Raw genomic sequence first — 115343 nt, forward strand, 5'->3', positions numbered from 1 at the left:
AAAATTTCACATCAGCAGCAAACAAATTCCATGCCTTAACGAGCCATGACGAAGCCGTTGTTGCACACGGTGCATTAAAAGCACTTGCAGCAGACTTAATGAAAATTGCTAACGATGTACGCTGGCTAGCAAGCGGTCCACGTTCTGGTATTGGCGAAATTACCATTCCAGAAAATGAACCAGGGTCATCCATTATGCCAGGAAAAGTAAACCCAACACAAAGTGAAGCCATGACGATGGTGGTCACACAAGTTGTCGGTAATGACGCAACAATTGCCTTTGCCGCTTCACAAGGAAACTTTGAGTTAAACGTCTTTAAGCCAGTAATTATTTATAATTTCTTGCAATCGACACGCCTACTTGCCGATACAATGAAATCATTCAATGATCACTGTGCAGTCGGCATCGAGCCAAACAAAGAAGTGCTCGATCATAACTTACAAAATTCATTAATGCTAGTAACAGCTCTCAACCCTTATATTGGCTACGAAAATGCAGCGAAAATTGCAAAACAAGCCCATAAAGAAGGTACAACATTGAAAGAAGCTGCTATTGCCAGTGGTTTATTGACAGAAGCACAATTCGATGAATACGTAGACCCTGCAACTATGATTTATCCGAACGCAAAATAAAATGGACTGTAAAAAAACCCAACTAAGCACCTCCTCGCTTAGCTGGGTTTTTGGATATTAAATGAAGCTTCATGGACTAACGTAGATTACTATTTTGCAGAATAGATTGGGACTCATTACTATCGGGGGACTCATTACTATCGGGGGACTCACATCTACTTGAGCGGGCTTCTTCTCTACCCGAGCCGGCACCATCCCTACCTGAGCGGAACTCACATACACCTGAGCGAGAATCACACACCTGAGCGGGACTTACACCTACCCGAGCGGAACTCACACCTACCTGAGCGAGAATCACACACACCCGAGCGGGACTTACACCCACCTGAGCGAAACTCACACACATCTGAGCAAGAATCACACCTCCCCGAGCTAGGACCACACCCTCCTGAGCGGAACTCACACCTACCTGAGCGAGAATCACACACACCCGAGCGGGACTTACACCCACCTGAGCGAGAATCACATACACCTGAGCGAAACTCACACACACCTGAGCGAGAATCACACCTCCCCGAGCGGAACTCACACCTCTCCGAACGGAACTCACACCTCCCTGAGCGAGAATCACACCCACCCGAGCGGGACTTACAACCACCTGAGCGGGACTTACACCTACAAAAAACCTCCACAGCACTATGCCGTAGAGGTTCAATCATTTATTTAGTGTTTAATAAATCTTCTACAAATGTAACTGGTACATATGTTTTTGATGGTTCAAGTAAAGCTGGTGCTACTTCAAATTGACGAAGTGATTTGTTGAAGCCATACGCTTTTTGACCACGTGTAATTGTATATGATAATGCACCTTTTGAAACGATTGCACCATAACCAGTAGATTCTACTTTATAGCCAAGTTCTTCAGCGATTAAGCGTAGAGGTACCATTTTTGTGCCTTCAACTTCGTGGAAATCAGAGGCAATGATTTTTTGTACTGCCACTTCCGCTGGATCTACCTCTGCCTCTACTTCGGATACTTCTTCTGCAGGGACTACTTCAGCTGCTTCTTGTTCTTCATTGTCTAAGATAATTACTTTTGTAGGTGGTGTTTGTGCTGGAATGCTCATTGTCGTAATGGTATAGAAAACAAGTAAGTTTTGGCCAGGTAAATCAGCAATTGTTACATCTTTACCCGATGTGCTTGAAACATCCGTTTCTTCACTAACATTCAATTTTAATGAATATTCTTCGTTCAATAAGTTTTCATCAAAAGTGCCAACAGCTACACTACCTATAGCTTCTGTTTCAACAATAATTACTTCTGGGTTGTATTGTGGTGGATAAATCATCAGCATCGGCTTGTTTGCATAATTGTAAGCCGTTACTTTGTCGCCCTTTTCAAGTTTTACTTCTTTACCTGTATTATCGAAAATCAGCGTGTCCTTGTTCACGACAAATACATTTGTGCTTTCACCATCTTTAGTTGTGTAGTATGTAGCGTTGTCACGTACCTCTACATTTTCAATCGTACCTGTGATTTTTATAAAGATTGGTTGTACTTGTGCCTCGTTTTCTTGTCCGCTGCTTGTCACAACTGCCTCTCCTCCGTTAGCTAAAGCTGTCGGTGTTACTGCTACGCTTCCGATTAATAATGCTGACATTGCGAATGGAATAACTTTTTTCATTTTCATCAAAATCTCTCCCTTGTTGTGTTTCAAAGAATTAGTCGAATCAAAATGAAAAAGGTTACAAAATTGCCAAAATATTTTCAGGGATTTAAATGCAATCGGTTTAGTACCCTTTCAAGAAAGTATTTATTTTCGCCCTGGTCCGACCGAATTTCTAGTGCAACTGTCGGATGATCTGTAATCACACCTGTTACATTTTTCTCGATAAATTCTTGTAGTACTCGGTCTTTATTTAACGTCCAAACGAATAAATCGATATCTAACAATTGCAGTTCTTCTATTAAACGATCACTCACCGATGATTCTTCAAGAGCAATGAAATCTACCTTCAAATTAGCGATTGTACCAATATTAAGTGCATACACAATACCAACTCGTAAATTAGGAGCAAGCTTCTTCAGCATTGTCATCATTTCGGAGTTTGATGACTGCACAAAGTACCTATCAAGCACTTTATGCATCCTAAGCTTTTCAACAAGTCGTACAAGGACATCTTCTGTTTCCTTGCCGTGAATTTTTAGTTCTATGAGTAATGAGATATCTAGTGACTGGGCCATTTCAATATAATCATCGAGTGACGTAATTTTGTCGCTAAAACCATTTGCATGGACGGTCACTGCTGTTAGCTCACTAAGTGTCATATTTGCTACGCTATTGTTTTTTCCGGCTAAACGTCGCAGCGTGCGATCATGAAAGACTACAAATTCCCCATCTGCCGTTTGCTGAATATCAAGCTCGATTAAATCGGCACCTGATTTCGCCACACTGACAAGCCCACTGATTGTATTTTCCACCCCTTCGCCCATATAGCTTCTATGTGCAATGATTTTCGTATCAGGTGCATAAACACTTTTCTCCAATGAATTAATATTTATGACACTCAATACGACAAATACGGCGCTAACCAATAATAATAGTCGTTTATATCGTCGTTTTAAAAAATTTGGAGATGTTTTCTGTTTAGAGAAATTCAAGGTATTATATGTAATCGCCACCATCACCTGAGAAAACATAGCTTGAAGCAAACTAAACAGAACGACAAAAATGATTTCTAAAAACGCCAAAGTCAGCCCAGCAATTACGAGAGCCGAGCTCGGCATAAGTCGCTCTAATACATATAACGGCAACGTACTAATAAGAGTTATACTTAGAAGTGCGAGTAAATTCCCTGTTAAAAGCATTGCAAGCAGTACAAGTAACTCAAACAAGCGCCGTTTAGAAAACCTCCAACTCTGCACAATGGATTGACGGATTGAGTACTTTGGATGAATCGTAAAAATTGATAAAGTCAGTATACTACGGATACCAAAAATAATTAATAAGCCTGCTAGACTAGCATACAATAATCTCCCCGCTCTCGATTGCATCAGTTCATCCATAATAAAATGTGGAATTGAAATCTCTTGTGTTAATGTAAGGGGTAGAAGAAATGAAGCAAGCGGCACAAGAAACGCAATATATAGGGCTAAATAAATGGTTTGAAAGCTACAAAAAAACACAGCCTTCCGATTAAGTTGCTGCCAAATGCTAACAAACCTAAAACGAATGCCACGCTGCTGATTGTATGCCATGTTAAACAATAAGCCCATTTCATAGTAAATGAATAATAACACAATAAATAGCCATAGCAGCATCATACCAATGACGAAGGGGTGTACTAAAAAACTGTACAGATTTTGGTCTGTGATATGCGTATAACCTGTTACCCGCAGCATGAGCTTAAACGCCAATGATGTCACAGGCACAATAAACAAAAATTGAACTAGCCGAATAAGTGCAAAAACTTGAATATAATCAATGCGGTAAACAATAATGTTTCGCAATGCTAGTCTAATAATTTGCTGTGCTTTTTGCATATATACACCCCCCCTGCTTAATAGGTTATTCACTTTTTTCTCGAACCATTCACAAGATAAAATTACTTTTGAAACCTATTACAAAATAATCCATAATAGAAGTATATGTATTCTAGAAAGGAAGTTGTATGCTATAGAAAATATTCACGTAGGCGATATTATTACTCATATTTTTATTTTCTTCGTATTAGTGACAATGATAGTAGTTGTCATTCGTGTACTCATCATGATGTTCGCAAAAAACAAACAACCCTCTACACAAAATAACCCGTCACATCTGCAACAAATACACGAGCTAACGATGCGGATCCAAAAATTAGAGCAACAAATAGAAGAATTACAAAAAAAGTCGTTGTGAATATTGTCTCCACAACGACTTTTTTACACTCTTTCATATACAATCTTGCCACCCACTACTGTGTAGGCAACGTCAATATTTAGTAATTCCTCAATTTCCACCTTAAATATATCGTTTGTAAACACTGTAAAATCAGCTGTAAATCCAGGTGCAATTTGCCCACGTACATACTGTTGACCTATGATTGCAGCTGGACCTACTGTGTAAAGTCGTACCGCTTCAAAGCGTGAAATTTTCTCCTGTGCGCCGTAACCATCATGTATCTCACCGAAATTGCGTCTAGTAACAGCTGCGTAAATTCCATGCAGTGGATTAGGCACTTCTATCGGCGCATCACTGCCACCAGCAACGATCAGTCCTCTATCTAATAACGATTTTAGGGGATGCAGACCTTTGACACGTTCGTCACCTAATCGAGCAATCTCCGCTGAGTACTCTCCTTGCACAAACTGTGGTTGCATATCAATCGCCACTGGCAATGATGCCAATTTAATTAGGATCTCCTCATCAATTAAGCTACAATGAATCACACGATCTAGCTGACCCTCACGTGGTGGATATTTCTCAAAAACGTCTAATATCACATCAATGGCTAAATCACCAATTGCATGCACCGCAACGGTTTGACAGTAACTTCTAGCAAGTTGAACTAGCTCCTCAAGCTGGATTTGCGTATGAACTAGCATCCCGCAATTCTCCATATCATCACTATATGGTTCTCGTAGGGCAGCTGTTCGCCCACCAAAAGCTCCGTCGACAAATATTTTCATCGCCCCAAACTCCAAATAAGGCGACCTTTTCTCATTTAAGTTTGCATCGACTACTTGCTGAAACACTGCATGATGCTGTAACAAATGAACTTTAAATGATTGACTATCTTCGACAATTTTACGAAAAGCATCAACTGGCTGATGAGGCGCTCCATAATAGCTTAAATCCTCTGAATGTCCACCGACGAGCCCATATGTCTGTAATGACGTCACAGCCTTTTCAAGCGCATCCTCAATATATGTTGGTGTAATATGTGGCATATGATTGACTATCATGTAAAGAGCCGCATCCTTTAATACACCTGTTACTTTGCCATTGACCTTTTCAATAATGCCGCCCTCTGGAGACGGTGTAGCGTCATTTATTCCTGCAAATTCGAGCGCTTTAGTGTTCGCTAATAGTAGATGATGGCAGCTTCGCTTGATAATAAGATGCGCTTCACCAAGTGCATCAAGTTCTGTTAACGTTGGAAAAATGGGCTCATCAAACTGTGTTTCATTGAGCCCAATAACAATGATCCACTCATTTGAATGTACTCCTTCCATTCGAGCACGAATATGCGCTAGTAACTCGTCCTTACTTCTGACATTAGATACATCAATATGCTTTAACTTTTCCCCATAGCCAAGTATGTGTAAATGGCTATCGACAAAGCCAGGATACATGACGTTTCCCTTTAAATCTCGGATAGAAGTAGCTTGTGGCAACAAGCGCTCTATTTCGCCTGTTGCCACAATTTTTCCGTTATGTTCAAGCACAGCTTCGACTGTTTCGCCGTCTCGTGCCATCGTGTAAATCGTTCCGCCTGTCCATAAAGTTGCCAAGTCCATTCGCCTCTCTTATGCTGTAGCTTCGACTAGATGTGCTGTTTCTAAACGACGACGTACCACCACACCAAGCCATGCTGCTAAAGCTGCTTTTAATAAGCCCGTGATAATAAACGGTGCTGCACCGCCCATAAATGCCGCTGTCCATGTTAATTCAGCCGCAATTTTCAACCACGCTGTACCGAAAGCAAGTGTAATCACCATCCCAATAACGTTTGCGACAACCGCATGTGGAATTGTTAAGCCAAATTTTTGCAGATAAAGCCCCATTATAATTGCAGTCGGTAAAAACCCCACAATATAACCACCAGTAGGTCCTACAACGATACCAAGTCCGCCAGACATACCACTAAAAACAGGCATTCCCACTGAGCCTAGTAAAATATATAATAGCACCGATAATGAGCCAAGTTTTGCGCCTAAAATTGTGATGACGATGCCAATTGCTAATGTTTGTCCTGTAATTGGTACTGGCGAAAACGGTAGCGGAATCGTCACCTGAGCAAGTACCGCGATAATTGCTGCCCCGAATGCTGCTAAAACATATTGATATGTACTGCTTTTTTTCAAAATAAACTGCCTCCCCTTGTACGTTAACTAAATATATAATTAAGTTAACACAACGATAAAACAAAAGAAAACAGTTGTCAATCAATTTTAAAAAATAGTGATAAAATAGAAATCGTTATAATGAATTAGCTATTCCCTTTGTAAAAATTAGTTACCAAAGCGGATCATTTGTAGGATCTTTTTCTTGTAAATCAAATAAATATGGAACTAATTGATGATAATAAATAAAGAGACTTACTAAATAAAATGTAATTCCAACTAAAAAATTATCAAAAAAATTACCCATAATGGCCATCATCGATATGGGAATATTTAATAATAGGCCTAATTGTACAGATTTTTTCGTTCGATATTGCTTTTTCCCACAATGTGAACACTCGATTTTCCTGTTTTCCCAAAAAAATTTACGAGCTTGCTTGTGTGACCATTCCCCCCCACATTCGATACATTTAGGTAAACCATACCCCCTTTTTTTCAATTTGTGCTTTACAATAGAGGTTGCACAAATAAAAAAACTTAGTATCAGTAATCCCTTCATCACATCATGGTCTATAAATGCAAAAAAACTGGATGTATCTGTTTCTTGCTGTACCGTTGCTCCTTGATTTCCACCCGTTTTATTTTCCTCATCTCGGGAAAATAAATAGCTAAACCCAATTGCGCATATCGTAAATGTCGCAAGAACAATTCGATACTGCCACTGACCACTTCTTCTTACCTTACTTTGCATGCGTGCCTTTTGTGCCATCTCACGTTTTTTCTGATCCGTTAACTTTATATCTTGTAGCTCTCGTAACACATCTTCTTTAAATCGAGTCATGGCGTAACACCTCCCAGTCATAGTCTCCGATTGTCAAAGCTAGTTGTTTTCTCGCACGTTGAAGCCTTGTGCGTACCGTTGCTTCTGGACAGATTACGAACTTCGCAATTTCTACCGTTGACATATCCTCAAAATAAAAGAGTATAAGTACCTCTCTGTACTGGACCGCCAATGTAAACAATGCCTCTACTAACTCTCGCTTACTGGATTTGATAAGCACCTCTTTTTCAGGTGTTAGATATGTTGTTTTGCCCGTTATTTTTTCAAACAAAGTCAGCCTTTTACTTTTCCAGCTTCGCAAATAATCATGGCTGCGATTGACTGTCATTTTCACCAAGTATGTACGTAATGATGATTCCTGCTTAAATTGCCCCTTTTTTTGATAAAAGGCTATAAAGACATCTTGTACAATATCCTCTGCCGTCGCCTCGTTTTTCACATATAAATACGCAACCTTTAGCAAATAATCACCGTGTAGCGCAATGACATCTTCTATTTCCATCGCCGTCCTCACCTACTTTCTACACTACTGACGGATGCCAACATCATTCCGATTCAATTTTAACAAATATATTTTTAATCTCTCTTAATTTTTTGAAAATAATGTTTTATTTTGATAAAGTAAAAAAGTAACTATTTTTGTACTAGGAGTTGTTGAGAAAGATGCCCGTAAATAACCAAGTAAAGGTTTTATCCCCTCAGTTAGAGAATCGTGTACGTTTGTTAGTAAAATGTCCCGACCAACCAGGGATTGTCGCTGTGCTGTCTTCATTTTTATTTAATTATAATGCTAATATTATTGAATCGAGCCAATATTCAAGTGACCCTGAGAATGGCACTTTTTTTATTCGAATCGAATTCCATTGTGACAATTTCCAAGAGAAATCAGCAAAAATGGCAAAGGACTTTGAAGTGATTGCCGAAGATTATGAGATGCAATATAAATTTTATAATTTACATAAAAAAGAACGGACAGCGATTTTTGTATCTAAAGAGCTTCATTGTTTATTGGAATTATTATGGGAATGGAAAAATGGTGATTTAGATACAGAGATCGCAGTTGTGATCAGTAATCATGAAGAAGCTCGTTCAATTGTGGAATCATTTGGTATACCGTATCATTATATCCCAGCAAATAAGGAGATTCGAAAGCAGGTAGAGGCAGAGCAAATCCATTTAATCGAAGAATACAATGTAGATTTGTTAATCCTTGCACGCTATATGCAAATTTTAACGCCTGATTTTGTGAATCATTTCGAAAATCGCATCATTAATATTCATCATTCATTCTTACCTGCATTTATCGGGGCAAATCCTTACGAACGCGCTCATAAAAGAGGTGTAAAGCTGATTGGTGCGACTTCACATTATGTAACAAATGATTTAGATGAAGGGCCAATTATCGATCAAGATGTAGAACGTGTGGATCATCGTGATACTGTTACAGACCTAAAAAAAATCGGTCGTCAAATCGAACGACGTGTACTGATAAAAGCAGTAAAATGGCATCTAGAAAATCGGATTATTGTACAAGGTAACAAGACCATCGTTTTCCATTAATAATGGTCTTCACTTAATACTAAAAAGCAAGTTCTCAATACCAAAATCGAGTACTTGCTTTTTATGTTTCGTTATTTACCTTTTCCAATATTACTATAGGGATTATAAATCGTAATTTGATTGCGGCCATTGCGTTTTGATGTATACAGCGCGTTGTCTGCGTTTTTGATGACCTGTCCAACTTCAGTGATTCTACCGTCATTATTTGTGCTTACTCCAATACTAAATTCTAAATTCACAACTTCTTCATCTACTGTTAGAGCTAGCGATGTCAGCTCCTCATATAAGTTCTCTGTCACAGTCTGTTCAGATTCTCCCGCAATTATTTTGGTCAGCACAATAAATTCATCGCCACCAAAGCGTGCCACAATCGAATCTTCATACTGCTCAAAAAACTTTTTCAACGTAGTCGCTGTTAATACTAGTGCATCATCGCCACATAAATGTCCATTTAAATCATTAATAGATTTAAAATGATCTAAGTCAATCATTAATAACGCCAATTGCTGCTTTTCACTCGCGGCAATTTCGAGCAATTTCTCCGCATGCTCATCAAAATAGCGCCGATTATATATATTTGTCAAAGGATCAATATACGATGTTCTTTCAAATTCTTTTTTCTGGTCATTGTATTCCATTTCAAACAATACTTGTGTATAGTTCTCTTTTTGAATTTCCAATAAAATATTAATATATTCCTTTTGCACAGCACACAGTATAATCTTGTTGCCTTGCTGCTCAATTAACTTCACTAATGAATTGTAAATTGTCTGTAACAAAGATAAATCATTGTTTTGCAATGCATAGTGTTTTGATTTTTGGTACATATCAATCGCTTCACCTATATACCCTTGCTTCTCACATAATAGGGCATAGGCATTGAACACCTCTAATTGTGCTTTACTATATGGCGGGGCTTGTATATTGGCTAGTAGCTCCTGCAATAACCCATCTGCTTGTTGAAATTCTTCTAATCCTATATGTGCAATCGCTAAATTTGTTTTTGGGTGAATTACCCCTGTATAGGGTTGTACATGTTTGGTTTCAAATGCATTGCAATAATAGAGACTCTTTAAAGCAAATTCCTTTGCCTTACTATACTCTCCTAATTCAATCTCTAAATCACTCAAGTTATTATAAATTTTCCCCATACTTTCTACATGTTCAATTCGTTTAGCAATTTCAAGGCCCTTTAGCATAAGCTCTTCAGATTTTTTCCGATGGCCGAATGTTCCCCAATAAATGGAGGCCAATGAATAATACTGAATCACATCAATATCATTGCCGTATTTAAAGGTAAGTTCACGGTATTGTTCTAGAACATTAATAGCAAATTGCAAATCTCCAATTTGGAAATAGCTCGCACATCGATAACGTAACAATCGCATTGCTTGATCGTACATACCTAAAGCATAAGCATTGTCGATGGCAACACTACTTAACTCTATATATTCTAAATAGCGATTCGCGCTATATAATGCATCTAATGTAAGAAATAGTTCTTCAAATTCTTCCCTATCCACACCGCTTCCTCCTTTTTAAAAACCTCTTATTCCTTTTATACTACATCAACCACAAAAATATTACCATACTTTATACCTTTTTAATTGTTAAATAATGAGTATTTAAACCTATTATCGATTCTTTTGAACTAAAAAAACAAGCCTCTCCGAAAGAGACTTGCTGTTATTTCTATATACCTAGCAATTCTTTTAATTGTTCTGAACTTATATTACCAAGTTTGACTTCACCATATTCTAGCGAATGTAACCGTAGTGTCTTGGCATGAGTAATCCATATATCCACACGCACCTCTTCGATTTTAAATGAATAATCAGGCGGACGAACGATACTAGTCTCACCTTTTTTCCAACTGAGTTGTTGTAGAAATTGTGTAACATCGTTAACATTTTGCAGCACTAGTTTAGTTGTCACAGAAGGATCCACAATTGTCATGCTGTGCAGCAAGCCATAGCGCTCGATGTTGCTATTTTCTGAAACCCAACTCGATGATGAAACCTCAACATATTCACCCATTCTCACTGAAACTCCATCTTCTACCGGGTACCAGGTAGCATTCTCATATTTTCCAATGATTTCTTTAGGTGACAACTGTTCTAACTCCTCTGGAATAGCACCTTCAACAAATAAAAAGGCATTATCCTCGACTTCTACAATAGTCCCAACAAAAGTTGAGCCATTTGAGATATTTACATAGTGTTTCAAACCGAGTTCTTCTTGAAAGGACAGTGCCTCTTCAGCAAATTGCGTATTAAAATATCGGATAGCATCTTGGTCAGCTATTTGACGTACCATCGATTCAGGGAAAGTTGGGTATTTTTCTTGATATAACTTTTCAAATTGTTTGTCAGCAACAAACATCGGTAACATCGGCTCAATATACATGTCAAAATATTTGTCTAATCCTTTGTCTTTAAATACTGCAAATATAGGCTCATCTGGCAACCTTTGAAGCTCCTTGTAGCGTCGTGACTTCTCGGCTTCTAGCTCCTCTTCAGTACTCTCAAACCCAAGGGACTGTGCATAATAATATGATGCTAGTAGCTGCTCATAGCGTGCATAAACATCCTCCACTTTCGGCTCTTCCTTAAAATTAAACGACATTATGCGCTCTAAGTCTTCAAAGTATGTAAGCTGTGTATGGTTAAACAATTGTGTCGTCCGCTTCGAATTCCCATCTAACAATTGCAAAACGACAAAACCAACTAAACATAACGTCACTACTGCACTCATTGCAATAAATCTAAGAGGCTTTTTTTGCTTGAGGTCATGTTGATGGAGTACACGCTCCTTTACACGCTCCTTACTAGTTGTCATATCTCCTGCAACCTTCATCAGCTCTTTTTTCACATCATTCATGCACCAACACCTCCCATTCCTCTTGTTTTAAATATGGCTTCAACGCTTCACGGGCTCTACGCAACCTTGTCTTGACAGTATTTTCGGGTATACCAAGTACAGTCGCTATTTCTGCGACCTTCATTTCCTCATAATAATAAAGCAATATCGGCTCTCTATATTGCAGAGGTAGCTCAAGAATCGCCGCACCAATTTGCGAACGTTCTTCTGCCTCTAAGAGTGCATCTCTTTCAGATTTTGCACGCAATGGGAATAATTTTTCCTGTAATATTATTTTTTTATAATGCCAACTTTTTAAGTAATCCTTACTTAAATTGATTGTTAATGTCGATAAATACGCACGTAGAAGTCCCCTTTCCTCATACTTTTGCGAAGAAAACTTGATAAACACTTCCTGTACAATATCCTCTGCTGCGTGCCGATCTTTCACGTAAAAATAAGCTAAACGCAGTAAATGCTCTGCATACTCTTCAATTATTTTTTCAAGAATGCCGTTCACCTCCCCCTCCTACACTATTAACGATCGTCAAGCTCCTACCGTTTCACAATAAAAAAAGAGCCTCTCGTACGAAGCTCTAAAATAGAAAAAGACCAACTGCAATGACAGAACTTGAGCTACTCAACATTTCATTCTAACTTAGCGTGAAAAATTTTATGAATACCTTCAGTTGATGACATTGAATATACCGTATTTGTATCATCTACATTCATAATCGTAGCTGATCTACCATCATCACTGAACCAAAGATAATACCTTTCTCGCTCTATTTTTACTTTAAATTCCGGATCATCCATATCTACAATACCTGGCTCTTGAAATGCATTACTAAATGCATCTACAACCTTTTTAACATCGTCTACATTCGAAATTTTCTTTTTTGAATTTCGCTTAGTTTCTTTAAAGCTGATCATTTCTTGGATAGTAATTGATTTCACTTTCGAGTTTCCATCCTGTCTATCACCATTTGAACAAGCTGTTAGCACAAGGAATACTACGCCTATTACCGTTAAGAATAACGTTTTTTTCACACAAAACACTTCCCTCTATGTAAATAAAAGATTTACACAACCAACCTATTAGCTTCATTTTATTTTATTGCCAAGATTAATAATAGTTAATTTTATAAAACCTTGACCTTTGAGTATACTCCAATGTTAGGATAAATTTAGGAGGTGTTTTCATGCAGATAAAGGAATTTGCAGCAAAATACAATTTACCGACAGATACAGTCCGTTATTATGAAAAAGAAAAATTATTAATGCCGAAAAGACAACAGAATGGTTACAGAATTTTTGACGATGCTTGTGAAAAAAATATACAATTTATCATCGTGCTAAGGCAATTAGGCTTTACATTGCAAGAAATCCAACAACTTTTAGCATTAGAACAAAAACCAATTTCAGCCACTTGCAACCAACAGACTGTTCAGTTATTTAGCTCAAAGATTACTAAAATCGAACAGCAGATTATTTTTTATCAAAAGGCTCTTCAATCATTACACCTTGCACAAACATTAATGGCAGAAGGAAAGTATGGTGAAAACAAAGAGGCGATGGCATTGCAAATTGAAGCTATGTATAGAAGCTTACAGGGAAGGAATGATGATTATGTCTCTCCGTAAAGTTATTTACCTTGAGTATTTTGTTGCTTTATTACTATGCTTTTATGTTTATTTGCACTTTCAATTTTCACTGCTAGTATTCTTTCTCTTGTTGTTCATTCCTGATATCAGTATGCTGGGCTATTTGTTCAACTCAAAAATCGGGGCGCTATTGTATAACATCGTACATAGCCTAGTCTTACCACTATTTCTAATGTTCGTTGGCTTCACTTTTACATCTTCCCTACTATTGATGACCTCACTAATTTGGCTGGCACACATTCTTTTGGATCGCGCTTTAGGCTTTGGTTTGAAATACAAAGAATCATTTAAACAAACTCACCTACAAAAAATAGCGTAACCGTATTGGAGATATCTCATGGCATTAAATTTAGCATATCGTTTTCTATTAGAGTTATGTGTATTGGCTACCCTAGCCTACTGGGGATTGCAAGTGGGTAAAGGATATGGATTTAAGTTACTTTTAGGTATCGGTGCACCTGTTTTTATAGCTATAATTTGGGGTGTTTTCGGCTCTCCTCACGCAACTATACCTATTAATGGCATAGCAAGGTTTTTACTTGAGCTAGGTATATTTGCTTTGGCCTTAATGGTTTTGTTTTACTTAGGAAAGCCTGCATTAGCGACTGTATTCGCAATGTTAATAGTCATCAATCAAATCTTACTAACTGTGTTTCATCAACGCTAAATCTAACCATACCATGTGAAAATCCACTCCATTTTCACGAGTGGATTTCTTTGACTAGTTCGTTTTTCATAAGGTGTTCAGCTAAACTATCCGCTTAAGTGCGATTTCGTATAACGCGACAACAAGCAAGCCACCCAACACAGGAATGAGCGAACTAAAACTCATATTAAATCCAACATCATTGCTTTCTGCTAATATTTGAAATTGAAGCCACTCTACATTATACGTCTCACCAACGCCGTACAAAAAAATCGTACTGAATAAAAACAAGGCCAAACATTTTACAAAGCCTGCTTTCTGCATGTTCCTCACCTCACTGAACAATTGTCATTTTTTCTGTAAAAGCGAGAATATCCTCCACAGTTAGATCTGGATTTTCAGCTATGATGCTGTATTGGTAGCCATTTTCTTGCCAGCTAATGAGGCGAAAATCCCCCTGTTCCATTAGTGTACCCTTTTGACCTCGCACCTCTATTTCCTTTTCCCTCACTGCTGAATCTACACCAAATTCTGTGTAATTACCGATGATTTTAAAGACTGAAACGCTAAAGGCTGGTAGATCATCCTTTACATAGGTAATAGCAAACTCTGGGCGCTCTTCTACTCGCATGTCTTCAATCTTTATAACCTGCAAACCATCTGCTTCCGGTACCATTAAAAATTGTCCAAGTTTTTCTTTTAGCACATCAAGTGAAACTTTTTCTGGAAGATTATCTTCTAAATTCACCTCTTCAACAGTTGCATCTTCAGGGATATCAAGTGTAAACTGCGTATCCTCGATTTTGGTCTCTGTGTCCATTTTTGTATATTCAGTCGTCATTTTGTTACCGAAGTTGATAGTCGTAATTTTCAGCATTTGCCATGTTTTTTTATCAATCCATACATCTAAATCACCAAATAAAGTATCCTCTTTTTTGGCTTTTGCAACAATGTGGTAGGTATCACGCCCCCCTATTTTTTCTTCACCTGTAATTGAAATAGAGTGCGTATCCTTCACCATATTTAGCATCATTTCTGCTTGTTCTTTAGGTGATTGGTTGTTTAGTCCATCTAACTGCTCTTCTGGTAATTCCATTTTCAAGACATGATTTTTCACTACATCTAAGGAAATCATTTGTAAGCCATCATATACAGTGATATTATGCTCTTCATTTTCCGTTGTCATTTCAATTCGACGCTTACCGTCCTTGACCCACTCTTTCACTTCTGCTTTACCACCAATTTCACCCATATCCAATGTATATTCAGCATAATATGAACTGATTTCTTTAGTTTCTTGTAATGCTTGTGCAACGACTTCTTGAGGTGAATACGAAGATTCCGTATTACATGCAATGAGTCCTATTGATAACGCTGTAACTAAACCAACTGCGCGAAGTGATTTTTTCCATTTCATTTTTTACTATCCCCTTTGTCTAGGAAGCCAGCAAAGTACAGCTGTCCCAACACCCTCTTGCGAGACCATCTCTACTGTACCTCCATGCTTTTCTATAATTTGTTTTGCAATATTTAAACCAAGCCCTGATCCACGTTGTCCTGCCTTCGTACGCGCATCATCTGCTTGATACATCGGTTCAAATAATCTTGTAATCTCCTGTTCTTTCACACCTAGTCCACTATTTTGGACAATCATATACATCCCCTCACGCTTTGTTAACGCAGATTTCACAACGTCAAAGCACCACATTGGATAATCTCCTGCATTTACTGCTGCTAACCCAATCGCACTTCCTTCCTCACCATAGCGCCAGGCATTACTCATCAAGTTATCAATAACGCGCTGTAACTGTTTCGGATGGACTGCATAAATACCTTCTACATCGCACATGACGTTTAGTGCAAAGCCTTTATCGATACAAAGTTGCTCATATTCAGATAAAGCCATATCAAAAAACTCAGCACCGTCAACTTCAACAAGCTTTAAATCATAGTTTGTTGATTGCAACAATGTATACATGAGTAAGTCTTCAAGCATTTGTTTCATCGTAGCCGATTTTTTTACAATGACCTCTTTATATTCACACTGTTCTTCCATAGTAAGCTCCTTGTTTTGCAAGCCTTCTGCATAGGTTTGAATGGCTGTTAAGGGCGTTTTTAAATCATGTGAAATACTCGCAATCATCAATTCTTTTTGTTCCTGTTCTTTCTTTAATTGTGAACGAGCTGCTTCAATTTCACATTGCATGGCAAGAAAGGTTTGTGCGAGCTCACCAATTTCATCTTTACGCATATTTAAATGTGACTTCACATGTGCACCTTTTGCAAAAGCACGCATTTGTTGCATCAACTCTTGTAATGGCCGATTTAGCTTACGCTGTAGCCACCAAATAACCAGGCCATAGATACCGATAAATAGAGCAATCGTGCCTCCAGCCACTAGCCATGAACGCCTTTCAACTCCCTGCACCCAATCCGTACGAACGAGCTGAATCTCATAAAGTCCGACAAGCTCACCCTTTTGATAGACAGGCTCTTTATAAATAAAAGCATTATACTTTTGCTGAAATTCAAATAAATCCTTGAACAGGGCATCTTTTGAAATAAAGCCTGAAGACAATGGATTTGAGCTATAGAAAATAAAACCGTTTTCCGAGTATAGTGAAATACCAATCTGATCACTACTAAGTGCTTCTACATCGCTAAAATCATTATTTTTTTTGTACAGTGTTGGGTCGCCTAGCATTACCTTAAGCGAATTAAGTTCACTCCACTTCTCAAGATATTCAGCGAAGCTTTTGTCTTGATAGTAAGAGTTAATCCACATATATAAACCATACACACTGCCGATTGGTAAAATCATCACAATGAATAAAGTGATAAGTAGCCAGGATTTAATTTTCATAGTGGCTCCCCAATAAAACGGTAGCCCTTGCCCCATACTGTTTGAATAAAATGTGGCGTTTTTACAGAGTCTTTCAGCTTTTCACGTAGTGCCTTAATGTGTACAGTTACCGTATGTGTATCCTCAAGCCCTGCCTGTTGCCATATGTGCTGATATAATTCTTCTTTTGTAAACGTTTGGTTCGGATTTTTCGCCAATAGTTTTAAGAGGGCAAATTCCTTTTGAGTTAGAGTGATTTCTCCATCTTTCAATGTCACAAGCTCTTTTTGCCAATTGATGTTCAAGCCATATTCAAAAAATGACCTATCCTCATCAGTCTCTTTTTTGTTATAACGATGCCAACGACGTAAATGTGATGCAATACGCGCCTTCAATTCCTCCAAGCTAAAAGGCTTTGCTAAATAATCATCAGCTCCCTGTAAGCCCTCCACCTTATCCGCTTCTTCCCTACGCGCACTAATCATTATTATTGGCAATTCGCTTTGCCAGCGTATGTTTTGACACACTGTGAGCCCATCCATTTCCGGTAGCATCCAATCGACAAGTACTAAATCAAATTCATCAGCTTGAAAATCTGCCAACCCTTCGAGACCAGTCGTTGCCCAAGTAACAACATAGCCCTCTTTTGTCAGCGTGTCTTTTACAATACGACCAATCGCTATATCATCCTCAATTAACAGTAACTTCTCTCCCATAAGTTTTCCTCCTGCACTTACCTTACTATGTATAAATGATGATTTTCCTAACTTTACACTTTCTTTATATTTACCATAGTTGGCATTTCCAGCAATAACAAGTGCAAATTTGAGTTTATCCGTCACTTTGAGGTTCCTATCCGTCTAATCTCGAAAATCAAAAAAAGGAATGCACGCAATTTGTGCATTCCTTTTATCTATTAGAAAAATAAACTTAAAACAAAGTAAATTGATGCTGCCATAGCGGCTGAGATTGGCATTGTAATCACCCAAGTCGTCACAATTTTACGTGCCATCCCCCATTTAACACCTTTCACACGGTGTGCTGTACCAACACCCATGATAGAAGACGAAATAACGTGTGTTGTTGATACTGGTAAATGGATTAATGTTGCCCCGAAGATAACGGAAGCAGATGCTAAATCAGCTGCTACCCCGTTTACTGGACGGATTTTCATAATCTTACCACCAACTGTTTTGATGATTTTATAACCACCCACAGATGTACCAAGCCCCATTGCAGTAGCTGCTGCGAAACGTACCCAGAATGGGATATCTTCGCCTTGGTGTAAGCCACCCGCGATTAACGCTAGCGTAATAATACCCATCGCCTTTTGCGCATCATTCGTTCCATGCGTAAAGGACTGAAGTGCAGCTGTAAAGATCTGCGTAATACGGAAACCTTTATTCGTTCGATATAAATTTAAATCTTTAAATACTACTTTAAGAATAGACATCATCAAGAATCCGGCTGCAAACGCTAAGATTGGAGAGAAAATAAGGGCTTGTATAATTTTAATAAAGCCTGCGTAGTTTAATACATCGAAGCCTGCTGCAGCAACAGCCGCACCAGCAACTGAACCGATTAATGTATGCGAAGAACTTGATGGAATCCCGAAGTACCACGTTAACAAGTTCCACGTTATCGCTGAAAGTAAGGCTGCTAAAATTACTACTGACCCCGTAATATCACCGTCATAAGCATTTAAACTAAAAGGGTCAACAATATCCTTTGTTAATGCTTTGGCTACCCCAACAAACGTAATTGCTCCGATAAAGTTCATTATAGCCGCCATATAAATTGCCGTACGTGGCTTTAATGCACGCGTAGATACGGACGTTGCAATCGCATTGGCTGTATCATGGAATCCGTTGATAAAGTCAAATACTAATGCGAAAACAACGACTAATATAGTAATGAGTAATATCGTATTCATCTAGTACACTCCATTTTATGCGTTACGCATAATTATTGTTTCAATTGTATTTGCTACAGTTTGGCAGATATCTGCAATTTCTTCAAATTGTTCGTAAATATCTTTAAATACAATAAGACGCATTGGATCTTTTTCTTGAATAAATAACTGTTTCATAGAAGAACGGAAAATTTCATCACATTCACGTTCATAATCTTTAATTTGAATTGCGTGTTTACGCATTTCAACAAGTTTTTTATTGTTTAGTAATTCCATTGCGAGTACCATTTCATCCGTACTTTTTGCAATGTACGTTAAGAATTGGCGCATCGGCTCAGTAACTTCTGTTAAGTTATACATATCAAAATGTGCGATACAGCCTTCCATGCCATCAATTACATCATCTAATTTGTTGGCTAACGCTAAAATATCCTCACGCTCGATAGGCGTCATGAAAGATTTATTCAACATCACGATTAATTCGTGAATAAGTGAATCTCCATCAGTTTCATAACGTTTCATCGTCACATTAATTTCTTTTAGAGCATCAATGTCGTGAATACGTGCGTTATGCGCATAGTAAATACCTTCATTGACATTTTTCGCAATTTTTAGTAACGCTTGAAAAAATGGATCTTGCTTATTTGACTTAAACATGCTGTTCCTCCAGTTGAATAGGTTTTTATCGAATAACGAAATAATCATAACAAATTCTTAACACAAGTCTACAGAACTTTAAACACAAAAAACAAATTTACAATATTGTAATATAAAATTCGTCACATTTTAAAAGTAGCAATTCTTATTTTTTAATTTTGTTGAATTTATGCTGCAATCACTAAAGTTCACCCTTAAATTATCAATATTTTCCTACATTCTAGATAAAAACAATTTTAAAACATTATTTTTTTAGCACGTGCAATGTTAAGAAATTGTAAATTCATCTTCTCTAAAATGGGTATATTGCATTGTTATTTATTACCTTTCGCAGTACTCTTATAATAAATATGCAACAGAGCCACTTTAAACCCGGTAAGCGCTTGTCAGAGCAACCTCATCAGGATGGCGCGATTGTGTAGACTTTATCAAAAAGGATGCGTGGTAATACATATGAACATCGATTTACTTTCACTTGGAATTCTTTTATTTTTTGGTTTTATCGCTTCCTTTTTGAATGCAATTGTAGGAGGTGGTGGACTTATCTCATTGCCAGCACTTATGGCTATTGGATTACCACCGAGCACTGCCATTGCAACTAATAAGCTGGCCAATACGATTAGTAATGGAACAAGTATGCTTACATTTTTCCGTGCAGGAAAAGTGGACTTTAAAAAAATACGAAAAATTCTTCCGTTTATTTTTATCGGTTCTTTAATTGGTGCCTATTCGGTACACCTTGTATCACCATCAGTTTTAAAACCACTGATGTTAGTTATGCTCGTACTCGTAGCTAGTTATACGATTTGGAAGAAGGATTGGGGGCAAGATCCCGAACAGAAAGTACTTAACACTACAAAAAAAGTACTTTTTTTGGTAGCTTTTGCGGCAATAGGCTTTTATGATGGCTTTTTCGGCCCTGGAACTGGCTCATTTTTTATCTTTATCTTATTAATGATGGGCAATGATTTTTTGCAGGCTGCTGGTAATGCAAAGGCTTTTAATTTCACTTCAAATTTAGCAGCACTTATGATGTTTTTAGTTTTAGGAGAAGTCAATTTTTTATACGGTCTACCTATGGGCTTCGTGATGATTTTCGGCGCTATTTTAGGCTCGAAATTCGCATTAAAGCGCGATGCTACGATGATGCGATATATTTTTATCGCCGTTACCTGCACGTTAATCGTGAAAAATGCATGGGATTATTTCGGTGCACATTGAGGATAGATGGGAGGCAGATTGATGCTTCCCTTTTTTGATGAAATTAAGATCAAATACGAAGTGGAGTTGTTTTTTTTATATCTGTTAGATTTTTCTTGCGGAGTGTTTCGTTCTATTGAGGTGTAATCCGTTTTTGCTCGGAGTGATCTGTTCTTTGGAGATATGATCTATTTTTGCATAATGTGATCCAGTTACTTGAATTTCATTCACGATTGTTGTCAACCTCAATTAATAGAGAATGCTGTTTTGCTATAAAAACCCTTTTACCCTCTCAAGATATTAATCCACCCGAAATCTATCTAGTAAATGTAATTTTCAGTTAATTGACATAGATTTAGAGCGTGTTATAATACTCTTATGCTTCAACGCATTGAAGCGCAAAAGTGTTTAGGAGGATCATCATGTTTCGTATTGCAGCAAAGAGCAACCCTCGATTTCTTGAGGCTTGCATCATAACAATTTTAATTATTTTAACAATGGGGATTAGTATCAGTCTTTTGAAAGCAACACCCCATATTCCAATTGTACTCGTAATTTCTTTATTAATAGCATATGGACTTATAAAAAAAGTTTCATTTAGAGATCTTGAAGCTGGTATGATCGCTGGCGCAAGTGCTGGACTTGGCGCTGTCTTTATTTTCTTCTTCATCGGCATATTAATATCTAGTTGGATGATGGGCGGTACAATCCCAACACTGATTTACTACGGTTTTTCAACTGTCTCTCCTAGCTTTTTCTTTGCCATTGTCTTTTTAGTATGTAGCATTGTCGGTATTTCAGTCGGCAGCTCACTTACGACAGTCGCAACTGTTGGTGTCGCATTTATCGGTATTGCGAGCGCGATGGATATCTCATTAGCAATTACAGCTGGTGCCATCGTTTCAGGTGCATTCTTTGGCGATAAAATGTCTCCCCTTTCGGATACAACGAACCTTGCATCCGGGACGGTCGGCGTTGATTTATTCGAACATATTAGAAATATGGGTTGGACAACCATTCCTGCCTTCGTGATTTCTTTTGTGTTATACGCAATAATCTCACCGACAGGTACAAATGCTTCATTTGAAACGGTTGAACAATTTAAAGAGGGCTTACTTGCAACAGGACTTGTACATTGGTATACATTACTGCCATTAGTAGTGCTTGTGATCATGACAATTTACAAGGCACCAGCGCTTATTTCATTAGCAGTTGTTTCAATCATTGGTGTTGGACTTGCTTATGTGAATGAACCACTTGCCCTATCAAGCGTTTTCGATATGTTGTTTAGCGGTTATACATCAGCAACTGGTATTGAAGAAGTAGATGCACTTCTTACGCGTGGCGGCATGAATGGCATGTTAGGGACAATTGCCTTAGTATTACTAGCCTTAACAATGGGTGGACTTTTATTCACACTTGGCATTATTCAAAGCCTATTAGCGAAAGTAGAAAGTCTTTTCACTAGTGCTGGTTCAGTCATTACTGGTGCTGCTGTCACTGGAATTGGTGTCAACACACTGATCGGCGAGCAGTACTTATCGATTTTACTGACGGGTGAAGCATTTAAAGCACAGTTTGCAAAAGTTGGACTCGCGCCGAAAAACTTATCGCGTGTTATGGAGGATGCAGGAACAGTCATCAATCCACTTGTACCATGGAGTGTGTGCGGGATTTTCATCGCATCTGTACTTGAAATTCCAACGACTACTTACCTACCCTTCACCTTCTTCTGTCTACTCGGTCCAATTTTAACGATTGCATTTGGATGGTCTGGCAAAACATTAACAAAACTTGAGAAATAAACGAAATGCCTACACTAGGGAAACTCCCTTATGTAGGCATTTTTAAATTTATCCTAACCAATTATTCAGATTATTATCTATTCATTCTATATGTTCAACCGAATCCTCTATGTAAAAATGCCTCAAACATATTCCAATTTGGAATCAAAACCTCTTTTTTTGAACATTTTCACTCTCACAATATCTTTGATATGCTCATACAAAGGAGATGAAGATATGATGAAAACAAAATGGAATGCTAGTTTATCCGATCATAAGCACGACTTTGTTTCAAAATTTGGAGAAAGCTTAGTCGAAGTTCTTGCCCCACAGGAAAATGAAAAGATTTTAGATGTCGGCTGTGGTACTGGGGATTTGGCACACGAAATCGCAGCTCGTGGCGCCATCGTGTTAGGAACCGATTTTTCACAGGATATGATCCTTGCCGCACAGCAAAAATATCCAGAGATTGAATTCAAGACACAGGATGCTGCAGCTTTGGACTTTACCGATCAATATGATGCTGTCTTCTCGAATGCAGCCCTACACTGGATGAAGCAACAGGACACAGTCATTCATAACATTTACAATGCCCTTAAATCAGGTGGCCGCTTTGTCGCTGAAATGGGTGGACAAGGCAATATTGCTTCTATTGTAGGTGCCCTACAACAAAGTATGTTTGCATTAAATTTCCCTTATATTGAAGACTACTTCCCTTGGTATTTTCCATCAGTGGAAGAATATCAAACACGATTAGAAAATGCTGGCTTCACTGTAGAAAGGATTTATTTATTCGAACGTCCTACACCGCTTCAAGGTGAAGATGGCTTAAGAAATTGGCTTAAGATGTTTAGTCATAATATACTGCAACATTTATCTGCTGTTGAAAAAGAACAAGTCTACGCAAAATGTGAGGAGCTTTTAAAGCCAACATATTATCGTGGGGACGAATGGATTGCTGATTATTGTCGTTTACGATTTGTCGCTTATAAAGATGGCGTCAAATAATACCCATCTGTAAATAGTAGATGGTCTATAAAATAAAAAACTGCAATCCTACATGTGGAGGTAATTTTAAATTCTGACCAACTAATGCCATTAATCGAGGTAATAGGAGATAATCAACCAAAAAAATAATAGAGCTATCAGAAATGACAGCTCTATTATCCAATAATATGCGATTTATATAAGCTATTAAAGCGTAATGTTAAAGTTAATTTGTTGCTTTTTTCTTGAATACGTTTGTTCTAATCCATGGAAGTACCCAACGATCTCCACCAAAGCGACCTGCATTTGCACCCGCAACAAGTATGATAAATTGAACTAAAATAAATGTTGGGTTTGTCGATACAGTACCACCAAAGAAGAACATGAAGTTCATTAATAACCCGAAGAATGCTGCGGCAGTAGTTAAAGTACCTAGAATAAGGCCTAAACCTATAAATAACTCACCCCATGGAACTAATACGTTAAATAGCTCTGCATTAGGTAGCGCGAAATGTTCAATAAAAGAATTGTAAAGTGGATAAATAGCAGCACCGTCAGCTCCCTTTACTGGATTAGCAACAATGTTAGTTAGATATCCAGTTGAATCGAATCCTCCAGTGATCTTGCCCATAGCAACAGTTACCCACTGATACCCGATATATAATCTTAAAAATAAAAGTAAATATGAAGCATATACATTGGTACGTAACCAATTCATCATTCAAAATTCCTCCTAATTTTGTTTATTATTTTCTCTAAAATGAGCTGTTACAGGATGTATTATACTGTACTAGCACAGATAAAATAATACTAAAATAGTATTAGACAATTTTTATCCACATCAATATGACATTTTTTTAAACATTTTTTAATGCCATTGAAAATCAATTTCCGTCATATATTTCTTAATTTATCAATTAAAATGCTGATAATTAACAGTTTTCATAATTATTTTTAAAAAATAATATCTATTATCATTAAATCAAAACAATCCTCTTATAATTTCTTCTTATCGTTTTATATTATTCAAAAAAAATAAAAGAAAAATTTATGATTTTAACAATTAAATTATGCTTAGGTGATTCCCTATCTCTCACAGCACCGTACTCTAGTATTCGTAAAAGCTGGCATACTTTTATGCCATTCACTTCTTTATTAAGACTTTTTGAGTACCCTCTTTAGTATTAGACATTTTATATTCTCTAATACCCTTTTCTCCATTTACTTGCTTCATTTGTTAAATAGAACTTTTGATAGTAATGACTTTGTGTTGTTTGGCACACTCATCCAATCATACTATCCTGCTATGAAGTTTGTTTTCCCCGGTCTGGAGATTTACACCCGGCCTCATTCCGATTCCGCGTCACCACGGATATCCTTACACTTAGCTAGCCTCACCTTCTGTTTACGTGCATTAAAAAGGACTGTATTTTTGTGAAAATACAGCCCTACATTTGATGCATTATTAAAAATCCCGAGGCCAATCATATCGAATATTTGGTTAGAAATATCAATACTTACCTTATTCATTGCTTTCACCGCATTTGGCTTCGACATGAATTATCTGTACATAAAAAATATAGTATTTTCGTCCACAAGAATCTCTCTATAATTTAATCGTTCTGAAGTATTTTTTCTGCCACCGTAATGCCACACCCACAAGGGCAATTAACACTGGTACTTCTACTAGTGGACCAATAACTGCCGCAAACGCTGCACCTGAATGTAAGCCAAATACCGAAATCGCTACGGCTATTGCTAACTCAAAGTTATTACTCGCAGCTGTAAATGACAGCGCTGCTGTGACCGGGTAGCTTGCCCCAGCTTTTCGGGAAGCAAAGAATGATACAGCAAACATAATAATGAAGTAAATCAATAAAGGAACTGCGATACGTAGTGCATCAAGCGGCAATTCAACAATTGTATCGCCCTTAAGTGCAAACATCATTACAATAGTAAATAATAATGCTACAAGCGTAAGTGGTGAAATTTTCGGTAAAAATTTCTCTTCATATGCTTTTTCTCCTATCAACTTGATGCCTATGAAACGTGTGAGCATCCCAGCTGCAAACGGAATACCTAAATATATTAGAACACTTTTGGTAATTTCCCATACTGATATAGAAACTGTAAATGTATCGAGACCAAACCACCCTGGCATGACAGTTAAGAACAACCATGCAAACACTGGATACATGAAGATCTGGAATATAGAGTTAAACGCTACTAGCCCTGCCACATATTCTCGATCCCCTTTTGCTAGGTCATTCCATACAATCACCATGGCAATACAACGAGCAAGGCCAATCATTATGAGCCCTGCCATATATTCCGGGTAATCACGTAAGAAAATGATTGCTAGAAAGAACATTAAAAATGGGCCAAGTAGCCAGTTTTGGAATATGGATAGCGCTAACACTTTTACATCTTTAAAGACACGCCACATTTCCTCGTACTTCACTTTCGCTAGCGGCGGATACATCATCACGATTAAACCAATTGCTATTGGAATACTTGTTGTACCGACACTTGCTGCATTAAGTACATCTTTAAAGTTTGGAACTAGTAAGCTAATGATAATACCGATACCCATTGCGACAAAAATCCACAGGGTTAAATAGCGATCTAAAAAAGAAAGCTGTTTTGTTAAAGATTGTTCTTTCATGAAGATACCTCACAATTAGTGTCACATTGACAAGTTTGTTTCCCCTCTAGCAGTGCTAAAACGGATTGCATAAGCGGGGTTTGTTCCTCCACTAAACGATAGTGCTTCCACGTGCCGACTTTTCGAGCAGTGATTATTCCGGCTTCTTCTAGCTTTTTTAACTGCTGGCTTACTGCTGGTTGTGATAGACCAAGTACATCGACTAAATCACATACACAGACCTCTCCAGATTTTAAGCAACTTAACAGCGTTAAACGATTGGCATCTGCAACAGCTTTTAACTGCTTCTCTAAGTACTGAATGTCCATAAGTCACCTCTATAATTTCATATATAAGAATATACTTATATTATGCTTGTATTTATGAAAATGCAACAAAAAAAAACCTGCTAGCCATTTAGCAGGCTTTACTCAAAAGCGTTGGAAATTTCTAATATATTTATTACAATTCATCGGGTAAAGAATATTTATACATTTCTATTGCACTCTCATATTTTTTCAAGGTCTCCATTGTCTTTTCATTAGGTTTTATAAAGATAAACGGATAATCTTTTTCATTCATCTCTTCGTTCACATTAAAAGCTAATTTCTCTTCGTCTAAAGAAAATTCTGCATGAACTCCAGGTTTGTTTCCCCTTGCATCTAAACGAATCCATTTACGTAAAGTCCCAATATAAACCCCGTTAAAAGCATGTAGGGAGTAGCCTTTTTCTGGCGTATCAAAAATCATTAGTCTTTGATAACAAAACCACAAGGAATCCCTATTCCTCTTAGCAAGGCTGCTAACAAATTTGACTTTGCATAACATATACCTGTCTTTTTCTCTAAAACCTCTGAGGCAGTTCTCGTCACTATGTCACTTTGGATATCCCAAGAGTGAGGTATTTGATCCCGCACGAATTTAAAAGCAATTTCTATCTTTTGGATATCAGTTAAATCTCTGTCGAAGAGTTCAACAATTTTATGTTAAATAAGGGGATGGGAAAAATTTAATTCTTCTGTTTCTAAAAGATAATCAGCAATATTTTTTGATTCTATGACGAATATCATTGAATTGACCTCCTTTCGAAATGTTTAAAATAACAAACTTAATTATTACAAAAAGCCGTATCATTATTGTTATAGATGATTTGACACACTTCTAAAAAGGCTTCTATATCTGCCGTCACATATTTCGTTAGGAAGTATGTATTTGACACAATATGCTGAAATTCTTGTACTGAGCAGCTGTATAAAAGCTGTTGTTGATGGTCCGCATCGATCACACTCTTTGGCAAAAATGCGATACCCAGACCCTGTTTTACAAAGTTTTTTATGACCTCAGTTTGATTGAGATTCATACTTTTATAGCTTGGGAATTGCCCGAGAACCTGTTGCACCTCCTGCCAATAAGCGGCATACTCATGTGTTAAAATCGTCTCTTGCTGTAATAATGTCATAGCATCTGACTCCATTTTGGACATTGGTACAATTAATTGAAGTGGCTCTTGTGCAAGAATTTCTGTTTGTAGGTCACGCGTTGAAGTTAATTTCGATAAACCGATGTCTATCTGCCCAGCATAAACCGCCTCCCCTATTTCATTGGATTTAAGTAGTTCGATTGACAGTTGAATCGCCGGTCTTTTTTGTTGGAATATTTCGATAATTAACGGTAGTGTGGAATTCGCAATTTGTGGAGCTACACCAATTGTTAATTGCGAGGTAAATCCATTTACAAAGGATGCTGTACTATTCATTGCTTCATCGATGGCTTCTACAATCTTTTCTGCCTGGTGTAAGAAATGTGCACCAACACTATTAAGTTTTACTTGTTTACTATTACGCTCGAAAAGTGTTGTCTGTAATTCTTTTTCAAGATGGCGAATATGCTTTGTTACTGTCGATTGCATCATAAAACATTTTTCTGCTGTTTCTCGAAAATTTTCTGTTTTTGCGGCGACAATGAAGGTTCTTAACCACTCTGTTTCCATCCGAATACCTCTGCTAGTTTTTATTAAGTATAACTTAATTTTCTAGCACCTTGAAACCTTTTATTATATGATACGTATATATAGCCATCTGAAAATTATAGGAGGAATTCAAAATGTCCCTATTTAACAAAGTACTTGCAAGTATTGGTGTTGGCGCAGCAACTGTTGATACAAAGCTAGAAAAATCAACTTACACTGCTGGTGAAGTTATGCGTGGTGAAATCTTGGTACGTGGTGGTAATGTCGCTCAGCAAATCGATACAATTTACTTAACGGTTTACACAACGTTTATCCGAGAAGCAAACGATAAAAAATATACGGATAAAGCTGCAGTAAATAAGGTAAAAGTATCGGAGCCATTTTCAATTGATGCAGGCGAGAACAAGGTAATTCCATTTTCAATGTCCTTACCATTGGATACGCCAATTACAGCTGGCAAAACAAAAGTTTGGGTGCAAACAGAGCTTGATATTAAAAATGCAGTAGACCCAGAAGACAAAGATTATATCGATGTAAAACCATCGAAGCTAGCAGCAAGCGTATTAGATGCAGTCAAAGGTCTCGGCTTCCGCTTACGCCAAGCTGAATGTGAACAGGCTTCCCCACGTTTCCGTGGACACTATCCATTTATGCAAGAATTTGAATTTGCACCAACAGGTCAATATCGTAGTCACTTAGATGAGCTAGAAGTAGTCTTCTTATCACAATCAGAAAACTCAGTGGAGCTGTTAATGCAAATTGACCGCAAAGTTAAAGGCTTAGGCAGTTTCTTCGCAGAAGCATTAGATATGGATGAAAGTTTCGTCCGTGCAACAATTACAACGCAAGACTTACCGAATTTACAAGCGAAGTTGCAACAAATTATTTCTAAACATCTTTAATTTCTATTAAAACAAACAGGGTGTCCCAGAAATATTTCTGAGACACCCTTTATATATTAAAGATATGCAAGTTATCATGCAGAATCCTTTGTCTATCATGCACTATTAACTTCCTATCGTGCATAAAACGGATTCTATCATGCATACCCGCAACAAAATTCTAATTTCCCCCTAAATTTTTCTACGCAGTGACATCACGTTTCATAAATGGCTATTTGCTAATCACGGCGTGGTAATACACTCTACTAAAAGCTTTGTGATGAGAAGAATAATCGTAATATAAATTTATGTAGACATCTTTTCCAAACAATGCCGAATTGCTACAAACACAATATTCCATATAATGAGTAAAATACATAAAACTACATGATAGACCCAGGTTCCAAAAGCTTCATATTCTACTACATACCGAAAGTGACCGAAAGATAAAGAAAATATTGCCACTAAACAAACATATACCAAATAGCCAAACTTAAATACAGCGGTATGATCTTGTTTACGATTATATATGAGCAATGAAAAGGTTAATAATATTATTAAAGTAAAAGACGGTAACGCTTCTTTAAAATCTAAATTACTAGTAACAAAACTAATAGACTGTTCTTCAATTATATAGTCTTTTAGTACCCAAAAACAAAGTACCACTAAGCCCCCAAGTATAAAATTGACATAACGTAAAGTATTTTGAAGACTAATCTTATCCAAATTCTATCCCCTCCACTAATTACAAGCTCCTTTAATAATAAAATAAATTACATTTAATGAAAAACAACCCTATTATAGTTAGGTATTTATTGATGTATTCGCATCAGACTTAAATAGGCTAATAACCACTTAACGATACGTTTGCCCATTTCTACAATAATTCATGGTAATAAAAAATACGCTGTACGAAAAATAACATTTTCGCACCGCGTATTTTTTTATGCTGTAACATCACGTTTCATAAATGAAATATAACTAATTACTGTGAAAAGAACAGCGTAGATTGCAAGTACCGTAAGTGAGAATGGCATGGTGATACCCTCTACTAAAATGTTACCTGTTTCGTATTGTTTTAAATTCGTATGTGTGATCCAAATATATTTGACAATCTCATATTTACTTAATAGCGACACAATCATTTGACCCATGAATGATAAAAACATCGTTAAGCCAATTGCAAGTGAACTTGAGCGGAATACTGAGCCAATGAAAAAGGCAAACAACGTAGACATCACAAAGTCTCCACATGCTAGCAAATAGGAATACGCTAAATCACCCCATACAGCCTTTTCTACAATTTCACCTTTCACCATTTCTAACTGTGAGCTAGTCGTTGCATCAAAAAGGACAAATCCTGTAAGTGCACTCACACTAATGTTTACGATCAGTAATAACACGCCAAATAAAAAGATAGTTATTAATTTTGAAGTTAACACTTTCGCGCGAGAAATTGGGCGCGTCAGTAGCATTTTAATAGTCCCTGTTGAAAACTCACTCGACACAATACTTGCTGCCAAAACAACCGTAAATAGTGTTATTAAAACCACCCAATTACTAGCGAATGCCATAAAGTCTGCTACACTTGTTTCTAATTGAATCGGCACATTATTTGCTAAACGATATTCAGCAATGGCAATGTCCTCTTCATATGATTTGATATCCGCTTCTGAAAGATCTTCGCTCGCAAGAATATCCTTATAAAAATTCATTTGCTGTTGCACGACTTCCTGCCAAGTAGTATCCTCTGCATTCTTTGCATCTTGATATTTAATCATCCCACCAGTAACAATAATGAATATTACTAGGAAGATAAGCATTACCCAAGTACCCTGCTTTTGCCACATTTTCATCCATTCATTTTGAATTAGCTTCAGCAATTTGTCCACCTCCAGTCATTTCTAAAAATTGATCTTCTAATGTTTTTTGATATGGTTGTATCGCGAATAATTGAATATTTTCTTGCACGAGCTGAGAGATTAAGTCTGGAATATTTTCTTTCTTTACCTCTGCAATAACACCGTTATTTTCAAACGTAAAGCTGTGGTTTAATTTTGTTAAAAGCGTTGCTACGTCTTCATTTGACTTTGCTTCGATATAGTAAAGTGAAGTGGTTTCACTATGTATGTCACGGATATCGATTAATTTGCCATTTTGAATGACTGCTACACGGTCACACATCAGCTCGATTTCAGATAACAAATGGCTAGAAACAAAAATTGAAACACCCTCTTCATCCGCAATTTTACGTAAATACATGCGGAACTCACGAATACCAGCTGGATCTAATCCATTTGTCGGTTCATCTAATATTAAAAACTTCGGACGGTGTAAAAGTGCTTGAGCTAAGCCAAGACGTTGACGCATTCCAAGCGAATACGTTGATACTTTTTCATGAATACGTTTTTCTAATCCGACTTGTTGTACTACTTCATCGATACGTTCTTTGGGCACTTTTTTATGCATTCGTGCAAAATGCAGTAAATTTTTATAACCGGACATATATTTATACATTTCAGGATTTTCAACAATTACCCCGACCTTACTAATCGCCTCTTCATAGTGCTCTTGCAAAGACTGCCCATCAATTATGACTTTTCCATCTGAAGGATGCATCAATCCAGTCATCATGCGAATAGTTGTCGTTTTCCCTGCCCCATTTGGACCTAAAAACCCTGTGATTTGGCCAGGATATAAATCTAAATTCAAATGCTGAATTAATTGTTTCCCCCGAATCGTTTTCGATAAATTTTGAAGTTGCACAATTGGTTGTGTGTTCATTTATTTCACCCTCTCCTTGTAATACGATTTCATCCACTGGACGGCATCTTGATTGTTAATATCTCGAACATTTTCCATATCTTCTTGCGCAACAATTGACCCATTTTGCAATAGGATGATTTGATCTAAAATCGGTTCAACCTCATATAACTCATGTGTCGATAACACTATGGTTTGCGTTTCAATATCAGTAAATTGAATAAGCCCCTTAATCAGTGATTCACGTACCATCGGGTCAAGCCCTGAGAATGGTTCATCCATAATATAGTAAGGAACCTGACGACCAAGCGTTGCAGCCATTTTCATTCGTCCGCGATTCCCTTTTGATAGATATTTGAGTTTCGTTTGCTTTTCAACTTGCAAATATTCAGCGACAGCACTCGCTTTTTCGTAGGAGAAGTCTGTAAATTGTGAGGCATAGTGCGCGAAGAGCTGCTCCCCCGTAAAAAGTTCATAAAATAAATCTGTATCTGGCAAATAGGCAATCTTGTCGGCACTTTGACGTGTAACAGTTTTACCATCTAGCAGTACTTCCCCGCCAGCAGGACTTAATAGCCCCACCATCATTTTTAATAATGTCGATTTGCCACTTCCATTTTCTCCGACAAGCCCGATTATTTGCCCTATTGGAAATGAAAAAGACAAGTTTTGTAAAATAGGCTTTTTTAAATACTGAAAAGATACATTAGATACTTGCAACAATTTTTTCACCTCACGATTTGTTTTGTAAAACAACAAGCATTTCTTCTTTCGAAAATCCAAGTGCTTCTATCGATGTTAAAAAATTTTGTGCTAATTGATTTTTCATCTCTTCTCGTAATGCGGTTATGCGCACTTCACTCGTTGTAATAAATGTCCCTTGACCGCGTTTGGTTTCTGTTATATTCATCGCTTCAAGCTCCTTATACACACGTTGTACTGTATTCACATTCACACCCGTCTCCACCGCATATTCACGAACAGATGGCAGTCGGTCCCCCAGTAACAACCTGCTTTTTAAAATATCCCCGCAAATACGATCCACGAGCTGGCTATAAATTGGCTTATCTCGCGAAAAATCTACTGTCATCGCAAAACCACCTTCTCCAGGTACTTTGTCCCCAATTTATAAAGTAGATAGTAACCAATTACATATGCTAGCCCCTCTACAACATAGAAGGATCCTATAATGGTGAAGAATGATGATCCATTTGACTGTGGTAAGTACGCGGTTAGTCCCTCAGTAGATATTTCTCCATGATAGAGAATTTTCGCATAATAGCTACTTTGGTTAAATTCAGTCCATAGTTTCATGATTAAAATGAAGCTTCCTGATGAAATGATAAAAGCAAAATGCCCAATGTGTTTTTTCAAATAGACATGAAGGGTTAAAAATAATAAAGCAAGCAGAATAAACATGCATTGCATAATAAATAAACTTGCAACGGTCCAAAAGTGCAAAAATAATATTTGCATAAATGTTGCCTCTATGAAGTCTTGTGCTGGAAAAAGACCAATGACTGAAATAATAATAAGAAAAATCATGCTACTAGTAAGTGTGAAAATGATTTTCACCCCAACCAACTGGGCAATCGAACTCGTTGAATGGAGCCATATCTCTTTTGTCTTTAAGTCATTATGAATACTAGCTAGAAACTGAATCACTACAAAAAAAGTGCCTAGGACCAATACCCAGCTTGTAAAAATCACCCGAGGATCAGTGATATCAGTCCGACGTTCTAAAAAATACTCCCCACAATAAATAAAAATCAGACCGCCTATAATCGCCAACAACCACCACGATCGATAAAGCACCCATTCCTTTCTCAATAATCCTAAAAAATTTTTCAAAGTAATCACCTCATGTAATAGTGTACTAGTTAGATATTACACTATTACATTTTATTTAGCAATAATTAGTTTACTTTAATTGGTAGTACAGTATCCTTTACATTAGACTCAATAAAGCCATTTTAAGTTCCATTTACGGCCTAGAAGTGGTCATCTAGCTCTTATAAGCCTGATTTTTTGTTTTTAAATTTCTTAATTTTAGTGTCGGATAATATGTAATTTTACTGAAACAGCATCGGTCGCCAGATACTACAAAATAAACATTTCTCTTAGCGAAAAACGTCTTTTCTGTGAGGTATGGCCCACTTCTTTTGATTTCGGATCATTCTTTCGCACAACAGATCACTCTTATAGATAATAATCTTGAAATCACCATTTCAAATATAAATTAATGACTTTCCCCTGCTTTTATTATCAAAAAAGTGTATTATGGAATCATTTAAAGTTACTGTTAGTAGATAAAAAAGGAGGATATGATGTATAAAATTTTAATCGTGGAAGATGACATGGAAATCGCACATACCTTACAAAAACAACTAGAAAAATACAGCTATCAATGCCTCATAGTGCTCGACTTTGAAAGAGTGCTTGATTATTTTCAAGAATTTCAACCTCACCTCGTCTTAATGGACATTAACCTCCCTGCCTTCGATGGCTATTATTGGTCGCGTAAAATTAGACAAGTCTCGAATTGTCCAATTATGATTCTATCTGCTCGTATGAGTGATACCGATCAGGTTTATGGGATTGAAAACGGTGCGGACGATTTTATAACGAAGCCCTTTTCTCTTGATGTGGTACTGGCAAAAATAAATGGACAGATTCGTCGTATATACGGTGAATATGCAGCGGATTCACAGGCTCGCATCCTAAAAATCGGAAATACTACTTTGAACATAGATACAGTCAGACTAAGCACGCGCGAACATGAGGAACTTTTAACTGTAAAAGAACTTCGACTTTGTACAATGCTATTTGAAGCGTATCCGAATGTCGTAACAAGGCAGCAGTTACTTTCAGCCATTTGGGACGATGAGACGTTTGTTGAGGAAAATACACTTACGGTCAATATCGTAAGACTTCGTAAAAAATTAGAAAGTATTCACTCATCATTAGCCATCATCACAATCCGTGGCATTGGCTATCAATTATCGGAGAACCGCACATGAAGCTATTTTTTAGGGATCATTTAAGTATCATTGTCCTATATATATTTACGTTCATTTGTCTACCCATTGTCATTCAACAGCTAGATGGCTTAGAAAATCATTACTTTTATTTTGTATTTCTAGCTTCCTTCCTATTAGTCTGCTTGCTTTTTGTTCGTTATCACCGTCGTAAAAAAATGTATACACATATTGCCAATGAAACCTTACAAACAATTCATCATCCAATAGCACCATTCGAAAAAGCCTACGCAAGGCAATTAAAATCGATCCAGAAAATGCTTCTCACACAAGAGGAAAAATACAAGCAACTTTCACAAGAGCAGCAAATCATGATCTCACATTCGGTGCATCAAATGAAAACCCCTCTTTCTGTCATTAACTTGCTCATACAGTCTAATCAGTGGAAAGAGGCAAGTTTACTGGTCGAGTGGCAAAAGGTGAAAACTCAGTGTAACAAGCTGAATTTTTCATTAAACCAACTACTAACATACAGCCGTTCAACGAATTTATTGGCGGATTTGAAGATTGAACAGATTCAGTTGAAGAGTGTCATACAAGAAGTCATTAATGATTTAAAGGATTATTTTATTGAAGAAGAGGTGTACCCAAAATGTACGATGCAAGAGGATGCCCTGGTCTACTCCGATCGTAAATGGTTGAAGGTTGTCATTTATCAATTATTGAGTAATGCGGTTAAATACGGTGAGCGAAATACTTCCGTACTCATCGATTATGAAAATGGACAGCTACGGATCAAAAATTCAGGTGACACGATTCCTGAAAATGAAATAGCTCGTGTTTTTGACCTATATTACACCGGAACTAAAGGGCGTATAAAAGGCGAATCGACAGGTATTGGACTTTACTTAGTCAAACGAATACTCACAACCCTGGATCATCCATTCCAGTTACAGTCAGCAAATAATGAAACTACCATCACCATTGATTTTTCCAAAAGCATGAAAAAAGCAATATGACAATTTTGTCATATTGCTGTCATGTACAGCGATGTATGTGAATGGCAGGTGTATCTATACTTTAGGTAACGAAAGATACAAAAGGAGTGACGAATGAATGTCCAACACAATATTAAAAGTCGATCAGCTTCAGAAGGAGTATTCCGGAGAAATTATATACAAAGCATTAAAAGGCATTGATTTTCAATTAGGTGAAAATGAATTTGTTGCGGTGATGGGTCCGTCTGGTAGCGGAAAAACAACGTTCCTAAACTGCATCTCTACCATTGATCGTCCAACTAGTGGCGTTATTACGATCAATTCAAAAAATCCATATGACTTAGATGACGATGAATTGGCGAAGTTTCGCCGTAATGAGCTAGGCTTTGTGTTTCAAGACTTTAACCTTGTCCACACACTTACTGTTGAAGAAAACATTTTACTTCCATTAGCACTGGACTCCGTTCAGGCGAATGAAATGAACAAACGTTTAACAGGCGTTGCTGAATTTCTTGGGATTGAGGGAATCTTAAAGAAACGTACATTTGAAATTTCAGGTGGGCAGAAACAACGTGTCGCAATCGCCCGCGCTGTTATTCATGAGCCTAGTCTGTTGCTAGCCGATGAACCTACAGGTAACTTGGATTCAAAAGCAGTCAATGATGTCATGTCATTATTTGAATCCATCAATAAAAGGTTGAAGACATCTATTTTAATGGTGACGCATGACGCCTATGTCGCAAGCTATGCACAGCGTGTTGTTTTTATCAAAGACGGCACTCTCTATAACGAAATACACCGTGGGAAAAATAAGCAGCAATTTTACCAAGAAATTATGGACACACTTGCATTCTTAGGTGGTGGACAGCATGAAATTTAATGATATTGTCGTTCAAAACATTCTACGTGATAAATGGACGTACATTTCTTACTTTTTAAGTAGTGTATTTTCTATTTTAGTGTTTTTCTTATTTTCAATTACCGCGTTCCATCCAATGCTTTCCTTAATTGATACGTCAAGTACGCTTGGACTTACGATGATGTTTGCGAGTTTCTTTATTTACATTTTCTCATTTGTATTCATCATTTATTCGATTTTTGCATTTTTGAAAAAGAAGACAAAAAGTCTTGGCATCTTTATGATTACTGGTGCGTCTATGAAGCAAATTCGTACAATGATTTTCAGAGAAAATATGCTGATTGGCGGTGCTGCGATTGTTACAGCCATCGTACTTGGACTCATTATTTCACCGTTGTTTTTAATGGTCGCAAAAAGAATATTACAAGCCGATCAATTCGGCATGTATGTACCGTTCACAGCAATCATCTTAACCATCACCCTATTCACAATTTTATTTTTCGTCGTTTCGAAATTCGTGACCCGCTTCATTAATAGAGAAGAAGCCATTCAACTATTAAAAGCTGATGTAACGACTGAAAAAATAATTGCACCTGCACCAGTAAAATTATTGGTATCCTTTATGGTTAGTGGATTTTTATTGCTATCAGCTAAATTAGAACTTAGTTGGGTTTTGTCATTCGATACGCTCTATTACTTAGCACTTTTCGCTAGCTTACTATTCGCCATTTACTTTGCTATTACACAAGGAACATTATTAGCCATTCGAATACTAGAAAAACGGCCATCCTACTTTAGAAAAACAAATATGCTATTTGTTTCGAACTTAAAGGCAAAGGGCCGCTCACATGCACATCTTATCTATTTACTAACTGTCTTATTGCTAGGTGTATTTTTGTGTACGAGCGTGCTATATAGCTCATACTACAATATAAAAGAGAAAACAGAAGTCTTATATCCCTATAGCTTCCAATACACCTCTCTCCCAGGAAATACCACTGAAGAAAAGGATATAGCATTTCTTGAAGCGACATTAGACAAATCGGGTAACTATGATGCCTATTATTCAGCTTTTAAAACGGATGAAGAGCGACGAATCGGTTTTATGTCGCTTTCGAATTATAATGCTCTCGGGTTACACGAATCCATAACGTTAAATGACAATGAGTACTATGTTGCTGCAGGAAATGAAGGCGTGTTACCAAGTACAGAGGCCATTCATGATTATGCATTAGGTCAGCTAAAATATGCCGGTCTTGAAAAACAAAACATATTTATGACTGGCTTCCAAAATGTGTACTATGTCGTACCTGATGCAATTTATGACACAATCGACTTCCCTATTTATAAAGTGTTTGCTTACGAGCTTGAAAATTGGACAGAGAAAATAGATGTAGCAAAAGCCATCGATGCAGAAGTATATACAGAACCAGACATGCATTTAGTTTCTTCTAAAATAGATTTGTACGATGCAGAGAAATTTGTGAAAAGCATCATGTTCTTTATAGGATTTATGCTCAGTCTGATTTTCTTAAGTGCAGCCATGAGTATACTGTACTTCTACTTACAAACATCACTTGATGGTGAAAAGGTAAAATATATGGGGATTCGTAAAATTGGTCTATCTGTAAAAGAATTAAGTTCTGTTGTGACAAAAGAGCTAGCAATGCTAGTATTCATCCCTTTCACCTTCGCATCTATACTTTTGTTTGGTGTGATGTTTGGGATGCGTAGTATGATTTCAGCGTCGTTTTATCAAATGACTGTGATAGGAATTAGTTTGTTTTTACTAATCTGTATCATAAGCTTTTTGATGATTCGTCGAGGCTATCTAAAAAAATTAATACATTAGCAATGAAGCTTTTTCTAACAAAAATTCCTTTTTAGTGGATTTGGACGGGTAAATGCCCGCCTTTCTCCATTAAAAAGGAATTATTATGTTAGTATTGTTGAACATTTTACTAATCCCCAACTAAATACTGCTCCGAATAAAAACTATTATCAAAAATATCGATACCGATAAAATCCCGTACGCCAATATAATCCTGGCAGGGGTCAGCAAAATGAAAATGAACATTCTTTGCTTTCGAATGAGAAATAGTTGTTCTGATTTTTTCGTTAGAAAGTCGGAAAGCATAGTATATCTGTCCATCTGTATTTAATTTCTTTTGAAAAACATGTGACTGCCCAGCTATTTTACTAATTCTTTTAGCTGGTTCTCCTGCCAGTTCAATGCCGATCATATTCCACTTTTTATCAAAATCAATTAAAAAATCATGAGCTTCCTCTAAATCTTCTGTACATCGTATTCTATTTTTTAACGGTACATCAAAATAAATATAGCCCCTCCCTACTTCTGCTGAATACTTTACTTGACTCTCCATTTCAACCACTCTTTCTTCATTTTAAAAAATGCTTTAATGCATCTATCTGCTGCATTGCCTGCTTATACCCCATCTCATAATTTGAGCGCATTTGTGTTTTATCCTTTTCAAAGCTATTGAGCGCTTCTGACGGACGGAAAATAAATGCTTTCCCTTCTGCTTCAAGTTTTTCACAATATTCGAGTGATGCATTATAATGATCCGCTCGCTTTTCCATACTTTTCACGAGATTCGGATAACGTTTTGATAGCATCTTCATCGCCCACTTACTCTGTCTATCCATCTCTTTCCGATAACCTTTTGGACGTGTTAATACAAGCACATGCTTGTCAAAACCTTGTTCAATTCCGTGCTGAATGGGAATTGGCTCTGCTAATCCCCCGTCATAATAGGGTGTATTGTTTAATTTAATTTCAGGAAATAGCACCGGAATGGCACAAGTGGCACGTAGCATCATACACTCTCGGTCCATCTCCAACGCATTCATGTACTCTACCTGCCCAGTTGTGGCGTTTGTCACACCAAATTTAAGCGTGCCATCATACTTTTGATAGGTCTCCCAATCGAAAATATCTAACTGATTTGGGATCACATTATAGGCAAAATCAAGCCCAAACAAGCTCTTTTCCTTCAAGAAGTTTTTCCACCCCATATATCGCTTATCATGTCGATAATCCATCAATACTCGTAAAGAACGTTCCTTTTGTTGCGACACATATGAGCATGCATTAATAGCCCCTGCTGAAATCGCCACAACGTATGGCATCATAATGTCCTGCTCTAAAAATGCATCGAGAACACCAGACGTAAATAGCGTGCGAAACGTTCCACCCTCTAATATTAAACTTGTATTTTCTACATTTACTTGTATCATTTCATCACTCTTTCACTCAATATTCCATCTTTAGTTTACAGGAATTGAAGCTCATTTTCTTCATTATTTATTCTAATTGAGCGAAACTTTCGAAATTCTATGGCGTTTAATATACGAGGAGGAATGGAAATGTTTAACTATCAATTTAAATATCGAGATATTTATTTGATTTTATGGATCTTCTGTCAGTGGCTTGCTGCATCTTCCATTCTCCAACATCCGTCGTTTGAGAAATATATGTACCATTCATTAAGAGATTTTGAAAACCCCAGTGGAGGAATGCTTGGCTTTGCCCCTGCGTTTGTTGTCATTTATAGTGTGTTGATTGCTGTGTTTATTTTTATCGTCATCTTTATATTGGAGTTTTTCTTTTTAACGACATCGTTTTCTTCTACGTTTAAAGATTACGTTTGGCTCTCATTATTCGTCGGTCTTATGGTGACATTAGTTATTTCCATACGGCACATGATTGACTTATACTTTTGGGGATTTTTTCTCGCAATGCTACCATATTTGGTATGGTTTATTTATGGTGCTTTGACATTAAAGTATTTTAGAAAAATTATCAACACTAAAAAAACGGCTCCTGATTAACTGGAAACGCTCTTTCTAATTACAGGTCTGCTTTGACCATTTTCATTTCCTTTACAAAGCCTGTGATTGTTCTAGAAAATAGAACAATCCATAGAGTAGTAACTGCCAATACAAAACCACTTAATACGCTATTAAAAGACCATTCAAAAAAGGAAACCTTCATTAAAAATATATTTGTATACAAGGAGTAGCCACTCATTAATAATATATAAATGAATATACCTATATTCATGTAAAATGCCTTTTTCATACTACGAATCTTATCTTCTACATTGGAAGCCAGTGCAGGGGCTTTCTCTTCTTCCTCATACGGCATAGCCCAAATCGAATTATGTAACAATGTCATATTAGAGGCATATTTTAATTGCCAACCCATTTCTTTATGAATAGTAAAGAAACTACTATTTACCTTTGGTTCAAAGCTCACTTCATAAGCAATACTTTTTTTACCTGTTTCACGAAAAGTAAAGATTGCAACAGAGACATGCTCTAATTCCAGGCCAAGTCGAGCCTGTTCTTCAAGCCACTCCTTCGTTTGCAAAGGTAAATACATCCATCCAACTTTTATTTTCCTCACCTTACGACCTTTACCAATATCGTGAATGGTCATATCCATTTCTCGCTTTTCAAACTTGCGATAAGCCCTGTACACATAAATCGTCAAGCTTGCAAAAATCATGATAATAGTAAAAGGAATCATAATTAAACCTATGTTCGTTACATCAAACATATTTGTCATTATAATACCTAAAAAGAAAAAGCCAAATTGCCCCGACAAAAAGAAAATCATTAGAAGAATGAATATATACGCATGCATTCTAGTCCGTTTCACGATAGCTTCACGTGAGGGGTAGATTGTTACTCCCTCCGATTCATTTTTCACAAACTGCCAGTTCTTTGAAGTAGCTGCGACTTGCCATCCCGCCTGCTGCAAAGCACTTGGTAACGCCTGTTTTTCTAGGCGAATTGCATAACTTGTTGCTTTTGATTCCCTTTTATCAAACGTAAACATACGAGTAACAGCATTGAAATCACATAAATGATACCCTTGGCTTGCCATATCTGTTAGCCATTCCTCTGTTTTATCTAATTGATAACTCCAAAAAACCCTCAATTTTTTCATATGAAATCCTCCTCAAAGCGTAGTACATGTTCATGTAATTCTTTCAAGCGAACCATTTCTGCCTGCATGACTTTCTTGCCCGTAGCAGTTACCTCATAGATTGTTTTTCTTCGTTCATCGGCAAAAATCGTAATCATTTCGTCTTTTTGCATTTTGGTAAGGGTGCCATAAATAGTCCCCGATCCAAGCTTCAAGCGTCCACCGGTTAATTCCTCTACGCGCTTAATAATGCCATACCCATGCCTCGGCTCTGTTAATGACAGTAATATGTAAAAGGCCGTCTCTGTCATCGGCACATATTTTTTCAGTAATTTATCCAATTGTCTACCTCCATATGTCGTATCTTGACTATATCACACCGTGACATATAAAGGAATATATTGTTATATTTAATATTCACTGAGGTGATCCGTTTTACAATGCTAATCGCTCAGCTCCGCATACTTATCGCTCTACATACTCCTATTAACGCTCAGGTCTACTATTTTTGCGCTCAACCCCTCAATATTATCGCTCGGGTTAGTCCACATATCGCTCGGCTACACGCTTTAATCGCTCAGGTTACATAACAGGAAAAGGCTGCAGCAATATGCCACAGCCTCCGTACTATTTCTCTTGTTTTTTCTTATAAAAAATCGTCACCACAACAAGGACCAGTAATATCGCTTGTCCAACAATCGTTTCCACTGTTGGATAAAAACCAATTAAGCTGACAACAGGTAAGTCATCCACAATCGTTGTAGAAATTTTGTTCGTTAATTGCAATGTATGCAAACTCACGCCAATTATTTTGAATGCCAACACATAAATGAGGACCGTTGCCACCGCAAAGAATTTATAAATTGGAATTTTCCCACTTGCTTTAAATAGTAAGACTGCAAATACAGCTAACAGCACAAGTGCCACGACAATTCCTAGTACGAATTGGGATGTTTCCATTTTCGGTGCAATACCTGCGTAGAATACCAGTGTTTCTGCCCCTTCACGGAATACGGATAAGAAACTGACTGATGCCATTGCTACTACAGAGCCACTCGAAATCGCCGCGCCCATTCGTTTCGAAATATAACGATTCCAACTAGCAACACTCGATTTACTGTGGAGCCAAATGCCGACTCCAATCATCATCGCGGCCGCAAGTAGACCGACATAGCCTTCCATCACTTCACGGTTCGTATCTATGGTAGCAGAGTTGAAAATCGTCGACATCAGTACGGCAGCTATCGCTGACAATAAAATACCGAAAGCAGCTCCGACATAAATCCACTTGCGCATCTGTTTTTGACCTGCCATCTCTAAAAATGACACTAACGCCAAAATAATAAGCAGTGCTTCTAAGCCCTCACGCAGTAAAATAAGTGCAGAGTCCCAAAACGTATAGTCGGTATCACCTTGAATAAGTTCGATTTCTGTGCGGAATGTATTTAGTTTACTTTGAATGCCCTCTACATCAACATCTGACTTCAATAAGCCACTCACTATTATTGGCATATCACTTTCAATTTTCGTATAGAGACTGCTGTTTCGAGTAGAAACTTCAAGTTCTACACTTGGCCATATCGTGATGAATTCACGGATTTTATCAGATGCTGCCTTGTAGTCACCTGTATCAATTAAATCATTTGCTTCATCAATATAAGCAACCAATGTCGCTAATGAGTAATCACCCTCTAAAACTTCAGCTGTTTCTTCACCAGCAACGAAATCTTCTATTGTTTGCTTCAATTCATCATATTGAGATTGCATTAATGCCAGATCCGGCGCCTCTGCTGAAATTGTGATGCGTAGGAAAGCCATTTGTGTTTCTATTTGTCCGTACATTGGAATGCTTTGCTCTCGGACAGGACGTTCTAATTTATTCCATTTAATATTGAAATCTTTATAGGCTTCATCGATTGCTTCTACTTCACCAGTTGCTAATGCTTCCTCAAACTCGTTCATCACTGGCTTGAATTTTGCTCCAAATTCTGCTCGTTGTGCCGCTTCATCTACTGGATTTTCAAGCTTTTCTAAAGAACGTAGTGCATTGGATAATGCCGATAACTCCGTTAAACGCTCTTCCTTAGATATTGCATCCACCGCTTGCACTAAAACTTCATCAACCTTCTCTTTCGCTTTGGTTTCCTCAGATGTTACTAAAGCCCAGTCTGCTGAAAACTTTCCTAGTGCCAACTTAGCCTCAGTTTCCTTGTCCTGCTTGGTATTCATGAGTGCATCGCTTATGGATATGTATAAATGACTGTAGGACTGGGCTGCTTGCACCGGTACAACTACCAGTGCTAATAGCAAGCAGACTACTAAACTACAGCGCGTTAAAAAGTGCTTCACCTAAATAACTCCCCTTTTGTACGCCAGGGAAGCAAGCAAACACTGCACTGCCTCGATGGGTAACGTATTCATTCATTTTATCCATACGGCCTAAACTGTTTTGCACAGTCGTAAATTGAGCCGGATCTTTTTGAAATGATACAAATAATAGTCCTGCATCATGTGTACCCGTATTCGTCATCACGCCAGATGCATAGGAATACGAGCGACGTAGCATACGAGCATTCGATTTTCTCGCTAAGTGCACATGTGATATATCTGGCATAATATACGCACCTTTATCGTCTTTAGCTTCGACATCAAAATCATCGAATTCCGCGGTCTTGCCAAACGCAGCACCACTATCACGATAGCGACCAAACGTTGCTTCTTGGTCTTTTAGTGATGTTCGATCCCATGTTTCCAAATGCATTTGAATTCTACGAGCCACTAAATATGAACCGCCCTTTAGCCAACCTTTATCAACCCACACAACCTCTTTTAAATCTTTTTCATCTGTAATTGCAGGATTCACTGTGCCGTCCTTAAAGGCAAACAAATTACGTGGGGTCCCTCCCGTCGCAGGGAATGAGTTAAAGCCAGATTGCGACCATTTAATTTCCACGTTCCCTGAAGCTGCACGCACTAAATTGCGTACGGCATGAAACGCCACTTGCGGATCATCTGCACATGCTTGTATGCAAATATCACCACCTGTAAACTCTTCCTGTAGCTGATCTTTTGGGAAGTGCGGTAAATCTGTAAGCTCGGCTGGTTTTAGGTTTGCCATGCCTAACTTATCGAAAAGTGATGGCCCAACGCCGACCGTAATTGATAGATTAGAAGCATTTAAGCCAGACGCTTCCCCTGTATCGCCTGGTGGTACTCTCGTATTTGTTGTTAAATCTACCATCAACTCACCATTCATTAAACGCACAACAAGAGGTGTCCATTTTTTGAACAACTCTTGTAATTCCTTCTTTGACGTCACTAAAGCAGTTAAAGAAGCGAAGTAAATATGCGTTTGGACTGGGGTGATAATGCCAGATTGATGTTGGCCATAAAAATCTACTTTATTGATAGCCCTTTGACTATCGGCAACGGGCTCGAAGACATCGTAGCCCATTACCTTCATAACACCGCCGAAACCAGTTGCACCGATGGCAACACCAGCTGCTCCGATACCTGTAAGTTTCAACATATCACGGCGGGAAATTTTTTTATTGATCCATTTTTCATCATTTGACGTTGTCATTTTTCATCACTCCAAAATAATTCCCATTTGACTTAATGGCTCACCAAGTTGGTTGACTGCTGTTGCTAATGCTTTTGTATGTTCTTCAGTTAACTCTTCATAGGAAATATAGCCACCGTCAGCTGTTGCATGTTGTGCTAGTAAATCATCAACTGCTTTAAATTTTTCATCTAATGTAGCTACTAACTCTTTATCTTTTGCTTCTAATTTAGCACGAAGAATCTCAAAGATTTTTTCAGCACCTTCAATATTCGCTTTGAAGTCATAAAGGTCGGTATGTGAGTAGATTTCTTCCTCACCCGTAATTTTTGATGTAGATACTTCGTTTAATAAATCCACAGCACCCGTAATCATTAAATCTGGCGTCACTTCAACTGTTTGCACAAGTGCATGCAATTCTTTTGAATCGGCTAATAATTGATCAGCAATCGCTTCGTAGCCAGCAGTTGTGTTTTCTTCCCAAAGTGCATACTCAAGTTTGTGGTAACCTGTCCATTCTTCCTCGCCTTTGCCTTCATCTTGAATATCCGCTAAACGTCCATCAATGCGTGGGTCAAGATCGCCGAAACTTTCTGCGATTGGCTCAGAACGTTCGAAATACATACGTGCTGGTGCATAAGCTGCTTTTGCACCCTCAATGTCGTCCGCTTTGAAAAGATTAACGAAGTTTTCTGTTTCAATTAGGAATTGATCCATTTGCTCTAAGGCGAATTCTTTATAAGCGGCTAATTCAGCAGTTAAGTCCACTTCTTTAGCAATCGCTGCTTCTTGCTCTGTTGCAGGATCTTTATCTTTATCAACTTTCTCTGTATCTCCACAGCCTGCCATTAAAATACCGCCCGCTACTAAAACTGTTAATAATGATTTATGTTTCATGCTATGTACCTACTTCCAAAATTAGTTTATATTGTGAATGATAATCATTATCAAAACTTATTGCAATATGTATTTCTATTTATAGAAAAAAACGTCATTTCGCAGTTGAAAGTTATTTCCAACTAGCAGAATTGACGTTTTTTCTACAATATAATGATTATAATCTAAGAAATTATCGCTTGTTTCAAATTTTCTTGTTTTCCATATAAGAAATAATATAGCACGATAGAAAGCATAATTACGAAAACCATTACGAAGAAAATCCCGCTGTAACCCATTATCGGTACAAAAAAACCTAAGAAAAATGGCCCGACACCGAGTCCCAAATCGTACAAAATAAAATAAGTGGATGTCGCAAGTCCTAATCGCTCATTTGGCGTTACTTTAATGGCGATTGCCTGAGCGACAGAGTTGAAGTTCCCGTAGCCAATGCCGATACAAGCAGCCGCCACTAAAAATATGAAACTACTCGTTGCAGAACTGAAGGCATACATCCCTAATGTAAAGATCACAAGGCAAGGATAGACCACAATGTTAGCCCCCCTTGTATCCAGTAACTTCCCAGTAAACGGTCGTGTCATTAACACAACAATGGCATATACGATAAAGAAATAGCTACCCGCTGTGACTAAGTCTAGCTCTTTTGCATAAAACGTCATAAAAGACATGACCCCAGAATAGGCAAAGCCAATCACAAATGCCACAATCGAAATCGGCACGGCTCTCATTTCAATGAAATTTGATAGCTTAAACCCTGTTTTGACCTTAGCCATCTTCGGCGCATCAGGCACTGACACGATAAAATACAACATAAAACAAATTACCGCCAACACAGAGTCGACCGCAAAAATCATGCGAAAATCGCTAAAAGTTTGCGTCAATAGGATCCCAACAAACGGCCCGATTGCCGTCGCCAAAATAGCGCTCAAACTATAATAGCCAATCCCCTCACCACGACGCTCCGGTGGCAAAATCTGCGCAATGATTGTGCCCGTCGCAGTACTTGCCAAACCTAGTGCAATGCCCTGCAATAGTCGATTTGCCATTAATAATGGTAAATTCACTGCCGCAAAATACATCATTGTTGAAATTGCAAACAATAATAGCCCATAAAATAACGTCTTTTTGCTGCCCCATTCTCCTATCACACGACCACCACCAAGACGGCCAAAAAGCGTCCCAATAATAAAAATACTCGACACCAGGCCAGCTGTACTCGTCGAAGCGCCAAATTCATCGACCGCATAACCTGCAATTGTCACCATCAATAAAAAGAAAATCAATGTGATTGTAAAGTTAATAAGCGATATGATTAAAAAATCCTTTGTCCATAATTTCTGTTTAGCTTCTTCCACTTCGTTTCTCACCTACTTTTTGATATTCGCACGGATTTTTGCTAACACCTGTGTAGCAATTTCAATGTCCTTTTCAGATACACCTGCTAGCGATTCCTCTAAGAATGGCTTTAAATGAGCCTGGATTTCTTGGACAATGTTTTCCCCACGTCCCGTTAACTGCACTAACTTTTCTCGCTTATCTTTGCCTACCACTGTTTCGACATAGCCAAGCTCCACAAGCTTTTGCACAAGCCTCGTCACACTCGGCTTTTCTATGTACATATAGTTTGCAATTTCTACAAGCGAATGCGGACCCTTATCCGTCAATAATCGTAGGAGCCCCCACTGCGAGCTATACAACTGATATTTCTCTAACTGTAAATTGATTTGATTCGTAAACGGACGATACATCAATCGATACTCATTAAAAAAATCCTGTTCAATCGTCAAAAAACATTCCTCCTGAAATTAGTTAGCTAAGGTAACTATATTCTTATCTTCGCCACTTGTCTAGGGCTGTTTTTACAGTTATCCGTCTGAGTTGCTGTTTTATCCGTCCCACTTACATGTTTATCCGTCGCTTTCAACAATTATCCGTCTGACTCATAAATTTCTCCAACAAATTCCGGAATTCTATATGTCCGGTTTTTCTTTGCACCACTCTCTACTAATTTCATGTGTTTCAGTAGTTTATATGCAACATTCGTGGATCCTACGCCAAAAAATGCGCAGAAATCCTTATTCGTAATAGTCTCACTAACTAACAATCGATAATCTATCATTGCACTATACATTGATGCTAAATTTCTGTTCCCACAACATAAACAAAACCATTTATTATTGGAATAATACATTTGCTGCTTATACTTACAATCTGGACAAAGCACACCGGTTATCAGATCTTTTACAGGCAATTTAATTTCTCGCTTTTTTGGAACATGCATTGCAAGTAATGTCTTCATAAATTGCTCCAAATTACTAGGGTCTACTGAAGGGTTCCTATATTGTGATAACAACTTTTTTACTTCAAGACGCAAGCCCGTTACATGAAAAATTGACCGTCCATGCAAACTCGGTGAAAGTATGGCATTTTTTGTAGCTGAAACTACTGCATATTTAATAGGTACTACAATCCCTTCTTCTTTCATCCTCCGGCTAAGCAATTCTACATGACGCTCTATCTGATGAAATGGATTTGACATTCCTTCAACGCGTCCTTCAGCTGTTGTACGATTAAATTGATGGAATTGTTCATCTATCTCAATAAAACCAGTGATGTTTTTAATTTCAAGGACTAAAAAAATATATGGACAAAGAAGAATTGTATCTATTTGATGCGTGTTGCCGAAGCGATTCGTAACTTGTAAATCATGTAGAAAATAATGTGGTTGTGGCAAATCAATCTCTATCCATTCCCGATCAACGCGCTGTTCTCCTGCAAATCCAGCCTTCACTCGGCGTAACTGCTCACTATAATAAGAGAAATCTTCATGTGTCGGAGGTAATCTTCGTTCAATAGCCTCCAAAACTCTTTGAGTATCAGAGATTTTACGTGGCAAAATTATCATTCAATCACTCCTTTTTTCCTCAATTATAGGACAGAATCTCGGACAAAAAAGCACTTCGCAAAAACTTGAAATACACATGTGGGAAAATTAATTTATCACAATTATTTATAGCGTCCTTTTCCTACTTTATCCTTCGATTTTTAAAAATAATTGTATTATTCTACGATTTATCTGTCTGTTAATAAATTTATCCGTCAATTCTTGAGGTTTATCCGTCTCCCCCAAAAAAAAACGACTGAACGGAAATCCATTCAGTCGTTTTTGCGTAGTAAATATAAAAAGTACGGTGCACCGATACATGCGACCACAATCCCAGCTGGCACTGTCGCCGTGGATATCGCCACTCGGCCTATCGTATCAGCGAACATTAATAAACTTGCCCCGATACATAATGTTAATGGTAAAAAGAATTGATAGCGTGGTCCAACGAGTTGTTTGGCAATATGCGGTGCCATTAAACCGATGAAGGCAATCCCACCAGTAACAGAAACCGCCGCTGCAGCAAGCGCTACCGCCACCACTAACAATTGTAGTCGCTCCCTTTGAATGTTTATCCCTAAGCCAATCGCCGTTTGTTCAGTCATGGCCAGGACATTCAAGACATTTGCCTTATAGAAAATATACGGAATACACACGATCAACCATGGCAACAGCGCCCATAAAAACGGCCAATCCGTGCCCCATACACTACCAGCAAGCCATTGCGCGATAAACTGCACATCACTTCGCTCGGCTGAAGAAATTAACATCATCATCACACCTGATAATGCAGAAGCTACACCCACACCAATTAAGATTAACTGTACAGGTTGCACACCTTGACCTTTCTTAAACGAAAAGAAGTAAATACATAATGCCGTTAGCATCGCACTGATAAATCCAACTACTGGTAGAACATACGCAAAATGTGGTAAATCACCTTTTACAAATAAATAAAACAATGTAATACCTACACCTGCACCAGCATTAATCCCAATAATTCCTGGATCGGCTAAATCATTTCGTGTCACGCCTTGTAGCACAGCACCTGCTAATGCTAATGCCATCCCCGCTGCAGCCAAAACAAATAATCTTGGCAAACGTACCGAAAACAATACGAATGATTCTTTAAAACTACCATCTCCGAATAGTATTGGTAATATACGATCGATAGATACCGAAGCAGCACCCATCGAGATGCCCATTACGAAAATGGCTAATGTCAACAATATCCAAACAACTAGCCATGTCCGTTGTTTTTTTCGCCCCGCTTTAAGCAAATTGACGACCTCCCTTACGTACTATCAGTAAGAAGAATGGGAGACCAATAATCGAAATAATTGCCACAACTGGCGTTTCAAATGGTGAATTAATCATACGGCCGACAAAATCTGCTGTCAGCATAAACCAACCACCCACTAACGCACTCATTGGCAATACAAAACGGTAATCTGTTCCAACAAAGGCACGCACAATATGCGGTACCATTAAACCGACAAATGCTAGATTCCCAACAAGTGCCACTGCAGCACCCGCTAATACAACAACTACTGCCATCATCACGACTTTAATCATCGTCGTATTTTGTCCTAAACCGACAGCTACTTCTTCGTTCAAACTTAAAATCGTTAACTGACGGCTAAAAATAAATGCTACTACTAACCCAACTACGATAAACGGCACAATAATGAGTGCCTGCCACGTTGTGCCGATTAACCCACCGCTTGTCCACATCGATACATCTTTTGAAATATTAAATAAAATACCTGTACCATCTGCAATCGCTTGTAACAAAGCAGAAACGGCTGCTCCTGCTAAAACTAGTTTTAACGGGGAAAAACCGCTCTTAGTAGAAGCGCCAATACCATACACAATGACCATCCCTACACCAGCACCGACGAAGCATGCAAAAATAAGCATTAAATATGAGGTGTTGGCTACAAAAGCCATCGTGAGAGCAAGTGCCGCATTTGCACCTGCTGTAAGTCCAAGAAGTCCAGGATCAGCCAATGGATTTCTTGTGACTCCCTGCATAATCGCCCCCGCAACCGCTAAGGCACTACCGACAAAGATTGCCGCAATAATACGTGGGAATCGAATTTCGCGTAAAATAGAATAATGCTTTCCGCCACTTTGTCCAAGCATTGCTTCATAAACATCTTTCAAAGTCGTATTCGCAGCACCAAAAGATAACGAAATACTGGCAGTACCAACTAATAAGATGAATACGAGCAACACTTTAAGCCAAAACGGAAATTGTCGAAACTTAGTCATTGCCTTCGCTACTCTCTACTGAAATTATTGTAAAAATTTCTCTTCAAAGAAATCTAGTTGGTAATCTAATGTTTTTGCATCATTAAAGTAAAATACATTACCGTTCACTTCGAATAATTGACCGTTCTTCACTGCTTCTAAATCTTTAAACCATGCAGCTTCTGTAAATGCATTATCTTGGTCCATAAACGTACTAAAAATGACATAATCACCTGCGTAATCAGCAAATACCTCTTGTGAAATCGCGAAATAACCTGGTTCCAATGCCACTTCCTTCACTTTTTCAGGCATTTTTAAGCCCATTGCTTGATATAAAATTTCTGTTCCTCGACCCCAGTTTTCTCCATAAAGATACAATTGTTTATTGTAGCTTTCTGCGACTGTAACAGTTGCATCCTCACCGATTTTTTCTTTAATTTTTTTACCCACTTCTGCAGCACGTACTTCAAAGTCCTTTACCCATTCTGTTGCTTCTTTTTCTTTGTTTACTACCTTACCGATTTCAATAAATTGCTGTAAATAATCAAATTTACCGTACGTAAATAATACTGTCGGTGCTATTTCTGCTAATTTATCCGCATTTTCAATTCCACTTAAACCAATAATTAAATCGGGTTCTAGCTCAAGAATTTTTTCAATATCTGTATTTTCCACCACTTCAGCATTTTTAATGTCATCTTGGAAGTTTGGATTCTTTGCCGCCCATGAGTCAACACCAACAACATTGACACCAAGTTGTAATAAATTCCCAACAAATGACGATAACACAACTACACGTTTCGGATCAGCTGGTACTTCAACAGGACCTGTTTCAGATTCATAAGTAATTGTTTCTGCTGACGAGTCTTTTCCTGCACCCTTATCTATATTTTCTTCACCTTTATCGCTATTGCCGCAAGCTGCAAGCACTAATGCGACCATCATAAACATTGGTAAAAGCCATTTTTTCATGTTAAATATCCCCTTTTAAATCGTTTGTAATAAGTTATATGTAATACACATTGGCTTATTTGTTCGTGGATCCTTGCCAATCACTGCATCAATATGAAAGACTTCCTCTAACACTTCTGGTACAACGACTTCCTCTGCTGTTCCAAATTTCACAAGCTGTCCTTTTGAGAGTGCCACAATGTAGTCAGAAAAACGTGCTGCCTGGTTTAAATCATGTAGCACCATAACAATTGTGCGCCCTTCCTTTTCATTAAGTTCACGCAGTAATTCTAAAACTTCCAATTGATGCGCCATATCTAAATAGGTTGTTGGCTCATCTAAGAAAATAATGTCGGTTTCCTGTGCAAGTGCCATCGCGATCCACACGCGTTGACGTTGCCCACCGGATAATGCATCGACCGAATACGTTCGATACGCATCTGTTTTTGTAGCTTTCAAAGCCCAGTCAATGACATCCTTATCTTTTTGCGATAAATTGCCAAAGCCCTTTTGATATGGAAATCGACCGTAAGATACGAGTTCTTCCACTGTTAAACCATGTGCACTTTCTGGACTTTGTGGCAGGATTGCAAGTTTTTTTGCTAATTCCTTCGTTTTCATCTCTGAAATACTTTGACCATCCAAAATAACTTGTCCGCTCTCATGCTTCAAAATTCTCGTTATCGCTTTTAACAATGTAGATTTACCACAGCCGTTCGAGCCAATAATTGTTGTGATTTTACCATCTGGAATTTGAAGCGATAAATCATGCACAATTGTTTTGTCCTCGTAGCCAACACGAATCGATTCAATTTGTAAACGCAAAATGTACCCTCTCTTTCTTTTTACATATATACATGATATGATTGCCTCACCAAGCTGTATTGATAATCATTATCACTAAGGTTAGTCTAGTTATCAACTATGAATTTGTCAAATAGTTTTTTATTATTTTTAAGGGTGTGGATAAGAAAATGCATGATGTTTACGATGTAACAATTATTGGCGGTGGGCCTGCAGGACTATATAGCGCTTTTTATAGTGGTTTAAGAGGATTGAAAACAAAGCTAATTGAGAGTCAGGAACAACTCGGTGGTAAGGTTTTACTTTATCCTGAAAAATTGATTTGGGATATTGGTGGACATCCCCCAGTGTTAGGCGAGCAATTTGTGAAGCAATTAATTACTCAAGCAAAAACTTTTGATCCAACGATTTTAACTGGAACAAAAGTTGACTACATCGAACGTCAAAATGATATTTTTGCTTTACATACAGCACAGGGAGAAATACATTATTCTAAAACAATTCTTTTAGCGGTTGGTGGTGGCATTATTAACCCTCAAAAGCTTACATTAGAAGGTGCAGAAAAGTACGAAATGACGAATCTGCATTATACAGTGCAGTCTTTACAACGCTTTTTAGGCAAAGATATCATTATTTCTGGCGGTGGGAATGCCGCACTCGACTGGGCAGTTGAACTACACGCAATCGCACATAGCGTAACGGTTGTCTATCGAAATGAAACACTATCTGCACACGAGGCAACGATTCAAGAAGCTCTGGATGCTGGTGTGAAAATCGAATGTAACACATCTATTACAAAGCTAACTGCCAATACAGATAAAACAGCCATCCAATTAGTAACATGTGAAAATTCACAAACTAAACAAAGTTACACACGTCAAATCGACGAAGTCATTGTCAGTCATGGCTATAACCGAGAAGCTTCATTGGCCTTTGAACCCTCTATTGCCATCCCTAAAAAAGATAACTATTACTTTGAAGGAAAGGCTACGGGAGAAACTGCACAGCCCGGTATTTTTGCAGCGGGTGACATTATATCGTTCGAAGGAAAAATCCATCTGCTTCTAGGCACTTTCCAAGATGCAGCGAACGCCGTCAACTCGATTAAAACATACTTAGAACCAACAGCACATCGCAATGCTATGGTTTCTTCCCATAACGAGGCATTCAAAGAGAAGAATCGTTCAATTATTGAAAAACAGCTTTTACAGGTAAAATAAACATAAAGAACCTCTTCTCTTTTCAAAATTCTTTACTGTAAACTCTTGTAAATAAACTGAATAACATCAATATCAAAAAGCCAGCAGCGATTTTTTTCTGCTGGCTTTTTTGATGATGAAAACTAAAGAATAATTGTTCCCAAATATCTATAAAGGAATATCATCATGATTATTCAAATAAGGAGTTATCATTTTAGTTTTACAATTATATACTCGATGCGGAAGTTCATTTAAAACATCACCCTCATATCATCTACTTAAATATTTAGTAATTTCAGAATCACTTTCTTACATTGATAATCATCTAATTGCAGGCACGCTTTCGCTAAATGTTACAATCACCCTCTTCAATATTTATGATTTATTTTCCCTCATTAGAGATTTAAATAAAGAAAAATATCTCCGGCTTCTTAAAAAAGAAGATTGGAGATATTTTCAACAGGATAAATAAGTTAGACAAAAAAGAGCCAGTACCGTAGATCTTAGTGATACCATTTACATTAAAATATATTATACTCTCAGACTTCCGATAAAACCTTTTTTATAAATGCTAATGTTTTATTAATAATTAATTCTTGGTCATTATCTAGCGTCGCGACATGATAACTATTTTCTAGTCGACAAATTTCCTTCTCCGTAGTCTGTATACCCTCCGCAATGATTTGTGAATTATACGGTGGTACTACATGGTCCTCGTCGGAAACCAAAATTAATGTCTGACATGTAATTTTAAACAGCTGTTTCCTCACTTCCTCTACTAAATTTAATATTTCATTGATAGAGCGGACTGGTGTCTTTTCATAAGCAAGCTCCGTCACACCAGGTTTCTTAATATCTGAACCTATGCCATCTAAAAACTGTACATTTGTAATGTGGCGCATTGACTCCATTGCTGGTAATACCACTGCCGCATTAATAGGAATGATTCCTCGCACTTCAGGATACTTCTCTGCCATATGTAATGACAGCGTACCACCCATAGAAAGACCCGTGACAAAAATTGTATCGCAGCGCTCTTGAAGCCATTGATAACCCACTTCGATCGAATGAATCCAATCTTGATATGTTGTTTGTGCCATGTCCTCATAGTGAGTGCCATGTCCTTTCAATAACGGACCACAGACTGTATAACCGACTCCCGCATAGGCTTCACACAGAGGTCTCATGCTTTGCGGTGAACCTGTAAAACCATGTGACACTAAAATCCCTACATGGTTACCTTCTGCATAAAACGGTTCTGAACCTTGCATAATTGGATATTTTTCAGCCAAAAAAATTCCTCCCCTCAAAAAATCTCCTCAATCGCTTTTAAGCAAATTTTCACTTACATTATATCAATTTGATTATTTTTAGTAAATTTAATATTCTGAGTACTATTTCTTTTAAAGGGTTTTCTTCTGTTAATAAATTCATTTTGACATGGAAAATAGTAAGTCGGACAGTTAAAATAAGGCATTGTTCACTTAGACTATTAATTTGATGAGACTTACTATTATGACACGCCAACGTCAAATATTTACATCCGATTATAAACTGCAAATTGTGAATCTTTATAAATATGGCTGATTCTCTACATCTACTACAACTGATATCTTAAATTTACTAAATAACTCAATGAATCCATATTTTTATAGTTGAAATTACATACCTAACTAATAGATAATAAAGCGTACAAAATATTAAACGAAAGTAGGAGTAAAGTAATGTATAGGAAGTTGATTAATTATTTGCTAATCCCCTCTCTGTTAATTACATTATTTGCCTCTCCATATAGTGTTGATGCATCAGTAAATGACGTTCATTTAAGTTATTTATATGGCAGCTCTTCTAGCGGCTATTTAAAAAACATAGATATGACTTCAGGTGCGTTAAATACAGCGACACCTTTATTCTTTGAATTAAACGCTGATGGTAGTTTAAAAACTTTAATTGATAAAAATTTAATACAAGATTTACACAAAAGAGGATTAAAAGTAGTTCCGTTTCTTTCCAATCATTTTGATCGAAAATTAGGGCAAACTGCTATGAAAAATAGAGAAAATTTATCTACTCAACTTGCAGATGCTGTAGTAAAAAATAATTTAGATGGCTTAGATGTAGATATTGAGAATTTAAACCATACAGATAAGGAATCATTTACAGATTTCATTCGATTATTACGAGAGAAAATGCCTAAAGATAAAACATTATCAATAGCGGTTGCTGCAAATCCTAATGGATGGACAGCAGGATGGCATGGATCCTATGAATTTTTAAAACTCAGTAACTATACTGATTACTTAATGTTAATGGCTTATGATGAAAGTTGGACAGGTGGTCCAGTAGGTCCTGTTGCAAGTTTATCATTTGTAGAAAACTCGATTAAATTTTTATTAAAACAAGGTGTTGATTCAAAAAAAATAGTTTTAGGTCTTCCGTTTTACGGCCGATACTGGAATGATAGCGAATCAAAAGGTGGTTACGGTGTTTCGAATAAAAATATACCAAACCTAGTGAATAAATATAAAGGAAAGGTCTATTTTGATAATGCCTCAAAATCACCTTATGCAAAATTCACAGTGAAAAGCAGTGATGCACCTACGTATATTAGTGGGAAAAAGCTAACACCAGGGAATTACACATTATGGTATGAAAATGATCTATCTTTAAAATATAAATTACGCCTAGTACAAAAATACAATTTAAGAGGAACTGGTAGTTGGAGCTTAACGCAAGAAGAGCCAAGAATATGGAATTTCTATTCAGCTTGGGCAAATGGAGAACATAATTTTATAGATTCAGAAAATCATTGGGCTGAGAAGGACATTATGTCCCTTTATAAAAAAGGCTGGATTAAGGGGAAAACTGAATATACATTTGACCCAAATAGTGATTTAACAAGAGCTCAAGCTGTATCGATTCTTACAAACGCGATTGGTTTAAATGAGAAAAACGAACCCGTTCCAAATTACTTTACTGATGTCCCTACCGACCATTGGGCAAAAAAGGCTATTGAACTAGCACATAAGTATAATATCGTGAATGGAACAAAACCAAACATCTTTGAACCAAATTCCCGAGTTACAAGAGCTCAACTATCAGCAATAATGGCGAGAATACTAGATTACCCATTAGATACTACGATTAAATCTCCATTTTTTGATGTTCAAAAAGGACACTGGGCATATGAAGAAATTTTAAAACTAAGTAGTAAGGGTATTATTAAAGGTAAAGAAGACGGTGGATTTTATCCAAACGACTTTGTAACACGCGCGCAGGTAGCAGCGATGGTTAATCGTGCAAGTAGCGATTTAGAAAAGTATCCAAAGTAAAATAATTAGCACACTCTTCTTCTAAGTGAAAGTTGCTAAATAAATCATAGCAAAAACAGGGCTTGATCTACAATGGTGTGTAGACTCAGCCCTGTTTTTAATTTACATTCCCCTACTATGTGAAAAGCAATCATCCATAGCCAGAACCAACGTGATTGACTATTTAGAAATTCATCTCGATTTTTTCCTTACTTTTGAACCACATAAATCTAGTTATTGTGAGTAACACGATTGGCGTCAACCCTACATATTTCCAAGCATTAACTGCACCAAAAAAATAGAATGCAATTGGGAAGAAAGAAATTGTACTTATTAGCATGTATACCCAAGAACTTTTTACTATCGCTACAATTAAAGAGAAAATTAAAATTACTAATGAAAGTTGCCATAAAATCAACATTTTATCACCTCAAAATCTACTTGTGTTTGCTTTTTTACAAACTACTATACTACAAATATTACCAAAATCCTTTTTTCTCACATCTTCATTAATGCAGTTTTGGCGTTTATTGGAGTTAAATAACTTTCTCCTGTAACTTTAAGTATACTACGTTGATCATTATTCAATTTAAAAATGTAGCCAAACCAAATAATATTCCAGTTAAACCTTCAATTAAGCCATTCAACACATCACACAAAAAGCACATCAACATTAATTCCATTGATGTGCAATCCATTATTCATCTTCCATCCAGATTAACTATCTAAAGAAACTTATTAATGATCCCATTTGTCTTAACATATTTACCCCATATGATATCCTTCCTGCATGGCCCATGATGGTATTTAAATGACTTGGTAATCTTCCAAATCTAGATACTGGGGATTGTTGGTTAGGGTAATAGAAAGGTTGCTCTTGCATCCCTTGATAAGGAGGACCATAACCTTGTCTATATGCTGGTGGGAGTGGTCTTTTTCTAGAATTCGGTGGATAATATGGCATCAATTCACCTCCTATCATGAAACTTTTAAATAGTATATGTCTGTATTATTTTATGGATTAGACTTTCGTAGAAGTCTTGCAAGAAAATATTGAACTCTATTGTTTAATTTTCCATTTCATCATATTTTAAGTAATATTTCCCCTTTGACCTTCTTATATAAGTTTCTTGTCAAGTCAACTTTTTCTGATGTAGGAACCATACTATTTTTAATTTCATATTATAGAAACATGACGAATGAAGAAGGTGTTTCTAATACAGAATTCCAAATATCTAGATTTCTTGTCCAAATTTGGCGTTGGTGGTGCACATCCTGGTGGGATTAATCTAACTGAGGAAATATTCAAAGCTGAAAGCGTTAGCAACACTTCTTACATTTTAGATGTAGGGTGTGGTACAGGCCAAACTGCTGCCTACTTAGCTAACAAGTACGAAGCAAATGTAACTGGTATTGATATCAATTCGATAATGGTGGCAAAGGCAAAGAGGAGAATGAAAAAAGATCGCTTACCCGTAAAAATATTGCAAGGTTCCATCGAAAAAATTCCGTTACCGGATCAGAAATTTGATATTATCATTTCTGAATCTGTCCTTTCTTTTGTCAATAAGCCTAGAGCTCTTAAAGAAATTTACCGTTTACTAAAAAGTGGCGGTCGGTTCATTGCTATCGAGTTTACAATTAACCAACAGCTCGAGGAGCAATGTGAACAGGAAATCAAAAAATTCTATGGTTTTGATTCCTGCTCCATGAAAAAGGATTGGGTTGCCTTATTAGAACGCGCAGGTTTTAAATATATTCGCATACAAAATAACAAATCAATCTCATCAGAACCTGAATTTCAATACTCAGAAGATATTGAACCTGAACTTCACGAAATAATGGATAAACTTTATGATATGCACATAAAATATGCCGGAATTTTAGATTATAGAATTTATTCGTGTACGAAATAGTTTGTCGCTGAAATGAAAAGAGTAGGAGGTTTGTTCATAGACAAAACCACCTACTCCACATTTGATTATTTGATTATTTGAATAAAATGTTTTAAAATCCTCGCTGTTAAACCCCAAATTGTATACTTCTCGTAATCAAAAAACCACTCTTCCATTGAACGAGTTCTCCACTGATACTGTGTACCATTTACAATTTTATCAAAAGGAAAGTCTGGTAAAGGTACTAGTTCAAAAGATACTTCATGCATATATGGTTCATAATTCAATAGCCATTTCACTGGAACAGTAAATACCTCTTCCACTTCCTCTTTGTTGTAAGCATGCAGGATTTGGTCGTAATCAATAGTTGCAACAAATGGGTATGTAACAAAAGAAGAAGATGCAATATAAGGACTTAATTGTCCTACAACATTAATCGATTTTGGATCGACACCTAATTCTTCAGACGTTTCTCGTACGGCTGCTGCCAATGGGGATGAATCTGTTGCATCAATTCGACCACCTGGAAAACTAATATCACCTGGCTGTTTTCGCATAGTGAATGAACGTACTTCAAATAGTATATGCCATTCCCCATTCACTAACACTAAAGGGATTAAAACAGCTGCACGAAAAGCCGTCTCTTCCCCTATAAATTGGTATTGATTTTGATTTAATTGATTCTTTAATTTATCTAGGAACATAAGATTCCCCTCACCTCAATGCTTTACCTGAATTATTCACCGATTTATCAAGATTTTGTATAAAACAAATGAAATAAGAATCCATTTCTGCTTAGGTTAAATTTCGACAATCAACCTACAGTAAGGCTTCTTTATAGGGTTACTTTACTGCAAATTACACTAGATTTCAATCGTCATATTAAGCCATCAACTAGTAAGGGCTTGCTGTCCCCCTACACAGAAACTTTGTAGATTTCTTCAAAGCGTTGATTTTACATTATAGGCAATCTAGCTGTTTTGTCCAAACTCACTTATTCCTTTTTCATATACTACTATAAAAAGGAGGTGAGACAATGAGTAATAACGAGCATAGTTCTTTACGTAAAGAGCATGCAAAAATAGAACCTGCTCACCAAGCGTGTATTGACCGCGCATATCGTATTCCCATATTTTTAAGTACAACAACTCATTTGAATGCTAACCAACAACGGTTTCTAAACCGTCTCATTTTAGAGATTGAGGATGCTTTACTTTTTCCACGCACATTACCTTTAAGCGAAAGTTATCCCGAATCTATATTAACTGATATTCGTCGGTTAGTTTCATCAAGCTATGGCATGTTGGCAGTAAACTTCCGCCGATTTAAAATTCAGACAGTTGCGGTCAATGAAGGACCCCCGCCTCCATCAACTCCGGTCTGGGAAGGCTCAGTTTATTCACAAGTAGAACCTTCAATGGCTTTTCAATTTGGCCTACCCTTATTATTAGTACGGGAAGAAGATACTGACGCAAATAACGGAATTTGGGCTGGAGGAATTGCCCCACTTAACCTATTTATAGTTTGGCATTCTGAAACGCAAACTGTTGATCAATTCTTTAGCACGCCTGAATGGAGATCAGCTTTTGCAAATTGGTGTGCACAAGTAAGAAATGCTTTTTATATTCAGACAGAACCTAAGTTTAAGTACAAATGTTAATGATAGGCTCGTACTTTAGCGACAAGTCGAAAACATACAAAATTTTAGTCACCTTTATTTGTTTTCGACTTAATTACATAAAAACAAACTTCACTAATTCACCTTGCATTTAAGTTTCTAGTAATCCAATAACCTCCAATAGATAAGAAAAGGTTTTTCTCGCAAAATTATTTTGGTATGATGTTAAGGTTGTGTATCTACTATATGACACATTTACATTCATCTTAGAATAGAGGTATTTATGGACTCAACAAAATTATCCAAGCAACATTGGTTGCTAATCTTAACACTTTCTTTATTAACATTTGTTCTCGGGACAAGCGAATTTGTGATTGTCGGAATCTTAACCGATATTTCATCGAGCTTTCAAATAACAAATGCAAAAGCAGGCACACTCGTTTCAGCTTTTGCCATTACGTTTGCAATCGCCACACCACTAGTGATGTCGGCAACAAGTCATTTTCCAAAGCGTAAATGGATGTTATTTTTGATAGGAACTTTCATCGTCTTAAATGCTTTGTGTGTAATCTCGACTAGCTACATCCTGTTCCTTGCACTTCGAATTTTAACAGCGATTGTAACAGGCGTATTAATCTCTCTAGCCATGATTGTAGCAAGTGAAACCATGCCGATTAAAAAACGTGGTCTTGCTATATCATTCGTTTTCGGTGGTTTCACACTTGCAAATGTCGTTGGAGTGCCAATTGGTATTGTCATCGCAGAATCTTACGGCTGGAATGCCACTTTCATGTTAACTACTTCCCTAGGAGGATTGGCATTTTTTGCATCCTTCTTCGTCTTACCTAATGGCCTCAGCCAAATACGCAGTTCGATACGGGATCAGTTATCTTTATTGACCAATCCAAGAATTTTGATGGCTTTTTTCATTCCTGCTCTCGGATTTGGCGCAACTTATGCCGTCTTTACGTACCTTGTTCCTATCTTGAAGGGGATGGAGGTACCAAATCATTCAATTAGTTTAGTCTTATTTGGATACGGATTTATCTCGATTTTCAGCAACATCCTTGCCGGTAAAATTGCCAGCCACAATGCCATCGGTCGCCTTCGATTTGTATTTCTCGTGCAGGCAATTGTTCTGACAAGTTTATTTTGGACTACAAATCATTTCATTTTAGGACTAGTAAACATTGGCTTGATGTCGTTAATGGCCATTCTCTTAACAACATCTACTCAGCTTTATTTAATTGACCTCGCCGAAATTTATCAGCCAAAAGCAACAGGACTCGCTGCTTCACTTATGCCAGTGGCAAGTAACGTTGGTATCGCTTTTGGTTCTGCATTAGGTGGAATTGTATACCATCAGGGGAATTTAATGAATGTTACATGGGTCGGTGGGATAGTTGCAGTCTGCGCAAGTCTGCTAACTTTCTTTAGTTATTTTTTAGATCAAAAACAAAAGAAATCAGCATAAAACAGAAGCAACAAACGCTTGGCATGCCATTATTAATGCAAGTTCAGTAATCCCAGTATGTAAAATTGAAAAAAAGAAGTATCACGGACGTTTAGTTATCCTTTGATACTTCTTCTTTCTAGCATTTCAGAACGGTCACGCGTTCCTGCAACAACTTTAATTTCATTAATTTTCGTTATTTTCCAACAGGGTGATAATATACAAAGTTAAATCGCATTTTTCTTTACAAAGGGATACTATCTAAATCTAATTGATTGCTATCATCCTCTATACTTGTTGTGTTTGCTCTTAAGTAGGATAGCAAACAGCGCTTAAAACTAATTGAAGTTCTCTTCTCATAAAATCCTCATCGAAATTTCCATCTAGTTCAACCCAACCAAGACTTTGTGTGTCAATTATCGCATCATCTTTATGTAATTCAACATAATAGGCTACATTGGGGTTCGGTGAGAATTCATACATAGTTAAACCGTGGGCGATTTTACTTGCAGTTGCAGCATTTTTTTCCGCTTCGAATATCTCTTTATACTGGTTAACTTTTTCATAGTATTTTTCTACACACTCACTTCTACTAATACCGTGAACCTTTTCAGTTTTTTCATAGGCTAGCGACAAATTCTCATTTCTAAGCTTCTTGTACTCCAACGTCTTCACTACTATAGTTAGTTTTTCCATAAAGAATCCCCCTTTGAGTTAGTTTGCTTTTAACTTCAGTATTGTCAAAATTAGATAGATTTAAACTAGTTTAATAAAACAACCATCTATCCGTTGAGCAGATAAATGGTTGCAAAGTTATTGGTTTATTTTGTTCCGACAGGCAGCTTCATTAAAAACTCCCCGCTATCTCCTAGCTTCCCTAGGTTTTCAAAACCGAATTGTTTATAGTAGTCAACCAATTCTTCTGATTCAGCGTATAAAGCTCCTGGAATGTTCAACTCTTTTTGAATCTCTTTGTACGCTTGCATTAATTCTCTTCCTTCGCCTTTTCGGTAAGAATGTATATGCCGTAAATGTAATATATATGGAGAATTGTATAAACTAAGATGTTTCTTATTAGTAGTGTCCATAGCTATAGCCATCACAGACTTTAAGCTTTTAGAAACTAAATAAATAGAGGGCTCGTTTTCATTCTCTGTTGGATGTAAAAAGAATTTCTTAGGTGCTTGTTTGAATAAGCTTTTAATAAACTTTTTTTTAAGCTTCTCCAACTTCGGGTTTTGCATATCAAACTGAAAGGCGCCTATCAACTTCATCGACCGAGAATGAGCTGAAGTGGTATTCAAGTTACCCAAAAATTTTTTGAAATATAAATGTTGAACTGCAGTATGTGACATCAAGTGACCTCCCGATAGTTTTTATTGGCGAATCAATTTTTAATTTTCCAATATTTTAAAATACACTATCAGCCTGAAAATAGGCTATAGAAAGAGAGTTTGATTGCGGTGCAGGATTTACATCTCCGTATGTCTCTTAAAGCCGCTCTATCCCCCTTCTTCGCTCTTGCATAAGTGAACACAAGACATACAGAAAGTGTTTTCTAAATACAATTGATTAGTAACACCTCTAGGATATGCTTTTTTGTGTGGTTGTATGAGAGATTTATAGGTGTCGATGATTTCCTAAAACAACCGTCTATCTTCGTAATGGATAGACGATTTTAAAGGTGTCGATTTATTTTGCTCCAACAGGCAGTTTCATTAATAACTCACCGTTTGCTTCTAGTTTACTTAGATTTTCAAAAAAGAAGCAAACCGTATTTTAACATTGCGGTTCGCTTCTTTTTGTTGGATCTTTTCACAAAGATTGTTGCTTTTATTTTAGCTGTTTATTCAGAAATCTAATAAATTCGTTTTTATTTCCGAAAAATAATTTTCCATATCTTTCATCATAAATATCTTTAAACCACGAATCCTTCTTAAACAATTTCCGTGTATCCAAAATAACTCTATCAATATTAAGAAGCGTCCTCAAATTGACTGTTGTAAAGATCTGCATAGAAGCCACCCTTTGCAAGAAGTTCCTCATGGTTACCTGTCTCAATAATATCGCCATCTTTCATGACAATGATTAAATCTGCATTTTTAATCGTAGATAAACGGTGTGCGATTACAAAGGATGTTTTTCCGTTAGCTAACTCATCCATCGCTTTTTGGATCAATATCTCTGTTCTTGTATCGACTGAGCTTGTTGCCTCATCTAAAATGAGTAGTGGCGCATTTTCAATCATCGCACGAGCTATGGTTATCAGCTGTTTTTGCCCTGCTGATAAGTTAGCCTTATCATTGAGCACTGTATCATACCCCTTAGGCAAAGTTTTAATAAAATGATGTAAACCAACATCTCTACAAGCTTGTTCCACTTGTTCATCTGTTACATTTTCTTTAGAAAACACGATATTCTCTCGGATTGTCCCTTCAAATATCCACGTATCCTGGAGGACCATACAAAACAGATCATGGATATTTTCACGCGTTAATGAATGAATTGGTGTGCCATCAATAGTGATTTCCCCTTCATTTACTTCATAAAAACGCATTAATAGATTGATTAATGTCGTTTTACCAGCACCAGTAGGACCCACAATAGCAACTTTTTGACCTGCCTTTACACTAGCAGAAAAGTTGTTAATGATGGTGTGTTCTTCATCATATCCAAAACGAACGTTTTTAAACTCCACATCTCCTTTTACGCTAGAAAGTTTTTGTGTTTTTTCGCTTTCATCTTCTAATTCTTCTTCCTTTAAAAACTCAAATACGCGTTCACTTGCTGCGGCGGTAGACTGCATACTTGTTGCAGCTTGTGCCAATTGGGCAAGTGGCTGTGTGAATAAGCGAATGTACATCATGAATGCCACAATTGTACCAATTTGAATGACTTCATTATTCACTAAAATGGCACCTACTACACAAACGACTACATAGCCGAAATTACCGACAAACATCATCACCGGCATCATTAAGCCGGACATAAATTGAGATTTCCACGCATTTGTATATAGTCGCTCATTGATATTATGGAAAACCTTCTTCGCATTTTCTTCACCGTTATACGCTTTTACGATTGAATGACCCGCATAGGTTTCTTCAATATGACCATTTATCAATCCGAGCTCCCTTTGCTGTGCGATAAAGTACTTTTGTGAGCCCTTCATAATAAAGGACATGAAGCTAAAGCCTATAATCGTTGATAAAATCGCCGAGATTGCCATAATCCAATTTGTATAAAACATCATTACGATGGCACCTACAAACGTAGCAAGCCCACTAACAAGAGAACCTAAGCTATTATTTAATGTTTGACCGATTGTATCAACATCATTTGTTACGCGACTTAGTACATTCCCGATACTCGTTTTGTCGAAATATTTTAAAGGAATACGCGGCATTTTATCAGAAATATCTGTACGCATTTTCTTCGTAATTCGTTGTGTTACTGTTGCCATCGTAAAACCTTGAACATAATTAAATAACAAACCAAAACCGTACATTAAGGCAAGAATCATGCCTAAGCGTTTTACTTCATCTAGATTAATTGATGTGGCTAACCCTGCGGCAATAGTATTGGTCATCTCACTTATAATATCAGGGCCGACTACATTTAAAATAGCGCCTATTAATGCAAGTACAAGTGCAATAATAACAAATGGAATATATTGTTTTGCATACTCGATTAATTCACGCATAGTAGCTTTAAATTGTTTTGGTTTTTCTCCAATCATTGGCCCCATTCCTGGTGGACCTCCGCCAACTGGAGGTTTCCCCATCTTAGGAGGTGGCCCTGGTGTAGATGGATTTGGTTTATTCATCTTCTAGCTCCTCCTTTGAAAGTTGTGAGTAGGCGATTTCAATATAGGTAGGACAATTTTTCAGTAATTCTGCGTGTGTACCCTTGCCTACAATTTGCCCGTTATCTAATACAATAATCTGATTTGCATCTTTAATCGTTCCTATACGCTGTGCCACAATTAAGGTTGTAGCCTCTGCTGTTAGCTCTTTTAATGCTGTGCGCAATAAACGATCGGTCTTATAATCGAGCGCCGAAAAAGAATCGTCGAAAATATAAATCTCCGGCTGTTGATAAATGGCACGTGCAATAGATAAACGCTGCTTTTGACCACCTGATACATTTGTTCCGCCTTGAGAAATTTCACTGTCATATCGTCCCTCACGCTCTTCTACAAAATCCTTCGCTTGGGCAATTTCAATCGCTTTTTTCAAGAATTCTTGTGTATCATCCTGACGATTTTTACCGTACGCTACATTCGAAGCTACAGTTCCACTAAACAAAATAGCCTTTTGTGAAACATAACCAATTTTATTGCGTAATGCTTCTTGCGTATATTCTTTTACATTGACACCATCAACGAGTATTTCCCCTCTTGTGGCATCATAAAAGCGAGGAATCAAATTGACCACAGTTGTTTTACCGCTACCTGTTGAACCTATAAAAGCCACAGTTTCGCCTTTTTTTGCTGTAAAGCTAATATTGTGTAAAATCGGTTCTTCTGTATCTGGGTAAGCAAAATCAACATTTCTGAATTCCACATCGCCCACCATTCCAGGCAAGCCTTCAATCTTCGCACCATCTGTTATTGTGGATTTTGTGTCTAACACTTCAAGTATCCTTTTCGCCGATACAGCAGCACGAGGAAGCATGATGAAAATCATACTTAGCATCATAAACGCCATCACTACTTGAACTGCATACGAACTAAAGACCACCATATCTGAGAAAAGCTGAACACGATTCATCGCATTTGCTTCATTTATAATATAAGCACCCAACCAATAAATCGACACGCTAAGTCCAGACATAATAAAGGTCATACCTGGCATCATAATAGCCATCACACGATTTACAAATAAATTGGTAGCTGTTAATTGTTCATTCGCTTGTTCAAATTTAGTATGTTGAAACTGTTCGGCATTATAGGCACGAATTACTCTAAGTCCTGTTAAGCCTTCTCTCGTCACACGGTTTAAATTATCAGTTAGGGTTTGTATAATCTGAAATTTAGGAAGCGCAAATAAAATCACTACGCTTAACATAATGATTAACACAAATACTGATACACCTGTTGCAACTGACCATTGCCAGCTCTTTCCGGAAATTTTCACAATTGCCCATACTGCTAATATAGGCGCTTTAATAATGGCCTGTAAGCCAATCGCGATAATAAGCTGAATCTGGGTAATATCATTCGTCGATCGTGTAATTAAACTCGAAGTTGAAAAATTATTGATTTCCTCCATTGAAAACATCATTGTCTTTTCGTATACCTGTGCGCGCAAGCGTTTTGATAGGCCCGCCGCTACCCTTGCGGCAAAATAACCAACTACCATCGCTGCCATCATACTACCGACTGCACATAACAGCATAAAGCTACCTGGTGCAAGTAAATCGGCAGTCGTTGTGCCTTCTGTTTGAATAAGTGTCGTAATTTCAGCCATATAGTCTGGCAGCTTTAAATCAAGCCATACTTGTACGACGATAAATACAAGACTTATACAAACAAAAAGCCATTCATTTCTTTGCATGTATTTAAATATTCTAAGCATGACTGCTCCCCCTTTATCTTCTAGTATAAGATTTTCACAATTCATTTTATTATCAGTACAGGCGTGTTTTTTCACCAATCTTCATTATCACTATTAAAGTGGTAGGTTGATTTCCATTCCGGCTGGGCGCTTTCCGGGGGCGTCCAACCTCCACTCCAATCAACAGCAATCTTATAATTAATAGGCAATGTCAAATGAGATAAAAAAAGAAGAATATTAACATTTCTAGGATGGGTTAAAAATAACGAACGTAACCGCTAAAATTATTTACCATGATTTAAATGCAGGTATCCTAGGCTTAAGTAATCGCTCACTCAGGTATCTGAGCACTCATAACGTTTATTATGCGCGCTCACTTTTAAATTTCCAAACAGATTCCCCTAGTTTTTTAAACCTTTATTAGCGGTACCTTCCGGCTATAAAGATGCGGGACAAATCAAGGCGATACACAAGCGCAATATCATACAAGAAAAGATTTATCATACAAGTTATTCTAAAGTTGTCTTTACGAAAGGAGAATCTGGATGTTAAATGAAATTCGAACGCTTTACCTTGATTCTGAACTAAATATCGAAGCTTATCGACTTAAAGGAATCATACAAAAAATTCCCATCTTACTTCCGTGAATATTATGTGATTGGATTTATAGAAGAAGGTCCACGTTCTTTAGTTTGTAAAGGTGAAGAATACATAATTAAACCAGGTGATTTATTATTATTTAACCCTTATGATTCACACAGTTGCGAGCAGATAGACGGCAAAATATTGGATTATCGGTGCATCAATGTGGCACCAGAGATCATGAAAAAGTGGCTGAATAAACCTAAGTTCCAAGCAATCTTCCAAAAGTCTACTGGTGTAATGTTAATAGGGCTTGGAGTAAAAACAGCCATTTAGCATGTTCAAAGATAAATATCTTTATAACTTTTAGCACCGTCACATGCTGGCGGTGCTATACATATTTTAGGCGTAAAAATCAAACGATTTTATTTGCACTTCACAGCTCTATGCTTAAGTAATTTAAACGACCGGACACTGATTTACTAAAAAACAGGAGGGTAATTATTAAGCATCCCTTCCCCCTTTATCAATAAAATTATAACAATATGACTCCTGTCACAAAGTACTTTTGACGGGTGTGAATGTGAATCATATCTATTCCTCTGTATCATTTAATTATAAGAAAACATAGAGAGAGTGATATGGATGATAAATAGTACGCAAAGACTGCCTTTAATCGATATTTTACGTGGATTTGCTGTATTAGGAACACTGGGTACAAACATTTGGATTTTTGCTTATCTTGGGGACTTATCTTACATTACGACAAGTGCTTATGCTGGTTGGTGGTCATTGAATGATTTTCCTCGAATGCTTGTCTTATTTTTCGTAAATGGGAAGCTGCTCGGACTGCTGACTATTATGTTTGGTGTTGGGCTCGAATTGAAATATCAACAAGCAATGCGAAAAGGTAATGCTTGGCCGGGTGTCTATATTTGGACTGTTTTATTCTTGTTTGTAGAGGGGTTTATCCATTTCACTTTGGTAATGGAATATGACATTTTGATGAGTTACGCTGTGACGGCGATAGTCGTTGCTTTTATTGTAAAGGCTGGAAATAAGGCCATTAACCGCACATTGTATATGGTTGGAGGATTTCATGCATTTATTATACTACTAATATTAATAAGTGCTTTACAAGGTGCTAATGTAACCTTACCTTCCACCGATGCGATTGTTAGTATCTATCAAAATGGTACTTGGTTTGAACAAATAAACAATCGTTTAACGAATTTTTGGTTTTTTAGAACGGAAGCAATCTTTATTATTCCGATGAATATCTTCTTATTTTTAATGGGCATAAGATTAATGCGTAACGGCGTATTTTCTCAAGATGAATTTGGTCGTCAGGCTCGTAAAAAGTTGTTTTCTATTGGGGTGACTATTGGTGTACCTTTAAATCTCCTTATCTTTGTTCCTGGTGGAGCTTTTGATTTACCCGTTCGCTATTTATTTGCACCAATTCTGTCACTTGGTTATATTGGTATTTTTGGTAAACTGATAGAATATAAGAAAGCAGATTGGCTGTGGATGCGATTTGGGCAAGTCGGTAAAATGTCTTTAAGTTGCTACGTCCTACAAAATATGATAGCATCATTTATTTTCTATGGGTGGGGCTTAGGATTAGGTGGAAAGCTAAATAGCATTGAGGTTATTGCCATTTGGGTTACCCTTTCCCTTCTCCAACTCATCATTGCTCATATTTGTATAAAACATTTTCATGTTGGACCTTTGGAATGGATTCGAAAACATACCGTTCAAGCCGTCGCAAATAAATAAACGACAAGGGTTGGTGTAAAATATAAAAATTTATCCAAAAGATCAAGCAAAACAATATTTAATTATCGACGTAGTATCTATTATTTTTTTAATATCAATTGTATTAGGTTCTGACTCTGATTTATCGATACTAGTGAAAATTATTATCCTTAGTTTATTCTTAATGGCGTTTTATTTTTCATTATGGTATAGGGATTGGCGCCTTCATCTGGCTACATTAACTGGCCTCTCCCTCATTACAATTTTGGGGATTTTTATAGACTCTAACATGTTAGTTTTCGGATTAATGTTTGCCGATTTCATTGGGAGAGCACAAGTCAAATGGCATATTGCTTCGGTAATGCTTGCTATTGCCATTATGTTCATCTTTGTTCTATGGGTTGAGACTGGCGAGCTATTTAAAATAGAAGAACCGATAATAATCCCTACAATGATGATTCAAGTAGTATTCCCTTTGCTTATTTACTTTGTAGAAAAAACAAAAAGCTTAAAAGTTGAGTTGGCAGCGGTTAATACCCAACTCGTACAACAAGACGAAAGGCAACGTATTGCAAGGGATCTACATGATACGATTGGTCATACCTTAACAATGATTAAAATAAAAACCGAGTTGACAACAAAATTGATGGACAGAGATCCAAATAGAGCTAAAGATGAGTTAGATGAAATATTATCTACGACACGCACTGCTCTAAAGCAAGTAAGAGAAATCGTGTCAGATATGAATTTTATCTCGTTAGAAAGTGAGCTTTTACATTGTAAAAACCTATTACAAACAGCTAATATTTCTTTCAAATTAAACAATAAGCGTACCAATACTCTATTAGCAAGCGTAGAAGAAACGATGCTCGCCTTATGTCTTAGAGAAGCCACAACAAATCTTATCAAGCATAGTCAGGCCAAAACTTGTATCGTTGAGATTAATTGTATTGACCATTTATATTATCTAAAAATATCTGATGACGGTATAGGTCTAGAAAATCAAGGTCTGGGCAATGGCATCTCTTCTATGAAGGAAAGGATGAATGCCCTTCAAGGGACCGCTTCGATTGACAATACAGCAACTGGTGGAACCATTGTTACGTTAAAACTGCCTATACTACATTCTAGAAAAGAGGTGCAGAGTATATGATACGTGTCATATTAGCTGAAGATCAACAAATGTTACGTGGAGCCTTAACATCTTTACTGGCATTCGAGCCCGATATCCAAGTAATTGCAGAAGTAGCAGATGGTCAAAAAGCTTGGGAGGTTATACAAAGAGAAGTACCTGACGTTTGTATATTAGATATTGAAATGCCCTATCTCACCGGACTTGAACTTGCTGAAAAAATAAAAAGTGCTCATTTACCCTGTAAAGTTATGATTGTTACTACTTTTGCACGACCTGGATATTTACAAAAAGCGATGGATTGTGATGTATTTGGGTATTTGCTGAAGGATGAACCTATTGATTACTTGATAGAAGCCATTCGAAAAGTAAACAACGGAGACAAGGTTGTCAGTAGAGATTTGGCGGCTACTTTATTTATGAAAGAACTAAACCCTCTCAACGAACGAGAAATCGCTGTTCTACAACTTGTCAAAGAAGGTTGTACAACAAATGAAATAAGTAAAAAATTATATCTAACAAAAGGCACTATTCGAAACTATCTATCGACCTCTATTCAAAAGCTCGAAGTAAAATCCAGACAACAAGCTGTTAACATTGCAAGTGACAAGGGCTGGATTTAATGATACTATCCTAAATCTAAAGTACAAGGAGGTGATATTTTGAAAAAAAGAATGAAGTTGTCGATACTTGGTGTGATTCTTTTTATTTTCTATATTATTTTTCACTTTAGCGATTATAATATTAAAAACTCTAAGGTTGAAGCAGAGCAATATATAAATGAGTTTTATGACAAGAACGATGACTCTTCTTTATCAGCAATAAATGACTTTTTAAATATAGAGATTGTGGAATGGTTACAATTAGGAGAATCCGATACATGGTTTGCACATGTATTGTTTGACAATAAGCTATATGGATTCGCTATTTTTAAAGAAGGATGGAATCAGCGCCTTCAGCTGGAGAGTGTTAGAGCAGAAGGAGCGATTAACTATCGTGAATTTGAAACCAATAAAGGATTCTATGGTGTCGTTTTCGGACGAAATCCAACCTTAAATATTGACCAAATAAAAGTTATAACCGCAAACAAGCAATATCAGTTTATTAATGATGTAGATACGATAAAAACGTTCGTAAAAATTGAAAAGTTACCTGAATATTACACAATGGATACCAAAAGTACACCAGCAAATTTTTTTGTATATGATAAAGAAGGTTACATTATTTCTGAGGGAATATATTAAAATTCAAATTTAATTATTTCAATACATTTTATCGTTTAGCTCCATCTAGATATCTTAGATAAACTATATCACCATACATATCAAAAATAATAATTACAAAATAACCCACAATTTAGGAGTGCTATTAAAAATGAGTATTTGGAAATCTGAATCAGAAGATAGTTATAGGTTACCCCCTATCAATCAAAAGGACATTGAGGATACTGAAAAAAAGCTGGGTTTTATTTTACCAATATCCTATAAACGAATAATTTTGGAGCAAAACGGTGGTTACATAAATCAAAATGCTTACCCTACAACTGTTCCGACAAATTGGGCTGACGATCATGTCAATGTGGAGTATATTTGGGGAATTGGTTCTGATAATAGCATTTTACAAAGTGACTATTATATTCAGGAGTGGGAAATGCCAGAAAAAATTCTTTTATTAAGCGGCGATGGTCACACTTGGATTTGTTTTGATTATAGGGACACAACAGAAAATCCTCCAATAATCTATATTGATAACGAAAGTGAAGAAATCATTCTACTTGCTTCAGATTTCGAAACATTTTTAAACGGGCTATATACTGAAACATATGAAGATATTGAAACACCCTCTAGTACTGTTTATTTATCGGCTGAGGAAATTGAAGAAAAAATAACTATCCTTCCTACTCCCGACCTTTTTGACCTCATTAATTCGATGAATACTATGTATGACCCAAATTTTGTTTTAACCCAATATTTACGTGTTATTCATCATGAGCATTTTATGATTCGAGGAGCAATTGCGGCAGGGGTATATAACATTGTGTGTCAGAATAACATGACTGATTCTACACTGTTACAAAAATTAATTGAAGCTATACGAAATGATGAAGAAGAGTATGTCAGATCATATGCAACGCGCTTCGAAAAACAATAAAAGCAATAGATAAACTAGATGTTAATAAAATCTATTTGAAAAGATATATTTACCTCATTATAGAAGTAGCAAAGGTATTGCTCTATCATAGTCCAATACCTTTTGATTTTATCTACAAATCTAACCCGGACAACATTATAGGGCTGCAGTCTAATTTCTTCTAACGTTTTATAATTCAATTATTAAACCAACGAAGTTAATCCTATTACGTATTACTTGTTACTAATATTCAATTAACTATAAATTTTGATGTTTAAATGAGTAAAAACTAAAAAACAGACCACATAGATAACAACCTATTACTGACACATAAGGTAGTAGTACATTTGAATCTAAGAAAGTAATAGAAGTTACGGCAGACCAAGGGATTATGTTCCTAATACTTTCAGACCAATAAAGTCCAACAAACCCTATTCCAGAAACGAGACAGCTAAAGAGAAGACTCGGATAAAAAATTTGCCTTTGCAAAATACAAATAATTAAAATTGGACTCATTGACAGCAAGTTTAATATGCCAGTTTTTAAGCATAATTCAGTTATTTCATAGAGCCCTTCTTGAAATTGCGTTTTTCCAAATAACAGATATACACCACCGTAAGTGATAAAAAGAAAAAGTAGTGTTAATATGACACCCCATAAGGACCATATTATATACTTGCCTAGTACAAGTTTGATTCTATTAGTAGGTGCTGTCAGCGTGTTTATTATTGTTCGTTCCACATATTCTTTTTGGATCAAAAAGGTGATCACAAAACCGCTTAATACTGGATAAACAATTACTTGGATAGGTAAAACTAATCGATTCACCCATTCAATAGTTGTGAACGTTGAGATAGTTTCATTTTTAGCTGCTAAGTCTGCCATAATCATAGCGATTGGCAGCATTATACCGATTAACGTGCACATAGGTATTAATTTATTTCTTTTTAATTTTAGTCTTTCGTTTGCTAGGATATTAAGCAATGCCCTCACCCCCAGTTTTTTTCTTGAAATAATCCTCTAAATTATCGGTACATAACTGAAGATGCGTTAATTCAATGTTTGCACCCACTAATACTTTGGCGATCAGTGAGACAGAATGAACTAAATCATAAATTCTGATAAAGTTATCATCTTCTATTGAGTAATTCGTTATATTTAGTTTAGATTCCAAAATATGAACGGTGTCGATCATATTCGTTGTTTGTATACTAATATACTGTTCAGATTTCTTTTGCAATTCTTCCAGTGTACATTCTTCTAGTAATATGCCATTATGGATAATCCCTATATCATCTGCCATTAATGCAATTTCAGATAAGATATGACTTGAAATAACTATCGTTTTACCTTGTTCGTGACAAAGCTTTTGTAGAAATAATCTTATTTCAGCAATGCCAATTGGATCAAGACCATTTGTAGGCTCATCAAGAATTAATAATTCGGGATCATTCAGTAATGCATTGGCAATGCCTAACCGCTGTTTCATTCCTAACGAGTATGAAGAAAAAGTCTTCTTGTCATTGAATGGCAAGCCAACGACATTCAAAGCGTCCTGAATTGCATCAGGATTAATCGTCCCCCTTAGTCTGGCGAACACCTTTAAATTTTCTGTCCCTGTTAAATTTGAATAAAACCCCGGCACTTCAATAATTGAGCCAATTCTAGGATAGATTGTTTTTTGGTTACTATTTAATGGTTGATTAAATATACTAACTTCTCCAGATGAAATAGAGGTTAACCCTAAAATCATTTTCATAACAGTCGTTTTCCCTGCACCATTTCGGCCTAAAAGTCCATAAATTCTTCCTTTTTTCACATTGATGCTAACGTTATTCACTGCAATTTGCTTCTTATACTTTTTTGTTAAATTATTCGTGGTAAGAATCGTTTCTTTCGTCATTTTACCGCTCCTTTCAATCCATAAATAAAGAATAATCTAAGAACCTTGCCAAAACCTTGCCTATACTTGGCTATATGTATGTTTTAAAAAACTCCCACGTCATAAACGAGGGAGTGAAATTTCAAATGTTGTACCGCTATTTAAAGTACTTTCCACATTCACTTGACCATTGTGTGAGATGACTAACTCGTTGACAATCGCTAATCCCAATCCATTACTGCTCGTACTTCGAGAATAATCACATTTGTACAATCGATTTAAGATGAAAGGTAAATCCTCTTTTGAAATGCCTATTCCGTTATCAGAAACTTTGATCATAGCACGACTCTCATCATAAGTAATGGAAATACCAATCTGGGTAGCTTGACTATGTTTAAGTACATTTGATAAAAGATTATTCAATACTCTTTCATATGCATTCACATCTAGTTTTACTGGTATAGAACTATTCGGAATATCAAAATGATAGTTGATTTTCAATTCTTCAAATCTAAAAATCCAATCCGCAATAATGACTCTACTTTGTTCACATATATTTACTTTCTCAAACGAATAGAGCCACTCCCCTGACTCTAACTTCAACCATTCGAATAGCGTTTGTATGTATTCACTTAGGCTAAACGCTTTATTTTTAGCGGTTTGAATGTATCGACCTCTTTCGTTACTAGTCACTAAATTTCTATCTAGCGCTTCTAAATAACCAACTAAAGAAGTAAGAGGCGTGCGAATGTCATGTGAAAGGCTTGTAACTAATTCTTTATATGCTTTTTCTGACTTATTCTGCGCGAGCAATTGTTTCTTGTTACCTATGACAATATCATTGATTTTATAGGCTATATCACTTGTTACGTCATTTTCATTTGCATATAATCTTCGATTTAAATTACCCTCTAGAACTTCATCGAGTATATCAGAAATATTGTGTAGTTGTTTTTTTTGTTTTACGTATGTGTAGATATTGAAAAAGTACAATAATAACTAGCACTGCACATGCAATCATTAAATATGGCATACCTACACCCCCAGATTAAATCGATAACCAACACCGTGAATTGTTTGAACATAATCAAGATCAAGTTCAGTATTCTTAATTTTTCTTCTTAGCTTACTTATAAATGACATAATGTTACTGTCATCGTATGAATACTCCTCTTGCCACACATGATTATATATTTGTTCCTTTGTAAAAACCTGACCTTTATTGGACGCTAGAAAAAGCAGCAAGTCAAATTCTTTAGCAGTTAGTTTGATGGCATCACCATTTACATTTACTAGTCTTAATTGACGATTGATCACCAAACCTTTAAACGAAAGTGTTTCTTCCTCTCCGTGTTTAGCATTAAATATCGTATATCGTCTGATGAGTGACTGGACCCGTGCTATAAATTCATTCTGTAAAAATGGTTTTGTCAGATAATCATCAGCACCCAGTCGCAAGCCAGAAACTTTATCTACCTCTGAATCCTTAGCAGTTAACATTAATATAGGTACACTACTTGTTTTACGGATATTAGTTAAGACCTCAAAACCATTCATATTTGGCAGCATAATGTCCAAAATAATCAGTTGGTATGTATTAGACGTTGTTTCCTTTAATCCACTAGGTCCATCATTACAAATAGTTACATTATAGTTTTCTAACATCAGATAATTTTTCAATAAATAACATAAATCTATATCATCATCAATAATTAGAATTTTATTTTCCATTGCAGGCCCTCGCTTTTTTTGTAATACATTTTTTGGTGTTATCTATCCATCTTTATTATACAATTAATGTAAGAATTATAGGGTACAGTTATTACTTTAGAGTGCTTAACTAAATAACAAAAAATTCATAAAATAATTCGAGGTGAAAGCATGAAACATACTTGCCCTTGTTGTGGTTATAAAACATTAGAAGAGAAACCACCAGGTACATATGAAATTTGTAATATTTGTTCTTGGGAAGATGACGACGTTCAATATAGAGATCCTCATTATGAAGGTGGTGCAAATGAGGTTTCATTAAAACAGGCTCAACAGAATTTTATAAAATTTAGAGCTTGTGATGAAGGAAGTATTATATTCGTAAGAAAAGTAAATATAGACGATATCAAAGACCCTCACTGGCAACCATTATGAGTTAAAGTTTTTTCGTGAGGACTTGTAATGAAGCCTTTGAAATAACGTAGAACAATTGGATTACAAATACACTAATTTTATTTCATTGGTTATTGAAACGAAGTATAACATTAGTTCTCTTTTATAGAACTCATTAATAGTAGTTGGATTTGGTATTAGATTGGAGTGGAGGCTGGGCGAGTGTAGCTGACGGCATTCGGCTTACGCTACAGAGCAGAACTTCCCGGGGGTTTAGCGGCTCATCAGACGCCCCCCGGAATTGACCATTATGAACGGAAATCTTCCATTCATAATAGTGAATTCCCTTTATAGTAGATTGGTATTTTTAGTATGTGATTTTGCTCATATCAAATAAAATAAAATAATAAAAAATCTATTCTGCACACTATATAAACTGTGCAGAATAGATTTTCACATGACCTTTTTTAATATCTTAACATATACGTGGTAACATAATGCCTGATAATCGATGTAGCGCACGTTTTACGCCAAGTGGTGTTTCTAATAATAATTGGCCTTTTGATATATCAGATACTTTACCAATACATACAGCATCTTGCCCCTCGGGAAGCTGACGAATGGCATCAAGTACTTTCTCTTTATCTTCATTGGCCACAATGATAATCGCTTTTCCTTCATTCGCTAAGAACATTGGATCATAGCCTAGCAGGTCACATGCTCCATGCACTTCGTCTTTAATCGGAATAAGATCTTCTTCTAATGTAATGGTTACACCAAAGTCTTCAGCAATCTCTACAAGTGTAGAAGTTAATCCACCTCTCGTTGGATCACGCATAATACGTACTTGTTTAGAAGCAGTTGTAACTTCTTCTAGCATATGATTTAAAGAGGCGCAGTCACTTTGTACTGGACTGGTAATACCTAGATCACCTCGAGCGGATATAATGGCAATACCATGATCCCCTATTGTACCTGACACAATGACTGCATCACCTTCTTCAAAAGAAGGAACAATTGTGTCTTCATGTATGACACCGATACCAGTAGTATTAATGAAGACACCGTCACAACTACCACGTTCCACTACTTTTGTGTCTCCAGCAACAAGTACTACACCAGCCTTTGTTGCTTCGTCTGCCATGTTTTGCACAATAGTTTTCAAATCTTTCAGTAAAAAACCTTCTTCTATTATAAACCCACACGTTAAATATAAAGGCTTCGCTCCACTTACAGCTAAATCATTCACTGTACCTGCAACAGCAAGCTTCCCAATCGAGCCTCCTGGGAAAAATAACGGTTTGACAACAAATGAATCCGTTGTGACAGCTATTTTCCCTTGTTGCATAGAAATAACAGCTGCATCGAATTTTGATTCTTCCTTATTTCCAAACGCTTTTACAAAGACCTCTTGTATTAGGTGATGACTTAATTCTCCGCCATCTCCGTGCGCTAAACTAATTGTTTGTTCCATTTAATTTAGCCCCCTCATGAATTGATACGATGCTGCACAACTACCTTCAGTAGAAACCATGCAAGGACCTATTGGTTTACGCGGTGTACATGCTTTACCAAATAAAGGACAATCCTCAGGTGTTATTTTCCCAACAATAATTTCACCACAGCGACATTTTGTTTTTCGTGGTTCTTTTGTTTCTATATTAAATTTGAGTTTCGCATTAAATTGACTATACGTTGGTTTTACATCTAATCCGCTATTAGCAATAACACCTATCCCTCGCCAAGGTTCATCACATTCTACAAAATACTTATTCATCAATTCTTGGGCCACAATATTACCTTTTTTTGTGACAATCGACGGAGCATCATTTAGTATAGCCATTTCGCCATCGTATGCTAATTGAATTAGCTTGGATAACGTATTTAACACTTCCGCAGGTTCAAATGCTCCAATAACACCAGAGATTTTATAATCATCTACTAAGTAAGAATAAGCATCTTCCCCTAGAACGATCGATACATGTCCAGGCAAAATGAATCCATCAAGACTTACCTCTCCCGATTGCAGTAAATATTCTAATACAGGTTTTACAAGCTTTGTTGTCATCCAAATAGAGAAATTCGTTAACTGTTTTTTCTCTGCCTCTTGCATTAAAATAGCCAAAATGGGAATGGTCGTTTCAAATCCAATACCAAGGAAGATGATTTCTTTGTTAGGATGCTGTTCTGCTATGGTAATGGCCTCAACAGGCGAATATAGGACCCGAATATCTTTCCCTTTCGTCTTTTCTTCCATTAAGGAGTATTTCGAACCTGGGACACGCATCATATCGCCAAATGTACAGATAATACGATCTTCTCCCTGCGATAATTCAATCATAGCATCGATGGATCGCTGATCAGTTACACAAACAGGGCAACCAGGGCCAGAAATAAGTCGCACATGATCTTTTAAAGCTTGTTTAATACCAGATTCCGCTAATGCATGTGTATGTGAACCACAAACTTCCATGAAAACTGGTAGTCTGTTGTAACGTTCTTTAAATAAATTTGCTTGTTCAATAACCCCCTTTAACATAGGTTTCAGTATTTCAGGATTAGAGGATTGACTGAGAATCTCGCGCATCGACAAACTTCCTCCATTCTACAACACTCTCTTGTGCATATTGTTCATCTACGATCGACATAGCTTGTCCTGCATGCACAATTACATAGTCACCCTCTTGAACTTCAGGGATAAAAATTATACCTACTGTTGTTTGTGAACCCATTACATCTACAACTGCACTATATTCTTGTTTTTCAATAACTTTTGCTGGTACTCCTACACACATGTTCTTTCCTCCCTTTTTGATGCAGCTACCATTAACTGCCCATAAGATAAGCCGCCATCATTACATGGGATACGATGATGGGTATATACTTCAAATCCTGCTGTGGATAAACAAGCAATCAACCTTTTTTTCAAATATCGATTATGAAAACTCCCCCCTGATAAAACAATTTTTTTGTTATATTGCGGGAAGGTCATATGTAATCGATTCATCCCATCCACTAATGCTTGGACAATCGTTTCATGAAAGGCTGTACTAATATCTTTAACATCTTTTCCACTAGTCATTTCTTCTACAATTTCTAATAACATTCGACTAAAATTAAAAATTAATTGCTGTTCATGTTCCTTAATTTCATAGCTATAAGCATCTACTTTCTGGTCTACATTAGCCAGTTCAGACAAGCTTATAGCCGCCTCACCATCATAAGTAGACTTGTCGCAAATGCCTAGCATACTACTAACAGCATCAAACAATCGGCCACAAGATCCTGCATAAACTGTATTCAGCCCTTTTTCAACCATCGCACGTAAAACAGGAAGCGCCTCTTTATGTGCAGGGAAAAGTTGTTCACTTATTTTAAATCCTTCCTCACCTAATAAGGTTAAAAGCATGCCAACAGCATTACGCCACGGTTCTCGAATACATGCCTCGCCTCCAGGTAAAGCTGTATAATGCAAATGGGCTAACCGCTCTACTTCCTTGCAATCCCCATAAAATACTTCAAACCCCCATATATTACCATCAAAACCGTAGCCTGTTCCATCCAATATAATGGCAAACGTTTTTTCTTCAATCCCATTGTCTGCTAAACAAGCTGCCATATGTGCATGGTGATGTTGTACTTCCACCACTTCTTTAAACGAAAACTCATTTACTAATTGACGGGTTTGGTAGTTAGGATGATAATCAATGACGCCAATTTCCTGATTAGGCTTAACCCATTTCAATAAATGCTGCAGTTCATTTTTATAATGCTCAAGCGTATTTAAACTATCTAAATCTCCGATGTGGGGACCTATAAACACTTGATGATTTCTGCCCAATGCAAAAGTTGTTTTTTGCTGTCCACCAAATGATACGATGCCATCCACATTCTTTTTACTAAATAATGCATCAGGACTATAACCACGCGATTTTCTGAAAAAGTCTGTACTTCCTTGCACCATTTGAACAATTGAGTCGTCACTAGGATGTAAGATATTACGATTATGTATTAAATAAAAATCAGCAATTTCTCCAAGATACTGACTACATTCTTCATTTTTATAAACTATAGGCAAACCAGAAGCATTAGCACTTGTCATGACTAATGTCCGCTCATCCACTTCTTTAAGTAAAAGATAATGTAAAGGAGCATAAGGTAGCATCACGCCAATTGTCTTCATATCGGGAGCTACTTTTTCTGCTAAATGATCGTCAGTTTGTTTTTTCAAAATAACAATCGGTGCTTCTGGACTTTTCAACATTTGTTCTTCTTCTGCTGAAACAACAGCAAAATCCTTCACATGATCAATTGAAAAGCTCATCACAGCTAATGGTCGATTAGGACGGTTTTTTCGTTTTCTCATAAGTGCCACCGCTTCATCATTGCTAGCATCACAACATAAATGAAAACCACCGATTCCTTTTACCGCCATGATTTTTCCTTCTAAAAGAAATTGCCCTGCAAGCTTTAATGCTTCTTCATATTCCGCTACAGTACTTCCGTCATTACTCACTAGCTTGATATGTGGCCCACATTCCGGGCAAGCAATCGGCTGAGCATGATGTCTCCGGTCAATAGGATCATTATATTCACTCTCACAAATTGGGCATAAATCGAAGTGAGCCATTGAAGTAAATGGGCGGTCATATGGAAGTTCATCAATAATTGTGTAGCGGGGGCCGCATTGTGTACAGGTAATAAAAGGATATTGATAGCGTGAATTGTTAGGATCATTCATGTCAGAAAGACACTCATCGCATACACCTGCATCTACTGGAATAACAAGCTGAGATGTTCCTTGCCGTCTACTTTTAATAATCGAAAAGTCTTTATAACCTTTATAGGATTCTTTATGAATGACCATTTGATCAATTCTAGATAACCTAGGCACTTTTTGTTCAATGCTTTGCAAAAACAGCTCAACTTGCGCAAGCTCTCCTTCGACAAAAACTTCCACACCATCCATATTATTTTGAACTGTACCCTTTAAACCATATTCGTTTGCCAATTGATAAATAAAAGGGCGAAACCCTACACCTTGCACTTTCCCAACAATAGAAACTTTTACTGTTTCAGACATGCCTGATATGCCTCTTCAATCCACGAGTACCAACTATCCATACCTTCTTGTGTTCTTGCAGATAATTGTAATAATTTCGATTCTGGGTTGATTGCTTTTAAGTCCTCTAAAGCCATTTCGACATCGAAATCAAGATAAGGCAATAAATCAACTTTATTTAAAAGTACTAGTTCTGTACGCATAAACATTTGTGGGTATTTTGGAATTTTATCATTGCCTTCTGGCACACTTAAAACTGCTATTTTATGATGTTGACCAAGGTCATAACCAGATGGACAAACTAAATTACCAACATTCTCAATAAACAATATATCAATTTGATCTAAATCAAATTCAGGTAACGTCGCGATCACCATACGTGCATCTAAATGACAACCACCATGCGTATTAATTTGAACTGCCTGTGCACCTTGTTGTCGAATACGTTCAGCGTCTTTTTCCGTCGCTAAATCTCCCTCAATAACGCCTATGCGATATTTACCAGATAATGCTTTCACAGTTTCTTCTAACACTGTTGTTTTTCCTGCTCCAGGTGAGCTCATCATATTGATCACAAGCGTATTCGTTTTAATAAATAACTCTCTATTAAACTCCGCTGCCTTATTGTTATTAGTTAATACATTTGTGTTTAGTTCTACTTTCATGCACTTTACTCCCCTTCATAGGATAAAACTTGAAATGTTTCACCTGATATTAATTTTCCCGATGGCATGTTACACGAGGGACAGATAGAAATTTTTAACTCAGGCTTGTATTCTGTATTACAAAATATACATTCCGCTATCGCTTCTTCATGTTGAATATGGAGGATCGCTCCTTCTGAAAACAAATGTGAATTCTGATCTTTATAGATTTCAAACGCCATTTTCAACGCGTCTGGCATTGCATTACTTAATTCACCGACGATTAACTCAATCTTGTTAAATTGTTTAATGTCTTTTTTTTCGGCATCTTCAATAATAATGTTCAATATATCTCCCATCAGAGCCATTTCATGCATAATCTTCACCTTATTTCTGAAAAAATCATCATCGGACCTTCACAGTTTCATTCTTAAATTCTGTACAAACTTAAAGGCCCTACACCAAAATGTGTACTTGGCAGCACATTCCACTACAGGTGGACGCTTTCCGCGGGCGTGGCTTGAGCCTCCTCCGTGCTCCTGTCGCTTCGCTTTCGTCGCAAAACTAAGTTTCGCTACGCTTCGTGCGGGGTCTCAAGTCTCACGCTTTCCCGCAGGAGTCGCCACCTTCCGTTCCATGTGCTTACATATCGTTATCTAGGCTTTATTATTGAAATAATTATATTTATATTCAGGTGTGTTAATTAGGAAAATAATTGGTTGATACTTATCGATAAATTGGTTAATTTCATATTCAATACTAGGATACCTAACTTCTTTCTTCGTTGATTGCAGCGGAGGGTGCTCGACTCCTGCGGGAAATACAAGCATACCGAGACCCTGCACGGAACGAAGTGGAGGAAGCGGCTCGGTGCTTGCCCGCGGAAAGCGAGCAACCCGTAGCGGAAATCAACCTACCACTTTAATAGTAATGGTGAAAACTGGTTAATCAACAAGCCTGATTTATCTTTTTTTCTGCAAACCTACATAATAACCGTCTTCACGTCTTTTCAATGGATACTCTTGCAAGGAACTCGTTTCGGTGCTTACAAGAGAGAATTCCGCTTCGCAATTCATACACTTACATTTTGAATCTATTTGAAATACGTGTAATAAATGGTCGCATGAAGGGCATTTCCCATTAAAAGCGCGGATTGTGTTATTGGCATGAACAAGTAAAAGACACTGTCCATCAATATACTTTTGTTCGATTGTTTTTTTAGTGGCAATTTGATTCGTTACATGCCACCATTGCAACTGCGATAGCACATCAATAGAACGATCTAATTTTTCAATCTTATCTTCCATAATAGGTGCACAAGCGGCTTGTACTGTTTCTACAAGACTATTTTTCATTTCTTTTAGAAATTCTAGTCGATTCATGCCATCTCAAGCTTCCATTTATCCACTTGTTCTTCTACCAATTTCACAAGCTCTGGTAATTTTGCATCATTTGTTTCCGAAAGCCCAATGCCAAGCTCCAAAGAGGTAGGTTGCATACCAATCATAACAATATTCTTAGGATACTGTTCTCGTAGTTTTGAAGCTAGAAGAACTTCCTGAAACCCAAGTTGATGAATAGACATTTTGATCCCGTAATACGCTGGAATATCGTCACCATGTAATTCAATGATATGTCCGCCCTCTTTACCCGCGTTGATTGCATCAATGATGATTAAATAATCTGTATCTTCAACCGGTCCTAATAGACCCATTCCATCTGTTGAACCATCTATTAACTCCACATGTTCATCTCTTCCAAATATCTCTTCTAACGGAGTTAGTGCATTTACACCTAACCCTTCATCCGTGTATAACGTATTTCCAATTCCCAATATAGTAATCTGATTACGATTATTTTCTGTCATATCTTCTCCTAATAATTCTTTTTCTATTTTTTCTCCAAGAGTATGTTTGGATTCTGTTTTATATCCGGTAAAGATTGAACTCATTGTCCCGTTTTTCTCTAAATAATCTTCACGAATAGATAAATAAACATGAATCACTATAAAGATCATGAATACCCAAGCTACTAAATGGTGCCAAGATCGAAGTTCAAAACTATCACCAAATAGTGCGACCCAACCAAACATTTTTCCCCAGAATGATTCTGGTTGAGGTTCAATATACATGTAGAAACCAGTGAGAATCATGATAATCGAACCCCCACCGATAATTGCCCAATAGCTTAATTGTGCTAATGGATTATGACCGACAAAATGTGGTTTCTTATTTTTCATGAATATATAAAACTTCACAGTTTCCCATGAGTCTTTCCAGAAAATTTTACGTAAAGGATTGGACGTCGCATATTTATTGCCCGTAAATGTCCAATATAATCTAACAAGTAAGTTCAATGTAAATAGAAAAGCAGAAAAGAAGTGTATATATCTTACCCAACCCATAATGAAACTAGATGCTTCCTCTTGCATAATTGAGGCGAAAAAAGGATTTCCAATGTAAATACCCGTAATCATAAGAGCTACTATCGCTACTGCATTCATCCAGTGGAAAATTCTCACTGGAAGCTCCCAGACATAAATTTTCACCATTCTTTCTGATACTTTTTCTACCTTGGGAGGTCGATTATTCTTATAGCCCGTTTCGCTACTTTCTTCTGAATGATAAGAATTTGCCACTATGCTCCTCTCCTATCCGATACGTATTTCTGTTTGAGTATCTGATTCCAAGTCTGTTAAGTGAACCGCACAAGCTAAACATGGGTCAAAAGAGTGGATAATACGAATAATCTCTAGAGGCTGTGTTTTATCAGCCACTGGTGTACCTATCAATGAAGCTTCATATGCACCAATAGTCCCTTTGCCATCTCTTGGGGAAGCATTCCAAGTACTTGGAACAACTGCTTGATATTCTTTTGTTTTGCCATCTTCAATAACAATCCAATGTCCTAAAGCGCCTCGTGGAGCTTCTATCCAACCAACACCTTTTGCGCTTTTTCCCCATGTTTCCGGTTCCCATTTTGATGAATTAAATGTTATTTGATTCCCATTTTTCACATTTTCCAATAGTTGGTCCATATCTTTGCGCATCCATTTAACTACTAAAACACTTTCCAATCCTCTAGCAATCGTTCTTCCTAAAGCCGATTGTAAAGCTGATAAAGGAATATTTAGCTTCGCAAGTGTGTCATCTACAAGTGTTTTAACTTCTTTACTTCCGGCAGCATAACCAACCATGATGCGTGCAAGCGGACCTGTTTCCATAGGTTGTCCATTGTATCGTGGTGCTTTAATCCAGCTATATGCTTCATCTGTATTTAAATTCTTATAAGGCATTTCCGGACCTGTATAATGTAAATGGGTTTCACCTTCAAATGGATGTAAACCGCCATCTTCTGTTTTACCTTTATATTCATACCAAGAATGGTCGATGAATTCTTTAATTTGTGATGTATCTGTCAAATCGATATCATGGATTTTTGTTAAATCACCATTTAAAATGACACCACGTGGCATACGATAACTCGAAATATCGTAATGATCTTTTGGAGCAAAATCACCATAACACATATAGTTGTTAATGCCTTCACCATGTGTCCAATCGGTATAGTAAGAACCGATAGCTAATAGGTCGGGTATGTATACTTGATTTACAAATGTCATTGCTTCATCAATGATTTGTGAGATATGTGATAATCTTTCTATATGGATACCATTATCACTATTGATATCTAACGGTGTTGCCATACCTCCTACCACATAATGAGGGTGAGGATTTTTCCCACCAAGAATCGCTTGGATTTTCACAATTTCTTTTTGCCAATCAAGTGCTTCTAAATAGTGAGCAACTGCTAATAAATTCACTTCTGCTGGTAGTTTATAAGCTTCATGTCCCCAATAACCATTCGCGAAAATACCTAACTGACCGCTATCTACTATTCTTTTAACTTTGTCTTGTACTTCTTTAAAGTATCCCGGCGAAGATTTTGGCCAATCTGATATGGATTGCGCAATTTTAGATGTCTCATTTGGATCAGCATCTAATGCACTTACTATATCTACCCAATCAAATGCATGTAAATGATAGAAATGAACAACATGGTCATGAAGGAATACCGCTGCATTCATAATGTTGCGAATTAAGTGCGCATTTTCAGGGATTTTAATATCCAGCGCATCTTCAACTGAACGGATCGATGCTAATGCATGTGTAGACGTACATACGCCACAAATTCGTTGTACAAATGCCCACACGTCACGTGGGTCACGATTTTTCACAATGACTTCAATACCTCTTACAGATGTTCCAGAACTAAAAGCATCTTTAATAACACCATTTTCATCAATATCCGCTTCAACGCGTAAGTGGCCTTCAATTCGCGTAATCGGATCTACTACAATACGTTCTACCATTACTTGTCACCTCGTGTTTTTTCATCATGTTTCTTCTTCGCAACAGTGGCTGCCCCGTGAACAGCAACACCTGCTGCTGTAACACCCAATGCTACTGCTCCAATTTTGTCCGGATTAATCGTTGTTTGGGTACCAGGTACTTTTGCAAGTCTTGTAAAGAATGGACCGTTATCCCAGAAATTACTTTCTGAGCAGCCTATACAAGGGTTACCAGCCTGAATCGGATAACTTGTTCCACCATTCCAACGCATTTCTGCACAAGAATTATATGTAGTCGGTCCTTTACAACCTACTTTATATAAGCAATATCCTTGTTTTGCGCCCTCATCATCAAATGATTCAACAAACAGACCTGCATCGAAAAAAGCGCGTCTATTACATTTATCATGAATACGATGACGATAAAATGCTTTTGGTCTACCAACAGAATCCAATTCCGGAATAACACCAAATGTAATAATGTGTGCGATTACACCTGTCATAACTTCAGCAATCGGTGGACAACCAGGTACTAAAATGACTGGAGTGCTACCTGTATACTTTGTGATTGGTTTTGCCTTCGTTGGGTTGGGATATGCGGCGGGAATTCCTCCCCATGATGCACAACTACCATACGAAATAATAGCTTTTGCATTTTCTGCCGCATGCTTAAATGTATCGATTACACTCTTTCCACCTACCATACAGTAAGCACCATCTCCCGGCACACTGCCTTCTACAGCTAAAATATACTCACCCTTATAGTTTTTAATAATCGATTCTAAATGGTCTTCTATTTGAAATCCAGATGCCGCTGATAATACTTCTGAATATTCAAGCGAAATCATGTCAAATAAAACACTTTCTGTTTTTGGGTGTGTTGAACGAATAAATGATTCTGAACATCCAGTGCAATCTTGTAGTTGCAGCCATAATACCGGCACCCGTTTTTTAGTTTCCATCGCTGCTACAACCTGCTCTGTCTGGCTATATTCAAGACCCATTGTCGCTGCAAGCATCGCACACATTTTTATAAAGTTTCGCCTAGTTACACCTTGATCTAAGGCAGATTCATAAATCGTTTTTCTTTTCCCTATCATTCTGAAGCCCCCTTATTCAAAAAAAATAGTAATTACGTGTACATTATAATATCGAATGTTATAAATTGGTATGCGAAATTTGTTAAATATTATATATTTGTCTATTTTTCCCTACGCAGATAGTAGTAACTATGCCTTTTTACGACATTTTTATGTAAAAACTTACTAAATTAGACACATCTATTGTTTGAAAATTTGTTATAATCAGTGAGTATAATAACAGTGACATCATTTTACATTTCTTTTACTCTCTAAAGCCAAATAACATTTTTTTGTAATAGTTGAATTTAGAGATGTAATGAAGATCAAAGTGAGTTGGAATACAACTATTAGGTGTACTTATTACGCTACACCTTTCCCAACATTCATGTGAGAGGTGTGTATTCTCTGTGGAAAATCAAGCAATGGAATTAAACGATAAAGAATTAAATTTAATGGACCACTTAGAGGAATTACGAAAAAGGCTCATTATTACCGTTGTAGCTTTTCTTATCTTTTTATGTGCTACATTCATTTTTGTAAAAGATATATATTTATTTTTCACTCGAAATTTAGATGATCATTTAATCGTGCTAGGTCCGGGTGATGTAATGTGGATTTACTTTACAATTGCCTGTATTATTGCAATTGCGTTCACCATCCCTGTCTTAGCCTTACAAATATGGTTGTTTGTAAAGCCCGCTTTAAAAAAAAGCGAACAAAAAATCACCTTATTATACATACCAGCTTTATTTCTTTTATTCATTGGCGGTCTAGCTTTCGGCTATTTTGTAATTTTCCCGCTTGTTCTGAATTTCTTAATAGAGCTAGCATCAGGGGTAATGGATATTTCCTTTACAGTTGAAAAATATTTTAAATTTCTACTAAATATGTCACTACCATTTGCTGTACTTTTCGAACTACCAATCGTCATGATGTTCCTAACCTCATTAGGAATAATAGATCCGTATGTTATGGCTAAAATTCGAAAATATGCTTATTTTGTTTTAATCGTTGTGGCGGTTGTTATTACACCACCGGAATTTATGTCAGACTTTATTGTTACTGTTCCTATGTTACTTTTATACGAAATCAGTATTTCATTATCTAAGATCGTCTATAAACGAAAGCTAAAAAAAGCTAAAGCTATAGAAGATTTTTCATAAAAACTATCATTTTACGGAGGAATTTAAATGTTTTCTAATATTGGTATTCCCGGGCTTATCCTTCTTTTAGTCATAGCTTTAATTATTTTCGGTCCTAAAAAACTTCCTGAAATCGGTAAAGCTGTTGGACAAACCTTATCTGAATTTAAAAAGTCTGCAAAAGAGCTTACGAGCGACGCAGTAGAAGAAATTGAAGAAGTAAAAAAAGAAGTTAAAGAGCATAAAGAAGAAGTAATAGAAATCGCAAAAAAATCATGATTGAATAACCAGAGATTTTGTTGCTGAGATAATGAATTGGACCTTGATCCAATTCATTATCTCTATACATTTAAATAAACCCAGCAAACTTTTGTTTAAAAGTTTGCTGGGTTTTCTCATGACTTTATTTCAAAATTTTTCTACATTCTTTTTCATTAATTTCGCCACTTGCTTTGCGTATATTTGTGGTGATTGCATTAACCCTTCTATTGCATTTTGCTGACGTTTCACAGGGTGATGCTGGTTCATTTTCCATTTACCTTCAATTGATTCAATATTTACTTCCACACCAACAATGCCGTTCATCATGCCACTGATAGCTTTAGCATCGAAATTCGCCTGCCACGGATTTGTCTCAAACTGCTCATTAAAATGAATAGTCTTTTCCAATATGTCCTGTAGCCGTTCTGATTCTTTTACTACTTTGACCTTACCTACCACGTGGACTGCAGTGTAATTCCAAGTAGGGACCGTATTTTCTTCCTGATACCATGTAGGTGAAATATAGGCATGTGGCCCATGAAAGACCACTAAAACTTGTTGACCGTCTAGATGCTGCCATTGTGGATTTGCTATCGCAAAATGGCTCAACAAACAATTTTCCTCAACTACAAATGGTAAATGTGTTGCAAATGGTTCAGCGTTTAGTTGAGAAAACAAAATACCAAAACTATTTTGCTCTATAAACTTTATCAATTGCACTTGGTCTGTTACTCTAAAGGCTTTTGGAATATACATATTACTCGCTCCCCTCCTTTCCACAGCCTTCACCAAATTTCACTGCATGTACTTCACCACCTGAAGCCCAGTTCTCTCTTTCGTATTCATCAAAAATAACAGTGACCCACTCCTCTTTGACATTGAATGTTTGCACAGCTTCTCTCGTAACCGCTTCTACAAACAGTTGCTTCTGAGCAACTGTTCGACCTTTCGCCATCTTCACTGAAATTATTGGCATATATTCTTTTCCTCCTTATTGACCATATAATATACATCCATTTATTCAAGAATATTCAGATATCTAATACCGAGTATAATACCACTTACTTATATGATTTAATAGCATGATAAAGTACATATAAAAAGTCTTCGTATCATGCTAGATACGAAGACTTTTTAGTTAAATATCATCGATTGAATCACAGTCACAAAATACTTTTACAACTTGAATTGTCGCACTTGGTTATTTAGGTTTTCGGCCATGATTGCTAATTGTTCAGTGCTATTCGCTACTTCTTCCATCGTACCTACAGTTTGCTCGATAGTTGCAGAGGTCTGTTGCACACCTGCTGCTGATTGTTCTGAAACCGCTGCTATCTCATCTATGGCACGATTGATTTGCACAGTTGTCGTTGCAATACCATTAAGGTTGCCGGTAATGCCTTGAATATTACTAAACATATTATTGACTGCTGCTGCAATATTTTCGAATGTACCGCTCGTATCGGTAATTTGCTCTGTACCTTTTTTTACTTCCTCATAGCCCGTTTGAAGCGAGGTTGTAACGCCGACAGTCTCGTTTTGAATACGTGCCACAATAGATGTAATATCTGTCACCGAAAATGATACTTGTTCCGCGAGCTTCCGTACTTCATCCGCCACAACAGCAAAGCCTTTGCCTTGCTCCCCCGCTCTTGCCGCTTCTATTGCCGCATTTAGCGCCAGTAAATTTGTTTGGTTCGCAATATTATCAATCACAGAGACCAATTTTGAAATTTCCTGTGATTGTGTATTTAAGCCTTCCACCTTCGCCACCGCTTCTTGAACAATTCGATCAATGGCAAACATTTGTTGTGTTGATGAATTCATTAACTGTTGTCCGGTAGTTGTTAATTGCAATACTTCTTTAGAGTGTCCTTCTAAATCAGTGCCTTCATCTGTTGCTTGCTGAACATTGACTTTAAAGGTTTCAATAATTTGAGCTAAGTCACTAGCACTGTTCGCCTGTGATTCCGATCCACCAGCTAACTCAAGCATCGTTACTGCTATTTGTTCTGCGCCTGTTTTTACTTCAACCGAAGATTGCGCTAACTCTTCGCTATTTGCTGCGACATTTTCAGAAACCTCGTTGATGGAACTTAATATATCATGAAGTTTACTGTTCAACGTATTTGCCGATTTCACAAGTAACCCTATTTCATCGTGCATTCTTTCTGGTAACGGTGGTTGGCTAATATCGCCCTCTGCCATTGCAGAAATTTTTTCTATAACTGCTTTAATCGGGTTGGCAATTAATCTAGCAGAAATGAAAGCGATTACAATTGCCAGTATAGTTGTTAACGTACCTATAAATACGCCCACTTTTGTCGATTGCTTGGATTGGGCAACCATTTCATTTCCCAATCGATTAATATTAGTTTCTCTAGCCAATGCTAAACCTTCATATCCTTCTCTTATTTCTCTAGCTCGGTCGTCCATTGCATTTAAATTTTGAATGGCTTGCTCCACATTTCCTTTATCGTACTCGTCAAATACATTTGTTTGTATCCCCTTCCTCCATTCTCTAGCTTTCTCAACCAGCGTTGCTAATTTTTTATCATCTACGTCTGAAAATTTGTTTAGTATTGTATTATTTTCTTCCGCAATCTCTATATATTTTTGAAAATCGTCTTTATGCTTCTCATCTCCTGTTAATACATAGCTTTTTGCTGCAGTTGTTCGAACACTTATTGATGAAGCAAGCTTTTCGTTTGCAGTTAATAACTGTAATTCTTTTTCTACAATCTCTTCACCAGCAGAAATGACTTTATTATTTACATAATAGCTATACGTATTAAAACATGCGATTAACAATACCACTATAAAAAATGCACTCAAGATCTTTGCCCTGATTGTTTTGAATCTTAGTTTCTGCAACATAATACTTACCCCTTTCTTATCCTACTTTGTGAAATCAATAATTCGACTTCACAACTTTGTTTAAATAGTAATATTTGTATTTACAAACTAAATATAACATATATTACCTATTACTAATATAACTCTATATGTGCATTTCATTTGCTGTTTTTTCTGAAACAATTCGACAAAAACATGCTTAATTATGCATGAATAACACGAAAAATTAATGATTCTATCATGTTTATATCTTTATTTGATATCACTACTTAAACAATATAAATACTTCAGAATACTATTAGATGGTAAAACCTAATGAAAGCATTCCTTCTAATATTTTATTTCCATAATAATTTTAAATTTTTCTACTAACCTAAATAGACATACAACTAAAAAATGCAAAGGACAATAAATGTCCTTTGCATCACTTCTATAATTTAAATTGTTTTACCTGATCATTCATTTGCTCTGCCATTTGAGCGAGCATGTTTACACTTCTTGCTACTTCATCCATCGTACTTGCAGTTTCTTCAATTGTAGCAGACGTTTGTTGAACGCCAGCTGCTGATTGTTCAGATATTGCCGCAATTTCATCGATGGCACGGTTAATATTTGTAGAAGTTTCAGCAATCCCTTGTAAATTGCCAGAAATGGTTTCGATGTTGGCAAACATATTATTCACTGCCCCCGCAATGCTTTCAAATGTCTCACCTGTGTATGTCATCTGTGCCGTGCCACGTTTTACCTCATCATAACCTACTTGTAGGCAAGTTGTTACATCTACAGTTTCAGCTTGGATGCCTGATACTATTGTTGAAATATCTATTACAGAGAATGATACTTGTTCTGCTAATTTCCGCACCTCATCCGCCACAACTGCAAAGCCTTTTCCATGCTCTCCTGCACGTGCCGCTTCAATCGCCGCATTTAGTGCCAGTAAATTCGTTTGGCTTGCAATATTATCAATGACCGACACCAATCTTGTAATTTCTTTTGACTGTTCACTTAACCCTTCCACTTTTGTAACAGACTCTTGGACCATACGATCTATTGCACGCATTTGCTCTGTTGAAGAGTTCATCAACCCTTGCCCTGCAACCGTTAATTCTTGCACATTTTTTGAATGTGATTGTAACTGTACGCCCTCTTTAGTAGCCTCATTCACATTGACGATGAAGGCATCCATCATTACGGCTAAATCACTGGCGTTACTAGCTTGAGATTCTGACCCTTCTGCAAGTTCTTGCATCGTAGTCGCGATTTGGTTCGAACCTGTTTTGACTTCAAGTGCTGACTGTGCCAGTTCTTCACTACTGCTAGCTACATTGTCAGACACAGTTTGTAAGGAGCCAATCATTGTTTGCAATCGCTCATTCAAATGATTCGTTGAGCGCATAAGTGTGCCAATTTCATCCTGTAATCTCGCTTGTATTGGCTCCTGTGAAATATCACCTTTTGACATTTGTGAAATATAGTTAATAACCTTTTTCACAGGTATTGAGATATTACGTGCAGTTGTAAATGCAAGAATTATTGAAATCAGTGTCACCATACAGCCTATAAGCATACCCATGGCTTGAGCATTACGACTTTGCGATACTAACCCATCACTAAACGCACTAATGTTCTCCTCGCGTTCTTCGGTCAATTTCTCATAACCAACTCGTACCTCTAACGCACCAGCATCGGCCTTATTTAGGTTTGTAACTGCTAGTTCAACATTGCCTGTGTCAAATTCTTGGAACACGTCTTTTTCGACAAATTCACGCCAAGCGATAGCCTTCTCTATAAGAGCATCAAGCTCTTTCGAAGTATATAAACCCTTAATGATTTCTGAATTTTCATCCGCAGTTTTTATGTATTCATTGAAAATATCCTTATACTTTGGATCACCTGTCATTACATAGCTTTTCGCAGCAGATGAACGAACATGAATAGAAGCAGCTAACTTTTCACTTGCCATTAGTAACGGCAACTCCGCGTCAGTTATCTCTTTCGATGTCGACAAAATATTATTGTACGAAACATAATTATATGTATTAAACACTGCAAACAACACGACTATTACAAAAAACGAACTTAAAATCTTTGCACGAATCGTTTTAAAATGAAATAATTGCAACTTGCGTTCATCCCCTTTTAGATAAATACTTCCCTAAATTTTTGTTTAATTCTATATATTAGTAATATAGCATAACTATTATACAGATATATAGATTCATGCTTACTATTTTACAATCATCTATCGGATTATCCATTTTAAAATACCAACCTTTTATATACTAAAGTCGATCCTTAGCGCTTACAATAGGTTTTAGATCATTCGGAATTACATCCCCCCTTTCAAGACGCTGCAGTCACAAATGAAAAAGAAGCATTCACTAATGGATACTTCTTTTTCATGCCCTATGAAAGATTCTTTAAATTATTTGCAAACTCAATTATAGATCAACTAAACAAAGGGCTCTTTACTAGCACAAACGTATCGCAATTTAGGTTTGGCTTAAGTACATCTAAAACCCCTGTGACATCTTTAAAGCTATGAACCTCTGCCTTTGTTCCACCCTCCATCACCTGAATAACTATATCTTGTGCTTTTCTTCCAATTGTTATTAGCATATGATTATCTCTTTGTTCGACCCGCATTGGCGTTTAATATTTCCTTAATTTCTTAGTCCTTGTTCAAAAATAGGCGCTTGTCTTATTATTACCTGTCAAATAGGGTACGAATTGGCACGGTTTATTTTTACTAATATCGGATGTCTGCAAACGCATTTTCCAACTATGACGTAGATTTATTGGAAATAACAAGAAAGGTCATATATTGTTGATTGCTCTTCAAGTGTATAAGTATCTGTCAGATCATGCCGATTATAATAGATTGCATACTTGACAATCCATTGTTTTGAGTCATTTAATAATTCCCCTTGCAGTAAGGTCTGAATATCCTTCATACGTAATTGTTGCAAGATCACACCACCTCCAAATATAGGACGAACGGCATTTGAAATTGATTAGATGATAATTCATTGTTTTTTCGAATTTCTAACATCCAATATCGTATGATACATTGTTTTATCTTCCAATTCATTGAACATATTGATGTCAGGAACCTTATTGCATTCAATAATCCACAAAGAACCGTTTTTTGTTATACCTATGTCAAAGCCTATAATAGAAAGGCCTTGAATGTTTTCCTCCAGCAGGTCGGAAGCCAGCAAACAGATCTTGTTTAGCTGAGGTACTAGATTTTCGATGTAAGTTTGTGGAATCTCGGCATCATATATCGCTTGCTCTAATGTTAGTAATTTTTGGGCCGCATTCGTTATAAAAAACTGTTCACCTGCGACTTTTACTATTTTTCCTGTTACGCTCCACATTGCACTCATCTTTTGCGTTACAACGCGGATATCGATCGGACATTTGTTGATTGTCGCTAATGCTATTCTTTGTTGTACAATATACTCCCTTTTAGAAAGATAGCACCTTTTAATGAAGTAATAAGCCTCATCCAAACTCAGTTTCGTTAGTTTCTTTATTCCAGCATGAATTTCATAGGTGGAGTCGCATTTTCTGCTAATTTGAATTACTCCTATTCCATTTTGACCAATGCATGGCTTTAGTATAATGGATTGATAGCGATGTAAATAATAGCTAAATGTTTCTCGGGTGAGTAAATCTGTATTTGGCAAATATTTACGAAGCTCCAGCTTTTTACTTAGTATATGATATTGGCTCCATTTACTGTTCGGAAAATGAAGGACCGAATCGTAAATCCATATATTCCTTCGCCAATCACATGCTATATCTAGCACAATAAGATGGCAATCTGGATACGATTCCCCTAGCTTTGTTGCTGCACGGATGACTACCTGCTCCATTTTCTTAAAATAGATTTCGCTCATTAAAGGATTGAAGGTAGTGCGTATTTTTTTCGTTTTCGATGCTACATACCATTCAGATAATGCCGTGTTTCTGTGCATTGTCACAAAGTGTCGGAAAATATCATTTGAAGTTGGTGACTTTTGAATAATATAGAATTTTTGTTTCATTTCATTTTTTAATGCAGGATATAATGCTTCTTTATCGTGCACAGTAATCACCTTGTCAGTTGTTTGAATATGGTATAAATTATTTTTATGAAGTATACAAATTTCATCAGTATTGTAGACAGCTTTGATAACAAGTGGCTCATTTAGATCCAACATATTAAACAAAGATTGTTTGGTTAATAGCTCCGTTTTAACGATATGCTTTCTTAATGATTCATCAGTACTTAATATTTTAAATTGAGTAAACCTCCCTCTACTTGCCTTCATTCCATATTTCCTCCTCTTTATAGAAGAAACTCTCTGTCCTTTTGAACCGAGAGTTTCATGACCGTTATAATGTCTGACAGCCTAAAGCAACAATAGAACCTTGTGCAACAGGAACAGCACCATTTTGATTAAAGAAGCCGTTGATGACAAAGCTTTGCACGACATCATTTGAAGCTGGCGTCACTTGATCTCTAAATATCGCTTTAAAGGAATATTCTTTTAAACCAATCGTTCCTGTACCTTGTACGATTACAACACAGTTCTGCCCTTCTTTTTTACATGTAACAGAAATAATAGTATTGGCCTTGAACAAGAAGCTAAATTTATTTGACGCCACAATATCTTCAAATTTCAAAGAAAGTGTAGAAACCGCAAGTGTCGTAACACAAACATTAGCTAAATACGTTAAATTACCTGTAACCTCTCCACAAAACCCATTAAATATGACATTTTGTTTTTTCTTATTTGCGTTTACCTTTACCCCACAAGGACAAATTACACCCACATAATTCCCTCCCTTCTTAGTAGGTTAATACAATATATTGTCGATACAACCTCTAAGGCACTGTATTTATCATAATGAACTATAGAAAATTTTCTTTAATGTCTAGCAAAAAAGAAATCCCTCTGAATATGTAGCCTATTCAGAAGGAAAAAATTATTTCTTTATATTTTCAGCCAATTCATGTAATGACTTACTGTACATATCCCCCTTTACAAGCACAATAGTGTTTTCGTCCACTATATCTTGTAATAACTTATAAACGAGGGTACTATTTTTGAAAGTAAAAACAGGTGCCTTAAAGCCTAATTTAACTGCATGGTCTGCCATAATGCGTGCATGCTCACCAATTGTAATGAGTACATCAACCCCCATGCGATGGATTAATTCTCCCGCTTGCTCGTGAATTTTATTACCCCAGGATCCCAAATCGGTTATCGTTCCTATAACCGCCACTCTTTTTTTACCATCCCCAAGTGAATTTAATACCTTTAATGCCGCATCTAAGGAAGTGGTCGTAATACTCCACGTATCATCCAATATCAGTGATTGATTAATTCCTTCAAATAATTGTAGCTGCTTACTCATCTGGCGGAATGATTGCAATTGTTTTGCCGCCTCTTGAATTGTTACACCTACTTCATAAACAGCTGCAATTGCAGCTATTGCATTATATACTTGATGTTCTCCAAATCCAGGTACAAAGATTTCGTGGTTCGCCTTTTTGTGATGTATCGTAAATTGCATACCATGTTGATAGTAGCGGATTTGACTTGCCCTAAAATCACAAGATGCATCTTTACCAACTCTTATAATACGCCCGCTGAATTTCGACACATCGATTTTTCGAGTGTTTACATCCTCTGCATTGAGGATTAGTGTACCTGTCGGATGAAGAATGTCCACCATTTCCCCTTTTGCCTGGATATAGCCCTCCAATGTTTTGCAGTAATCTAAATGATGTGCCCCGATGTTGGTAATAATCCCGATTGTAGGCTTGAAATACTCTCCTGCACTACTTACATCCCCTGGTGCGCCAACCGCCGTTTCAAAAATTGCTGCTTCGGTTTCATCCTCAATGTTGAGTAAATACTGCAAATTGGCTGTTCGTGAATTACTGCTTAATTTAGTCGCCGTCACATTTTTTTCAGCCGATAAAATATGTTTAATCATCTCCTTAGTCGTAGTTTTCCCTGAAGTACCGGTAATAGCTATGACGGGAATATTAAATTGGCTACGATAGAAATGTACAAACTTCCAATATGCATCTTCCACATTTGCTACTTTAATGATTATTACATGCTTAGGAATTTCATTTTTTCTATAGGTCCAATCTGTTACAAGAATTAGAGGAGAAAAGCCTTCAAGACTTTTCCAGTCTATTATTCGCCTACTTGTAAAAAATGCGGTGTTTGGATTTTTTACTTGCTTCAGTCGATATGCACCGTACTGGATTAGTACTTCATCTATCCCTTGCTCCTTTTTACCCGCAATAATTGCTGTTAACTTCTTCACCGTAAGTGGTTTCATATCAATTTACACTCCTTTCTTTTCTACTATATGTACCTCGCCAAAAGTTGATTGGATGTAGACATGATACATAACTAGAGAAAAACTATTTCTTCGCATATTAATAAAATGTGTATAAAGAATCCAATTACCAATTGAAGGAGAGATATTGTTGAAATCGATTATTTTTATAGGCACAAACAAATCCGGCTCAAGCCGTGAAGCAACAAGAGCTGCAGAGAAATTGGGTTACTTGACGATACTTTTCACAAACAATGAAAAGCAATTGCAACAGAGAAAGACTTATCCAGATATTCACAAAATGATTTTCATAGACATTTCAAATATACAACTAATGAAAGTAGAAATTCATAAATTGCTTAAAACTGGAATAGAGATTAAAACCATTGTTAGTTTTATAGATCCCTACGTTCATATCGCTTCTATCTTATGTGATGAATTTTGTAAAAACTATACGTCGTCAAAAGCTATTGAAATGATGGAGGATAAAGAGGAAACTAGGAATTTTCTAAAAGACCAACCTTACTCACCCAAGTTTTTACCGATTAAACCCAAAGAATCATTGCCAAACAAAATAGAGTTTCCTCTCGTTGTGAAATCGCCAAAATCAACAGGTTCAAAAGATGTACTCTTTGCAGCAAATAAAAACCAACTAAATAAACATCTTCGTTATCTCCAAAGTAAAAACCCTGGAGAAACAATTATGATTGAAGAATATCTTGAAGGTCCTCAATATTTAGTAGAAGCACTCGTCTATAAGCGACAAGCTCATATTATGGGGATTATTGAACAAGAAATTACGCAAGGTCAACGTTTCATCATTACAGGTTATGGTGTACTCGCTGAAGTTTCGACTGATCTTAAAGCGGGTCTTGAGGAAGTACTCCATTCAATCGTCAAAGAATTTGACATTGAAAATGGTACACTTCATCTAGAACTTCGATTAACAAAACATGGTTGGAAGCTCATTGAAATCAATCCAAGAATCTCAGGGGGCGCTATGAACAACATGCTCTACGCCGCATTTGGAATTAGTTTAGTAGAAGAAACGCTTAAATTATTTTTAGGAGAAGAACCACTTGTCAAGCCAAGGCACAGAAAGTTTATCTTCACAAAATATGTAATTGTCGAGAGAAAGGGTACTTTAGAAAGAGTTATTGGAAAAACAAAAGCGACGAATTCAGAAGGTGTTTTAGCCGTATATGTGAAGCCTAAAAAAGGAACATTTTTAATCCCGCCATTATCCATGGGTCATCGTTATGCATATGTTATCGCAGAAGGCGACACATTAGTTGAAGCTAAGAACAACGCTACAAACGCTGCAAAGGAAATTAAATTCATTATGAAGACAGTTTAAACTTTTCGATCTGCCAAAAGTAGTCCTTAAAATACTTAAAAGTCCATCTAAAAGTAGTCCTATATTTACGCAAGTTGAAAATTAGTTACAATATAAAAAAACCGAATATCTGCCATGAGGGCAGTTACATCGGTTTTTTCACTTTATGCTCTAAATGTCTCATCTAGGAATTGAACAATATCAAACATATTTGTTTTACTAGCACCTTTTACGAGAATGGTGTCATTTCGTCTGACTATTTTCTCTAATAACGCATCCAATTCTTCTTTATCGGTAAAATGATAAATATTTGAGCCGTTCATCCCTCTTGCTCGTGCTGCTGCACCTATCTCTTCTGTTCTAAATCCATATGTTATGAGAATATGAATATTTTGCTCATAAACATATTCGCCAACTTTACGATATTCTTCTTCTCTTAAATCCCCTAATTCTCGCATCTGTCCGATGATAGCAATTTTTCGTTTCTTTCCGATATTAGAGAGCACATCAATAGCAGCCCGTACGCCTTGAGGATGTGAGTGAACCGTATCATCAATAACCGTAATTTGATCTCGACAATGATACAGGGTTAATCTTCTTGGTGGTTTTTTGAAATTTAGCCCAGCTTTTATCTCTATTGGGGTAAATCCTAAATGGTCTGCAACTGCAATGGCATTTAGCGCATTGTATACATGATGTTCTCCTAAAATTGGAATGAACAATTCAATTTCTTTTCCTTGTAGCTTCATCTTAAAGGACATTCCATCATCTTTATAACGAATATTATAAGCCCTATAATTCGCTGCAGAATGGATACCGACTGTTAGTAATTCTCCATTGAATTGCTTCATCGATAAAAATTTCGAATTCTCGTCATCCTTATTAATGACAAGTACCCCCTTTTGGTCCATTCCATGAATTAATTCTGATTTTGCCAATGCCACTTTTTGAATATCCCCATCAAAGTTCCCCACATGCGCGAGGCCAATATTTGTCACGATACTTATATTTGGTTGAATGATGCTACAGTGATTTGTAATGACCCCAGGATAAGCCATGCCATATTCAAGAACAACTGCTTCATGGGACGCATTTATTTCCTCAGCATGTAGTTTTGTATGTTCTGTCGTATTCCAATAATCTTTTGATTCAAAAACATTCCATTTCTCAGATAAAATAGATCCAAGAAACGCCTTTGTTGTCGTTTTTCCTGCACTACCGGTAATGGCGATAATAGGTCTTGCACTTAAATATTTGTTTTTTCGTTCTAAAATCTCATTTTTTATTAGTTCTTGGTTTTCTGCTAGATATATAGCATAGCGAATAGCATGAACAACGACATCTAGTTCTAAATAAAATGCTGGGGGGCAACCTGGACGCCAGTTTACTTCGTACATCCAAATTTTTTGATGCTCATCTAAGCCTACATCTATGCCAATTTCATCAATGACCTCTCCAAATTGAACCATCTGAAGTTCATCTAAATGATGTGCTACTGATAATGAAAAATGCTCCAGCATGCGTCGAATATTATAGGCTTCTTCTTTAAATTCCAGCTCCAAAAATGGGTCTAAATATTGCGTAAAACCCCCATTGTTAATATTGGGTATAATTGATCTGTCGGGCGCAATTCGCGGATAAATGGTCGTTACTATCCATTTACCCTCTCCATTTTTTTGCACATGGAGACGGAAATCATAGACTTGACCTGTTTTCATTTTCGATTGAATATATGGTTGCATGATCAACGTTCCTGTTGAAAGCTGCTCATTTAATAGTTTATCTAACTGTGGCTTCGAGTTCCTACTAATTTCGGTATCCTTCCTGACTTCATAAGTATTCCCTATTTTCGAAACGAAATATATTTCCTGCCCTTTTCGTCCATCAATTGGTTTAAATACGACTTTATTGTGGGTTGCAATATACTTATGAAATGCCTCAACGTTATTCATGATTTCTGAAGGGATTAAATAGTTAGCAAATTCTTTTGCTTCTTTTAATCGCTCCGAAACATTCCATTTATTACCTATAGAATGTGTTGTAAACGGTATTTCCATTTTCAATTTCTCGATAATTTCTTTGGATACGGCTAGTTTTTCTGGACTACCTGCATTATAGATTACATCTGGAAAAGGCATTACTTTTTCTTTCCATTGCCCCGCTTCATATACTTGCCCCTTTATGGTACGGTCAGCAAAATTAACGTTCTTAGGTGAAAAGTAAAAAAATTGTGCGCCTTCTGCACTTGCAACTGCTGCATATGCAAAAGACTTAATGACAGTTTTAGGATCTAGACGATGATGCAACATTCCGATAATTACCATTCATTGACCTTCCTTTCATTCGAATCTCTCTATTACATTCAGTCAATGGAACTTGTATATGGACATATGCTCTGTTTTTTAGTTAATTTAATAGGTTCAGCTAGACTTTCATTACCATTTGGGCTCAATAATGATGTTCCTTTTTAACAAGTCAGGGCTTAATGGTTGAATAGCCACTATACCGCATAATTCAATGGTTCTTTCAGTTGTTGTTCTTTCTAATCTCACAACATCTACAATTGAATTCGTATGATGCCCCTCATAATCGTAGGCACGTAATAACGTTACCGTCACACAACAACATTCTTTATCAATAGATTCTATACGAAAAAACATTGTCTCAAGCTGCATTGTTTTATCAAGTAATCTGAGTGGAGCGCATTTATTCGTTATTAATAATAAAGGAATCGTATCACCCCCAATAATTTCAACAAGGTACTGACCATAATATTTAGATTGATAATTCGATATCAAATCCTGGAGTGCTATTAAATCGCAAAGGGCTTCACTTAAACAATTTTTGCACCTATTTTCCACGCTCAACTCCCTTTCCCCTAGTCCGATTCAACAATTCATAAGCACAGGAACAATACCCATGATATTTATTCGTGACTCTTCTCGTTATAATATGTATGACTAAGAAATATGGCGCTTTTATGCAATGCGAAATCTGGTTTCTTACTGCATTTTTAAATCAAAACGTACTTTAATCAAATGTCATCACCGACTTACGTTGATGAACCTGATTTCTACCAAGTAAACAAAAACGTCCAAAATTCATCGAGATTTTGGACGTTTTTTCTATTCGATCTTTTATGAAGTTGCCTCATCTTGATTACCATGATTCAAGAGAACGACTCCTCCTATAATAAGTGAGATTCCTATTGCTGAATATAGATTAAAAACATCTCCCCATACAACGATACCCACAATGACGGTTAACACTGTACCTACCCCTGACCAAACAGCATAAGCAAGGCTTAAAGGCACTGTTTTCAAACATAAGGATAAGCAATAAAACGAAATCCCATATCCAATGGCGACACCTATTGACGGAGCAATTACTGTAAAACCCTCTGAAAGTTTAAGCATCGTTGTCGCCAACACTTCACTTACAATTGATATTGCTAAAAATACATATCCTTTCATTCTATAAAATCCTCCTTAATGTCCACCGCCAGCAAGATTGAGAACAACCACGCCAACAATGATCATGGCGATCCCTACAAACTTTTTAACATTGAAATGTTCTTTATAAACGATTACTCCAACAACCGCTGTTAATGCTGTACCCAACCCTGCCCAAATGGCATACACTGTGCCGATGGCTAATGATTGCAGCGTTAAAGATAAGAAATAGAAAGCTGTGCCGTACCCAGCAACAACACCAAGCGACGGCAGCAATCGCTTAAATCCGTTTGTAAGTTTCAACATCGAACTCGCAAAAACTTCTGCGATAATCGAAATTAAAAGAAAAACATAAATACTCATGAAACATTGTCCTTTCTTGCCATCTGTAATAATTGTTCAAAGACCTTCTCTGCTATTTCTTCTGAGACAGGTGCGATATTTAATAACTTTGAATAATACAATCCATCAAGCGTTAATCGAATCAAATGCACACTAGATTCCTCGAGACCATCGTGCATCAAGTCCTCAAGAAAGTGCTCATACTCTTCGGAAATCGAAGAATGTTCATTTTGCATAATCTGGATTGCTATATTTAAACGAGCTCCTTCCATTAAGTCCTTCCGAGAACCTAAAATAAACCCTCTTGTTAATCTACCTACCCCGTGCTCTTGGCTTGCAAATTCTTCATAAGATTGCATCACTTCTTCCATGATCGTTTCTGCAATAGCTGATTGTAGGGCATCTTTTGTCTTAAAATGATAGAGCAAACCGCCCTTACTTATTCCAGCCTTCCCCGCAACTCCATCTAATGTTAATGAATTCAAATCGTTCTCTTGAATATATTGAATGGCTGTTTGAATAATAAGTGTACGTTTTTGACTTGCTTTAGAAAACATAATATACCCCTCTCTATTACAAAATAACAGTTACTTCCTCCTAGTTGAGGAACTTTTGTAGGTTATCTTACATGTTTTTAAATTTTATCACCCTACTTTTAAAATTTAACGGATACATTCCATACTTTATCGACACCCACATAAAAAAACCGTCCAGACGGTCTTTTTTTATTGTATGTTTCACACGTCTAAATGTCAAAGAAAACAACGAAGTCCCAAATAGCAATCACTATTTGGGACTTTTGTTATTCTTCATCCTCAGCATACTCTAAAATATCGCCCGGCTGGCAATTTAATGCCTTGCAAATCGCATTTAATGTTGAAAAGCGTACTGCCTTTACCTTACCTGTCTTTAAATTAGAGAGATTGACGATTGACACATCTACCTTCTCTGCTAATTCACTCAACTGCATTTTTCGATCGGCTAGCATTCGATCTAATCGAATAATTATTGTCATTTCTTCACTTCCTAAACTGTTGCATCGTATTCATCTTGTAAAAAAGCACCATATCGGAATACACGTGCAATCGTCCAAATGATTAAGCCCGTAAATAATAATGTCCAATTAATACCGCTGAAATGATAGTTTACCCCCGCTACCCAATCGGTACTTAATAAGAGTTTATCTAGATGTGTTAGATGACCTATTGTATATGAAATGTACGTGCGGAACACACCTACTGTCAAGCTTAACAAAACTATACTGTAGGCAATCCACTCAATTTTTTTACTATTGGCTGTGGTGAAAATGACGCCACTACTCAAACTACCTAATAATCTTCTTACTTGCACCACAATAAATAATAATATCCCCATATAGATAGTAGCAACAAATAATAACTTCACAACATCTTTTTTTACATATCGAATATTATTTGCTTCTTTATCAGCTAAAGTAATTTCCATTCCATCAAAGTTAACGGCAGCAGATATCGTCCCTTTAACAATAAAGCTGTTAACGGTCTGCTCCGGCACAATCATAGCACCTATAAGTAATCCCCCCATGAAAACAACGCCAAATATAGTCACTACCATTATGAATGTAAAAATTGCGCGTAACCCTTTTGCTAAAAATGAAAACTCCTTATTTTGAATTGATTGATCCATAAAAAACATCCCCTCTCTTACCATTTATTATACACGACACTTTATCTTTTTCAATAATTAATTAACGTTTATCGTTAAATTTTTATTGATTTATTTCAAATCAGTCTTTATAGTAAAGCGTATCCGGATAATACAAATGAGGAGGTCAATATGGACAAATCAATTTTAGAAATTAAAAATGTGTCGAAAAGCTTTAAAGGTCAAATGGTATTGAAAGATATTTCATTTTCCCTACAACAAGGAACAATTGTTGGTCTACTTGGAGCAAATGGGGCTGGCAAAAGTACCCTCATGAAGATAATTGCCGGACTTCTAAAACAGCAATTAGGCAACGTACAATTACTTCAACTCAACCCTTTTTCAGAGTGGCACGGCCTTTTCAATCAAGTCGGGATTTTACTGGAACCAGCGATACCTAACTATCTTACTGGCCAAGAGTTTTTAAAACAAATGGCTATTTTACGTGGCGAAGTGTCTGTTAATATTGCTGAATTACTAAAACAAGTGGGACTTGAACGAGCAGGAAAAAAGAAAGTAAACCATTATTCTTTTGGCATGAAACAACGACTCGGTTTAGCAGCAGCACTCATCGGCAAACCTAAATTTTTGATGCTCGATGAACCCTTTGTCGGCTTAGATCCACTAGGCGTCGGGCAACTACAAAACATTTTAAAGTCCATGGTCTCAAAAGGCACAACTGTTTTACTATCAAGCCATCAACTAGCAGAACTTGAGCCTCTTGTAGACCGTATTCTATTCTTGAGTCAGGGAAAGATCACGCATGATTTACTTGCAACAGAAGAGATTGACTTACAGAAACTATTTAAGGAGGACAATATCTATGCAACGTGAACTTAAGGTCGAGCTTAGAAAACTGTTATTTCGATGGGATTTTTATATTGCAGGCAGTATTTTAATTGGTATTACAAGTTTCTTTATGTATCAGTTGTCCGCAGAAGGAACTTTTATTAAGATTGAATCTGATCAGCCTATTGAACTCTCGTTAAATAATGTAGTGGGATCGATTTTTAGTATGAGTCAACATCTCAGCTTGATCGGCATTATTTTAGCTATTCTTTGCTGGCACACACTTGGAAAAGAAGTCGATCATCGAAGTTTGACAATGTATTTTTTGCACAGTCATAGTAAATGGAAACTGATGTTGAGTAAAATATCCGTCATGTCTATTGCAATAAGCACCCTTTTGAGTGCATCAGTACTTGCCATGCTCGCAATTTATTTTATCTTTCAACCTGAGCAAATACATTTTGCTGGCACTTTGAGTGACTATCAATTAATATTGCAAAACTTATTGCTAATCATTTTATGTGCCATCCTTTTTATTTCATTAGCTGCTATTATCGCGCTTCGTTTTGGCTCGATTGGTGTCTTACTCGCTACGATTGGCCTGTCCATCATGTCAACTATTTTCAGAGAAAATCGCTTCATTCGTGATTTTTTACCACTGAATATTACGGATACGATGAATGATATATCTTTTCCCGAAAGCATTACACTATTAGTGGTATATATAATCATTGTTCATTTTATTTTATGGATTGTTACGAAAAGGCGAGAAATCTGCGTGTAATAACCATATAAAAACAGCTACCTTCCCTATTGAAAGTAGCTGTTTTCTAAGAGTTTGTTGAGATAACCTAAAAACAGAGTTAATCTTCAAGTAAAACCAAGGTTATTTTATTAAAGTAATCCAATTAAATATATTACTAGGAGTAGTTAATCATCCTTTTTTAATTTTAACTATAATGGAGAATTAGATGGATATTCATTTTGTTTCTTTTTCTTTTTTAACGTTTTCGTTATACTGCCCATACAACCAAAAATAAACATAAGGATTGCGATTATTTCAAGAGGCACAAATAATAACAGAAAGCCTAATCCCGCAAAACCATCCTGTCTTATGTCTCTATAAATGAATGAACCAGCAACAGTGAATATTGGCGTAAAAATTATTGCTAAGTACATGCCCCATATCATAAAATTAAGTGTCCAAGAACGTTTAAAAGTAAGTATGAAAGCCATTATGAAAAAAATAATTAGCACTCCGGACAAAGAGGTAATAATTTGAACCACTCTCCTTTAATTTTCTTAGTCTTGTTCAAGTAACTTGCAATGTTAGCTCAAGAATCGATTGCGCCAATTAAATAATCCCCGTTATTTTTAGTCAAAACACTTTATTCTTTATAACAATCTCTTTATATTAATTGAAACGCGAACATTAAACCTATAGGTATAGTTAACCATAGCAGCAAGTTGCTCAATATAATTTTAAAATAAGAAGTATTTTCTAATTTTTCTTTAGAAACAAATCTCCACATCAATAGTACCCCAATAGCCCATATTGGTAAGATTAAAAAGAACTCTGGTGTCAAAGAATCAGATTCACCCAATGCCCCTTCTGCAAAAAAACAAGAAATAAATATTGCAATAAAACCACTAGTAGTAACATTACCCTTAATTAATCTTGACTTCAATCTAAACTCCACCTTTCTGTTTGTTTAATATATAACAGTCTCTTCACCAGTAGATCTAGGAATCATTCTTACTTAAATCATCCTACGTCGTTCGAGAAAGAATGTCTCTGAAAAGTACAGAAATGCTACAGTTTTAGAATAGAGGACACACTAAAAATGGTGCATACTAAATAACGTGGTAATAATGATGAACTATCACTAATTCGAGAATATGCCATCCTCCGACACTAACATTTGCACACGTTTTTTCTTTACATATACAAATGTTTGTTCATTTTTTGAACTCGTACCTCGTAATGGATTTTGGATTACTATCATTAATACTACTTAATGTTGGTTCAATACTTTTAATTTCATCCGATTTCACAATTTCTTTTTGTTCAACACTTTTGACAACCATTATTATCATTTCGCCAAGGGTATTTAAATTGTCAGTATTAGTTGTATATGTACGTTTGATATAAGATGACACTACGAAATAAAATTTAACTAAAACAAAGTAATACCTTTCTTCTTCTTTTCACATAACCCCTCTCATCTTACTTATTTATATATTAGACGACACACATGGAAGAATGTTACATATACCTTCCGCTATCTTACTTTGTACGTACAATAAACTCGACAAAAAAGCGTTAATCCTACTTGGATCAACGCAGCCTGTTAGTCATCCATATCCCGTAAAATCAACATTACCCCACAAAAAATGAAAGATTAATACGTTCTTCCAAGGAAGTCTAATAAAATTCACTATATAAATATTTCAGTTACCCAACCAAAATACAGATTTACACCATTTAATTGTATTGGACCAACAATTTCATCCTGATCAGGAGATAAATTGAACAGTTTTACGAACTCAGCATAAGCCTCAAACCACTTTGCTGTTTTACTAAAAGAATGAACAAGCATAAGGGTAATATTTGCATTTACTTTTTTAGCTTCAAGTAGTGCGGATGCAGCCCTATGCAAAAACTGATATCTTACATTTTTAACTGAACCTTCATCTACCTCTAATAAACTAAGTAAATACTCCAATCTTTTTCTTTTACCGTCACTCGGGTTGTCACCTAACCAGAATTCAACCGTTTCTCCAAATGGCTCAGATACTTTTCCTTCTACCATAATCGTTAAAAGCTCGTTATTTGCCTTTGCTAGTACATATAGGTCATTTTGTTAACTTGCGTTTCCTCCAGGTAAAGGAACCTTGTATTCAGGAAACCCATACAATACTTGTACATCGTTAAATAATGTTATCTCACTCTTTTTAAATACTTTATCAACAGAATTCGGAAAATTTCTAGCGTTCTCCCAACAATCAGCCAATTCAAAAGCAGAATACCCTTCTTTCCACTGTTTCTTAGGATCTGCAAGGAAATCTTTCCACGATATTGCCCCTTGTGATGGAACAAAAAATCTACCCATTTTTCCACTACTTTATCAACATTATCTCCCCTTTAACTAAAATCACCTTCACTAAAATTTATTTCTCCATAAAACTCAACATTTTCTTCAACTAACTGCAAAGTCGTTGAAGCAGAAAAAGGATCTATTTCCTATTGAAATAAAGCACCCGCTGTATAAAGAATAAGTGGATAGGCTACACTAATTTGGTCTATTCGATTTTGAGTTTTGGGATAATGTAAATTGGTTTAATAATATTCAAATTTAACAAACACTTCGAAAAACTACACTAACTGAATTTATGTAAAATTCACAATAAAATTCACTCAGTTCAGTATTGACATTCCATATTTTGTTCTATTTACAGTCGTTATAAAATCGATTAAAATTCTATTGATGAAGTATTAAAAACATTAATCCTACAATAAGAATTCATGCTTTAACATTTTGTCAATTAGGCAAATAGTTTAAGTAACGCTTATTTGTTCCATTTAAGGAGGAATCATTAATGCACAAATTACAAGATATTTTAGAAACTAAAGATTTCATTATGAGTAAGACAGAATACCGTCCTACGATCGGTTTGATTTTAGGCTCAGGTTTAGGTTCTCTTGCAGATGAAATTGAAAACCCTGTCAAAATTCCTTATAGTGAGATTCCTCACTTTGCAAAATCAGAAGCAATTGGTCATGCAAACGAATTAGTAATTGGACAATTAAAAGGAAAAACAGTAGTAGCGATGAAAGGTCGTTTCCATTATTATGAGGGCTTTTCATTAACTGAGGTAACTTTCCCAGTACGTGTAATGAAGGCTTTAGGTGTAGAGAATCTAATCGTTACGAATGCTGCTGGTGCTATTAATACAGATTTTAGCCCTGGAGATTTAATGTTAATTACTGACCACATTAACTTAGTTGGTGCAAATCCATTAATTGGACCTAATAATGATGAATTAGGAACTCGTTTCCCTGATTCTACTCAGGTTTACAATCCTGAATTACGTAAACTTGCTTCTAATGTTGCTAAAGAACAAAACTTTAGTTTAAAAGAAGGTGTTTATGCTTGGTCTAGTGGACCAGTATACGAAACGCCAGCTGAAATTCGTATGATGCGTACTATTGGAGCAGATGCTGCAGGTATGTCAACAGTTCCAGAAGCTATTGTAGCTATTCATGGAAACATGAAAGTACTTGGTATTTCTTGCATGACAAATATGGCAAGCGGAATTTTAGATCAGCCATTAACGCATGATGAAGTTATTGAAGTGGCGGCTAAAGTTAGAGAACAATTCGTTGGTTTAATTAAAGGTATTTTAGAAAAAATGTAATGAAGACCTAAAAAGTAAAGGGAGTTTTAACTCTCTTTACTTTTTTTATATCTATAGTTCCTAATTATTGTACAAGCTACATCGAAAACATCTATCTCACAAATGTAATAAAGTCTAAATTAACTGGCTCAATACCCTCTGCTCGAAGTCGTGAGTTAATCTGTCCTCGATGATACTGACCATGCAATGCTACATGAGTTAAAACATCCCGTACTGAACTCTTAAATTCAGTTCCTTTACTATTTTTGTACGAAATTATTTTTTCAAGGTCAGATTTTTCTAATTTAGTAAGAAACGTTGTAAAGCTCTCTTCATTTTGCAAAGCAAGTTCTGTACAGACTTCTATATCGACATCTGACCAGATAGGAAGTCGTGAACTGTCCATTTCTCGTAACCTCGTTATCCATATTTTTTCTGCAAATAGGATATGTGAAAATAAACGTAATACGTCTTGATTTTCATCTTCAATGCTTTGTATTGTTTCAAGAATACGTAGGTTGGCCCAATTTAAATGTTCATACATCTTTGAGATAGTTTTCAATTAGAATCACACCACCAGTGATTAAATTTCACTCTAACTTAACACATTCATATAACCACATATATTTGAGAGAAATAAAAGAATTCTTCTTCACGAAAAGCCCTTTTAAGTTGAACAACTCTTATTTCTTTAATTGCATGAACAACGAGGGATTTAATTCTTCGCTTTCAATCACAATAGCAGTCAACCCTGTGTTTGATTTTCTTTCATGCCATTCATGTTTTTCCCAAAATACCGCATCTCCTGATTGAACTTTGAAGTATTCTTCTTTTTCACCACGTACATAACCTTCGCCATTTAAGATTAATAAAAGTTGAGGTACTACTGCTTGATGGTAGCCAACAATGCCTTTTTTGTCTAAGTGCATACATCCTATGCTAGCAGCCTCATTTATTTGAATAATACGGGACATAACAAAATCTGAATTAAATTTAGAAATCATCTTACCATTATCTTTACTAAATTTATAAAACTCCATTTTGCACCTCCTAGGTCTTAGAATATATATTTACTTATTCAAGAGTGATATACGAATATCCTCTACAATTATCGAGCTAAACTGCTTTCACTAAGTAAAACATTCCGTGTTCAATCCCATTATTGGCTAGCCATTCAGATTGCATATATAATTTCTCTTTATGAAGTGCAATATTAGTAATACGCATTCTGTCGTATAGCGGTTGAGCAAACTGTTGCATCAGCTCCATGATGAAGTCCAGCGTGCCTTTATCTTACTTACTAATTTTTTTAATTCCAGAGATGAAAGTAATAATAGTGAGTAGTGGTAAACGTAATAACTGAGTAATCACATGCAACATTTTTTGTTTATTGTAGTCTAATAGTAGCGATAACAAAAATTAGGAGGTTTTATTAATGGGTTATTCTGAAATTGGTGTGATGCTGCTTATTTATAGCGGACTTATAATATTCTTTTTAGTCCCTTTTCAAAGAGGTTTGAGCATAATAAACCAGCAAAAAGGTCCAATGACATTCACTCCTGTTTATAAAGATAATTTATTGAAACTGATACTTCATAAGAAAGCCATACTCGCTTTTATCTTATTCATCTTTACGTTGCTACTAATCTGGTTAAATTATAAAACTGCAGACGATCATTTTAATGCCCACAGCGGCTATCCCCCTATTAGTTCTGATTTACAAGCAATTTACTCCATCTGTGGGGTAATTATATACACGGTTGTTCTTTATTTACTTTTAGCTTTTGTTAAAACGTTTAGGATCGTAAAAAATGTACGTTAGTGGTCTTAGTAATCCGAAATATCAAAATTTCCCTATCTAAAATGACTAAATGTAAATATATAACAATAATTATATTTGCATTCCATTTATGGTTGGTATACCCTAGTGTATAGACATTCGATTTTCAAAGAACGTCAATATAGCTTAGGAGTGAATTTAACATGGCAAAAAAAATTAAGAAAAACAAGATTGAAGAAACGGTACTAGAAAAGAAAGCTAAGAAAAAGGCAGACAAAAAGAAAATCGAGAAAAAGTTAGCTAAGAAAAAAGCTGAAAAGAAAGCAACTAACAAAAAGGCTAAGAAAAAGAACAGTAAAAAAGCTGCCTAATAACAAAATTAAGCAGCAGGAGAAAAACAATTCGTTTTTCCCCTGCTGCTTTCAGTAGTTTGTGGGCTAATGTCACAATCCTATAATAATTATTTTGTTGGCATAATCTAACTAATGAAGATAAATATGCAGCTAGGGCTCTCGATAACGTTAACGTGTAAATAGATACTCTTTACCGTTTACATCAGGCCAGTATTTTCTAAAAACGCCCGAGCTACGTCTGCAATATTTTTACCTTCTACGTTTACTTGATAATTCATTTCACGCATTTCATCATCCGTTATTTGATTCGCTAGTTTATTTAACACTTGTTCTATTTCGGGGTATTTTTCAAGTGTTTCTGCTCTTACTAATGGGGCCCCTTGGTATGGCGGGAAGAGCTGTTGATCATCAGCTAGGACTGTTAAATTATATTGTCGTATTTCACTGTCTGTCGAATAGGCATCTAGTAATTGAATATCGCCTGAATTCATCGCTTGATATCTAAGCTTCGGCTCCATTGTTTTTATATTGGCAAGAGTAATTCCATAAAGCTTTTGAATGCCTAAATAGCCATCTTCACGATCATTAAATTCTAGTGTAAATCCTGCTTTTATGGACTCTTGAATGGCCTTGATGTCTGAAATATTTTTCAATTGATACGTTTCCGCTATTTCTTTTGAAACAGCCAGCGCATAGGTGTTGTTATACTGCATGGGACTAAGCATCACCATGTCGAATTTATCAATCATTCCTGCCTTTGCCTGATTGTAAACATCCTCTGCATTATTATTTATGGCTTCCTCTTTTAAAAACTCGGCAATTGCCGTTCCCGTAAATTCTGGGTAAATATCGATACTTTCGGATTTGAGCGCATTAAAAACAAAAGAAGTTTTACCGAGACCAGGTTTTAATTGAACGGTTAAGTCAGTTTCATTTTCAATCAGTAATTTATACATATTGATAAGAATTTCAGGCTCAGATCCAAGTTTACCGGCGATTACAATCTCTTCTTTTTCATGAAGATTGACTAACGGTAATAGAATCATGAGTACTGCTGCTACACTTATCACACTTAGTGCTGTGACCGTTTTTTTAAAGGACAGAGATTCAAGTTTTTTTAGTAAAAAATCAAACAATAACGCTAAACACGCAGCAGGTACAGCTCCTAAAATAATGAGAGAAGGGTTATTACGGTCAATGCCAAGTAAAATGATGTCCCCTAATCCCCCAGCACCAATTAGTGCAGCTAGTGTTGCTGTCCCTACTATCAATACCATGGCTGTCCTAATTCCAGCCATAATCACAGGCATAGCAAGTGGCAGTTCCACCTTCACAAGCCTTTTCCAAGTATTCATCCCCATAGCAGTAGCCGCTTCTTTAAGCGATGGGTCTACTTCATTTATGCCAGTGAAAGTATTGCGTAAAATCGGTAATAGTGCATATACAACTAAAGCAATGACTGCAGGCACTTTACCAATTCCAAACAGTGGAATTAACAAGCCCAGTAGTGCTAATGAAGGAATTGTTTGTAAAACAGCACTAATGCCAATAATGCTTTCTGCAATTTTCTTCTTATTTGTTAAATAGATACCTAGAGGAATCGCAATGACAACTGCAAAAAATAAAGCAATAAATGAAATTTGAATATGTTCGAGTAAAGAGGCTAATAGCTGTCCTTTTCGTTCATTGAAAACGTCGAAAAAATTAGTCATTCGAATCCCCTCTTTCTACGGATTCTATAGAAGAAATCGATTCGTCCGCTTGCTGAGTATTAAAATCCTTTAACGCGTGCTCGTTCACCCCAATGAATTCTCTAACAAAATCATTTACTGGATTTTGGATGATTTCTTGAGGCGTACCAATTTGTACA

At 36.6% G+C, this 115343-nt stretch carries 119 protein-coding genes and 4 pseudogenes (2 of these 123 cut by a window edge); 35 read left to right on the forward strand and 88 right to left on the reverse strand.

The features are described from left to right. Window positions 1-632, forward strand: partial view of a class II fumarate hydratase gene (fumC, locus tag ACIQ2D_RS07640; protein WP_402861850.1) — the final stretch only. Its footprint begins 760 nt before the window's first position; 632 of the gene's 1392 nt are visible here — the last part of the coding sequence; its start codon lies beyond the left edge, outside the window; the stop codon is at window positions 630-632. 659 nt (window positions 633-1291) lie between these two features. Here the strand turns inward: fumC and ACIQ2D_RS07645 are convergent. Together ACIQ2D_RS07645 and ACIQ2D_RS07650 are read right to left on the reverse strand one after the other, a co-directional pair. Continuing rightward, the gene (locus ACIQ2D_RS07645) at window positions 1292-2263 is read right to left on the reverse strand and encodes a stalk domain-containing protein (protein WP_402861853.1); all 972 of its coding nucleotides are present in this window, start codon (window positions 2261-2263) and stop codon (window positions 1292-1294) included. 77 nt (window positions 2264-2340) lie between these two features. Beyond that, the gene (locus tag ACIQ2D_RS07650) at window positions 2341-4116 is read right to left on the reverse strand and encodes a glycerophosphoryl diester phosphodiesterase membrane domain-containing protein (protein WP_402861856.1); all 1776 of its coding nucleotides are present in this window, start codon (window positions 4114-4116) and stop codon (window positions 2341-2343) included. 124 nt (window positions 4117-4240) lie between these two features. On the opposite strand from ACIQ2D_RS07650, the gene ACIQ2D_RS07655 reads away from it, so the two are divergent. Beyond that, window positions 4241-4474, forward strand: coding sequence for a hypothetical protein (locus tag ACIQ2D_RS07655; protein WP_402861859.1), 234 nt, complete (start codon window positions 4241-4243; stop codon window positions 4472-4474). 23 nt (window positions 4475-4497) lie between these two features. Here the strand turns inward: ACIQ2D_RS07655 and ACIQ2D_RS07660 are convergent, their stop codons facing one another. The 4 genes from ACIQ2D_RS07660 to ACIQ2D_RS07675 all read right to left on the reverse strand — a co-directional run bounded on the left by ACIQ2D_RS07660 (window position 4498) and on the right by ACIQ2D_RS07675 (window position 7964). Further along, on the reverse strand, window positions 4498-6069 hold the full coding sequence (locus ACIQ2D_RS07660; RefSeq protein ID WP_402861861.1) for an amidohydrolase: 1572 nt from the start codon (window positions 6067-6069) through the stop codon (window positions 4498-4500). Between the two features lie 15 nt (window positions 6070-6084). Beyond that, on the reverse strand, window positions 6085-6642 hold the full coding sequence (locus ACIQ2D_RS07665; protein WP_402861864.1) for a biotin transporter BioY: 558 nt from the start codon (window positions 6640-6642) through the stop codon (window positions 6085-6087). Window positions 6643-6793: 151 nt separating this feature from the next. Continuing rightward, window positions 6794-7462, reverse strand: coding sequence for a TIGR04104 family putative zinc finger protein (locus ACIQ2D_RS07670; RefSeq protein ID WP_402861867.1), 669 nt, complete (start codon window positions 7460-7462; stop codon window positions 6794-6796). Continuing rightward, the gene (locus tag ACIQ2D_RS07675; protein ID WP_402861870.1) at window positions 7449-7964 is read right to left on the reverse strand and encodes a sigma-70 family RNA polymerase sigma factor; all 516 of its coding nucleotides are present in this window, start codon (window positions 7962-7964) and stop codon (window positions 7449-7451) included. Before ACIQ2D_RS07675 ends, ACIQ2D_RS07670 begins: the two co-directional genes overlap by 14 nt. 161 nt (window positions 7965-8125) lie before the next feature. Between ACIQ2D_RS07675 and purU the strand changes: the two genes are divergently transcribed. Next, on the forward strand, window positions 8126-9022 hold the full coding sequence (gene purU / locus ACIQ2D_RS07680; RefSeq protein ID WP_402861872.1) for a formyltetrahydrofolate deformylase: 897 nt from the start codon (window positions 8126-8128) through the stop codon (window positions 9020-9022). 71 nt (window positions 9023-9093) lie between these two features. Here purU and ACIQ2D_RS07685 read toward each other — a convergent pair whose 3' ends face one another. From ACIQ2D_RS07685 to ACIQ2D_RS07700, 4 genes are all read right to left on the reverse strand, one after another. After that, on the reverse strand, window positions 9094-10545 hold the full coding sequence (locus ACIQ2D_RS07685; RefSeq protein WP_402861875.1) for a tetratricopeptide repeat-containing diguanylate cyclase: 1452 nt from the start codon (window positions 10543-10545) through the stop codon (window positions 9094-9096). A 169-nt stretch (window positions 10546-10714) separates the two neighbouring features. Further along, window positions 10715-11902, reverse strand: coding sequence for a hypothetical protein (locus ACIQ2D_RS07690; protein ID WP_402861878.1), 1188 nt, complete (start codon window positions 11900-11902; stop codon window positions 10715-10717). After that, window positions 11895-12401, reverse strand: coding sequence for a sigma-70 family RNA polymerase sigma factor (locus tag ACIQ2D_RS07695; RefSeq protein WP_402861881.1), 507 nt, complete (start codon window positions 12399-12401; stop codon window positions 11895-11897). The genes ACIQ2D_RS07690 and ACIQ2D_RS07695 overlap by 8 nt, the downstream gene beginning before the upstream one ends. A 128-nt stretch (window positions 12402-12529) precedes the next feature. Further along, window positions 12530-12931, reverse strand: coding sequence for a YhfM domain-containing protein (locus ACIQ2D_RS07700; protein ID WP_402861884.1), 402 nt, complete (start codon window positions 12929-12931; stop codon window positions 12530-12532). Window positions 12932-13083: 152 nt separating this feature from the next. On the opposite strand from ACIQ2D_RS07700, the gene ACIQ2D_RS07705 reads away from it, so the two are divergent. The 3 genes from ACIQ2D_RS07705 to ACIQ2D_RS07715 are packed head-to-tail and all read left to right on the forward strand — an operon-like array spanning window position 13084 to window position 14212. Next, window positions 13084-13524, forward strand: a complete 441-nt coding sequence (locus ACIQ2D_RS07705; protein WP_402861887.1) for a MerR family transcriptional regulator — start codon at window positions 13084-13086, stop codon at window positions 13522-13524. Continuing rightward, complete coding sequence (locus ACIQ2D_RS07710; RefSeq protein WP_402861891.1) at window positions 13511-13864, forward strand: DUF4260 family protein; 354 nt, start codon at window positions 13511-13513, stop codon at window positions 13862-13864. The genes ACIQ2D_RS07705 and ACIQ2D_RS07710 overlap by 14 nt, the downstream gene beginning before the upstream one ends. A gap of 18 nt (window positions 13865-13882) precedes the next feature. Continuing rightward, window positions 13883-14212, forward strand: coding sequence for a YrdB family protein (locus ACIQ2D_RS07715; RefSeq protein WP_402861894.1), 330 nt, complete (start codon window positions 13883-13885; stop codon window positions 14210-14212). Between the two features lie 81 nt (window positions 14213-14293). On the opposite strand, the gene ACIQ2D_RS07720 is transcribed toward ACIQ2D_RS07715, so the two are convergent. The 6 genes from ACIQ2D_RS07720 to ACIQ2D_RS07745 form a co-directional block, all read right to left on the reverse strand. Further along, window positions 14294-14515 carry a hypothetical protein gene (locus tag ACIQ2D_RS07720; RefSeq protein WP_402861897.1) on the reverse strand — a complete coding sequence of 74 codons (222 nt, stop codon included), beginning with the start codon at window positions 14513-14515 and terminating at the stop codon, window positions 14294-14296. 10 nt (window positions 14516-14525) lie between these two features. Then, window positions 14526-15608, reverse strand: a complete 1083-nt coding sequence (locus ACIQ2D_RS07725) for a LolA family protein (RefSeq protein ID WP_402861900.1) — start codon at window positions 15606-15608, stop codon at window positions 14526-14528. A 6-nt stretch (window positions 15609-15614) separates the two neighbouring features. Next, window positions 15615-17054, reverse strand: a complete 1440-nt coding sequence (locus ACIQ2D_RS07730; protein ID WP_402861903.1) for a HAMP domain-containing sensor histidine kinase — start codon at window positions 17052-17054, stop codon at window positions 15615-15617. Further along, window positions 17051-17749 (reverse strand): response regulator transcription factor, encoded by a 699-nt coding sequence (locus ACIQ2D_RS07735; RefSeq protein ID WP_402862606.1) that lies wholly within the window; start codon window positions 17747-17749, stop codon window positions 17051-17053. The genes ACIQ2D_RS07730 and ACIQ2D_RS07735 overlap by 4 nt, the downstream gene beginning before the upstream one ends. A 200-nt stretch (window positions 17750-17949) precedes the next feature. Further along, window positions 17950-18966 (reverse strand): inorganic phosphate transporter, encoded by a 1017-nt coding sequence (locus ACIQ2D_RS07740; RefSeq protein WP_402861906.1) that lies wholly within the window; start codon window positions 18964-18966, stop codon window positions 17950-17952. Window positions 18967-18981: 15 nt separating this feature from the next. Further along, entirely contained in the window at window positions 18982-19602 is a 621-nt protein-coding gene (locus ACIQ2D_RS07745) for a DUF47 domain-containing protein (RefSeq protein ID WP_402861909.1), read from the reverse strand. A 453-nt stretch (window positions 19603-20055) separates the two neighbouring features. Between ACIQ2D_RS07745 and ACIQ2D_RS07750 the strand changes: the two genes are divergently transcribed. From ACIQ2D_RS07750 to ACIQ2D_RS07760, 3 genes are all read left to right on the forward strand, one after another. After that, window positions 20056-20823, forward strand: coding sequence for a sulfite exporter TauE/SafE family protein (locus ACIQ2D_RS07750; protein ID WP_402861912.1), 768 nt, complete (start codon window positions 20056-20058; stop codon window positions 20821-20823). Between the two features lie 401 nt (window positions 20824-21224). Beyond that, window positions 21225-22607, forward strand: coding sequence for a Na+/H+ antiporter NhaC (gene nhaC / locus ACIQ2D_RS07755; protein WP_402861915.1), 1383 nt, complete (start codon window positions 21225-21227; stop codon window positions 22605-22607). Window positions 22608-22823: 216 nt separating this feature from the next. Beyond that, window positions 22824-23594: a class I SAM-dependent methyltransferase gene (locus ACIQ2D_RS07760; RefSeq protein ID WP_402861918.1), complete on the forward strand. Its 771-nt coding sequence runs from the start codon at window positions 22824-22826 to the stop codon at window positions 23592-23594. Between the two features lie 205 nt (window positions 23595-23799). On the opposite strand, the gene ACIQ2D_RS07765 is transcribed toward ACIQ2D_RS07760, so the two are convergent. The 5 genes and pseudogenes from ACIQ2D_RS07765 to ACIQ2D_RS07785 form a co-directional block, all read right to left on the reverse strand. Further along, the gene (locus tag ACIQ2D_RS07765) at window positions 23800-24294 is read right to left on the reverse strand and encodes a DoxX family membrane protein (RefSeq protein WP_402861921.1); all 495 of its coding nucleotides are present in this window, start codon (window positions 24292-24294) and stop codon (window positions 23800-23802) included. A gap of 885 nt (window positions 24295-25179) precedes the next feature. Continuing rightward, window positions 25180-26238, reverse strand: coding sequence for an ACR3 family arsenite efflux transporter (gene arsB / locus ACIQ2D_RS07770; protein ID WP_402861924.1), 1059 nt, complete (start codon window positions 26236-26238; stop codon window positions 25180-25182). Then, window positions 26235-26546 carry an ArsR/SmtB family transcription factor gene (locus ACIQ2D_RS07775; protein WP_402861927.1) on the reverse strand — a complete coding sequence of 104 codons (312 nt, stop codon included), beginning with the start codon at window positions 26544-26546 and terminating at the stop codon, window positions 26235-26237. Before ACIQ2D_RS07775 ends, arsB begins: the two co-directional genes overlap by 4 nt. Window positions 26547-26679: 133 nt before the next feature. Further along, window positions 26680-27197 (reverse strand): annotated as a pseudogene (locus ACIQ2D_RS07780) (transglutaminase-like domain-containing protein). Between the two features lie 128 nt (window positions 27198-27325). Further along, complete coding sequence (locus tag ACIQ2D_RS07785) at window positions 27326-28207, reverse strand: LysR family transcriptional regulator (RefSeq protein WP_402861930.1); 882 nt, start codon at window positions 28205-28207, stop codon at window positions 27326-27328. Between the two features lie 113 nt (window positions 28208-28320). Here ACIQ2D_RS07785 and ACIQ2D_RS07790 point away from each other — a divergent pair, with 113 nt between their 5' ends. Then, a complete protein-coding gene (locus ACIQ2D_RS07790) occupies window positions 28321-29088 on the forward strand; it encodes a sporulation protein (RefSeq protein ID WP_402861933.1) in 768 nt (255 codons plus the stop codon). Window positions 29089-29373: 285 nt separating this feature from the next. Here ACIQ2D_RS07790 and ACIQ2D_RS07795 read toward each other — a convergent pair whose 3' ends face one another. The 6 genes from ACIQ2D_RS07795 to ACIQ2D_RS07820 form a co-directional block, all read right to left on the reverse strand. Next, window positions 29374-29793, reverse strand: coding sequence for a hypothetical protein (locus ACIQ2D_RS07795; RefSeq protein WP_402861936.1), 420 nt, complete (start codon window positions 29791-29793; stop codon window positions 29374-29376). Between the two features lie 218 nt (window positions 29794-30011). Next, window positions 30012-30950: an ABC transporter permease gene (locus tag ACIQ2D_RS07800; protein WP_402861939.1), complete on the reverse strand. Its 939-nt coding sequence runs from the start codon at window positions 30948-30950 to the stop codon at window positions 30012-30014. After that, a complete protein-coding gene (locus tag ACIQ2D_RS07805; RefSeq protein WP_402861942.1) occupies window positions 30928-31851 on the reverse strand; it encodes an ABC transporter ATP-binding protein in 924 nt (307 codons plus the stop codon). Before ACIQ2D_RS07805 ends, ACIQ2D_RS07800 begins: the two co-directional genes overlap by 23 nt. Beyond that, entirely contained in the window at window positions 31852-32553 is a 702-nt protein-coding gene (locus tag ACIQ2D_RS07810; protein ID WP_402862608.1) for an ATP-binding cassette domain-containing protein, read from the reverse strand. Window positions 32554-32563: 10 nt separating this feature from the next. Further along, window positions 32564-32920 (reverse strand): GntR family transcriptional regulator, encoded by a 357-nt coding sequence (locus ACIQ2D_RS07815; protein ID WP_402861945.1) that lies wholly within the window; start codon window positions 32918-32920, stop codon window positions 32564-32566. After that, window positions 32917-33681: a hypothetical protein gene (locus ACIQ2D_RS07820; protein WP_402861948.1), complete on the reverse strand. Its 765-nt coding sequence runs from the start codon at window positions 33679-33681 to the stop codon at window positions 32917-32919. The genes ACIQ2D_RS07815 and ACIQ2D_RS07820 overlap by 4 nt, the downstream gene beginning before the upstream one ends. A 476-nt stretch (window positions 33682-34157) precedes the next feature. Here ACIQ2D_RS07820 and ACIQ2D_RS07825 point away from each other — a divergent pair, with 476 nt between their 5' ends. The 4 genes from ACIQ2D_RS07825 to ACIQ2D_RS07840 all read left to right on the forward strand — a co-directional run bounded on the left by ACIQ2D_RS07825 (window position 34158) and on the right by ACIQ2D_RS07840 (window position 38517). Then, the gene (locus ACIQ2D_RS07825; protein WP_402861951.1) at window positions 34158-34850 is read left to right on the forward strand and encodes a response regulator transcription factor; all 693 of its coding nucleotides are present in this window, start codon (window positions 34158-34160) and stop codon (window positions 34848-34850) included. Next, a complete protein-coding gene (locus ACIQ2D_RS07830; protein ID WP_402861954.1) occupies window positions 34847-35827 on the forward strand; it encodes a sensor histidine kinase in 981 nt (326 codons plus the stop codon). The genes ACIQ2D_RS07825 and ACIQ2D_RS07830 overlap by 4 nt, the downstream gene beginning before the upstream one ends. 97 nt (window positions 35828-35924) lie before the next feature. After that, window positions 35925-36686 carry an ABC transporter ATP-binding protein gene (locus tag ACIQ2D_RS07835; protein WP_402861957.1) on the forward strand — a complete coding sequence of 254 codons (762 nt, stop codon included), beginning with the start codon at window positions 35925-35927 and terminating at the stop codon, window positions 36684-36686. After that, the gene (locus ACIQ2D_RS07840; protein ID WP_402861960.1) at window positions 36676-38517 is read left to right on the forward strand and encodes an FtsX-like permease family protein; all 1842 of its coding nucleotides are present in this window, start codon (window positions 36676-36678) and stop codon (window positions 38515-38517) included. Before ACIQ2D_RS07835 ends, ACIQ2D_RS07840 begins: the two co-directional genes overlap by 11 nt. A 109-nt stretch (window positions 38518-38626) precedes the next feature. Here the strand turns inward: ACIQ2D_RS07840 and ACIQ2D_RS07845 are convergent, their stop codons facing one another. Both ACIQ2D_RS07845 and ACIQ2D_RS07850 read right to left on the reverse strand, forming a co-directional pair. Beyond that, window positions 38627-39049: a hypothetical protein gene (locus tag ACIQ2D_RS07845; protein ID WP_402861963.1), complete on the reverse strand. Its 423-nt coding sequence runs from the start codon at window positions 39047-39049 to the stop codon at window positions 38627-38629. A 16-nt stretch (window positions 39050-39065) separates the two neighbouring features. Next, the gene (locus tag ACIQ2D_RS07850) at window positions 39066-39923 is read right to left on the reverse strand and encodes a patatin-like phospholipase family protein (protein ID WP_402861965.1); all 858 of its coding nucleotides are present in this window, start codon (window positions 39921-39923) and stop codon (window positions 39066-39068) included. A 129-nt stretch (window positions 39924-40052) separates the two neighbouring features. Between ACIQ2D_RS07850 and ACIQ2D_RS07855 the strand changes: the two genes are divergently transcribed. Then, window positions 40053-40517 (forward strand): hypothetical protein, encoded by a 465-nt coding sequence (locus tag ACIQ2D_RS07855; protein WP_402861968.1) that lies wholly within the window; start codon window positions 40053-40055, stop codon window positions 40515-40517. A 19-nt stretch (window positions 40518-40536) separates the two neighbouring features. Here ACIQ2D_RS07855 and ACIQ2D_RS07860 read toward each other — a convergent pair whose 3' ends face one another. The 12 genes from ACIQ2D_RS07860 to ACIQ2D_RS07915 form a co-directional block, all read right to left on the reverse strand. After that, entirely contained in the window at window positions 40537-41640 is a 1104-nt protein-coding gene (locus tag ACIQ2D_RS07860) for a DUF2812 domain-containing protein (protein WP_402861971.1), read from the reverse strand. Then, entirely contained in the window at window positions 41637-41930 is a 294-nt protein-coding gene (locus ACIQ2D_RS07865; RefSeq protein ID WP_402862611.1) for a PadR family transcriptional regulator, read from the reverse strand. The genes ACIQ2D_RS07860 and ACIQ2D_RS07865 overlap by 4 nt, the downstream gene beginning before the upstream one ends. 316 nt (window positions 41931-42246) lie before the next feature. Then, the gene (locus ACIQ2D_RS07870) at window positions 42247-43968 is read right to left on the reverse strand and encodes an FTR1 family iron permease (RefSeq protein ID WP_402861973.1); all 1722 of its coding nucleotides are present in this window, start codon (window positions 43966-43968) and stop codon (window positions 42247-42249) included. Continuing rightward, window positions 43943-45202 (reverse strand): iron uptake transporter deferrochelatase/peroxidase subunit, encoded by a 1260-nt coding sequence (efeB, locus tag ACIQ2D_RS07875; RefSeq protein WP_402861975.1) that lies wholly within the window; start codon window positions 45200-45202, stop codon window positions 43943-43945. Before efeB ends, ACIQ2D_RS07870 begins: the two co-directional genes overlap by 26 nt. Window positions 45203-45208: 6 nt before the next feature. Continuing rightward, complete coding sequence (gene efeO, locus ACIQ2D_RS07880; protein ID WP_402861978.1) at window positions 45209-46078, reverse strand: iron uptake system protein EfeO; 870 nt, start codon at window positions 46076-46078, stop codon at window positions 45209-45211. 164 nt (window positions 46079-46242) lie between these two features. Next, a complete protein-coding gene (locus ACIQ2D_RS07885) occupies window positions 46243-47433 on the reverse strand; it encodes an MFS transporter (RefSeq protein ID WP_402861981.1) in 1191 nt (396 codons plus the stop codon). 12 nt (window positions 47434-47445) lie between these two features. Next, window positions 47446-47865 carry a MarR family winged helix-turn-helix transcriptional regulator gene (locus tag ACIQ2D_RS07890; protein ID WP_402861984.1) on the reverse strand — a complete coding sequence of 140 codons (420 nt, stop codon included), beginning with the start codon at window positions 47863-47865 and terminating at the stop codon, window positions 47446-47448. Window positions 47866-48005: 140 nt separating this feature from the next. Continuing rightward, complete coding sequence (locus ACIQ2D_RS07895) at window positions 48006-48983, reverse strand: nuclease-related domain-containing protein (protein ID WP_402861987.1); 978 nt, start codon at window positions 48981-48983, stop codon at window positions 48006-48008. Between the two features lie 251 nt (window positions 48984-49234). Then, window positions 49235-50242, reverse strand: coding sequence for a FecCD family ABC transporter permease (locus tag ACIQ2D_RS07900; protein ID WP_402861990.1), 1008 nt, complete (start codon window positions 50240-50242; stop codon window positions 49235-49237). Continuing rightward, window positions 50235-51236 carry a FecCD family ABC transporter permease gene (locus tag ACIQ2D_RS07905; RefSeq protein WP_402861993.1) on the reverse strand — a complete coding sequence of 334 codons (1002 nt, stop codon included), beginning with the start codon at window positions 51234-51236 and terminating at the stop codon, window positions 50235-50237. Before ACIQ2D_RS07905 ends, ACIQ2D_RS07900 begins: the two co-directional genes overlap by 8 nt. A gap of 24 nt (window positions 51237-51260) precedes the next feature. Next, complete coding sequence (locus ACIQ2D_RS07910) at window positions 51261-52187, reverse strand: iron-hydroxamate ABC transporter substrate-binding protein (protein WP_402861996.1); 927 nt, start codon at window positions 52185-52187, stop codon at window positions 51261-51263. Window positions 52188-52202: 15 nt separating this feature from the next. Then, window positions 52203-52994: an ABC transporter ATP-binding protein gene (locus ACIQ2D_RS07915; RefSeq protein ID WP_402862614.1), complete on the reverse strand. Its 792-nt coding sequence runs from the start codon at window positions 52992-52994 to the stop codon at window positions 52203-52205. 146 nt (window positions 52995-53140) lie between these two features. Between ACIQ2D_RS07915 and ACIQ2D_RS07920 the strand changes: the two genes are divergently transcribed. Beyond that, window positions 53141-54190 (forward strand): NAD(P)/FAD-dependent oxidoreductase, encoded by a 1050-nt coding sequence (locus tag ACIQ2D_RS07920; protein ID WP_402861999.1) that lies wholly within the window; start codon window positions 53141-53143, stop codon window positions 54188-54190. A gap of 518 nt (window positions 54191-54708) precedes the next feature. Here the strand turns inward: ACIQ2D_RS07920 and ACIQ2D_RS07925 are convergent. Further along, entirely contained in the window at window positions 54709-55461 is a 753-nt protein-coding gene (locus tag ACIQ2D_RS07925) for an alpha/beta hydrolase (RefSeq protein ID WP_402862002.1), read from the reverse strand. A 432-nt stretch (window positions 55462-55893) separates the two neighbouring features. Between ACIQ2D_RS07925 and ACIQ2D_RS07930 the strand changes: the two genes are divergently transcribed. Beyond that, window positions 55894-57501, forward strand: coding sequence for a glycosyl hydrolase family 18 protein (locus ACIQ2D_RS07930; RefSeq protein WP_402862005.1), 1608 nt, complete (start codon window positions 55894-55896; stop codon window positions 57499-57501). A gap of 163 nt (window positions 57502-57664) precedes the next feature. Here the strand turns inward: ACIQ2D_RS07930 and ACIQ2D_RS07935 are convergent, their stop codons facing one another. Beyond that, a complete protein-coding gene (locus tag ACIQ2D_RS07935) occupies window positions 57665-57901 on the reverse strand; it encodes a hypothetical protein (protein ID WP_402862008.1) in 237 nt (78 codons plus the stop codon). A 300-nt stretch (window positions 57902-58201) separates the two neighbouring features. Next, window positions 58202-58444 carry a hypothetical protein gene (locus tag ACIQ2D_RS07940; RefSeq protein WP_402862011.1) on the reverse strand — a complete coding sequence of 81 codons (243 nt, stop codon included), beginning with the start codon at window positions 58442-58444 and terminating at the stop codon, window positions 58202-58204. A 235-nt stretch (window positions 58445-58679) separates the two neighbouring features. Here ACIQ2D_RS07940 and ACIQ2D_RS07945 point away from each other — a divergent pair, with 235 nt between their 5' ends. Beyond that, window positions 58680-59396 (forward strand): class I SAM-dependent methyltransferase, encoded by a 717-nt coding sequence (locus ACIQ2D_RS07945; RefSeq protein ID WP_402862014.1) that lies wholly within the window; start codon window positions 58680-58682, stop codon window positions 59394-59396. 65 nt (window positions 59397-59461) lie between these two features. Here the strand turns inward: ACIQ2D_RS07945 and ACIQ2D_RS07950 are convergent, their stop codons facing one another. After that, window positions 59462-60079, reverse strand: a complete 618-nt coding sequence (locus tag ACIQ2D_RS07950) for an NUDIX hydrolase (RefSeq protein ID WP_402862017.1) — start codon at window positions 60077-60079, stop codon at window positions 59462-59464. A gap of 332 nt (window positions 60080-60411) precedes the next feature. On the opposite strand from ACIQ2D_RS07950, the gene ACIQ2D_RS07955 reads away from it, so the two are divergent. Both ACIQ2D_RS07955 and ACIQ2D_RS07960 read left to right on the forward strand, forming a co-directional pair. Further along, the gene (locus ACIQ2D_RS07955) at window positions 60412-61035 is read left to right on the forward strand and encodes a hypothetical protein (RefSeq protein ID WP_402862020.1); all 624 of its coding nucleotides are present in this window, start codon (window positions 60412-60414) and stop codon (window positions 61033-61035) included. A 241-nt stretch (window positions 61036-61276) separates the two neighbouring features. Next, a complete protein-coding gene (locus tag ACIQ2D_RS07960) occupies window positions 61277-62467 on the forward strand; it encodes an MFS transporter (protein WP_402862022.1) in 1191 nt (396 codons plus the stop codon). Window positions 62468-62755: 288 nt separating this feature from the next. On the opposite strand, the gene ACIQ2D_RS07965 is transcribed toward ACIQ2D_RS07960, so the two are convergent. From ACIQ2D_RS07965 to ACIQ2D_RS07980, 4 genes are all read right to left on the reverse strand, one after another. Further along, window positions 62756-63142, reverse strand: coding sequence for a hypothetical protein (locus ACIQ2D_RS07965; protein WP_402862025.1), 387 nt, complete (start codon window positions 63140-63142; stop codon window positions 62756-62758). Between the two features lie 125 nt (window positions 63143-63267). After that, on the reverse strand, window positions 63268-63801 hold the full coding sequence (locus ACIQ2D_RS07970) for a hypothetical protein (protein WP_402862028.1): 534 nt from the start codon (window positions 63799-63801) through the stop codon (window positions 63268-63270). A gap of 620 nt (window positions 63802-64421) precedes the next feature. Beyond that, on the reverse strand, window positions 64422-66230 hold the full coding sequence (locus ACIQ2D_RS07975; RefSeq protein WP_402862617.1) for an ABC transporter ATP-binding protein: 1809 nt from the start codon (window positions 66228-66230) through the stop codon (window positions 64422-64424). A gap of 34 nt (window positions 66231-66264) precedes the next feature. Continuing rightward, entirely contained in the window at window positions 66265-68025 is a 1761-nt protein-coding gene (locus ACIQ2D_RS07980) for an ABC transporter ATP-binding protein (protein ID WP_402862031.1), read from the reverse strand. A 524-nt stretch (window positions 68026-68549) separates the two neighbouring features. Between ACIQ2D_RS07980 and ACIQ2D_RS07985 the strand changes: the two are divergent. From ACIQ2D_RS07985 to ACIQ2D_RS08010, 6 genes and pseudogenes are all read left to right on the forward strand, one after another. Then, a pseudogene (locus ACIQ2D_RS07985) lies at window positions 68550-68835 on the forward strand (AraC family ligand binding domain-containing protein); the annotation flags it as partial. A 396-nt stretch (window positions 68836-69231) separates the two neighbouring features. Next, on the forward strand, window positions 69232-70365 hold the full coding sequence (locus ACIQ2D_RS07990) for a DUF418 domain-containing protein (protein ID WP_402862034.1): 1134 nt from the start codon (window positions 69232-69234) through the stop codon (window positions 70363-70365). 133 nt (window positions 70366-70498) lie between these two features. Beyond that, on the forward strand, window positions 70499-71497 hold the full coding sequence (locus ACIQ2D_RS07995; protein ID WP_402862037.1) for a sensor histidine kinase: 999 nt from the start codon (window positions 70499-70501) through the stop codon (window positions 71495-71497). Then, entirely contained in the window at window positions 71494-72099 is a 606-nt protein-coding gene (locus ACIQ2D_RS08000; RefSeq protein WP_402862040.1) for a response regulator transcription factor, read from the forward strand. Before ACIQ2D_RS07995 ends, ACIQ2D_RS08000 begins: the two co-directional genes overlap by 4 nt. A gap of 39 nt (window positions 72100-72138) precedes the next feature. After that, window positions 72139-72720, forward strand: coding sequence for a hypothetical protein (locus ACIQ2D_RS08005; protein WP_402862043.1), 582 nt, complete (start codon window positions 72139-72141; stop codon window positions 72718-72720). Between the two features lie 130 nt (window positions 72721-72850). After that, window positions 72851-73627: an SMI1/KNR4 family protein gene (locus ACIQ2D_RS08010; protein WP_402862046.1), complete on the forward strand. Its 777-nt coding sequence runs from the start codon at window positions 72851-72853 to the stop codon at window positions 73625-73627. A gap of 237 nt (window positions 73628-73864) precedes the next feature. Here the strand turns inward: ACIQ2D_RS08010 and ACIQ2D_RS08015 are convergent, their stop codons facing one another. The 4 genes from ACIQ2D_RS08015 to ACIQ2D_RS08030 form a co-directional block, all read right to left on the reverse strand. Next, window positions 73865-74590, reverse strand: coding sequence for an ABC transporter permease (locus ACIQ2D_RS08015; RefSeq protein ID WP_402862049.1), 726 nt, complete (start codon window positions 74588-74590; stop codon window positions 73865-73867). Further along, the gene (locus ACIQ2D_RS08020; protein WP_402862052.1) at window positions 74583-75509 is read right to left on the reverse strand and encodes an ABC transporter ATP-binding protein; all 927 of its coding nucleotides are present in this window, start codon (window positions 75507-75509) and stop codon (window positions 74583-74585) included. The genes ACIQ2D_RS08015 and ACIQ2D_RS08020 overlap by 8 nt, the downstream gene beginning before the upstream one ends. A 99-nt stretch (window positions 75510-75608) precedes the next feature. Next, complete coding sequence (locus ACIQ2D_RS08025) at window positions 75609-76481, reverse strand: sensor histidine kinase (protein WP_402862055.1); 873 nt, start codon at window positions 76479-76481, stop codon at window positions 75609-75611. A 42-nt stretch (window positions 76482-76523) separates the two neighbouring features. Beyond that, entirely contained in the window at window positions 76524-77219 is a 696-nt protein-coding gene (locus ACIQ2D_RS08030) for a response regulator transcription factor (RefSeq protein ID WP_402862058.1), read from the reverse strand. A 150-nt stretch (window positions 77220-77369) separates the two neighbouring features. Between ACIQ2D_RS08030 and ACIQ2D_RS08035 the strand changes: the two genes are divergently transcribed. After that, window positions 77370-77633: a CPCC family cysteine-rich protein gene (locus ACIQ2D_RS08035; protein ID WP_402862061.1), complete on the forward strand. Its 264-nt coding sequence runs from the start codon at window positions 77370-77372 to the stop codon at window positions 77631-77633. 433 nt (window positions 77634-78066) lie between these two features. Here ACIQ2D_RS08035 and hypE read toward each other — a convergent pair whose 3' ends face one another. From hypE to ACIQ2D_RS08090, 11 genes and pseudogenes are all read right to left on the reverse strand, one after another. Next, window positions 78067-79065, reverse strand: coding sequence for a hydrogenase expression/formation protein HypE (hypE, locus tag ACIQ2D_RS08040; RefSeq protein WP_402862064.1), 999 nt, complete (start codon window positions 79063-79065; stop codon window positions 78067-78069). Beyond that, the gene (gene hypD, locus ACIQ2D_RS08045) at window positions 79066-80178 is read right to left on the reverse strand and encodes a hydrogenase formation protein HypD (protein WP_402862067.1); all 1113 of its coding nucleotides are present in this window, start codon (window positions 80176-80178) and stop codon (window positions 79066-79068) included. It lies immediately after the preceding gene. After that, window positions 80150-80386 carry a HypC/HybG/HupF family hydrogenase formation chaperone gene (locus ACIQ2D_RS08050; RefSeq protein ID WP_402862070.1) on the reverse strand — a complete coding sequence of 79 codons (237 nt, stop codon included), beginning with the start codon at window positions 80384-80386 and terminating at the stop codon, window positions 80150-80152. Before ACIQ2D_RS08050 ends, hypD begins: the two co-directional genes overlap by 29 nt. Beyond that, entirely contained in the window at window positions 80377-82674 is a 2298-nt protein-coding gene (hypF, locus tag ACIQ2D_RS08055) for a carbamoyltransferase HypF (RefSeq protein ID WP_402862073.1), read from the reverse strand. Before hypF ends, ACIQ2D_RS08050 begins: the two co-directional genes overlap by 10 nt. Further along, window positions 82659-83318, reverse strand: a complete 660-nt coding sequence (hypB, locus tag ACIQ2D_RS08060) for a hydrogenase nickel incorporation protein HypB (RefSeq protein ID WP_402862076.1) — start codon at window positions 83316-83318, stop codon at window positions 82659-82661. The genes hypF and hypB overlap by 16 nt, the downstream gene beginning before the upstream one ends. Before the next feature lie 5 nt (window positions 83319-83323). Then, window positions 83324-83674 (reverse strand): hydrogenase maturation nickel metallochaperone HypA/HybF, encoded by a 351-nt coding sequence (locus tag ACIQ2D_RS08065; protein ID WP_402862079.1) that lies wholly within the window; start codon window positions 83672-83674, stop codon window positions 83324-83326. 585 nt (window positions 83675-84259) lie between these two features. Further along, complete coding sequence (locus ACIQ2D_RS08070) at window positions 84260-84679, reverse strand: hypothetical protein (protein WP_402862082.1); 420 nt, start codon at window positions 84677-84679, stop codon at window positions 84260-84262. Next, complete coding sequence (locus ACIQ2D_RS08075) at window positions 84676-85164, reverse strand: HyaD/HybD family hydrogenase maturation endopeptidase (RefSeq protein WP_402862620.1); 489 nt, start codon at window positions 85162-85164, stop codon at window positions 84676-84678. Before ACIQ2D_RS08075 ends, ACIQ2D_RS08070 begins: the two co-directional genes overlap by 4 nt. 18 nt (window positions 85165-85182) lie before the next feature. Then, a pseudogene (gene cybH, locus ACIQ2D_RS08080) lies at window positions 85183-85848 on the reverse strand (Ni/Fe-hydrogenase, b-type cytochrome subunit); the annotation flags it as partial. Between the two features lie 99 nt (window positions 85849-85947). Further along, entirely contained in the window at window positions 85948-87669 is a 1722-nt protein-coding gene (locus ACIQ2D_RS08085) for a nickel-dependent hydrogenase large subunit (protein ID WP_402862085.1), read from the reverse strand. Then, complete coding sequence (locus tag ACIQ2D_RS08090) at window positions 87669-88748, reverse strand: hydrogenase small subunit (RefSeq protein ID WP_402862088.1); 1080 nt, start codon at window positions 88746-88748, stop codon at window positions 87669-87671. Before ACIQ2D_RS08090 ends, ACIQ2D_RS08085 begins: the two co-directional genes overlap by 1 nt. Window positions 88749-89152: 404 nt before the next feature. On the opposite strand from ACIQ2D_RS08090, the gene tatC reads away from it, so the two are divergent. Further along, window positions 89153-89893 (forward strand): twin-arginine translocase subunit TatC, encoded by a 741-nt coding sequence (gene tatC / locus ACIQ2D_RS08095; RefSeq protein WP_402862623.1) that lies wholly within the window; start codon window positions 89153-89155, stop codon window positions 89891-89893. A 27-nt stretch (window positions 89894-89920) separates the two neighbouring features. Then, complete coding sequence (tatA, locus tag ACIQ2D_RS08100) at window positions 89921-90151, forward strand: twin-arginine translocase TatA/TatE family subunit (protein WP_402862091.1); 231 nt, start codon at window positions 89921-89923, stop codon at window positions 90149-90151. A gap of 129 nt (window positions 90152-90280) precedes the next feature. On the opposite strand, the gene ACIQ2D_RS08105 is transcribed toward tatA, so the two are convergent. From ACIQ2D_RS08105 to ACIQ2D_RS08145, 9 genes are all read right to left on the reverse strand, one after another. After that, a complete protein-coding gene (locus ACIQ2D_RS08105; protein ID WP_402862094.1) occupies window positions 90281-90889 on the reverse strand; it encodes an FMN-binding negative transcriptional regulator in 609 nt (202 codons plus the stop codon). Window position 90890: 1 nt separating this feature from the next. After that, on the reverse strand, window positions 90891-91109 hold the full coding sequence (locus ACIQ2D_RS08110) for a tautomerase family protein (protein WP_402862097.1): 219 nt from the start codon (window positions 91107-91109) through the stop codon (window positions 90891-90893). A gap of 200 nt (window positions 91110-91309) precedes the next feature. Further along, window positions 91310-93010 carry a methyl-accepting chemotaxis protein gene (locus ACIQ2D_RS08115; protein WP_402862100.1) on the reverse strand — a complete coding sequence of 567 codons (1701 nt, stop codon included), beginning with the start codon at window positions 93008-93010 and terminating at the stop codon, window positions 91310-91312. Window positions 93011-93419: 409 nt separating this feature from the next. Next, window positions 93420-95111: a methyl-accepting chemotaxis protein gene (locus tag ACIQ2D_RS08120; RefSeq protein WP_402862103.1), complete on the reverse strand. Its 1692-nt coding sequence runs from the start codon at window positions 95109-95111 to the stop codon at window positions 93420-93422. A 326-nt stretch (window positions 95112-95437) separates the two neighbouring features. Continuing rightward, window positions 95438-95608: a hypothetical protein gene (locus tag ACIQ2D_RS08125; RefSeq protein WP_402862106.1), complete on the reverse strand. Its 171-nt coding sequence runs from the start codon at window positions 95606-95608 to the stop codon at window positions 95438-95440. A 176-nt stretch (window positions 95609-95784) separates the two neighbouring features. Further along, window positions 95785-95958 (reverse strand): hypothetical protein, encoded by a 174-nt coding sequence (locus ACIQ2D_RS08130; RefSeq protein WP_402862109.1) that lies wholly within the window; start codon window positions 95956-95958, stop codon window positions 95785-95787. A 57-nt stretch (window positions 95959-96015) separates the two neighbouring features. Next, window positions 96016-97308 (reverse strand): YheC/YheD family protein, encoded by a 1293-nt coding sequence (locus ACIQ2D_RS08135; protein ID WP_402862112.1) that lies wholly within the window; start codon window positions 97306-97308, stop codon window positions 96016-96018. 64 nt (window positions 97309-97372) lie between these two features. Continuing rightward, a complete protein-coding gene (locus ACIQ2D_RS08140) occupies window positions 97373-97813 on the reverse strand; it encodes a hypothetical protein (protein WP_402862115.1) in 441 nt (146 codons plus the stop codon). Window positions 97814-97966: 153 nt separating this feature from the next. Next, a complete protein-coding gene (locus tag ACIQ2D_RS08145; RefSeq protein ID WP_402862117.1) occupies window positions 97967-99340 on the reverse strand; it encodes a UDP-N-acetylmuramoyl-tripeptide--D-alanyl-D-alanine ligase in 1374 nt (457 codons plus the stop codon). A gap of 151 nt (window positions 99341-99491) precedes the next feature. Between ACIQ2D_RS08145 and ACIQ2D_RS08150 the strand changes: the two genes are divergently transcribed. Beyond that, window positions 99492-100697: an ATP-grasp domain-containing protein gene (locus ACIQ2D_RS08150; RefSeq protein ID WP_402862120.1), complete on the forward strand. Its 1206-nt coding sequence runs from the start codon at window positions 99492-99494 to the stop codon at window positions 100695-100697. A 143-nt stretch (window positions 100698-100840) separates the two neighbouring features. Here ACIQ2D_RS08150 and ACIQ2D_RS08155 read toward each other — a convergent pair whose 3' ends face one another. The 7 genes from ACIQ2D_RS08155 to ACIQ2D_RS08185 all read right to left on the reverse strand — a co-directional run bounded on the left by ACIQ2D_RS08155 (window position 100841) and on the right by ACIQ2D_RS08185 (window position 106135). Continuing rightward, complete coding sequence (locus ACIQ2D_RS08155) at window positions 100841-103000, reverse strand: YheC/YheD family protein (RefSeq protein ID WP_402862123.1); 2160 nt, start codon at window positions 102998-103000, stop codon at window positions 100841-100843. A 111-nt stretch (window positions 103001-103111) separates the two neighbouring features. Beyond that, entirely contained in the window at window positions 103112-103537 is a 426-nt protein-coding gene (locus tag ACIQ2D_RS08160; RefSeq protein ID WP_402862626.1) for a CotY/CotZ family spore coat protein, read from the reverse strand. Between the two features lie 276 nt (window positions 103538-103813). Next, window positions 103814-104149 carry a DMT family transporter gene (locus ACIQ2D_RS08165; protein WP_402862126.1) on the reverse strand — a complete coding sequence of 112 codons (336 nt, stop codon included), beginning with the start codon at window positions 104147-104149 and terminating at the stop codon, window positions 103814-103816. 15 nt (window positions 104150-104164) lie between these two features. Next, complete coding sequence (locus ACIQ2D_RS08170; RefSeq protein ID WP_402862129.1) at window positions 104165-104491, reverse strand: DMT family transporter; 327 nt, start codon at window positions 104489-104491, stop codon at window positions 104165-104167. Next, on the reverse strand, window positions 104488-105027 hold the full coding sequence (locus tag ACIQ2D_RS08175) for a TetR/AcrR family transcriptional regulator (protein WP_402862132.1): 540 nt from the start codon (window positions 105025-105027) through the stop codon (window positions 104488-104490). Before ACIQ2D_RS08175 ends, ACIQ2D_RS08170 begins: the two co-directional genes overlap by 4 nt. Before the next feature lie 245 nt (window positions 105028-105272). Then, window positions 105273-105485 (reverse strand): helix-turn-helix domain-containing protein, encoded by a 213-nt coding sequence (locus tag ACIQ2D_RS08180; RefSeq protein WP_402862135.1) that lies wholly within the window; start codon window positions 105483-105485, stop codon window positions 105273-105275. An 11-nt stretch (window positions 105486-105496) separates the two neighbouring features. Continuing rightward, on the reverse strand, window positions 105497-106135 hold the full coding sequence (locus ACIQ2D_RS08185; RefSeq protein WP_402862138.1) for a DUF2975 domain-containing protein: 639 nt from the start codon (window positions 106133-106135) through the stop codon (window positions 105497-105499). Between the two features lie 150 nt (window positions 106136-106285). Here ACIQ2D_RS08185 and ACIQ2D_RS08190 point away from each other — a divergent pair, with 150 nt between their 5' ends. Next, window positions 106286-106987: an ABC transporter ATP-binding protein gene (locus ACIQ2D_RS08190; RefSeq protein ID WP_402862141.1), complete on the forward strand. Its 702-nt coding sequence runs from the start codon at window positions 106286-106288 to the stop codon at window positions 106985-106987. Continuing rightward, on the forward strand, window positions 106977-107726 hold the full coding sequence (locus ACIQ2D_RS08195; protein ID WP_402862144.1) for a hypothetical protein: 750 nt from the start codon (window positions 106977-106979) through the stop codon (window positions 107724-107726). Before ACIQ2D_RS08190 ends, ACIQ2D_RS08195 begins: the two co-directional genes overlap by 11 nt. Before the next feature lie 170 nt (window positions 107727-107896). On the opposite strand, the gene ACIQ2D_RS08200 is transcribed toward ACIQ2D_RS08195, so the two are convergent. The 3 genes and pseudogenes from ACIQ2D_RS08200 to ACIQ2D_RS08210 all read right to left on the reverse strand — a co-directional run bounded on the left by ACIQ2D_RS08200 (window position 107897) and on the right by ACIQ2D_RS08210 (window position 110055). Further along, window positions 107897-108229, reverse strand: a complete 333-nt coding sequence (locus tag ACIQ2D_RS08200; RefSeq protein WP_402862147.1) for a hypothetical protein — start codon at window positions 108227-108229, stop codon at window positions 107897-107899. A 122-nt stretch (window positions 108230-108351) separates the two neighbouring features. Beyond that, window positions 108352-108630, reverse strand: coding sequence for a hypothetical protein (locus tag ACIQ2D_RS08205; protein ID WP_402862150.1), 279 nt, complete (start codon window positions 108628-108630; stop codon window positions 108352-108354). A 750-nt stretch (window positions 108631-109380) separates the two neighbouring features. Further along, window positions 109381-110055 (reverse strand): annotated as a pseudogene (locus ACIQ2D_RS08210) (DUF6946 family protein). A 487-nt stretch (window positions 110056-110542) separates the two neighbouring features. On the opposite strand from ACIQ2D_RS08210, the gene ACIQ2D_RS08215 reads away from it, so the two are divergent. Continuing rightward, window positions 110543-111361: a purine-nucleoside phosphorylase gene (locus ACIQ2D_RS08215; RefSeq protein WP_402862153.1), complete on the forward strand. Its 819-nt coding sequence runs from the start codon at window positions 110543-110545 to the stop codon at window positions 111359-111361. A gap of 91 nt (window positions 111362-111452) precedes the next feature. Here ACIQ2D_RS08215 and ACIQ2D_RS08220 read toward each other — a convergent pair whose 3' ends face one another. The 3 genes from ACIQ2D_RS08220 to ACIQ2D_RS08230 all read right to left on the reverse strand — a co-directional run bounded on the left by ACIQ2D_RS08220 (window position 111453) and on the right by ACIQ2D_RS08230 (window position 112609). Then, window positions 111453-111902: a DinB family protein gene (locus ACIQ2D_RS08220; protein ID WP_402862156.1), complete on the reverse strand. Its 450-nt coding sequence runs from the start codon at window positions 111900-111902 to the stop codon at window positions 111453-111455. Window positions 111903-112023: 121 nt separating this feature from the next. After that, complete coding sequence (locus ACIQ2D_RS08225) at window positions 112024-112380, reverse strand: cupin domain-containing protein (RefSeq protein WP_402862159.1); 357 nt, start codon at window positions 112378-112380, stop codon at window positions 112024-112026. A 76-nt stretch (window positions 112381-112456) separates the two neighbouring features. After that, window positions 112457-112609 carry a hypothetical protein gene (locus ACIQ2D_RS08230; protein ID WP_402862162.1) on the reverse strand — a complete coding sequence of 51 codons (153 nt, stop codon included), beginning with the start codon at window positions 112607-112609 and terminating at the stop codon, window positions 112457-112459. A 166-nt stretch (window positions 112610-112775) separates the two neighbouring features. Between ACIQ2D_RS08230 and ACIQ2D_RS08235 the strand changes: the two genes are divergently transcribed. Both ACIQ2D_RS08235 and ACIQ2D_RS08240 read left to right on the forward strand, forming a co-directional pair. Next, window positions 112776-113162 carry a hypothetical protein gene (locus ACIQ2D_RS08235; RefSeq protein WP_402862165.1) on the forward strand — a complete coding sequence of 129 codons (387 nt, stop codon included), beginning with the start codon at window positions 112776-112778 and terminating at the stop codon, window positions 113160-113162. 161 nt (window positions 113163-113323) lie between these two features. Continuing rightward, window positions 113324-113491: a hypothetical protein gene (locus ACIQ2D_RS08240; protein WP_402862168.1), complete on the forward strand. Its 168-nt coding sequence runs from the start codon at window positions 113324-113326 to the stop codon at window positions 113489-113491. Window positions 113492-113670: 179 nt separating this feature from the next. Here the strand turns inward: ACIQ2D_RS08240 and opuFB are convergent, their stop codons facing one another. Continuing rightward, window positions 113671-115185: an osmoprotectant update ABC transporter permease/substrate-binding subunit OpuFB gene (opuFB, locus tag ACIQ2D_RS08245; RefSeq protein ID WP_402862171.1), complete on the reverse strand. Its 1515-nt coding sequence runs from the start codon at window positions 115183-115185 to the stop codon at window positions 113671-113673. Further along, window positions 115178-115343, reverse strand: partial view of an ABC transporter ATP-binding protein gene (locus ACIQ2D_RS08250; protein WP_402862174.1) — the final stretch only. Its footprint extends 644 nt past the window's final position; only the last 166 of its 810 coding nucleotides appear in the window; its start codon lies beyond the right edge, outside the window; the stop codon is at window positions 115178-115180. Before ACIQ2D_RS08250 ends, opuFB begins: the two co-directional genes overlap by 8 nt.

Source organism: Lysinibacillus sp. NPDC097287 (assembly GCF_044761695.1).
Taxonomy (GTDB): Bacteria; Bacillota; Bacilli; order Bacillales_A; family Planococcaceae; genus Lysinibacillus.

Excerpts from the sequence above, each read along its gene's own strand:
- ACIQ2D_RS08165 (WP_402862126.1), bottom strand. The coding sequence starts at position 104,149 with ATGAAAGGATATGTATTTTTAGCAATATCAATTGTAAGTGAAGTGTTG.
- efeO (WP_402861978.1), bottom strand. The coding sequence starts at position 46,078 with ATGAAACATAAATCATTATTAACAGTTTTAGTAGCGGGCGGTATTTTA.
- ACIQ2D_RS08145 (WP_402862117.1), bottom strand. The coding sequence starts at position 99,340 with ATGAAACCACTTACGGTGAAGAAGTTAACAGCAATTATTGCGGGTAAA.
- ACIQ2D_RS07840 (WP_402861960.1), top strand. The coding sequence starts at position 36,676 with ATGAAATTTAATGATATTGTCGTTCAAAACATTCTACGTGATAAATGG.
- ACIQ2D_RS07850 (WP_402861965.1), bottom strand. The coding sequence starts at position 39,923 with ATGATACAAGTAAATGTAGAAAATACAAGTTTAATATTAGAGGGTGGA.
- purU (WP_402861872.1), top strand. The coding sequence starts at position 8,126 with ATGCCCGTAAATAACCAAGTAAAGGTTTTATCCCCTCAGTTAGAGAAT.
- ACIQ2D_RS07760 (WP_402861918.1), top strand. The coding sequence starts at position 22,824 with ATGATGAAAACAAAATGGAATGCTAGTTTATCCGATCATAAGCACGAC.
- ACIQ2D_RS08065 (WP_402862079.1), bottom strand. The coding sequence starts at position 83,674 with ATGCATGAAATGGCTCTGATGGGAGATATATTGAACATTATTATTGAA.
- ACIQ2D_RS07690 (WP_402861878.1), bottom strand. The coding sequence starts at position 11,902 with ATGAATGATGTGAAAAAAGAGCTGATGAAGGTTGCAGGAGATATGACA.
- ACIQ2D_RS07715 (WP_402861894.1), top strand. The coding sequence starts at position 13,883 with ATGGCATTAAATTTAGCATATCGTTTTCTATTAGAGTTATGTGTATTG.
- ACIQ2D_RS07960 (WP_402862022.1), top strand. The coding sequence starts at position 61,277 with ATGGACTCAACAAAATTATCCAAGCAACATTGGTTGCTAATCTTAACA.
- arsB (WP_402861924.1), bottom strand. The coding sequence starts at position 26,238 with ATGAAAGAACAATCTTTAACAAAACAGCTTTCTTTTTTAGATCGCTAT.
- ACIQ2D_RS08195 (WP_402862144.1), top strand. The coding sequence starts at position 106,977 with ATGCAACGTGAACTTAAGGTCGAGCTTAGAAAACTGTTATTTCGATGG.
- ACIQ2D_RS07830 (WP_402861954.1), top strand. The coding sequence starts at position 34,847 with ATGAAGCTATTTTTTAGGGATCATTTAAGTATCATTGTCCTATATATA.
- ACIQ2D_RS07970 (WP_402862028.1), bottom strand. The coding sequence starts at position 63,801 with ATGTCACATACTGCAGTTCAACATTTATATTTCAAAAAATTTTTGGGT.
- ACIQ2D_RS07955 (WP_402862020.1), top strand. The coding sequence starts at position 60,412 with ATGAGTAATAACGAGCATAGTTCTTTACGTAAAGAGCATGCAAAAATA.
- ACIQ2D_RS07730 (WP_402861903.1), bottom strand. The coding sequence starts at position 17,054 with ATGAAAATTAAATCCTGGCTACTTATCACTTTATTCATTGTGATGATT.
- ACIQ2D_RS08175 (WP_402862132.1), bottom strand. The coding sequence starts at position 105,027 with ATGTTTTCTAAAGCAAGTCAAAAACGTACACTTATTATTCAAACAGCC.
- ACIQ2D_RS07905 (WP_402861993.1), bottom strand. The coding sequence starts at position 51,236 with ATGACTAAGTTTCGACAATTTCCGTTTTGGCTTAAAGTGTTGCTCGTA.
- ACIQ2D_RS07940 (WP_402862011.1), bottom strand. The coding sequence starts at position 58,444 with ATGCCATATTATCCACCGAATTCTAGAAAAAGACCACTCCCACCAGCA.
- ACIQ2D_RS08010 (WP_402862046.1), top strand. The coding sequence starts at position 72,851 with ATGAGTATTTGGAAATCTGAATCAGAAGATAGTTATAGGTTACCCCCT.
- ACIQ2D_RS08225 (WP_402862159.1), bottom strand. The coding sequence starts at position 112,380 with ATGGAGTTTTATAAATTTAGTAAAGATAATGGTAAGATGATTTCTAAA.
- ACIQ2D_RS08190 (WP_402862141.1), top strand. The coding sequence starts at position 106,286 with ATGGACAAATCAATTTTAGAAATTAAAAATGTGTCGAAAAGCTTTAAA.
- ACIQ2D_RS08020 (WP_402862052.1), bottom strand. The coding sequence starts at position 75,509 with ATGACGAAAGAAACGATTCTTACCACGAATAATTTAACAAAAAAGTAT.
- ACIQ2D_RS07835 (WP_402861957.1), top strand. The coding sequence starts at position 35,925 with ATGTCCAACACAATATTAAAAGTCGATCAGCTTCAGAAGGAGTATTCC.
- ACIQ2D_RS07805 (WP_402861942.1), bottom strand. The coding sequence starts at position 31,851 with ATGAACACACAACCAATTGTGCAACTTCAAAATTTATCGAAAACGATT.
- ACIQ2D_RS07865 (WP_402862611.1), bottom strand. The coding sequence starts at position 41,930 with ATGACAGAGACGGCCTTTTACATATTACTGTCATTAACAGAGCCGAGG.
- ACIQ2D_RS07670 (WP_402861867.1), bottom strand. The coding sequence starts at position 7,462 with ATGACTCGATTTAAAGAAGATGTGTTACGAGAGCTACAAGATATAAAG.
- ACIQ2D_RS08235 (WP_402862165.1), top strand. The coding sequence starts at position 112,776 with ATGGGTTATTCTGAAATTGGTGTGATGCTGCTTATTTATAGCGGACTT.
- ACIQ2D_RS07860 (WP_402861971.1), bottom strand. The coding sequence starts at position 41,640 with ATGAAAAAATTGAGGGTTTTTTGGAGTTATCAATTAGATAAAACAGAG.
- hypE (WP_402862064.1), bottom strand. The coding sequence starts at position 79,065 with ATGGAACAAACAATTAGTTTAGCGCACGGAGATGGCGGAGAATTAAGT.
- ACIQ2D_RS08070 (WP_402862082.1), bottom strand. The coding sequence starts at position 84,679 with ATGAATCGACTAGAATTTCTAAAAGAAATGAAAAATAGTCTTGTAGAA.
- ACIQ2D_RS07735 (WP_402862606.1), bottom strand. The coding sequence starts at position 17,749 with ATGGGAGAGAAGTTACTGTTAATTGAGGATGATATAGCGATTGGTCGT.
- ACIQ2D_RS07765 (WP_402861921.1), bottom strand. The coding sequence starts at position 24,294 with ATGATGAATTGGTTACGTACCAATGTATATGCTTCATATTTACTTTTA.
- ACIQ2D_RS08155 (WP_402862123.1), bottom strand. The coding sequence starts at position 103,000 with ATGGTAATTATCGGAATGTTGCATCATCGTCTAGATCCTAAAACTGTC.
- ACIQ2D_RS08135 (WP_402862112.1), bottom strand. The coding sequence starts at position 97,308 with ATGAAGGCAAGTAGAGGGAGGTTTACTCAATTTAAAATATTAAGTACT.
- ACIQ2D_RS08035 (WP_402862061.1), top strand. The coding sequence starts at position 77,370 with ATGAAACATACTTGCCCTTGTTGTGGTTATAAAACATTAGAAGAGAAA.
- ACIQ2D_RS08000 (WP_402862040.1), top strand. The coding sequence starts at position 71,494 with ATGATACGTGTCATATTAGCTGAAGATCAACAAATGTTACGTGGAGCC.
- ACIQ2D_RS07825 (WP_402861951.1), top strand. The coding sequence starts at position 34,158 with ATGTATAAAATTTTAATCGTGGAAGATGACATGGAAATCGCACATACC.
- nhaC (WP_402861915.1), top strand. The coding sequence starts at position 21,225 with ATGTTTCGTATTGCAGCAAAGAGCAACCCTCGATTTCTTGAGGCTTGC.
- ACIQ2D_RS07705 (WP_402861887.1), top strand. The coding sequence starts at position 13,084 with ATGCAGATAAAGGAATTTGCAGCAAAATACAATTTACCGACAGATACA.
- ACIQ2D_RS08110 (WP_402862097.1), bottom strand. The coding sequence starts at position 91,109 with ATGCCAATAATTTCAGTGAAGATGGCGAAAGGTCGAACAGTTGCTCAG.
- ACIQ2D_RS07720 (WP_402861897.1), bottom strand. The coding sequence starts at position 14,515 with ATGCAGAAAGCAGGCTTTGTAAAATGTTTGGCCTTGTTTTTATTCAGT.
- ACIQ2D_RS07650 (WP_402861856.1), bottom strand. The coding sequence starts at position 4,116 with ATGCAAAAAGCACAGCAAATTATTAGACTAGCATTGCGAAACATTATT.
- ACIQ2D_RS07910 (WP_402861996.1), bottom strand. The coding sequence starts at position 52,187 with ATGAAAAAATGGCTTTTACCAATGTTTATGATGGTCGCATTAGTGCTT.
- ACIQ2D_RS08180 (WP_402862135.1), bottom strand. The coding sequence starts at position 105,485 with ATGACAATAATTATTCGATTAGATCGAATGCTAGCCGATCGAAAAATG.
- ACIQ2D_RS08115 (WP_402862100.1), bottom strand. The coding sequence starts at position 93,010 with ATGTTGCAGAAACTAAGATTCAAAACAATCAGGGCAAAGATCTTGAGT.
- ACIQ2D_RS08240 (WP_402862168.1), top strand. The coding sequence starts at position 113,324 with ATGGCAAAAAAAATTAAGAAAAACAAGATTGAAGAAACGGTACTAGAA.
- hypB (WP_402862076.1), bottom strand. The coding sequence starts at position 83,318 with ATGAAAGTAGAACTAAACACAAATGTATTAACTAATAACAATAAGGCA.
- ACIQ2D_RS07790 (WP_402861933.1), top strand. The coding sequence starts at position 28,321 with ATGTCCCTATTTAACAAAGTACTTGCAAGTATTGGTGTTGGCGCAGCA.
- ACIQ2D_RS07990 (WP_402862034.1), top strand. The coding sequence starts at position 69,232 with ATGATAAATAGTACGCAAAGACTGCCTTTAATCGATATTTTACGTGGA.
- hypF (WP_402862073.1), bottom strand. The coding sequence starts at position 82,674 with ATGTCTGAAACAGTAAAAGTTTCTATTGTTGGGAAAGTGCAAGGTGTA.
- ACIQ2D_RS08090 (WP_402862088.1), bottom strand. The coding sequence starts at position 88,748 with ATGATAGGGAAAAGAAAAACGATTTATGAATCTGCCTTAGATCAAGGT.
- ACIQ2D_RS07750 (WP_402861912.1), top strand. The coding sequence starts at position 20,056 with ATGAACATCGATTTACTTTCACTTGGAATTCTTTTATTTTTTGGTTTT.
- ACIQ2D_RS07775 (WP_402861927.1), bottom strand. The coding sequence starts at position 26,546 with ATGGACATTCAGTACTTAGAGAAGCAGTTAAAAGCTGTTGCAGATGCC.
- ACIQ2D_RS07895 (WP_402861987.1), bottom strand. The coding sequence starts at position 48,983 with ATGATAATTTTGCCACGTAAAATCTCTGATACTCAAAGAGTTTTGGAG.
- ACIQ2D_RS07645 (WP_402861853.1), bottom strand. The coding sequence starts at position 2,263 with ATGAAAATGAAAAAAGTTATTCCATTCGCAATGTCAGCATTATTAATC.
- ACIQ2D_RS07980 (WP_402862031.1), bottom strand. The coding sequence starts at position 68,025 with ATGCTTAGAATATTTAAATACATGCAAAGAAATGAATGGCTTTTTGTT.
- ACIQ2D_RS07975 (WP_402862617.1), bottom strand. The coding sequence starts at position 66,230 with ATGGGGAAACCTCCAGTTGGCGGAGGTCCACCAGGAATGGGGCCAATG.
- ACIQ2D_RS08030 (WP_402862058.1), bottom strand. The coding sequence starts at position 77,219 with ATGGAAAATAAAATTCTAATTATTGATGATGATATAGATTTATGTTAT.
- ACIQ2D_RS07935 (WP_402862008.1), bottom strand. The coding sequence starts at position 57,901 with ATGTTGATTTTATGGCAACTTTCATTAGTAATTTTAATTTTCTCTTTA.
- ACIQ2D_RS08105 (WP_402862094.1), bottom strand. The coding sequence starts at position 90,889 with ATGTATATTCCAAAAGCCTTTAGAGTAACAGACCAAGTGCAATTGATA.
- ACIQ2D_RS07815 (WP_402861945.1), bottom strand. The coding sequence starts at position 32,920 with ATGACAGTAGATTTTTCGCGAGATAAGCCAATTTATAGCCAGCTCGTG.
- tatC (WP_402862623.1), top strand. The coding sequence starts at position 89,153 with ATGGAATTAAACGATAAAGAATTAAATTTAATGGACCACTTAGAGGAA.
- ACIQ2D_RS07950 (WP_402862017.1), bottom strand. The coding sequence starts at position 60,079 with ATGTTCCTAGATAAATTAAAGAATCAATTAAATCAAAATCAATACCAA.
- ACIQ2D_RS08050 (WP_402862070.1), bottom strand. The coding sequence starts at position 80,386 with ATGTGTGTAGGAGTACCAGCAAAAGTTATTGAAAAACAAGAATATAGT.
- ACIQ2D_RS08075 (WP_402862620.1), bottom strand. The coding sequence starts at position 85,164 with ATGACAGAAAATAATCGTAATCAGATTACTATATTGGGAATTGGAAAT.
- ACIQ2D_RS08170 (WP_402862129.1), bottom strand. The coding sequence starts at position 104,491 with ATGAGTATTTATGTTTTTCTTTTAATTTCGATTATCGCAGAAGTTTTT.
- ACIQ2D_RS08125 (WP_402862106.1), bottom strand. The coding sequence starts at position 95,608 with ATGCTAATAACAATTGGAAGAAAAGCACAAGATATAGTTATTCAGGTG.
- ACIQ2D_RS08185 (WP_402862138.1), bottom strand. The coding sequence starts at position 106,135 with ATGGATCAATCAATTCAAAATAAGGAGTTTTCATTTTTAGCAAAAGGG.
- ACIQ2D_RS07855 (WP_402861968.1), top strand. The coding sequence starts at position 40,053 with ATGTTTAACTATCAATTTAAATATCGAGATATTTATTTGATTTTATGG.
- ACIQ2D_RS07965 (WP_402862025.1), bottom strand. The coding sequence starts at position 63,142 with ATGGAAAAACTAACTATAGTAGTGAAGACGTTGGAGTACAAGAAGCTT.
- ACIQ2D_RS07945 (WP_402862014.1), top strand. The coding sequence starts at position 58,680 with ATGAAGAAGGTGTTTCTAATACAGAATTCCAAATATCTAGATTTCTTG.
- tatA (WP_402862091.1), top strand. The coding sequence starts at position 89,921 with ATGTTTTCTAATATTGGTATTCCCGGGCTTATCCTTCTTTTAGTCATA.
- opuFB (WP_402862171.1), bottom strand. The coding sequence starts at position 115,185 with ATGACTAATTTTTTCGACGTTTTCAATGAACGAAAAGGACAGCTATTA.
- ACIQ2D_RS07745 (WP_402861909.1), bottom strand. The coding sequence starts at position 19,602 with ATGTTTAAGTCAAATAAGCAAGATCCATTTTTTCAAGCGTTACTAAAA.
- ACIQ2D_RS08085 (WP_402862085.1), bottom strand. The coding sequence starts at position 87,669 with ATGGTAGAACGTATTGTAGTAGATCCGATTACGCGAATTGAAGGCCAC.
- ACIQ2D_RS07845 (WP_402861963.1), bottom strand. The coding sequence starts at position 39,049 with ATGGAGAGTCAAGTAAAGTATTCAGCAGAAGTAGGGAGGGGCTATATT.
- ACIQ2D_RS07675 (WP_402861870.1), bottom strand. The coding sequence starts at position 7,964 with ATGGAAATAGAAGATGTCATTGCGCTACACGGTGATTATTTGCTAAAG.
- ACIQ2D_RS07740 (WP_402861906.1), bottom strand. The coding sequence starts at position 18,966 with ATGAATACGATATTACTCATTACTATATTAGTCGTTGTTTTCGCATTA.
- efeB (WP_402861975.1), bottom strand. The coding sequence starts at position 45,202 with ATGACAACGTCAAATGATGAAAAATGGATCAATAAAAAAATTTCCCGC.
- hypD (WP_402862067.1), bottom strand. The coding sequence starts at position 80,178 with ATGCGCGAGATTCTCAGTCAATCCTCTAATCCTGAAATACTGAAACCT.
- ACIQ2D_RS07725 (WP_402861900.1), bottom strand. The coding sequence starts at position 15,608 with ATGAAATGGAAAAAATCACTTCGCGCAGTTGGTTTAGTTACAGCGTTA.
- ACIQ2D_RS07930 (WP_402862005.1), top strand. The coding sequence starts at position 55,894 with ATGTATAGGAAGTTGATTAATTATTTGCTAATCCCCTCTCTGTTAATT.
- ACIQ2D_RS08230 (WP_402862162.1), bottom strand. The coding sequence starts at position 112,609 with ATGGAGCTGATGCAACAGTTTGCTCAACCGCTATACGACAGAATGCGT.
- ACIQ2D_RS07710 (WP_402861891.1), top strand. The coding sequence starts at position 13,511 with ATGTCTCTCCGTAAAGTTATTTACCTTGAGTATTTTGTTGCTTTATTA.
- ACIQ2D_RS07785 (WP_402861930.1), bottom strand. The coding sequence starts at position 28,207 with ATGGAAACAGAGTGGTTAAGAACCTTCATTGTCGCCGCAAAAACAGAA.
- ACIQ2D_RS07920 (WP_402861999.1), top strand. The coding sequence starts at position 53,141 with ATGCATGATGTTTACGATGTAACAATTATTGGCGGTGGGCCTGCAGGA.
- ACIQ2D_RS08215 (WP_402862153.1), top strand. The coding sequence starts at position 110,543 with ATGCACAAATTACAAGATATTTTAGAAACTAAAGATTTCATTATGAGT.